The 115,343-nt window shown below is 61.9% G+C and carries 97 protein-coding genes, 1 tRNA gene, 1 pseudogene and 1 riboswitch (2 of these 100 cut by a window edge); of the genes and pseudogenes, 48 read left to right on the top strand and 51 right to left on the bottom strand.

From position 1 onward, the window contains the following. The 8 genes from EJ067_RS21920 to EJ067_RS21955 all read right to left on the bottom strand — a co-directional run. On the bottom strand, window positions 1-794 hold the 5' portion of the coding sequence (locus tag EJ067_RS21920) for an NADPH:quinone oxidoreductase family protein (RefSeq protein ID WP_126087328.1). 199 nt of this gene lie to the left of the window's left edge; the window shows 794 of its 993 coding nt (coding positions 1-794); it begins with the start codon at window positions 792-794; the stop codon falls past the left edge of the window. Between the two features lie 35 nt (window positions 795-829). Beyond that, window positions 830-1,141 (bottom strand): DUF4286 family protein, encoded by a 312-nt coding sequence (locus EJ067_RS21925; protein ID WP_126087329.1) that lies wholly within the window; start codon window positions 1,139-1,141, stop codon window positions 830-832. A 58-nt stretch (window positions 1,142-1,199) separates the two neighbouring features. Continuing rightward, a complete protein-coding gene (locus tag EJ067_RS21930) occupies window positions 1,200-2,678 on the bottom strand; it encodes an aldehyde dehydrogenase (RefSeq protein ID WP_126087330.1) in 1,479 nt (492 codons plus the stop codon). Between the two features lie 80 nt (window positions 2,679-2,758). Beyond that, complete coding sequence (locus EJ067_RS21935; RefSeq protein WP_126087331.1) at window positions 2,759-3,733, bottom strand: biotin-dependent carboxyltransferase family protein; 975 nt, start codon at window positions 3,731-3,733, stop codon at window positions 2,759-2,761. Further along, window positions 3,723-4,598, bottom strand: coding sequence for a carboxyltransferase domain-containing protein (locus EJ067_RS21940; protein WP_126087332.1), 876 nt, complete (start codon window positions 4,596-4,598; stop codon window positions 3,723-3,725). The genes EJ067_RS21935 and EJ067_RS21940 overlap by 11 nt, the downstream gene beginning before the upstream one ends. A 7-nt stretch (window positions 4,599-4,605) precedes the next feature. Continuing rightward, window positions 4,606-5,979 (bottom strand): acetyl-CoA carboxylase biotin carboxylase subunit, encoded by a 1,374-nt coding sequence (locus EJ067_RS21945; protein ID WP_126087333.1) that lies wholly within the window; start codon window positions 5,977-5,979, stop codon window positions 4,606-4,608. A gap of 6 nt (window positions 5,980-5,985) precedes the next feature. Next, window positions 5,986-6,228, bottom strand: a complete 243-nt coding sequence (locus EJ067_RS21950) for an acetyl-CoA carboxylase (RefSeq protein ID WP_126087334.1) — start codon at window positions 6,226-6,228, stop codon at window positions 5,986-5,988. 13 nt (window positions 6,229-6,241) lie between these two features. Continuing rightward, complete coding sequence (locus tag EJ067_RS21955) at window positions 6,242-7,012, bottom strand: 5-oxoprolinase subunit PxpA (protein WP_126087335.1); 771 nt, start codon at window positions 7,010-7,012, stop codon at window positions 6,242-6,244. A gap of 210 nt (window positions 7,013-7,222) precedes the next feature. Here EJ067_RS21955 and EJ067_RS21960 point away from each other — a divergent pair, with 210 nt between their 5' ends. The 7 genes from EJ067_RS21960 (at window position 7,223) to EJ067_RS21990 (ending at window position 15,308) form a co-directional block, all read left to right on the top strand. After that, window positions 7,223-8,137, top strand: coding sequence for a LysR family transcriptional regulator (locus EJ067_RS21960; protein ID WP_126087336.1), 915 nt, complete (start codon window positions 7,223-7,225; stop codon window positions 8,135-8,137). Window positions 8,138-8,289: 152 nt separating this feature from the next. Then, the gene (locus EJ067_RS21965) at window positions 8,290-8,862 is read left to right on the top strand and encodes a biotin transporter BioY (protein WP_126087337.1); all 573 of its coding nucleotides are present in this window, start codon (window positions 8,290-8,292) and stop codon (window positions 8,860-8,862) included. Window positions 8,863-8,912: 50 nt separating this feature from the next. Beyond that, window positions 8,913-10,292, top strand: coding sequence for an aminotransferase (locus tag EJ067_RS21970; RefSeq protein WP_348639494.1), 1,380 nt, complete (start codon window positions 8,913-8,915; stop codon window positions 10,290-10,292). A gap of 212 nt (window positions 10,293-10,504) precedes the next feature. Next, window positions 10,505-11,665 carry an ABC transporter substrate-binding protein gene (locus tag EJ067_RS21975; RefSeq protein ID WP_126089699.1) on the top strand — a complete coding sequence of 387 codons (1,161 nt, stop codon included), beginning with the start codon at window positions 10,505-10,507 and terminating at the stop codon, window positions 11,663-11,665. Window positions 11,666-11,739: 74 nt separating this feature from the next. After that, window positions 11,740-13,290 carry a sugar ABC transporter ATP-binding protein gene (locus tag EJ067_RS21980; RefSeq protein ID WP_245468011.1) on the top strand — a complete coding sequence of 517 codons (1,551 nt, stop codon included), beginning with the start codon at window positions 11,740-11,742 and terminating at the stop codon, window positions 13,288-13,290. After that, window positions 13,287-14,270, top strand: a complete 984-nt coding sequence (locus tag EJ067_RS21985; protein ID WP_126087338.1) for an ABC transporter permease — start codon at window positions 13,287-13,289, stop codon at window positions 14,268-14,270. Before EJ067_RS21980 ends, EJ067_RS21985 begins: the two co-directional genes overlap by 4 nt. A 69-nt stretch (window positions 14,271-14,339) precedes the next feature. After that, on the top strand, window positions 14,340-15,308 hold the full coding sequence (locus EJ067_RS21990) for an ABC transporter permease (RefSeq protein ID WP_245468012.1): 969 nt from the start codon (window positions 14,340-14,342) through the stop codon (window positions 15,306-15,308). Between the two features lie 218 nt (window positions 15,309-15,526). Here EJ067_RS21990 and EJ067_RS21995 read toward each other — a convergent pair. Both EJ067_RS21995 and EJ067_RS22000 read right to left on the bottom strand, forming a co-directional pair. Next, a pseudogene (locus EJ067_RS21995) lies at window positions 15,527-15,743 on the bottom strand (nicotinate-nucleotide diphosphorylase (carboxylating)); the annotation flags it as partial. Window positions 15,744-15,803: 60 nt separating this feature from the next. Beyond that, complete coding sequence (locus EJ067_RS22000) at window positions 15,804-18,740, bottom strand: caspase family protein (RefSeq protein WP_126087339.1); 2,937 nt, start codon at window positions 18,738-18,740, stop codon at window positions 15,804-15,806. A 510-nt stretch (window positions 18,741-19,250) separates the two neighbouring features. Here EJ067_RS22000 and EJ067_RS22005 point away from each other — a divergent pair. From EJ067_RS22005 to EJ067_RS22035, 8 genes are all read left to right on the top strand, one after another. Beyond that, complete coding sequence (locus tag EJ067_RS22005) at window positions 19,251-22,052, top strand: S8 family serine peptidase (RefSeq protein ID WP_126087340.1); 2,802 nt, start codon at window positions 19,251-19,253, stop codon at window positions 22,050-22,052. A gap of 9 nt (window positions 22,053-22,061) precedes the next feature. Beyond that, window positions 22,062-24,128, top strand: a complete 2,067-nt coding sequence (locus EJ067_RS22010) for a trypsin-like peptidase domain-containing protein (protein ID WP_126087341.1) — start codon at window positions 22,062-22,064, stop codon at window positions 24,126-24,128. Beyond that, entirely contained in the window at window positions 24,128-27,568 is a 3,441-nt protein-coding gene (locus EJ067_RS22015; RefSeq protein WP_126087342.1) for an ATP-binding protein, read from the top strand. Before EJ067_RS22010 ends, EJ067_RS22015 begins: the two co-directional genes overlap by 1 nt. 26 nt (window positions 27,569-27,594) lie before the next feature. Next, window positions 27,595-28,554 (top strand): DNA/RNA non-specific endonuclease, encoded by a 960-nt coding sequence (locus tag EJ067_RS22020; RefSeq protein ID WP_126087343.1) that lies wholly within the window; start codon window positions 27,595-27,597, stop codon window positions 28,552-28,554. 281 nt (window positions 28,555-28,835) lie between these two features. Further along, window positions 28,836-30,356 carry a hypothetical protein gene (locus tag EJ067_RS22025; protein WP_126087344.1) on the top strand — a complete coding sequence of 507 codons (1,521 nt, stop codon included), beginning with the start codon at window positions 28,836-28,838 and terminating at the stop codon, window positions 30,354-30,356. Window positions 30,357-30,445: 89 nt separating this feature from the next. Continuing rightward, on the top strand, window positions 30,446-31,306 hold the full coding sequence (locus tag EJ067_RS22030; protein WP_126087345.1) for a matrixin family metalloprotease: 861 nt from the start codon (window positions 30,446-30,448) through the stop codon (window positions 31,304-31,306). Window positions 31,307-31,373: 67 nt separating this feature from the next. Further along, window positions 31,374-31,523 (top strand): hypothetical protein, encoded by a 150-nt coding sequence (locus EJ067_RS34705; RefSeq protein WP_189510071.1) that lies wholly within the window; start codon window positions 31,374-31,376, stop codon window positions 31,521-31,523. Window positions 31,524-31,535: 12 nt separating this feature from the next. After that, on the top strand, window positions 31,536-31,778 hold the full coding sequence (locus tag EJ067_RS22035) for a hypothetical protein (RefSeq protein ID WP_126087346.1): 243 nt from the start codon (window positions 31,536-31,538) through the stop codon (window positions 31,776-31,778). Here the strand turns inward: EJ067_RS22035 and EJ067_RS35525 are convergent. After that, window positions 31,775-32,164, bottom strand: a complete 390-nt coding sequence (locus EJ067_RS35525; RefSeq protein WP_245468013.1) for a hypothetical protein — start codon at window positions 32,162-32,164, stop codon at window positions 31,775-31,777. The two genes, EJ067_RS22035 and EJ067_RS35525, sit on opposite strands and share 4 nt — an antisense overlap. An 819-nt stretch (window positions 32,165-32,983) precedes the next feature. Between EJ067_RS35525 and EJ067_RS22045 the strand changes: the two genes are divergently transcribed. From EJ067_RS22045 to EJ067_RS22065, 5 genes are all read left to right on the top strand, one after another. Continuing rightward, a complete protein-coding gene (locus tag EJ067_RS22045) occupies window positions 32,984-33,742 on the top strand; it encodes a hypothetical protein (protein ID WP_126087347.1) in 759 nt (252 codons plus the stop codon). 476 nt (window positions 33,743-34,218) lie between these two features. Next, on the top strand, window positions 34,219-36,648 hold the full coding sequence (locus EJ067_RS22050; protein WP_126087348.1) for a helicase-related protein: 2,430 nt from the start codon (window positions 34,219-34,221) through the stop codon (window positions 36,646-36,648). 77 nt (window positions 36,649-36,725) lie between these two features. Next, window positions 36,726-37,541, top strand: a complete 816-nt coding sequence (locus tag EJ067_RS22055) for a hypothetical protein (RefSeq protein WP_126087349.1) — start codon at window positions 36,726-36,728, stop codon at window positions 37,539-37,541. Continuing rightward, entirely contained in the window at window positions 37,534-40,818 is a 3,285-nt protein-coding gene (locus EJ067_RS22060; protein ID WP_126087350.1) for a hypothetical protein, read from the top strand. Before EJ067_RS22055 ends, EJ067_RS22060 begins: the two co-directional genes overlap by 8 nt. Beyond that, entirely contained in the window at window positions 40,815-41,525 is a 711-nt protein-coding gene (locus EJ067_RS22065; RefSeq protein WP_126087351.1) for a hypothetical protein, read from the top strand. The genes EJ067_RS22060 and EJ067_RS22065 overlap by 4 nt, the downstream gene beginning before the upstream one ends. Here EJ067_RS22065 and EJ067_RS22070 read toward each other — a convergent pair. The 10 genes from EJ067_RS22070 to EJ067_RS22115 form a co-directional block, all read right to left on the bottom strand. Continuing rightward, the gene (locus EJ067_RS22070; protein ID WP_126087352.1) at window positions 41,504-42,982 is read right to left on the bottom strand and encodes a hypothetical protein; all 1,479 of its coding nucleotides are present in this window, start codon (window positions 42,980-42,982) and stop codon (window positions 41,504-41,506) included. The two genes, EJ067_RS22065 and EJ067_RS22070, sit on opposite strands and share 22 nt — an antisense overlap. Before the next feature lie 421 nt (window positions 42,983-43,403). Then, a complete protein-coding gene (locus EJ067_RS22075) occupies window positions 43,404-47,810 on the bottom strand; it encodes an AAA domain-containing protein (protein ID WP_126087353.1) in 4,407 nt (1,468 codons plus the stop codon). Continuing rightward, window positions 47,807-50,101, bottom strand: a complete 2,295-nt coding sequence (locus EJ067_RS22080; RefSeq protein ID WP_126087354.1) for a hypothetical protein — start codon at window positions 50,099-50,101, stop codon at window positions 47,807-47,809. The genes EJ067_RS22075 and EJ067_RS22080 overlap by 4 nt, the downstream gene beginning before the upstream one ends. A 594-nt stretch (window positions 50,102-50,695) precedes the next feature. Continuing rightward, complete coding sequence (queC, locus tag EJ067_RS22085; RefSeq protein ID WP_126087355.1) at window positions 50,696-51,400, bottom strand: 7-cyano-7-deazaguanine synthase QueC; 705 nt, start codon at window positions 51,398-51,400, stop codon at window positions 50,696-50,698. Window positions 51,401-51,410: 10 nt separating this feature from the next. Next, window positions 51,411-51,767 carry a 6-carboxytetrahydropterin synthase QueD gene (gene queD, locus EJ067_RS22090; RefSeq protein ID WP_126087356.1) on the bottom strand — a complete coding sequence of 119 codons (357 nt, stop codon included), beginning with the start codon at window positions 51,765-51,767 and terminating at the stop codon, window positions 51,411-51,413. Then, window positions 51,764-52,399 (bottom strand): 7-carboxy-7-deazaguanine synthase, encoded by a 636-nt coding sequence (queE, locus tag EJ067_RS22095; protein ID WP_126087357.1) that lies wholly within the window; start codon window positions 52,397-52,399, stop codon window positions 51,764-51,766. The genes queD and queE overlap by 4 nt, the downstream gene beginning before the upstream one ends. Before the next feature lie 3 nt (window positions 52,400-52,402). Then, window positions 52,403-53,503, bottom strand: coding sequence for a DGQHR domain-containing protein DpdB (gene dbpB / locus EJ067_RS22100; RefSeq protein ID WP_126087358.1), 1,101 nt, complete (start codon window positions 53,501-53,503; stop codon window positions 52,403-52,405). Continuing rightward, window positions 53,500-54,789 carry a tRNA-guanine transglycosylase DpdA gene (dpdA, locus tag EJ067_RS22105; protein ID WP_126089702.1) on the bottom strand — a complete coding sequence of 430 codons (1,290 nt, stop codon included), beginning with the start codon at window positions 54,787-54,789 and terminating at the stop codon, window positions 53,500-53,502. Before dpdA ends, dbpB (EJ067_RS22100) begins: the two co-directional genes overlap by 4 nt. Further along, entirely contained in the window at window positions 54,789-55,931 is a 1,143-nt protein-coding gene (gene dbpB / locus EJ067_RS22110; protein ID WP_245468014.1) for a DGQHR domain-containing protein DpdB, read from the bottom strand. Before dbpB (EJ067_RS22110) ends, dpdA begins: the two co-directional genes overlap by 1 nt. Further along, entirely contained in the window at window positions 55,928-56,773 is an 846-nt protein-coding gene (locus tag EJ067_RS22115; RefSeq protein ID WP_126087359.1) for a hypothetical protein, read from the bottom strand. Before EJ067_RS22115 ends, dbpB (EJ067_RS22110) begins: the two co-directional genes overlap by 4 nt. 778 nt (window positions 56,774-57,551) lie before the next feature. Here EJ067_RS22115 and EJ067_RS22120 point away from each other — a divergent pair. Next, window positions 57,552-59,720 carry a ParB/RepB/Spo0J family partition protein gene (locus EJ067_RS22120; RefSeq protein ID WP_126087360.1) on the top strand — a complete coding sequence of 723 codons (2,169 nt, stop codon included), beginning with the start codon at window positions 57,552-57,554 and terminating at the stop codon, window positions 59,718-59,720. Between the two features lie 234 nt (window positions 59,721-59,954). Here the strand turns inward: EJ067_RS22120 and EJ067_RS22125 are convergent, their stop codons facing one another. Further along, entirely contained in the window at window positions 59,955-60,239 is a 285-nt protein-coding gene (locus EJ067_RS22125; RefSeq protein WP_126087361.1) for an HU family DNA-binding protein, read from the bottom strand. 58 nt (window positions 60,240-60,297) lie between these two features. Then, complete coding sequence (locus tag EJ067_RS22130; protein WP_245468015.1) at window positions 60,298-60,966, bottom strand: hypothetical protein; 669 nt, start codon at window positions 60,964-60,966, stop codon at window positions 60,298-60,300. A gap of 510 nt (window positions 60,967-61,476) precedes the next feature. Here EJ067_RS22130 and EJ067_RS22135 point away from each other — a divergent pair. Together EJ067_RS22135 and EJ067_RS22140 are read left to right on the top strand one after the other, a co-directional pair. Next, complete coding sequence (locus tag EJ067_RS22135) at window positions 61,477-62,103, top strand: type IV toxin-antitoxin system AbiEi family antitoxin domain-containing protein (RefSeq protein ID WP_126087362.1); 627 nt, start codon at window positions 61,477-61,479, stop codon at window positions 62,101-62,103. After that, a complete protein-coding gene (locus tag EJ067_RS22140; RefSeq protein ID WP_126087363.1) occupies window positions 62,093-63,007 on the top strand; it encodes a nucleotidyl transferase AbiEii/AbiGii toxin family protein in 915 nt (304 codons plus the stop codon). Before EJ067_RS22135 ends, EJ067_RS22140 begins: the two co-directional genes overlap by 11 nt. 569 nt (window positions 63,008-63,576) lie before the next feature. Here EJ067_RS22140 and EJ067_RS22145 read toward each other — a convergent pair. Further along, window positions 63,577-63,653: transfer RNA gene (locus EJ067_RS22145), tRNA-Arg, on the bottom strand. Window positions 63,654-63,773: 120 nt separating this feature from the next. Beyond that, on the bottom strand, window positions 63,774-64,937 hold the full coding sequence (locus tag EJ067_RS22150; protein WP_126087364.1) for a M20 aminoacylase family protein: 1,164 nt from the start codon (window positions 64,935-64,937) through the stop codon (window positions 63,774-63,776). Window positions 64,938-65,147: 210 nt separating this feature from the next. Here EJ067_RS22150 and EJ067_RS22155 point away from each other — a divergent pair, with 210 nt between their 5' ends. Beyond that, window positions 65,148-66,314 (top strand): D-alanyl-D-alanine carboxypeptidase family protein, encoded by a 1,167-nt coding sequence (locus tag EJ067_RS22155; RefSeq protein WP_126087365.1) that lies wholly within the window; start codon window positions 65,148-65,150, stop codon window positions 66,312-66,314. A 2-nt stretch (window positions 66,315-66,316) separates the two neighbouring features. Then, a complete protein-coding gene (locus EJ067_RS22160; protein WP_245468017.1) occupies window positions 66,317-67,435 on the top strand; it encodes a GTP-binding protein in 1,119 nt (372 codons plus the stop codon). A gap of 15 nt (window positions 67,436-67,450) precedes the next feature. Here the strand turns inward: EJ067_RS22160 and EJ067_RS22165 are convergent, their stop codons facing one another. The 5 genes from EJ067_RS22165 to EJ067_RS22185 all read right to left on the bottom strand — a co-directional run bounded on the left by EJ067_RS22165 (window position 67,451) and on the right by EJ067_RS22185 (window position 71,334). Next, window positions 67,451-67,687, bottom strand: coding sequence for a sulfurtransferase TusA family protein (locus EJ067_RS22165; protein WP_126087366.1), 237 nt, complete (start codon window positions 67,685-67,687; stop codon window positions 67,451-67,453). A gap of 11 nt (window positions 67,688-67,698) precedes the next feature. Further along, window positions 67,699-68,997, bottom strand: a complete 1,299-nt coding sequence (locus EJ067_RS22170; protein WP_126089705.1) for a murein L,D-transpeptidase family protein — start codon at window positions 68,995-68,997, stop codon at window positions 67,699-67,701. Between the two features lie 209 nt (window positions 68,998-69,206). Next, the gene (locus EJ067_RS22175) at window positions 69,207-70,157 is read right to left on the bottom strand and encodes an acetyl-CoA carboxylase carboxyltransferase subunit alpha (RefSeq protein ID WP_126087367.1); all 951 of its coding nucleotides are present in this window, start codon (window positions 70,155-70,157) and stop codon (window positions 69,207-69,209) included. A 99-nt stretch (window positions 70,158-70,256) separates the two neighbouring features. After that, on the bottom strand, window positions 70,257-71,171 hold the full coding sequence (locus EJ067_RS22180) for a site-specific tyrosine recombinase XerD (RefSeq protein ID WP_126087368.1): 915 nt from the start codon (window positions 71,169-71,171) through the stop codon (window positions 70,257-70,259). Between the two features lie 10 nt (window positions 71,172-71,181). After that, on the bottom strand, window positions 71,182-71,334 hold the full coding sequence (locus EJ067_RS22185) for a histidine kinase (RefSeq protein ID WP_126087369.1): 153 nt from the start codon (window positions 71,332-71,334) through the stop codon (window positions 71,182-71,184). Window positions 71,335-71,540: 206 nt separating this feature from the next. On the opposite strand from EJ067_RS22185, the gene EJ067_RS22190 reads away from it, so the two are divergent. Genes EJ067_RS22190 through EJ067_RS22200 form a run of 3 tightly spaced genes read left to right on the top strand, consistent with a single transcriptional unit; the run spans window position 71,541 to window position 74,203 of the window. Continuing rightward, window positions 71,541-72,152, top strand: coding sequence for a shikimate kinase (locus EJ067_RS22190; protein ID WP_126087370.1), 612 nt, complete (start codon window positions 71,541-71,543; stop codon window positions 72,150-72,152). Further along, window positions 72,149-73,279, top strand: coding sequence for a 3-dehydroquinate synthase (aroB, locus tag EJ067_RS22195; RefSeq protein WP_126087371.1), 1,131 nt, complete (start codon window positions 72,149-72,151; stop codon window positions 73,277-73,279). Before EJ067_RS22190 ends, aroB begins: the two co-directional genes overlap by 4 nt. Window positions 73,280-73,312: 33 nt before the next feature. Beyond that, a complete protein-coding gene (locus EJ067_RS22200) occupies window positions 73,313-74,203 on the top strand; it encodes a transporter associated domain-containing protein (protein ID WP_126087372.1) in 891 nt (296 codons plus the stop codon). 69 nt (window positions 74,204-74,272) lie between these two features. Here the strand turns inward: EJ067_RS22200 and EJ067_RS22205 are convergent, their stop codons facing one another. From EJ067_RS22205 to EJ067_RS22220, 4 genes are all read right to left on the bottom strand, one after another. After that, window positions 74,273-75,817, bottom strand: coding sequence for a SpoVR family protein (locus EJ067_RS22205; RefSeq protein WP_126087373.1), 1,545 nt, complete (start codon window positions 75,815-75,817; stop codon window positions 74,273-74,275). Window positions 75,818-75,844: 27 nt separating this feature from the next. Further along, complete coding sequence (locus EJ067_RS22210; protein WP_126087374.1) at window positions 75,845-77,155, bottom strand: YeaH/YhbH family protein; 1,311 nt, start codon at window positions 77,153-77,155, stop codon at window positions 75,845-75,847. A 19-nt stretch (window positions 77,156-77,174) separates the two neighbouring features. Then, window positions 77,175-79,124 carry a PrkA family serine protein kinase gene (locus tag EJ067_RS22215; RefSeq protein WP_126087375.1) on the bottom strand — a complete coding sequence of 650 codons (1,950 nt, stop codon included), beginning with the start codon at window positions 79,122-79,124 and terminating at the stop codon, window positions 77,175-77,177. Window positions 79,125-79,343: 219 nt separating this feature from the next. Then, window positions 79,344-79,709, bottom strand: a complete 366-nt coding sequence (locus tag EJ067_RS22220; RefSeq protein WP_126087376.1) for a hypothetical protein — start codon at window positions 79,707-79,709, stop codon at window positions 79,344-79,346. Window positions 79,710-80,039: 330 nt separating this feature from the next. Between EJ067_RS22220 and EJ067_RS22225 the strand changes: the two genes are divergently transcribed. Together EJ067_RS22225 and EJ067_RS22230 are read left to right on the top strand one after the other, a co-directional pair. Further along, window positions 80,040-80,852, top strand: a complete 813-nt coding sequence (locus tag EJ067_RS22225) for an alpha/beta hydrolase (RefSeq protein WP_126087377.1) — start codon at window positions 80,040-80,042, stop codon at window positions 80,850-80,852. A gap of 96 nt (window positions 80,853-80,948) precedes the next feature. Further along, window positions 80,949-82,502 carry an acetolactate synthase large subunit gene (locus EJ067_RS22230; protein ID WP_126087378.1) on the top strand — a complete coding sequence of 518 codons (1,554 nt, stop codon included), beginning with the start codon at window positions 80,949-80,951 and terminating at the stop codon, window positions 82,500-82,502. A gap of 24 nt (window positions 82,503-82,526) precedes the next feature. On the opposite strand, the gene EJ067_RS22235 is transcribed toward EJ067_RS22230, so the two are convergent. Next, a complete protein-coding gene (locus tag EJ067_RS22235; protein WP_126087379.1) occupies window positions 82,527-82,829 on the bottom strand; it encodes a BolA family transcriptional regulator in 303 nt (100 codons plus the stop codon). A gap of 135 nt (window positions 82,830-82,964) precedes the next feature. Between EJ067_RS22235 and EJ067_RS22240 the strand changes: the two genes are divergently transcribed. The 5 genes from EJ067_RS22240 (at window position 82,965) to EJ067_RS22260 (ending at window position 88,105) form a co-directional block, all read left to right on the top strand. Continuing rightward, window positions 82,965-83,588: a J domain-containing protein gene (locus tag EJ067_RS22240; protein ID WP_126087380.1), complete on the top strand. Its 624-nt coding sequence runs from the start codon at window positions 82,965-82,967 to the stop codon at window positions 83,586-83,588. Window positions 83,589-83,711: 123 nt separating this feature from the next. Further along, the gene (gene cobS / locus EJ067_RS22245; RefSeq protein ID WP_126087381.1) at window positions 83,712-84,698 is read left to right on the top strand and encodes a cobaltochelatase subunit CobS; all 987 of its coding nucleotides are present in this window, start codon (window positions 83,712-83,714) and stop codon (window positions 84,696-84,698) included. 9 nt (window positions 84,699-84,707) lie between these two features. After that, a complete protein-coding gene (locus EJ067_RS22250; RefSeq protein ID WP_126087382.1) occupies window positions 84,708-85,178 on the top strand; it encodes a hypothetical protein in 471 nt (156 codons plus the stop codon). A 9-nt stretch (window positions 85,179-85,187) separates the two neighbouring features. Further along, window positions 85,188-87,086, top strand: coding sequence for a cobaltochelatase subunit CobT (gene cobT, locus EJ067_RS22255; protein WP_126087383.1), 1,899 nt, complete (start codon window positions 85,188-85,190; stop codon window positions 87,084-87,086). Then, window positions 87,083-88,105: an esterase-like activity of phytase family protein gene (locus tag EJ067_RS22260; RefSeq protein ID WP_126087384.1), complete on the top strand. Its 1,023-nt coding sequence runs from the start codon at window positions 87,083-87,085 to the stop codon at window positions 88,103-88,105. Before cobT ends, EJ067_RS22260 begins: the two co-directional genes overlap by 4 nt. A gap of 30 nt (window positions 88,106-88,135) precedes the next feature. On the opposite strand, the gene EJ067_RS22265 is transcribed toward EJ067_RS22260, so the two are convergent. The 4 genes from EJ067_RS22265 to rpmB all read right to left on the bottom strand — a co-directional run bounded on the left by EJ067_RS22265 (window position 88,136) and on the right by rpmB (window position 91,800). After that, window positions 88,136-89,914 (bottom strand): GtrA family protein, encoded by a 1,779-nt coding sequence (locus EJ067_RS22265; RefSeq protein WP_126087385.1) that lies wholly within the window; start codon window positions 89,912-89,914, stop codon window positions 88,136-88,138. 139 nt (window positions 89,915-90,053) lie between these two features. Further along, window positions 90,054-90,728: a hypothetical protein gene (locus tag EJ067_RS22270; RefSeq protein WP_126087386.1), complete on the bottom strand. Its 675-nt coding sequence runs from the start codon at window positions 90,726-90,728 to the stop codon at window positions 90,054-90,056. Window positions 90,729-90,731: 3 nt separating this feature from the next. After that, window positions 90,732-91,412, bottom strand: a complete 681-nt coding sequence (locus EJ067_RS22275; protein ID WP_126087387.1) for a queuosine precursor transporter — start codon at window positions 91,410-91,412, stop codon at window positions 90,732-90,734. Between the two features lie 91 nt (window positions 91,413-91,503). Next, window positions 91,504-91,800, bottom strand: coding sequence for a 50S ribosomal protein L28 (rpmB, locus tag EJ067_RS22280; protein WP_126087388.1), 297 nt, complete (start codon window positions 91,798-91,800; stop codon window positions 91,504-91,506). A 254-nt stretch (window positions 91,801-92,054) separates the two neighbouring features. On the opposite strand from rpmB, the gene EJ067_RS22285 reads away from it, so the two are divergent. From EJ067_RS22285 to EJ067_RS22295, 3 genes are all read left to right on the top strand, one after another. Further along, complete coding sequence (locus EJ067_RS22285; RefSeq protein WP_126087389.1) at window positions 92,055-92,846, top strand: DUF3108 domain-containing protein; 792 nt, start codon at window positions 92,055-92,057, stop codon at window positions 92,844-92,846. Between the two features lie 89 nt (window positions 92,847-92,935). Beyond that, window positions 92,936-93,823 (top strand): EamA family transporter, encoded by an 888-nt coding sequence (locus tag EJ067_RS22290; protein ID WP_126087390.1) that lies wholly within the window; start codon window positions 92,936-92,938, stop codon window positions 93,821-93,823. Beyond that, complete coding sequence (locus tag EJ067_RS22295; protein ID WP_126087391.1) at window positions 93,820-94,491, top strand: lysoplasmalogenase; 672 nt, start codon at window positions 93,820-93,822, stop codon at window positions 94,489-94,491. The genes EJ067_RS22290 and EJ067_RS22295 overlap by 4 nt, the downstream gene beginning before the upstream one ends. Here the strand turns inward: EJ067_RS22295 and EJ067_RS22300 are convergent. Beyond that, window positions 94,488-94,919 (bottom strand): cupin domain-containing protein, encoded by a 432-nt coding sequence (locus EJ067_RS22300; RefSeq protein WP_126087392.1) that lies wholly within the window; start codon window positions 94,917-94,919, stop codon window positions 94,488-94,490. The genes EJ067_RS22295 and EJ067_RS22300 overlap by 4 nt on opposite strands. 67 nt (window positions 94,920-94,986) lie before the next feature. After that, a complete protein-coding gene (gene gloB, locus EJ067_RS22305) occupies window positions 94,987-95,754 on the bottom strand; it encodes a hydroxyacylglutathione hydrolase (RefSeq protein WP_126087393.1) in 768 nt (255 codons plus the stop codon). Window positions 95,755-95,853: 99 nt separating this feature from the next. Here gloB and EJ067_RS22310 point away from each other — a divergent pair, with 99 nt between their 5' ends. From EJ067_RS22310 to EJ067_RS22320, 3 genes are all read left to right on the top strand, one after another. Continuing rightward, entirely contained in the window at window positions 95,854-96,636 is a 783-nt protein-coding gene (locus EJ067_RS22310) for a methyltransferase domain-containing protein (RefSeq protein WP_126087394.1), read from the top strand. Between the two features lie 107 nt (window positions 96,637-96,743). Further along, complete coding sequence (locus EJ067_RS22315; RefSeq protein WP_126087395.1) at window positions 96,744-98,555, top strand: ABC transporter ATP-binding protein/permease; 1,812 nt, start codon at window positions 96,744-96,746, stop codon at window positions 98,553-98,555. Between the two features lie 52 nt (window positions 98,556-98,607). After that, a complete protein-coding gene (locus EJ067_RS22320; protein ID WP_126087396.1) occupies window positions 98,608-99,405 on the top strand; it encodes a DUF1194 domain-containing protein in 798 nt (265 codons plus the stop codon). 67 nt (window positions 99,406-99,472) lie between these two features. On the opposite strand, the gene EJ067_RS22325 is transcribed toward EJ067_RS22320, so the two are convergent. The 3 genes from EJ067_RS22325 to EJ067_RS22335 form a co-directional block, all read right to left on the bottom strand. Continuing rightward, window positions 99,473-100,408, bottom strand: a complete 936-nt coding sequence (locus tag EJ067_RS22325) for a glycosyltransferase family A protein (protein WP_126087397.1) — start codon at window positions 100,406-100,408, stop codon at window positions 99,473-99,475. A 291-nt stretch (window positions 100,409-100,699) separates the two neighbouring features. Next, window positions 100,700-101,314, bottom strand: coding sequence for a methionine biosynthesis protein MetW (gene metW, locus EJ067_RS22330; RefSeq protein ID WP_126087398.1), 615 nt, complete (start codon window positions 101,312-101,314; stop codon window positions 100,700-100,702). Window positions 101,315-101,402: 88 nt separating this feature from the next. After that, window positions 101,403-102,572: a homoserine O-acetyltransferase gene (locus EJ067_RS22335; RefSeq protein WP_126087399.1), complete on the bottom strand. Its 1,170-nt coding sequence runs from the start codon at window positions 102,570-102,572 to the stop codon at window positions 101,403-101,405. 92 nt (window positions 102,573-102,664) lie between these two features. Further along, a riboswitch (SAM riboswitch) is annotated at window positions 102,665-102,742 on the bottom strand. 137 nt (window positions 102,743-102,879) lie between these two features. Between EJ067_RS22335 and hisC the strand changes: the two genes are divergently transcribed. Then, window positions 102,880-103,983: a histidinol-phosphate transaminase gene (hisC, locus tag EJ067_RS22340; protein WP_126087400.1), complete on the top strand. Its 1,104-nt coding sequence runs from the start codon at window positions 102,880-102,882 to the stop codon at window positions 103,981-103,983. 5 nt (window positions 103,984-103,988) lie between these two features. Then, window positions 103,989-104,927 (top strand): prephenate/arogenate dehydrogenase family protein, encoded by a 939-nt coding sequence (locus EJ067_RS22345; protein ID WP_189510073.1) that lies wholly within the window; start codon window positions 103,989-103,991, stop codon window positions 104,925-104,927. 16 nt (window positions 104,928-104,943) lie between these two features. Here EJ067_RS22345 and EJ067_RS22350 read toward each other — a convergent pair whose 3' ends face one another. Further along, entirely contained in the window at window positions 104,944-105,870 is a 927-nt protein-coding gene (locus tag EJ067_RS22350; protein ID WP_126087401.1) for a sugar kinase, read from the bottom strand. Between the two features lie 7 nt (window positions 105,871-105,877). After that, the gene (locus tag EJ067_RS22355; RefSeq protein WP_126087402.1) at window positions 105,878-106,876 is read right to left on the bottom strand and encodes a DUF2125 domain-containing protein; all 999 of its coding nucleotides are present in this window, start codon (window positions 106,874-106,876) and stop codon (window positions 105,878-105,880) included. Between the two features lie 124 nt (window positions 106,877-107,000). On the opposite strand from EJ067_RS22355, the gene EJ067_RS22360 reads away from it, so the two are divergent. The 3 genes from EJ067_RS22360 to EJ067_RS22370 all read left to right on the top strand — a co-directional run bounded on the left by EJ067_RS22360 (window position 107,001) and on the right by EJ067_RS22370 (window position 109,469). Beyond that, window positions 107,001-107,531 (top strand): gamma-glutamylcyclotransferase, encoded by a 531-nt coding sequence (locus EJ067_RS22360; RefSeq protein ID WP_126087403.1) that lies wholly within the window; start codon window positions 107,001-107,003, stop codon window positions 107,529-107,531. Between the two features lie 255 nt (window positions 107,532-107,786). Next, window positions 107,787-108,734: an aldo/keto reductase gene (locus EJ067_RS22365; protein WP_126087404.1), complete on the top strand. Its 948-nt coding sequence runs from the start codon at window positions 107,787-107,789 to the stop codon at window positions 108,732-108,734. 114 nt (window positions 108,735-108,848) lie between these two features. Next, entirely contained in the window at window positions 108,849-109,469 is a 621-nt protein-coding gene (locus EJ067_RS22370) for a LysE family translocator (protein WP_126087405.1), read from the top strand. A gap of 8 nt (window positions 109,470-109,477) precedes the next feature. Here the strand turns inward: EJ067_RS22370 and EJ067_RS22375 are convergent, their stop codons facing one another. Both EJ067_RS22375 and EJ067_RS22380 read right to left on the bottom strand, forming a co-directional pair. Further along, window positions 109,478-110,278 carry a 1-acyl-sn-glycerol-3-phosphate acyltransferase gene (locus tag EJ067_RS22375; protein WP_126087406.1) on the bottom strand — a complete coding sequence of 267 codons (801 nt, stop codon included), beginning with the start codon at window positions 110,276-110,278 and terminating at the stop codon, window positions 109,478-109,480. 87 nt (window positions 110,279-110,365) lie between these two features. Beyond that, the gene (locus EJ067_RS22380; RefSeq protein WP_126087407.1) at window positions 110,366-111,268 is read right to left on the bottom strand and encodes a LysR family transcriptional regulator; all 903 of its coding nucleotides are present in this window, start codon (window positions 111,266-111,268) and stop codon (window positions 110,366-110,368) included. A 102-nt stretch (window positions 111,269-111,370) separates the two neighbouring features. Between EJ067_RS22380 and EJ067_RS22385 the strand changes: the two genes are divergently transcribed. Continuing rightward, entirely contained in the window at window positions 111,371-111,991 is a 621-nt protein-coding gene (locus tag EJ067_RS22385; RefSeq protein WP_126087408.1) for a pyridoxamine 5'-phosphate oxidase family protein, read from the top strand. A gap of 97 nt (window positions 111,992-112,088) precedes the next feature. Here EJ067_RS22385 and EJ067_RS22390 read toward each other — a convergent pair whose 3' ends face one another. The 3 genes from EJ067_RS22390 to ftsE all read right to left on the bottom strand — a co-directional run bounded on the left by EJ067_RS22390 (window position 112,089) and on the right by ftsE (window position 114,635). Continuing rightward, window positions 112,089-112,814 (bottom strand): YdcF family protein, encoded by a 726-nt coding sequence (locus tag EJ067_RS22390; protein ID WP_126087409.1) that lies wholly within the window; start codon window positions 112,812-112,814, stop codon window positions 112,089-112,091. 179 nt (window positions 112,815-112,993) lie between these two features. Then, entirely contained in the window at window positions 112,994-113,983 is a 990-nt protein-coding gene (locus EJ067_RS22395; RefSeq protein ID WP_126087410.1) for an ABC transporter permease, read from the bottom strand. Further along, window positions 113,976-114,635 (bottom strand): cell division ATP-binding protein FtsE, encoded by a 660-nt coding sequence (gene ftsE / locus EJ067_RS22400; RefSeq protein WP_027167480.1) that lies wholly within the window; start codon window positions 114,633-114,635, stop codon window positions 113,976-113,978. The genes EJ067_RS22395 and ftsE overlap by 8 nt, the downstream gene beginning before the upstream one ends. Window positions 114,636-114,858: 223 nt before the next feature. Between ftsE and EJ067_RS22405 the strand changes: the two genes are divergently transcribed. Next, window positions 114,859-115,343, top strand: the 5' portion of a protein-coding gene (locus EJ067_RS22405) for a hypothetical protein (protein ID WP_245468018.1). It continues 121 nt past the right edge of the window; only the first 485 of its 606 coding nucleotides appear in the window; it begins with the start codon at window positions 114,859-114,861; its stop codon lies beyond the right edge, outside the window.

Below are 115,343 nucleotides of genomic sequence, written 5' to 3' on the forward strand. Positions count from 1 at the left end.
GTGACGGCGATGTTCTTTACGAGGAGATAGTTGGCTTTGATCGACGGGATCGTGCCGCTGGCGAAGCCAATAATGACCATGCGCCCGCACCAAGCCAGCGCCCGCAAGGCTGCGGCATTCGAGTCTCCACCAACAGGATCGATGACGATGTCGACTCCATTTCCGCGCGTCAGCGCCTTGACCTCATCACGCAATGCGTCCTGTAGGTTGGATGCACTGAGGTCGATAACCGCGTCAGCCCCGGCTTGTCGCGCAATCGCATCGTTGCCTGGCCCGATAATCCCAGCGATGACGGTCGATGCCCCAAGCGCCTTGGCCAGCTGAATGCTGGCAACGCCGATGCCGCCCGATCCTCCCAAAACCAGCACGCTCTCGCCTGGCTTGAATGAAGCCCGGTCCTGCAAGGCAAACCAGGCCGTTTGGTAGACCAGGCCGAGAGAAGCGGCCTTGGCGAAAGGCATGCCCTCGGGCAACACGAAGCAGCTTTCCTCACGGACCCGCAATCTCTGAGCGTAGGCGCCGTATTCAGTCTGTGCCGCGACCTTTTGGCCGACGCTCAGCGACGCCACGCCCGCCCCGATGGAAGAGACGACACCAGCGGCGCATTTCCCGGGAGAGAATGGCAGGGGTGGCTTGATCTGGTATCTGCCCTCAATGGCCAGAATGTCGGGAAAATTCGCTTCCGCGGCTTGCACCTCAATGACGACCTCGCCTGGCCCTGCAACGGGATCGGGAACCTCTGCGACACGGACCTGCTCGAACGGCGCAAATTCAGATACCCAAACTGCTTTCATGGTAACGTCTCCTGCTTGCGAGGTTGCCGGTGGCCTTAGCGCAGTCGGCGGAACATGGCGTGGCGGCGGACCGAGAGGTGAGGGCGGATCGTCTCCGCCCAACCCGATCTGACCGAGGCCTCGAGCCAGGCTGGCGATTTCGGGACGTCCGGCGAATCGACTTCGTAGATGGCCAGATATTCTGGCGCCTTCTCGCCGTCGGTCCACTCCAGGCGATAGCGGCTCACAGCTCTGACCCCGGGCAGTTCCAGGAGCTGGGGCAGATAGCGATTGTCGTAGAAATCATTGAACCGCCGGTCAAACTCTTCAGGCACGGATAGCTGCGCCAAATACACGTAGTCGCTCATTTCACCACTCCGCTCCCAGCCTCCCAGAGGCCATCAAAGTTGAACATTTGAGGAAACCTCAACCGAGTTTGAAAGGATCTCTCGGCTGGCCGCTGAGCTCCACAAACACCGCCTTGGTTTCCGTGAACTCCCGCATAGCGTCGGGGCCGTTTTCACGTCCCAGCCCGCTTTCGCCAAACCCGCCAAAGGGGGCCATGTAGCTGACAACGCGGTAGGCGTTTATCCACACCGTGCCGGCACGCAACCTGGCCGACACGCGATGAGCGCGATGCACATTCTTGGTCCATACCGCAGCTGCCAAACCAAAACGCGTGTCGTTGGCGATCGCGATCGCCTCCTCCTCCGTCTTGAAGCGGATGACGCTGAGGATCGGTCCGAAAACCTCTTCCTGCGCGATACGCATATCGTTGGTGACATCGGTGAATATGGTTGGCTTGACGAAATAGGAGCCGATATCGGTGACCGCCTCGCCGCCTTCGACCAGACGCGCGCCCTCTTGCTTTGCCATCTCGATTGAAGACAGAACTTTCCGATACTGCGGCTCATTCGCGATCGGCCCCATCTGGGTTTCTGCGTCCATCGGATCGCCCAGACGAATTGTACGGGTCTGTTGAATCAGCTTCTCTAGGAAGTGATCATGGATGCTCTCTTGGAGCAGCAGGCGAGAGCCGGCGGAGCAAGATTGGCCACTGGCACCGAAGATGCCGGCAATCGCACCATTTACCGCGACATCGAGGTCCGCATCCTCAAAGACAATGTTCGGAGATTTGCCGCCGAGCTCAAGGGAGACCCGCGTCAGATTGGCCGCGGCGCTGGCGGCGATGCGCTTGCCGGTCTCTGTGCCGCCGGTGAATGCGATCTTGTCTATACCCGGGTGGTTGACCAGTGCCGCGCCTACCGCGCCACCGCCGGTGACGACGTTGAACACGCCTGGCGGGAAGCCTGCTTCGTCGGCACGCTTGGCAAGTTCAATGGTCGAGATCGGCGTGTACTCGGATGGCTTGACAACAAAGGTGCAGCCAGCTGCGAGCCCGGCTGCGAGTTTCATGATGAGCAGCATTCCCGGCGAGTTCCACGCTGTGATGGCGCCGACAACGCCCACCGGCTCCTGGCGTGTGAACAGGTGGAAGTTCTGGCGATCCGAGGCGAGCACACTCCCGGCAAGCTTGTCCGCCATGCCCGCGAAATAGTAGAAGTATTCCGGCAGATATCGCCATTGGCCGAGCATCTCGCGATAGAGCTTGCCATTGTCGTAGGTTTCCATGCGCGCGAATTCCTCCGCGTCGCGCGCAACAATATCGCCAAGCTTGCGCAGAAGGTGGCCGCGCTGGGTAGCAGTCATCGTGCTCCAAGGCCCGGTCTCGAACGCATCACGCGCCGCTTTCACGGCGGCATCGACGTGCGATGCATCACCATCCGGGACCCGTGCCCAGGCCAAGCCGGTGTAGGGATTGACGGTTTCCATAAATTTTTCATGCGCAACGTCCGCGCCGCCAATGCGCATGCCGTAGTTCTCGATCTTGCCTTCGAAGCCCATAGGTCCTCCTTTGGGCGTCACAGCGGACGCCGCATAATCAAGGTTTGGTAGAAATTTCAGATCACGTAGATGGCTGGGCCTCAGCCATACACTCGTCGCAGCCGGTCGAGGCGATCAGCCTCCTGCCGCCTAGCCGCGAGGGCAGCCGGCATGTCGACCGGTTCGAAGCGGATCTTCTGATGGGGTTGCAACTGGCCAATCAGGTCCATGTCAGCCGCGATGACGGTGCCGAGCGTGAAATAGCCGCCGCCTGACACGGCGTCACGATGCAACACGATCGGTTCGGTGCCGGCGGGAACCTGGATTGACCCGTAAGGATAGCAGGCATCGACAATGTTGGACGGATCGGCGCCAGCGCCGAATGGCTGTTCTCGCGCCTTGAACTCCAATGGCGACCCGCCCCGAAACCGGTAGCCGACGCGGTCAGCGTCAGGCGCCACCGCCCATGTGTCATCATAGAAACGCTGTTCGGCAGCGGGCGTGAGGCGATGGTTATAGAGTCCGGGAAGCACGCGCAGCACCACATCCGCAGGCAAAGTGCGCCGCAGTTCATCCGCTATTGACGACCGGCTCCCCGGCTGTCGTTTGCGCGCCCCGGCGGGCAAACGGTCGCCACCTTTGAGAGGCCGCCCGCCCAGGCCGCCGAACTGGCCATGCACATAGGTCGATCGGCTGCCGAGCAGCGGCGGCACTTCAAGTCCACCCGAAATGGCAATGTAGGCCCTGGCACCGCGCTTGAGAAATCCGAAGGACAAGGTCTGACCCGGTTCGACCTCGAATGCCGCCCATGTGGGCCGGGATTCTCCGTCGACTTTTGGAGGCAATTCGGCTCCCGTAACCGCGATGGTCCTGTGGTCGGTGAAGGTCAGTTCCGGCCCCGTGAAGACAGCCTCCAACGCTGCGTCGCCTTCATCATTGCCGACCAGAAGATTGGCCGCCCGCAAGGCGTGGCGGTCCATGGCGCCAGAGGTCGGGATGCCGAAATGATAGTAGCCGGGACGGCCGAGGTCCTGGATGGTGGTGAGAAGGCCAGGCTTGATAACCTCAATGTCCATCGATTGCCTCCAGCATTTGCTGGTTAGACGCCTTAATGTCTCGCTCGAAGGCGTCGAGCGAGAATGAGGCTGGCGTCTGATGCAGCTGAAAATCTTCGCTCTTCACTTGCTCTGCGAGCTCGTCATACTCGTTGCGGTCAATCGGGCGCATCCGCACAATGTCGCCAGGGCGAAACAGGATCATGAACTCTCGCAGATAGCTCGTCGTCTGCGTCGGATCGTAGATCGGCAGCGGTGTAACGCCGAGCATCTGGTAGCCACCGGCGCCACGCACCGGATAAATCCCGGTAAAGCAGCCACCCTGGGACACGCATTGTTTCGGCGTGTCCGTGCGCGGGCGCACATATTTCGGGACCTGGAGTTGCTGGTCTTGTTCCACCATCTGGAACATGAACGGGCTGCCGGCACCGAAGCCAACCATCGTGACCATCCAGGGCGAACCTGAATGTCTGGCGACGTAGTCGAGCGGGCCGGGCAGGCCGTTTATACGTGCTGCATATTCGAGATCGGTCAGTTGAGGGTTCTGGCGACGGTCGCCGAATCTCGCCATGACCTCGCGTGTCCAGGGGTCATCGTAAAATACGGGAATTTCGAGAACGCGTGTCCCTAACGCCTCTTCCCGGTTTGACAGCGATGCCTCGATTTGCTTGACCTCAGCCAGCAGGTCTTCAGCCGCGATGAGGTCCGGATCAAAGCGAAGTTGAAACGAGGCGTTGGAGGGGCAGATTTCCGTGACACCTCGGATTTGACTGTCGCGGATCGCATTGCAGATCGACAGGGCCGCAAAGAAGGCGCGCAGCGACATCGCTTCGTCCACCTCTACGACCAGATGCTCGTCCCCGCCAAATGAATAGCGCGTCATCAAGATCGTCCTAGGATGCCAGCTTAGCCGGTTCTAATGGCCGGTCTTCCAGCCATCGCTCAAGCCAGCCGGTATGAACGCGCAGCGAGCTGACGTCCGGGTCGAGCGCCAGCCGGCGATGCAGTGGTGCTGTGGTCGCGATGCCGCCAACCTCGAGCACAGCGAGTGCCTGGCGCAGTTTCTCAAGCGCTTTTGCGCGGGTCTCCCCCCAGACGATAAGTTTCCCGAGCAAAGAGTCGTAATAAGGTGGCACGGTGTAGCCGGGATAGAGCCCGGTATCGAAACGCACATGCGACATTTCGGGCAACCGGAGCTCCTCGATCCTGCCGGGTGTTGGCCTGAAGTCTGCGTGTGGATCCTCGGCGTTGATGCGGCATTCAATGGCGTGCCCGGACAGCACGATGTCATCTTGCTGGACAGACAGTGGCTCGCCGGCAGCGATCCGGATCATCTCCTTCACGAGATCGATGCCTGTTACCATCTCGGTGACGGGATGCTCCACCTGGATGCGTGTGTTCATCTCGATGAAGAAATACTCGCCGGTCAGCTCGTCATAGAGAAATTCCAAGGTGCCGGCGCCGCGGTAGTTCACGTGCTTGGCAAGACGCGCAGCCGAAGCGCAGAGTTCGGCGCGCACTGATTCTAACAGGCAAGCGGCAGGGGCTTCCTCCCACACCTTTTGGCGTCGACGCTGCAAGGAGCACTCGCGCTCAAAGACATGGACAGCGTCCTTCCCGTCTCCCAGAACCTGGACCTCGATATGACGGGCGCGTTCGATGAAGCGTTCGACATAAAGGCCACCATCGCCAAAGGCCGCAAGCGCTTCGGCGCTGGCCAGAGGCATCATACGTTCGAGTTCCTCGACCGTGTTGGCGACCCGTATGCCCCGGCCGCCACCTCCGGCGGCCGCCTTGATCATCAGGGGCAGGCCAAGCCTGGCTGCTAGATTGGCGGCGTCCGCAGCGTCAACGCGCCCCTCGCTTCCTTGGACGGTCCGGATGCCAGCCGCTGCGGCCGAAGCCCGAGCGGCAGCCTTGTCGCCCATGGCGCGGATCGTATCGGCCCGCGGCCCTATGAATGTCAGCCCCGCCGTCTCGACCGCGTCGACGAAGTCAGCATTCTCCGACAGAAACCCGTAGCCGGGATGGATGGCGTCGGCGCCGACGGCGCGCGCCGCCTCGATGATCGCATCGATCTTGAGGTAGGATTTGGAGGCTTGGGCAGGCCCGACCTCGATCTTTTCGTCGGCTAACCGCGCCGCAAGCATCTCATGGTCGGCCTTGCTGACCACCTGAGCGGTCGCGATCCCCATCTCACGCGCCGCACGGATGATACGAACCGCTATTTCGCCGCGGTTGGCAACGAGTATTTTCGAGATTCCCATGGCCGGCTACGTCTCCAGTTCATAGAGCGGCTGGCCGGGCACGACCGCTTCCTCATCATCGACGAGGTAACGGACAAAACGCCCCGGCTCTTCAGCTTCGATCTGCGTGAATGTCTTCATGACCTCGATCAGCCCCACCACATCGCCTTTGGTGACGGCATCGCCTTCAGATTTGAAGGGCGGCTTGTCCGGCGACTCGCTCCGGTAGAAGACACCCGGGATCGGCGCTGGCACCGTCGTCAAAGTCATTCGGTTTCTCCACTCAGATCCTTGCCAGGCTGCCGAGGCTTCGTCCGCAATCCGTTATCGCCTTGCGGGCGGCGTTGATGACCGCCAGCACGTTGGGCCCGTCACTGTGAACGCATACGCTGTCGACGTCCATCGGCAGAACCTTGCCCGAGCGTATCGTGAGTGTCTTGTGGGTGATGATCTCGGCGACGCGCCGGTAGACCAAGTCGGCATCGACCGGCTTCTTGTGCCGCTCGACAATGACAGAGCCGTCGTCCTCGTATTCGAGGTCAGGATAGGCCTCCGGCCAAACCGGAACGCCGCGCGCGACCGCGGTGCTGGAAAAGACTTCCTTGCCGGTCGGGCCGGCCAGGATGATGGGAAGCCCGGGTGCAACGGCGGCGATGGCGTCCACGGCCGCTTCAGCGAGCGCCCGGTCGCGCAGAACGTAGAACATGGCGCCATGGGGTTTTACGTGGCTCATCGCTACTCCGGCCTCGGTAAGGAAGCCCTGCAGCGCCCCGATCTGGTAGATGAGATAGGCATGGAGGTCATTCGGGCTGATGGCCATCGGGCGCCGCCCGAAACCCAGCAAATCGGGAAGCCCTGGATGCGCACCGACGGCGACGTTGAACTCACGTGCCAGATTGACGGTATTGCGCATGATGAGCGGATCGCCGGCGTGGAAACCGCAAGCCAGATTGGCGGTGCTGATGAGGGGCATTATGCCGTTGTCATCGGCCAGACGCCAATTGCCGAAGCCCTCTCCAAGGTCGCAATTGATATCGAATTTTCCACCGCTCATCCACGGCTCTCCGTTCCGCTGTTAGGCAATTGGTACGTCCGGTCCAGGCGCATCCGGGCCCTTGCACGCCCCCTGGAGTTGCCGAACCTCCCGGTGTTTCCTGGCCACGCTGTGGCGGCTCCAGAAATCCTTAGCCAATGTGGAAAGCATGCGATAATATTTAATAATGATGATGTTCCATCTGTTTTTTTATAATCCTACGGTGCTGTCATGACCTTTTCTCTGAAGCAGGTCCGATATTTCATTGCCGCCGCGGAGACCGGTCAGGTCAGTCGGGCGGCTATCCAGCTGAACGTCTCACAGTCGGCGGTGACGACCGCGATCCGCCAGCTGGAGGATCTCATCGGGATAACGCTTCTCAACCGCACTTCCCTTGGCGTGACGCTCACGCGTGACGGCGAGCAGTTTTTGCGACGGGGACGGGACATCATTGCAACGGTCGAGCAGGCACTGCACCTTCAACGGGATGGTGAGCGGGAAGTAGCGGGTGAGGTGAGGCTCGGTACCACCACAATCGTTACAGGTTATTTCCTGGCTCCCCTGCTGGCGCGCTTCCACTATGTCTATCCGGACGTCAGGCTGGTTCTTGAGGAACTTTCAAGACAGGCTGCTGAAAAGGCCGTCATGGATGGCCGCTTCGACCTTGCGCTCACGATGACCCAGGATGCGCAGCAGGATGGCGGTCTCAACTATAAGTTGCTGCACAGATCGTCCCGCAGGCTCTGGCTTTCCGCAAATCATGCATTGCTTGCCAAAGAGTCCGTAACCCTCGGAGAGGTAGCCCAGGAGCCCTACATCGCCCTGACCGTCGACGACGCCTGGGACAATGCCCTTCGCTATTGGGAAAGGGAACCCGTGAAGCCAAAGGTCGTCTACAGGACTGATTCAGTCGAGGCGATCCGGACGATGGTTGCCTCCGGTCTCGGTGTGTCAATCCTGTCCGACATCATCTATCGCCGTTGGTCATTGGATGGCCAGCGGGTGGAAACCCGCGACCTGCAGAACAATGTGCCTACGCTCGATGTTTCGATCGTCACGGCGACACAACGCAAACTCAGCCCGGCGGCAAAGACGTTCACAACGTTCATTCAGCGAATAGTCAGCAGCCCGCAGCTGCCGCAGTGATGGATTGACGGCTCGGGACTATGGACAGAGGTCCGGCCCTGCTCTGAGTCCATTATAAAAAAATCAGATAGTACTCCCTCACTATTTTGAATTTTACATTGCTCACCAATTTCAGCAGCATCTGACCAACGCAAGGGGATGGAGCTGCGTCGATGAGCGTTTCCAGGTCAGATACTGTGTCGGGAAGCCGCTATGCGGGCCTGCATCGGTCGGTGGGCCTGTTGGTTGGTGGCGTGGCGTTGGTTACCGTTTCCGCCAAGGTTCAGGTGCCTTTCTGGCCGGTTCCTATGACGTTGCAGACCCTGGCGATCCTGCTCATCAGCGCCTCGTATGGCATGCGGCTCGCCTCCAGCACGCTTGCGGCTTATCTATTGCTTGGCGCGGCCGGCTTTCCGGTCTTCGCGAACGGAGGGGGCCTCCTCTACGTGGCAGGCCCGACCGGCGGCTATCTCGCCGGGTTCCTCATCGGTGCCTGCCTGGTGGGATGGTTGTCCGACCACGGGTTTTCACAGCGGGCTCCCGACAGCGTGATCATGATGCTGATCGGGGAATTGGCGATCTTCCTGCCGGGCGTGGCGTGGCTTGGCGTTCTGTTCGGGCCCGACAAGGCGCTGGCCGGCGGGCTCTCCCCGTTCATTCTCGCGGAAGTGCTCAAAGTCTTACTCGCCTGCGCCGCGATCCGACTTTTCAGAACTCAGCCGGTCGGCAGCAAAACTGGCGTTTGATCTGGCTGGTTACGCACTGGCCCTACGACAAGGTAAGGAAGGGGAAGGCTATGCTGCAGGCCGCGCCGAATTCCATAGAGTCGCGGGACATGCTCTCGCTGATTCATCCGCAAACTAACCTCGCGGCTCACCTGGAAAGGGGACCAGAAGTTATCACGCGTGGGCAGGGCGTGTTTGTCTTCGACAATAACGGACGTCGCTATCTCGAATGTGCGGCCGGCCTCTGGTGCGCAACGCTTGGCTTTTCCAGCGAGCGCCTGGCAAAGGCGGCTTACGAGCAGCTCCGCACGCTGGGCTATTATCACAACTACTGGCATTACGCTCACGAGAAGAGCATCGAGCTCGCCGAAAAGCTCCTGAAAATCGCGCCGGTCCCAATGTCGCGCGTTCTCTTCCAGAACAGCGGTTCGGAAGCCAATGACACCGCCATCAAGCTTGCCTGGTATCATTGGAATGCGCGGGGACGTCCCGAGCGGCGCAAGATCATTGGCCGAGATCTTGGCTATCACGGTACCACGATTGCCGCGATCAGCGCCTCCGGCAAGCCAGACATGCAGCTTCCCTTCAGCTTGCCGCTGGAGCGGTTCATCCATACGCTGACCAATCACTATTACAAGTTCCATGAGGCGGGGGAGACCGAAGAGGCCTATTCCGCACGGCTGGCCCAAGCGCTCGAGGAGTTGATCCTTGCCGAAGGACCGGAGACCATCGCGGCCTTCATCGCTGAGCCACTCATCGGCGCCGGCGGCGCAATTCCGCCCTCGCGTGGATACTTCGAGAAAATCCAGGTTGTGCTGGCGAAGTATGAGATTCTCTTCATCGCCGATGAAGTGATATGCGGCTTTGGACGCACCGGCTACATGTGGGGCAGTGAGGCCTACGGCCTTAAGCCGGACCTGATCGCATGCGCCAAAGGATTGTCGGCCGGCATGCTTCCGATCGCAGCGGTGCTGGTCGGACCACGCGTCTACGAGTCGATGCTGGAGCAAAGCCGCCAGCATGGCAACTTCGCTCACGGCTCAACTTACTCGGGTCACCCGGTCGCGACCGCGGTCGCGCTTGAGGTGCTGGAAATCTATCGAGAGATCGACGTCCTGAGCCGGGTGAGGTCCGCTGGCGCCTATATGCTTGAGCGACTTGAGGAACTGCGTCGGCATCCCCTGGTCGGCGACATCAGCGGCATCGGTCTCGTCGCCGGCATCGATCTGGTCAAGGACAAGGCTTCGAGGACGTTCTTCGAACCTGCGGGCCGCGTCGGCGGGCTCGTTATGCGTGCGGCGCGCGAGCGCGGTCTGCTGGTCAGGGTCATTGGTGACCGCATTACGCTCTCGCCGCCGCTGATCATCACCGAGTCTGAGATCGACATCATCGTCGATGAACTGAAAATTGTGCTCGACCAAGTCTCGGCGACTCTGTCGAGCGGAAAGTAACGAAGTGCCTCGCGGTGCTTTTTGCGAGGCCATTGGGGAACGAAGAATGACCCGTCACAGGCAAAAGTACGGGATCACTGGAGCGCATCCGGCGGAATTTGCTCCAATCTGAAGCGCAGCTCCTGGATGGTCGACGGCGCTTCGCATGAGGTTCAGGCCACCGCTCGGCAGTGCGTGAATCAAGCATGCATACTTCACAATGGGAGACGGAAATGAAGACATTACTACAGCTCGCGCTTGCCGCATCGATCGGCATCGCCTTCGCGCTTCCGGCAATCGCCGCTGAACGTGGCCCCGTGCCGGAAGGTCAGAAGGCGGCGTATGAACGCGTCGACCCTCAGCTGCCGATAGGGCCGAGTCCCTTGGTGAACTTCAAGCCTAAGAAGGGGCCGCCTTGGAAAATAGGCTACGCCAGCAACTATGCCGGCAATGGTTGGCGCGCGGCCATCATGGATGAGTTCACCAACAAGCTTCTGCCGAAATACAAGGCGGCCGGTCTCGTCTCCGACTTCGTGGTAACGCAGTCGGAGCTCAAGGATACGGTGCAGATCCAGCAAATGCGCCAGATGGTCGATGACGGGGTCGACGCAATCATCATCTGCTGTTCCAACGTCACGGCCCTCAACCAGACGATCGAATACGCGCATGACAAAGGCGTCCCGGTGATTTCCTTTTCGGGTTATGTGACATCGCCCCTGGCCATCAACGCCACCGAAAACGCCGTGCAGAACGGCTATATCGCCGGCGAATGGCTAGCCAAGGAAATGGGGGGCAAGGGCAATATTCTTCTGGTGTCGGGCATCCCCGGCATGGCCACGTCCGACAGCTTTGACCTCGGCGCCAAGGAAGCGCTCGCCGACCATCCCGACGTCAAGATTGTCGGCAATGTCGCAGGCAACTGGACCGATCAGGTTGCGCAGGTCGAGGTGCAGAAGTTCCTGGCCACAAATCCCCAGCAGATCGACGGCATCCTGGCCCAGTCATCGAATGAGAATGGCGTGCTCAACGCGGTTCGCCAGTCCGGCCGCGAAATGATGCCAATCGTGCTCGGCGGCGAGGCCTCGGCCGCATGCTTCTGGCGCAATACCCCCGATTTTATCAGCAAGAGCTTCCACTTCTGGCCGCCCCGTGCCGACGCCAGGCTAGCCTGGGAGGTCACGCTCCGAGTTCTCGAAGGCCAGGGCCCAAAGAACCAGTCAATCCTGCGTCAGGCCCTGCCCTACACCATTGAAGATGTGAACGCGGCTTTGCCGAAGGACTGCGACCCGAACTCGACCGACTGGATCGAGCCCAAGGGCGACGATTGGGCAACCTCCGGTGTGCTGGACGCCTTCTTCGAGAGACCGCATGATCCCCTAAGTTGGAAGCCTTGACCGCGGGTGGACAACTCGCACTCCGGCGGAGCCCAACCTCCGCCGGAGTGCTCGACCAGTGAAGGGGATCCAAAGTGGACAATGGGAAAAACTTCATCGAGCTGAACAACATCGTCAAAGCGTTCGGCGAAACCAAAGCCCTGCGCGGCTGCAGCTTTTCTGCCCGTGGTGGGGAAGTGCATGCGATCGTTGGTGAAAACGGCAGCGGGAAAAGTACGCTCGCAAAGATCATTTCAGGCGTGGTGAGGGAAGACGCTGGCAACGTCAGGGTACTCGGCGGCCGTCCGCGCAATCCCATCGAAGCTCAAACGCTTGGCGTGGCCACGATCTTCCAGGAAGTCCTGCTGGCCGATGAAGCAAGCGTAGCGGACAACTTGTTTGTCGGCGCGGACGGATTCCTCACCAAAAGGATCTCCGCACGGGAGAAGCAGTCCCGCACGCGGGAAATGATGCGGCGCTTCACTGGGCGCGACATTCCGCCATGGACACGCGTCGGGACTTTGCCGCTCAGCGTCAAGCAATGGATCGTCATCGGCAGGGCGCTGTTGCGCCAGCCGAAGGTACTGATCCTGGATGAGTCTTCCGCTGCATTGGATCTCGAGGCGACCGAGCGCCTCCATCACGAAATCAGTCGATTACGCGAGGTCGGAGCCTGCGTGGTCCTGGTAACACATCGCATCGCGGAGTTGGTGCGCATCGCCGACAGGGCGACAATCCTCCGTGACGGCGTTGCGGTCGGAACGCTCGACAAGTCTGCGCTGACCGAGCAGAATCTGCTGGCCTTGATGACGCCGCAGGACCGTCAGATCGCCTCGCTTGATCGGCGCCAGTCCCCGGTGATTAAGCCACCGCTGATGACCATGTCCAGTGTGCAGCTGACCGAGAAGGCGCAGACTTTTGATTTCAAGATCGGTCCGGGGCAGATTGTCGGAGTGACCGGACTCGACGGTCAGGGTCACGAGCTGTTTGCCACAGCTGCAGCGGGTATTTCCAAGCTCGAAACCGGTGCACCGCTGATGCATTTGGCCGGTGGCGCGATCCAGGCTTTGCGCAATGCAACCGATGCGGACGCCTTCGGCGTCGCCTACGTATCAGGCGACAGGAAAAGCGACGGCATTTTTCCTAACCTCAGCATTTTTGAGAATCTCGCAATAAGTCTCTATCGCCAGAACACGGGCCCGCTTGGATTGATCAGGCGCAAAACTCTGGAACAGGCTTTTGCAAGCGAGGTGCGCAGGCTTTCCATCAAGACTGGCCATTCCTCCAACAAGATTACGTCGCTCAGCGGTGGCAACCAGCAAAAGGTCCTGATCGGCCGGGCATTCGCGCGGGATCCGCAATTGATCGTGCTTAACGATCCAGCCCGTGGCGTGGATCTTGGCACCAAACGCGACCTTTACCGCGAGCTGCGGAACTACGCCGACGCCGGCGGTGCGGTGATCTACCTCTCCAGCGAGATCGAGGAGTTTCTGGGCTTCGCTGATCGGGTCGACGTGTTCGTCAACGGCAGCCTGTTCCGATCCCTTGAAGGCGACAACATCGCGGAGGCTCCGATCCTGAGTGCCATGTTCGGCCATGCCGATCATGCCGGACTCCAAGCAGTGACCGAAGGAATGGTTCAATGACCTTAGCAGCATATTCCTCGGGCCGGGTGTCCCGCGACAGCCATCTTGTCGTTCCGGCGGCTTTGTTCATGCTCCTTGTCCTGGCCTGCATCGTTCGTAGCCCGGCTCTCTTTACCGGCACTGGAATCGCAGGGGCCGTGTTGGTGGCAGCGCCGCTCGTTCTCGCGACAATGGCTCTCACACCCATCGTGATGGCCGGGCGCGGTGCCGTTGATCTGGCTGTAGGGCCGCTTCTTGGCTTCATCAACGTAACGCTGATCCAGTGGCTGGCCGGCAACGGGATTACGGGCCCGGTGGAGTTCTTCGCCTGGGCCATTGGCATCGGCGTCGCCTATCAACTCTTCCAGGCCTTTGTGATCGTCTTCGTGCGCGTCGCGCCGATCATTGTGACCTTAAGCAGCTATCTCTTCCTCAGTGGGATCAACTTGATGGTGATGCCGCGGGCTGGGGGTGTGGCTCCTGACTGGTTGGCCAGATGGGGCGCTGGCGTCGACCCATTTTCGCCGATCCTTGCCATTGTTGTTGTGGCGCTTGCCTTTTGGGGTCTTCTTACGCGCACGGCGTTCCATACGCATCTGCGCATGACCGGCTTGGACGAGCGCACGGCGTATACGAGTGGCGTGCGCATCGAAGCCGTGCGCTTCGCGGCCCATGCCGTTGGCGGCGTCTTCGTCGGGTTAGCCGCGATCTGCCATACCGCACTGATCTCGTCCGGAGATCCGATCCAGGCAGGCACTTATACACTTCAGGCGATCACAGCCTTGGTGCTCGGGGGTGCCAGCATGGCGGGGGGACGGGGTGGAGCGGTCGGTGCGCTCTTGGGTGCGCTCAACATGTTCATGATTTCCCGACTGCTCGCGACGTTCAATTTCGGTATGTACTCAGGCTACGCCACGCAAATGTCTTTCGGCCTCATCCTGATCGCATCGCTCTTGATCAACGTACTCGTGAACAGCGCCAACGCGCCAAGGATGAGGTAGCAGATGACCGTGACACAGCTATCCATGGACGGAGCGAGGGGCGAGTTGGGCTCTTCTGGAATATCGCACATGATCCGAAACAATCGTGCCTTGGCCATCGGTGTCTGCCTTCTTCTCGCGCTTACTATTGCAGGATCGTTCCTCGTGCCAGGGTTTGCCTCGGTCCAGAATGCGCGTTCGGTCCTGCTGCTTGCAGCGTTTCTCGGATTGGCATCGCTAGGGCAGACTATGGTTGCCCTGCTTGGGGGGCTGGATCTCTCGATCCCGTATGTCATCGGCGCAGCCAACATCCTTTTGCCTGCGATGATCAATGCGGGGTTGCCGGCCCCCATCGCCATCACCATGATCCTGCTGCTTGGGCTGATGGTTGGTGCAATCAACGGAGCGCTCAGTTTCCGGCTTCAAGGCCAGGCCCTCATCATGTCTCTTGGGGTCGGCTTCACGATCGTCGGTGCGACGCAGATCTACACCGCGCTCGGCTCTGCCACTGGGGGCAATGTTTTTGCACCGATACCTGCCTGGCTGACGAACTTCGCTGCTTTCAACGGCCGTACAGTTGGCTTTCCGATACCGCCGGTCGTCGTGATCTGGATCCTGGTGATCATCGTGACAAATTTTGTGGTGAAAAGAACATGGTTCGGCCGCAGCCTCTATGCTCTGGGAGGCAGCCGGAATGCCGCGGCCAGGCTCATGATAAACGAATTTAGACTGTGGGTTGCTGTGCACGCGATCAGCGGCATCATGTCAGCAATGACCGGCGTGCTTCTGCTCGGCTTTTCTGGTGGCGGCTATGTAGCTGTGGGCGACCCCTATCTTTTCACAACAGTTGCGGCAGTCGTGATCGGCGGCACGTCATTGCTTGGAGGCGCTGGCGGTTACGGTGCAACCGTAATCGGCGCACTTGTCCTGACAGTCCTAACGTCCTTGCTGGTTGGTGTTGGATTGTCGATCCCGGCGCAGCAGGCAATCGTGGGATTGCTTCTCATCCCGATGGTCGCTCTTTATGCCCGTATGCCGCACATTCGGTCCCAGGTCTGATACAAAGCCGATTTATGCTCCGCTCGACGTAGATCAAAGGTATTTTCCATGCTTTTTTGTGAGAAACTAAGAAACTTAACTTCTAAAGATGGGGGTTTATTCTTCTAAAGTTCTCAAACCAATATTTTAACGCGGCCGCGCCCTGGCCGTGGCGGCCAGTGACCGCAATGACCGCTCCCTATCGGATACATGCGGCCTTCAATTGAAGGTCGCATGTGCTACCGGCAATCCAGCCCGATATCGAGGATTGGCGCGCTGTGCGTGATCCATCCGACAGAGATAAGATCGACGCCGGTCGCGGCAATCTCCGGTGCAGTCTGCGGTCACCCGGCCGGATGCCTCGGTGATCGCGCGGCTGCCGACCATCGCCACCGCCTGGGTCAGTTGCTCGACGGACATGTTGTCCAACAGCACGGCGTCGACTCCTGCTGCTAGCTAGCTGCTTCACCTGGTCGCTTCCGACCCCTGATAACGGGGCGACTATCCTGCGAATAGCTAATTTATCGTCTCAAAAACCACCCGGAACCCGACGATAGACGACCTCTGCCTTGCCCTCGCCTTACGCTCACAAAGCAACGGACGCGAAGGCAGGTCAGTTGGAAGCACTACCGTTATCTGGCGGCGCCGTCGTGTTCGACTCCAACTTCTTTCAGGACCCAGCCAAGACCAAATAAGGCCGCCGAGATCATAGTGTCCATGGGGACCACGTCTCTCAGGAAAGATGCCGACCGGTGCCGACGGCTCCAGCTTGGCGCTGATCAATAGGCGTCCCATGTGGGCTGGTACTCCCATTGGGGCAGGACAACCGGATGCAGCTTGCCACTCCGAAAGATTCGGCAGCCGGGCGATGGCTTCCCCACGCATTTCGGAGGTAAGCCACCGGCAATAGGCGCGCGCCTCATACCAACTTACGCCTACAACTGGTACGTTTCGTAACAGTTGCTGCTCTTCCCAATCTTGAGGCTCCTCAAAGGGTGGTGAGCCTCGGTCAAGACAGTCTTCCCACCACTGCGGACTTTCGTAGCCGTCATTCTTCACAAAACGAGCAAACTCTTGAACGGTCACGGGGTATGCGCCCATTCGGATTCGGGATGCAGGCTCCCCGAAAGATCTGGCGCGTTTGAGCGGTTTTCCCGCTAGGCGCTTATCAAGACCGCTGCGCCCCAATACCTGAAAGGCCGAAATCCTCTCGTCTGCACTAAGGCTTTTTACCTTGTCTTCCATCGATCTAATCGAATCACCATATTCAGCCCGTAAGTCGTCCGCGTCATCGATATCCAACCCGTGCTCAAAAGCAACTTCCAACAACCTCAACCTGAGCACATTCGCATTTATTGTTTTTGCTGTTGATTCGCCAGTCGATGGCTTCATCATATTTAAAACAACAACTACAACGTTATTCCTTTCTATCGCTAAAGTCCCAATCAAAAATTCAATGCATTCCTGAAACTCCGCCTGTAATGCGAGCGACAATATCTCCTTCGCTAAATCCCCTGGGTCTTTGTTCTGTCGCGCCAACCATTTCGCTGCAAAATAATCTCGCAACGTATTGTGCCAAAACGACAAGTGCCCGCCATCCTCCTGAATACAATCGGACAGGGCAAGTTCAGTTCGCATGGCGCGTTCCAACTGGTCCAGCGGAAATCCCGGCAAATAAGTCGTTGCCCTCGAAAAAAAGCTCTCCGCTGTCACACCCCCCGAAGTTTTGTCAACTGCAGCCGCCAAAAGCAGAAATCCAACTGCCTCAAGCAGTTTTCTGGCATCGGCGATGTTGCCGCCGCTGGCCGTGCGAAGATCAGAGCGCGATTCAAGAAGCCAAGTGACAAGCCGGTCAAATAGCGAAGCCTTTGATTCGGGAAGCGAGTGCGATTGTCTATAGGTCATGCAGGTGAAAAGGATGAACAAAGGCACCCGTGCGAGGTCGTTCAGTGTATTGGATGACGCAATTGACTTTCTCACTCCCTGCAGAAAGTGCTCAACTTGGTTTTCTTGAAGCAAGCTTGAAGCCCATTTCTCCAGCATATGCCCACCAGAACTCGTGGACTGGGCTGCCAATTTCGTCTTTACGAATCCCGCAGCCTCTAGGTCGTGGAAATCGGCTCTCCGTGAGGTTACAAAGAAAACACACATTGGGAATTGCGCTTTGGCATCGAGCACGAGGCTGATGGCCCGCTGTATATTGTTAACGGCCTCATCGAGCCCGTCCAAGATAAATACGACCTTTCCTTCCGCCGCAAGTGAAAGGATTTGTCTTTCACGGTCGGGTCCAATCACTGGAACGGCTGCACGGAACAGGGCAGCCGGTCCTAGTTCGGGGTTCACCGTTCTCAAATTAACAAGAACGGGGAAGTCAGGGCCGTCGCCTCGCTTGACCCCGAAATAGGCGCTCTGCCATGACTCTCCATAGGGGCACGCAATCCCTAGCCTGTCCCGTGCTAGTGCAGCAGCAAAACATCGCGAAAAAGTGGACTTTCCAAACCCCGGTGCCGCCTCCACAATGATCGCCTTGGACTGCTTCAGCAGTTGCCACAATCGAACTTCGTCTCCTGCAGCAAACCGCGGCTCAACCCACACCCGATCAATGGAGATCGACAAATTACCCGGAACTTTGAGCGTGCTGTTTAATTTGTCTGTAAGCTCCAGATACGAATTGAGATCATCATGTCTAACTAGGTCCGGAGTCGATGTCGGCAAAAAATAGAACTTTTCCTCAATTGACGAATGAAACCATGGTGTCTGTTTATTCTTTGTCGCTAACCTCACCGCCCTAGTCACGTCAGTCAACATGTCGGTAAGCGATTGGCCGGCTGTCGGGATGTGGTCTAACAACGCTGCCGCATAGGGGCTATGGTCTCCAGCGCCGTCTGAAGCTGTCTTCCCCGGCGCTGTTGCGAATGCGATAAGGGCCCCGTCGCCCGTGTCCATTTCAGCCAATCCAGGTCTGACCATCACGCTCCGGCTCTTGTCGCGCCAACCGCGTATGAGCGAACGCACGAATGGATTATCACGACAGCAGTCCAGCATGAGAATGCTAACCCTTGCTCGATTGGACATCACATCCAACTGATCTTGCAGCCGGAAAGTTTGATGGCCGAGTTGCCCCTCATGTGCTAGAATGGCATCAACCGGAACCAAGTAGTTTTCTCCTTTGACTTGGAGACCGTGCCCAGCAAAGTAAAGTAGAGCTACATCTGCGCCTCTTATCTGTTCTGCAAAACTGGTAATCAGGCCGTCCATCTCAGGCAGGGATAGGTCGGTTCCCTCGATTACTTCAAAATCGAGTTTGCGCAACGCCTCGGAGATCGCCTGCGCGTCGCGGGGCGGATTTGGCAGCGGTGCGTTTGCATATTTGCCGTTTCCTATTACCAGAGCGACGCGCGATTCTGGCCGCCCATCTTTGTAGCTTCCTGGAACGCCGGAATCAGATGCCATCAAGGTCCCCCCTGGATGAGCTTGGTGGGCTGTGGCGAAAACGACATTGCTGACCGCTCCGCAGGTGCAATGAACGCTTATGACTGTCCTTGGTCAATAGCGGCGAGTGGACCAGGTGCGATGCACGAAGATGGCTGTGGGCGCGGGAAGCGTGGTGAAGACTAGCACGATGTAGGCTCGGAAAATATGGGTCACGACTACATTCTGACGGCTGTGCGATAGTTGCCTGAGTCAGAAATGCCGACGATTTGGGAACCCTAATGATCCAGGGGGCGAAGTCCGGCACCACTAGACTATGGCTATCGCGGGCGCAGCATTCAGATTTTTCGACATTGTGCAGAGGAGACCCGTTGGGAGTTTCTCGGCGCCGCGCTGCCCATGTTGGTTTGCTCTCTAGTTGTCCGCCGTTTGCCAGGTACCAAATGTCAAGAGAATAAAAATTATGGCACAGCTTGCGTGATGTCTACATAAGCGGCTTAAAGTAGTATCGTCCGGAACTGGGAGGGGGCAATGGCTGACTTAGACATTCTCCGCGCTGTATCAGACGTGTGTCAGGGTGAGGATCCTGTCCTGCGTCCCGGGATCATCCGTTTCCAACTTGAGCTCAAGGATGCCTCGAAGACAGGCCGCCTTCGCAAGGATATCAAGGCACTCCTCGGGTCGGGTCGGTTCAGCCTGGCCCCACTCGGTTCGTTGCTGCCAACATTCCAAGTGCTTCAGTTCCCGGGAGTAGCGCGTACTATCTCCCCTGATCGTCTCTTTGCCATCAGTGATGCATTGGTCGACGCCCTCGATCTCGTGTCTTGTACGCCGGACATAGGATCGACGCTATATGCCGAGCCCGACGCTCGTACACTCCGCGGCAATGCACCGGAATCCGTTGCGCTCGATGCATTTTGCTGGTCTCAAGCGCCAGCGCCGGGTGATCCTCGCTGGTCCGTAAAGGCGGTGAGGGCGACAGAAGCTTGGGCGATCTCGCCAAAGAAGGGGCAGGGCGTGATCGTGGCGCAACCGGATACCGGCATCGCCAGCCATCCCGACCTGGATGTCGAGGCAATTCGGTTCGACCTTGCCGCCGATATCATCGGAGGAGACAAGGATCCCACCGATCCGCTCGATCCAACGTTTGCCAATCCCGGGCATGGCACTGCCACCGGCAGCGTCGTGATCAGTCGCGCCGAAGGATCTATGGTGGGTTCCGCGCCGGCCGCAAGCCTAGTGCCGATCCGGTGCACGACAGACGTCAAGATACTTGATGGCACGCCTGTTGCCGCCGCAATCCTGCACGCCGTGACGGCGAAGGCTGATATCGTCACGATGAGTCTTGGAGGCATCTATTCCCGGTCAATCGCTGCAGCTGTGGGTGTTGCCGTCCAAGCTGGCCTGATCGTTTTGGCGGCCGCTGGGAACTGCGTCGGCTTCGTCGTCTACCCGGCCTCGGACGATCGGGTTATCGGGGTGGCGGGTGTGGACGCCAGCGACAAACCATGGAAAGGGACCAGCGCCGGCCCGAGCGTCACGATCGCAGCCCCTGCCGAGAACGTGTACGTTGCTCGTCGCACACCGCTCGACGGTGGGGTCGGCACCGTGAGCGGAGGCCAAGGTACATCCTTTGCCGTGGCGACGACAGCAGGCGTTGCGGCACTTTGGATTGCCCGTTTCGGGCGCGCCAAGATCCGGGCGGAAGCAAAGCAACGCGGCGTGAGCGTACAGGAATTGTTCCGTTCCGCACTTACAACAACTGCGCGGCGTCCACTGCGATGGAACAGCTGGCTCCATGGGGCCGGTATCGTCGATGCTGCAGCCTTGCTGCGTCTTTCCCTCAGCAAGATACCGAGGGGATCGGAAGCTCCGATCGCTCCGGAAGCGGTTCCAGACGCGCCGCCAAATGTCGCGGTTGCTCAGGTGTTCGCTGAGGCTCAAGGCCAAGGCGACGAACGAACGAACTGGGCACGTTTCGCAGGGGAAGCAACCTTCCTCGCTGCCGATGCGTGGCGCCGCGGCGATGCCGGACGCTCGGTGCTTTTAGAATCTCCCGCCCGACCGATGCTTTCACCGGGGTTGGCGGCCGCCGCGCCAGCGGTTCTGAAGCGCAGCTTGAACTACGCCAATTCAGCTCCGCATATCTTGTCGCCCTTGCCGCCACCTTCCCCGTCACGTCGACAAGCCCTCACGATGATTGCGCCATTCCGGCCGGGCCAAGAAAGCACGCTCGCAACCGCCCGAGCCAACTTGCAGGGGACGGGGATGAGAGATCTGCAGGATCTCGTCGAGAGGGCGCTTTCTCAAATTGAGGCTGAATCCGGCACCTCGCCTGAAGCCTCAACGGCGCGTCGCGATGTAATCAACAAGACGGAGGATATCGTCCGGACGCTCGTCACTGGCGGTGAAGCTTCGCTGCCGATTGAGGGCCGCATCATCGTCGAGGCGCTTATCAGATTGAAGGGACGCCCTGCCTTCAAGGTCAACGGCGGCGCAATCTCCAAATCCCAGGTCGAAACCACCGACTGGGCCGCGGCGCTGTTCGCGGCAGAGCCGTTCTTGCCGGCATTGTGTGCGACCGTGGGACGGATCGATCTCAATGGCGATCATGTAGGTACCGGTTTCGTCAGCGGCCATGGCCTTGTCACCACTAACAGACATGTGGCCGAGGCCATTGCCGACCTGGTCCGTAGTAGTGATGGCGTCGATCGCTGGTTCCTGCGTGACAACGTCAGCATTAACTTTGACGATCGTGGCCGTGGCAACGAAAAGCGGTTCAAGGTGCGCGAGATCGTTGCTGCTGGCTCCGCTCATATTGGCGAAAGTGTCGATTTTGCCAATCTGGATATGGCAATCCTCGACGTCGAGACAGAGAATGCAACCGGCAAGTTACCAAAGGCCGTCGGTCTGATCAAAGACCCGGACGAAGCCACGCTCTCACAGGACGTCGCGGTGGTGGGGTATCCTGCTCGTCCCGATCTCGCTGCACTCGATGATCCGTCAGGGAAGGAGAGTGCCGAGACGATCGGTCGGCGGTTGGCTGTGATCTTCGGCCTGGACTATGGGCGGAAGTATTTTAGCCCCGGCATCATCGACCAGCCAGCGGGAAAAATAAGAGGCGACGGCCGCGGCTGGATTATCACCCACGACGCGACCACGCTGGCGGGATCGTCTGGGTCAAGTGTGCTCCGCTTCACTGACGGTTTGCCGATCCTAGGCTTGCATTTCGCTGGCCGTGTCATGACGGCGAACTACGCGCATTCCTTGGCGGCGGTAGCGCAATCGGAGGTCCTGCCCGGTGGGCTGACCAGTAGACTGAACTGGGTATGAGGAAGACCGATGCCTGAGCCATCCGATCAACTTGATGTGGCGGAACTCGTTCGGCAGCTCAAGGCGTCGCGCGAGACGTTTGAGAAGGCCTTCGATACCTTCGTGGATGCCCGCCCTGACGAGTTAACGCGATTCAAGGCTCTCGCATTTCGAAGACAGAAACGAGAGCCGCTTGAACTCGGCCCTGCCCGCGATGAAGCCGATATGCGTGTCGCTCTGGACCACGCTAAAGAGCATGGGTTTCTGGGCGATCTGTGCTCCGCGGCGGGAGCCACGCTGTTCACCGCTGCGCCGAAAGGCGGCGGCGTCGTCATGGCGGTCGCCCTGACGGCAGATGGGGAAGCACGACATGAGGCGCAGATCACTTTCGAAGCGATAATTAACGACTCTGAGCGTTTCCGCGATCCGGATGAGGTGAATGCGGGTCTTATGCGGGCGCAGCGCTGCACATGCCGGGTCGTCGTCAGACAGGGGGAAAAACGCATCAGGGGGACTGGGTTTCTAATCGGACCCCGCCTTGTTCTCACCAACTGGCACGTGGTTCAGAGCCTACTGGAATCGCTGCCATCTGCCGAAGCGGCTGCCGCGGGTCTTGCGCCAGCCGAAGCATGGCGCGCGAAGGAGAACAGCGCTGCAGCGTTACGCGTCGAATTCGATTTCACGGCTCGTGCTGCCCAAGCCGGAGGCGTAACGCAGATTTCGGCGAGCTCTGATTGGCTGGTCGCGGCGAGCAGGTCTGAGGGAAGCGAACATGCGAACGACGAACAGACCGGCGCCCAGTGGCCGCAAGACGTCACCGCCTTCGAACCGTTCGACGATTTCGCTGTCGTGGAAATCGCCGAACCTGTCGGATTGGACAGACGCTTTTACGACATCATCGGGGAAGAACCGCCTCTGCCGCGCGGCAACATGGTGTTGCTGCATCATCCGGGCGAATATTCCATGCGGGTGTCCTACGGCAGCTTCGACGTAAAGCCGGCTTTCGCCAAGCTTCTTGGTGGCACGCCCCCGAAAACCTCGGCTCGGGTTCTGCACGATGCGAATTCGATAGGCGGATCGTCTGGCGGACCGTGCCTGGATTTCGATATGCGTCCCGTCGCGCTGCATCAGGCCGGCGTCGAATTCGGTCAGAATGCCGACATCACCGACGACACGGGAAAGCAGCTTCGCAAGTCGGTGATCAATATCGCGATTCCGCTACGCCGAGTGCGGCAGAAGGCCGGTACAGCCATCCAGGCACGGATGGGGGACCTTCGAGCATTGAAGCCAATTCTATCGAACGGCGATCCGCTGATTGGCCGTGGGGAATTGCAGGAGGCCATCGCCGAAGCTCGCGCGGGCAAAGTCAAAATACTGATCGTTCGGTCGGACACTGCTGGCGACGGAAAGCCATATCGGGCCGTGGGAAAGTCGTTCTCGAAGAGAATTCTGAAAGAGCATCTGGACGCTTCACAGCATGACATCGTCGAAATGAGTGCAGCCAGTCTATTGCACGACGCCTCCAAGTCGGCCGGTGCTGTCCTTGACGCGGTCAAACGCGGGTTATCGGCAAATTTGCCTCCGATTAATGGCGCGACCCTCCCTGGCGATCGCCAGTCGACCGAAATCAATGAAATCGTGGCTCGCATCGCTGTCGAGGTCAAGGAGAGGCTCGTCGCAGCGGCCGGCGGGCGTACGCTGTGGATCGTAATTGACGACCTGGAGAAGCATTCCCTGCCGGATCCATCTACCCGCATCCTTCTGGACTTCCTTTATGCTGAGGTATCGGCCGCCCCATCCCTGCGTCTTGTTCTGGTTGGCCTCGCGGACGTCGACTTGCCGTCTCTTCAAGGGATCAGGGCGAAAAGACTGGACAAACCCCTCACACATCTCGACAGCGGCAGAGTCGCGCGTTGGGTAGGCCACCGTGTGGATGGGCGGTTCGCCTTGCCGGATGCAGCCTACGAGTGCCTCGCAGGCGTGGTGACGTCTGTGGCGAGCGGCCGTGTCACTGAGGACTTCAGCATGACGCAGGCGGTTGCGGCGATCGTGAAGAACGATCTCGATCCTCATCTCAAAAAGCGGATGGGGCTTTAGTGACCGACGCGCTCGTCGAATCTCCGGAAGTCATTGCTGATGCAGTTTGTAGACGCGCGGCCGTCGTCGGGACGTTTGACCCCTCGCGACTTCTTGCGGAGGTTGCGCCTGGTCAGCGTGATGAGGCGGTAGAGGACCGCATCTTCAGCGTGTTGTCCGCGTCGATCGAAGAAGTTGTTGTCGGCAAAGATGTGCTTTGGCGGCTGCAGACGGAAGCGCGACATCGGGCGTTGAAGGAACTCGTCGCGCGCGATGAGCTCGACCTCACGATTGCGCTCGCGAAGCCGCAAGCGGGAGACCGTTTCGGACAGATCTTGCAGGCCACTTTGAGAGAAGGGGCTGCCGGGAGCGGCCTCTCGATGCAGAGGATGTCCGCGGATGACCTGATGTTGCAGGCGCTCGCACTCGACTTCGCACGGTCGTTGCCAACCCGGAACACCACCGTCGCGCAAGGACCCGAGATGGATCCGCGCATCCTGCTGGCCCGCAAAGCCGAGCGCCGGCGGCAGGACTATGTTGCGCCCGCCAAGCTCTTTGGACGTGACCGCGACGTTGCGGCGCTGGACAGCTATGTCGCTGATGGTTCGGTGAGTTGGCCTCTGATGGGTCTGGATCTACCGGCGGGCGAGCCCCATCGCTTGCGTCCGCTATTGCTGACGGGGATCGGCGGTTCTGGCAAATCGGCTCTCGTCGCTGATCTTATGCGGCGAACTCAACGCCAGGATTGGTCAGGACCGATTGTTGTCTGCCTGGATTTCGATCAAAAGAACGTCGCGCTTGGCGGCGAGCGCGAATGGTTGAACGAACTGACGCGCCAGATTGGGTTCGCCAGGCCAGCACTTGACGCAGCTCTGTCAAAAGTCCGCGCCGAAGCTCGGCAGCACTTGCACAGGTTGGCCCAACAGAGAGATGGCGTCGAGCGCCTCACAGGCACCGATAACCTGCTTGTCGTCTCGACGATGCGTGAGGAATTGCAGAAGGCGCTGAGTGGTCGCGCACTTGCGGCGGAGACTCTGGTGCTTATTGTCGACACGTTCGAGGAAGTTCTTGTCCGCTCGGATATGAGTGCGGAGACCATCAGCCAGGAGCCGTTCGGTCTGGTTTTGGCCTTCATCGATTCGCTGAGCAAGCTTGTCTCTCCGAACGGTTCGATGATCTTCGGAGCGGTCCGCTCGGTGGTAGCAGGTCGTGCGCCTCCGTTTCCGGATCAAGCCCTGTCAGCGCGCTGGTTCGATGCGCACCTTGAGGTCGGCGAACTTGATGTTGCCGCGGCTATCGATTTTCTTCGTGCCCGCGCCGACCGGCGCGTTTTTACCAGGGCGCGGGCTCAGAGGATTGTAGAAGCGCTGCCGCGGTTCCCCTTGATCCTCATTTTGCTGGCAGCCTTTGCCCGCGGCCGCGAGGCCAGTGAAATCGACCTGATTGTTGGAACTGCCCAGGGAGCGGGCGTTCTGAGCGCGGCGGCGAGCACACGCGTGCTCTATTCACGTTTCCTCGATCGGTTGAAGGACCACACGATCAGGGACAGCAAGGGCGAACGAGTGGTGCCGCGCGGCTCTCTCGTGCGGTTGGCGCATCCTGGTCTTGCGTTGAACATCGTGACGCCGGCCTTGATCCGTCACGTCCTTGCGGTACCGACTGGTCTTGGTGAAATAGATGACCAGCAGGCAGCGGATCTGTTCGGAGCTTTGTCGCGCGAGGTCTGGTTGGTGGAGCGCGTAGGCGCTAATGCCGTGCGCCACATCCCGGTACTTCGTCGGATTATGCTGCCGATGCTGAATGGCGACCTGACGCCCTCGGAGAACGCCAATATCGCGATGCGCGAAACCGTTCGCGCCGTACACAGAACAGCAGCGGAGTGGTACCGCACTGCGGGCGCCAATGATCCCGACGCGATAGCGCTGGCCGCCTATCACGATGCGTTTCTCGGCGAGGTGGGAATCCTTGCGTCGGACCAAAGCCTTGTGCGCAGGGTGCTCGATATCGCGGGCGACGACGTTTCGGCCATGCCGATTGAAGCGCGCGCCATCCTGCGTCGTGAGAAAGGCTCCGACGAGGCGCTTTCGGTGGCGGAAGCTGCCTCGTTTCCGGTGGCGCAACGAAGCATGGTTGATGCTGCCCGTGGAGCTCGGCGCACCAGACGGGGAACCAGCTCGCGGCAAGCGATTCTTGATCAGGCGGAGGAAGATGACACCATTCAGTTCGAGGCCCTTTTGGGTTCTGGCGACTTCAAGGTCTCACCGGTTGGGCTGCAGGCCCGTGATCAGTTCGAGGTTCTCCTAGACGAAGAAACATCACAGCGCATCGAATCAAGCTTTGCCGAGGCCAATTTCGAGCGGGTCCTCCTTGACGGAGCTCATGCGGTGGCTGCGCTTCGTGACAACCCCCTGGAAGATCCTCCTTTCGACAGGCTGGGTGATGTCACCAGCCATTGGACCTGGAAATGGGCTTTGTCCTGCCTTGCGACGGGATCGGTAGACGAGTCTATGTTGAAATGGGTTGCGGCTGCTCCTCACCCCGTCAATGCACCGTCAGCCACTCCGCCATTTCGCGTCGGGACCCTGCTCTCCCTGGCAGTCGCGACAGTGGCATTGGGTCGCGCGCCCTCATTCGTCAATGAGCCATCTTATCGCAACGCAATCGCGACTTCTCCTGTACTCGATGGCATCCCAACCTATTCCGTGCTCGAAGGCGCCCCAATGTATTCCATCCTGTCCCTGCGTCTTCGCGCGTTGGCGCGTTATTGGGACAAGAGTCGCGCTTTGACAACGTTGCGACCCTTCGAGGTCAAACCGCGTCTCCTGAGGTTGGTCGCGCTCTGGTCCCAGATTCGCGATGCAAGCGGTCTTTCAAGTGCATATGCGGAGATGCCCGCAAGCCTGCGGCTTCACTTGATGACATTCGATTCCAACCCGCCCCATTCATCAGAGTTAGGACTTTTGGACGAATGCGAGGAGAATGTTATCTTTTCTGCAGAGGGTTCCTGGTCAACGCAGCCCCGAGTGCCGATGACGGCGCAACGTGCACTGGGTTTGCTGTTGCGCGGGCGCTCGCCGGAACTTTACGACCCAATACGGGCCGCACTTGGTGACGTGGTTGCAGCCGATTCATCAAGCTTTGCTCAGGCAATAGCGGATATCGCGGGGCTTGCTCCGTTTTGGCCGACGGACCTCATCCCTGGTATGTTCCATGAAAGCGGGGCCAGCCTGCGTGAGGTGGACTATCTGCTGGCGCGCCTCGTCGCCTTCCTCGATCTTGCGGGATTGATTTCGCAGCTGTTCTCTGCCCTTGAACAGCGCACGATTACAGGCAGGCGTTGTCGGACTGTCGCAAAACTGGTGCAGGCTTACGACGCGCTGCTTCTGGCGCCATATGACGCCGCCGATCAGCTGCCGAACTTCCATCTGTCAGACGGCTCATTTTCCGGAAGCGCCGTGTAAACATAGCAACTCAAAAGGGGGACAGCATGAGCATCGATCTTTCCTATCGCCCACGTCTTGGCGATCTTTCGCGCCTCGGAGGACCAGCGGACGTCGAAACGGAGGTGGCTGCGGAACGCGAATTAGAACGCGTGGAAGGTCGACGACGTCCGCAGCGCACCCCGCCTGCGCATTTTGAGGGTCGCGGCGGCTACACGGATGATTTCCTTGGGTTTACTGTTCCGCTGCCAGCCCCGTTGGGCGAACTGAAACGCTTCGTTGCGTCGGTATCGGGTTCAAGCGAAGGCCGTCTCGACTACGAACATTTCAGCGTGGTGATGCACTCGGCGCGCCGGCTGGCAATGTTTGTTGCAGTCAATATCGATGGCAGCACGCCGGGAAACGTAGAGCGGAAAAACGACAAGTGGTTCCTCGACGGCCGAATTGCGGACGAGTTCCAGATCGGCGAAGATCTTTATGTCGACAATATTCTGGATCGCGGCCACTTGGTGCGCCGGCAAGATCCGGTCTGGGGCGACACTGCCGAGATAGCAAATGACGACACCTTCCATTTCACGAACTGCTCGCCGCAGGCGGCAAACTTCAATCAGAAAACATGGCTGAGCCTCGAGGACTATGTGCTGGGCAATGCCAAGGCACAGGACACGAAGGTTATCGTGTTCACGGGACCAGTCTTCCGGGACAGCGACAGGACGTATCGAGGCATACAGATACCCACGGCCTACTGGAAAGTGCTGAGTTTCGTCGACAACGCCGGTCGCCCCTCGAGCACTGCCTATATTGTCGATCAAGTTGCAGAGCTTAAGCATCTCGAAGCTGTGTTCGGCGCCTTCAAGACCTATCAACGGAGCGTCGCTTCGATAGAGCGCATGACGGGACTGTCCTTCAACGGTCTTGCCGATTTCGACGGTTTCTCGAACGAGGAAGCTGCTACCCGAACCGAGATCGTTGCAGAGCTTCGTTCACCGGCCGATATCAGGGTTTGAGCGAACGGTTCAGGTCGGGCAGGCGCAGCAATCGCGAAAGGCTTGCCGCCGGACCGCTCCGGTCCCAACGGAATGTCAACTCTTGACCCGTTTGAGACGACGACCTTCGGGCCCCTCAGAGGACCTTCGGGCGTCGGTTGTTATTGCATCTTAACGGGGCTCCGGCGTGATTTGCTCATGGCGAACGCTGTCATATTTAGGCACTAAAACAATTAGGATTCGACTCGATATACCTTATTGCTAATATGGGACATGGCGAAAGTGGAACGGTGGGGGCTTCGGTGAGTGTCAATTTAGATATCTCAGGCATCTGGACGTATCGAAGCTTTCTAAATACCCCAGGCAATGTTGGTGATTTTGGTAAACTGGAAGTCTGGGAGGCCGAACTGTCCCTCGAAGTCAGCGAGGATGGGCGCATCTATGGTCTACTGGGGGAGCGCCCGGATGTCTGTGACGGCACAGAACCCTTCTTGACGGTTGAGGGTACCCTCGTACCCGGCAACCCTGCGACGATCAGCTGGCGTGCCAGGGGCAAACCCCAATCCGAGTATGACGGCTGGATCTACGACTATCAGGGTTACCTGCCTCCCGAGTGGCCCGATGCTCCGCGCAACCGTCCAACGATCGTGGGAACAGTGACGCGCACCGTGGCCCATGGTGGAGCTCCGGCGGGTTCAGTCTTTTCGTTTGTCGCGGTGAAGTCGGATTTCCTGGAGCCGCGCAAAGCGATTCCCTTGGCGAAAAGCGTCGTCGACATGATGAGCTCTGCCGAACATCGCTACCATCATGCACTTTGGCACGCCTCGCGCGACTCATGGGACAGCCTGAGCGACTCCAAGAAGGAGGCGCTGCGCGCAACCGGTTGGCAGCCTGGCCCAAAGTCCAAGGAGCGGGCAAGTCTGTCCCCCGGTCGACTTTCCAACGGGTCGGGCGAAGACTTCTTCTACATGCACCGGCGCATGGTGAAGGACGTTCGGACGATGGATCCCTCCGTCGGGACATGGCGACGTCTGCCGCAGCCGCAGTTCCCCTCGTCGTTTGCGCCCGGAACGAAGGCGTCGCAGATTGGCAACCTCGACGGGTACGCTCTGCCGCCAGCGTGGGTCGTGCCAGGTGACCCTGACACGACCAGTTGGCTGTTTGAACTCAGGAAAACCTCCACCCTTTATGGCCGCTTCCAGGCTTGGGAAGCGCTCTATACCTCGGCGGACTACCTCGCATCCCTGTCGCTCGGTGAGCTTGGCTCACGGATCGAGTTCACCATCCACAATTGGATGCACATGCGATGGACTTCAGTGACCCGCGACCCCACCAGTGATGCGGCCAAGCGCAGTCTGCCGCTTTCCAACGGCCGCGACGCACTGGACTTTGACAGCAAATGGCTTGATCCCGAGTACGACTATCTCGGCGAGACTTTCTCATCGCACGTGAATCCCATTTTCTGGCGGCTGCACGGATGGGTCGATGACCGCATAACAGACTGGTACCGCGCCCAGGAAGCCGTACGCCCTGGAGTGGTCAAGCCAATGACCCTTGATGGTGTCGAATGGTTCGCGGTCGACGGTACCTGGGTGAAGAACGACGAGCCGTGGGAAGGCGCGCGTGCGTCGACATCGCCAACCCACCATGCCGGCCACGTCCATCCTGGTCACCCGGGACTGGTCCTGGATGTGCCGACCATGCAAGCTGCCCTGAGGATCATCTACGGCCCCGAACCGGAAGCTGCACCCTCAGCCCTGAAGGACCACATGCGGACTTCGCCCGGTACCCGGGCAAGCTGGTTCAAGAATGTCCCTGCGTAGAACGGTTTAGCGGGGCCCCGCCAATCGGCAAGCTGGCCGATCCGGATCGCACGAATTGCGTTTGATTATTCGATGGGGAGGAACTTCACATGGCACGGACAAAAGCAACGACACAATCACCCGCAAAGCCCATCAAAGCCAACGGTTCGCCGAAACTCAGGGATGAGAAGGCAGCTGAGCGCAGCACCAAACCGCTTGTCCATGTCATCCGCGAGGGCGTCCGCTGCGACACTGAAGAACGCGGGCACCAGACCCCAAAGGGCAAATCTCCTCTGGAAATCGTCGTCGACGCCTCGGAAGGTTTCATTCCCTTATGGGCGAAAGGAACAACGCTGCGCTGGAAGTTTCGCGAGAGTTCGGTCCAGTCGTTTGCAGATCCCGCGCAGGTCAAGGCTCAAGTCGCGGATCTGTTCGCGAAAGCCATCCTAGCCTGGGGCGATGCTGCGCCAATCAAGTTCGCTCAGCGAGACGATGCCTGGGATTTCGAGATTGTCGTGAAACATAGCGACGACTGCGACGTCAACGGTTGCGTGCTGGCCAGCGCGTTCTTTCCCGATGGCGGACGGCACGTGCTGACGATCTATCCGAAAATCTTCGAGCAGGATGCGACGGAGCAAGTTGAGACCCTGGTACACGAAATCGGTCACATCTTTGGCCTCAGGCATTTTTTCGCGCAGGTCAGCGAGACCACCTGGCCCTCCATCATTTTTGGGACGCACAAGAAGTTCAGCATCATGAACTACGGGGCGGACAGCAAGTTGACCGCCGATGACACCGCCGACCTGAAGAAGCTCTATTCACTGGCCTGGAGTGGCCAGTTAACGGAAATCAACGGGACCCCGATAAAATTCATGACGCCTTTCCACACTAGTGGCGAGCCGACAGAGATCATCGCCGCCATGGAACCTGCGCAAACCTTAGCCAGGGTACAACAGCTTTTGTCGTCGTGAATCGCTCCAGCCCAGTTCGCCCCGCGCCCTTGTTCGGCCGGGCTCTTTCGGAGCGATCGTCGACTGCATGCTTGAAGTCGGGTGGGCGCGCGGCAAGGTGATGTGCGCCCTACGCCGCCTGATCGCGGCCGATGACATGACGCAGAAGGAAAACGCCAAGGTCGAAGCCGACCTAGCTATTGCCAGGGCGATGTTGCGTGGCGGAAAGGCCCTTTGATTGGAGGATCAATTGGAAGAGGTAACGGTCGATATCTACAGTCAGGCGGCAGTGCGCTTCATGTCGACTGTAGCCGTCGTCATGATGGCCGAAATGGAGAAGGCGGGGGTGCCAATTATGAAAAAGGTCGTAGCGACCTTGGAAGAAATTGGCCCAAAAGCAAGCGACGCATCCGATCAGGAAGATCGGGTGGTGCAAAATCTCATAAGAGGTTTCACCGAAGCTATCCGAGAGAACCTGCCCATGCGCAGCTAGTCTTGCTCCCGGAAGTCCTTAAGCCTGGCATGGGTTGGCGCGCCGGCCTTGCTCTTCACGCGGTCCCATAGAGCCTGCCGCTTGCCGACTTTGAGCGTAACCAAGGCGCCGCCCATGTAGCGGCCGTTCTCGGCCATGAGCACCATCGCCGGCTTCCCGGCCTCGCGCTTCATGCCCATGATGCCCATTTCCTTCTCGACGTAGCACTTGATCTTGCGCCAGTTCATCGTCGACCCGCTGCGGTAGACGCTATCCAGTCGCTTCGACACGTTGCCTTCCAAGCCCGCCTGGAAGACGGCATCGCCGGTGCCCGGCAGCGCTTCGCTGAATTGGATATGGCCGTCGGCAGGGACCAGTGCCTGCTGTATCTCGCGCGGATCCTTCAACGCCAGCCATGTAGCGCAGATCATGGCCGTTTAGACGGCAGGAGATCGAACGCGACCAGACAAAGGTCCTGCAGGCGCCTGTTGATGCCGAGCGCAGCCCGTGGAAGACGGATAACCCAACTTCGTTGGTAACGATCGTCTCGCCCCTCAATGATGAAGCTCTCCCCCCAAGCTTCTTTGCCTCTGCGGTTAACGGCCGATATTTGGCAGTCCAGTCAACCCCGGTCTTGGTGTAGAGGCGAATGCTGCCGGCGTACTTGATGAACTGGGCGCGGTAGCCGTCGAACTTGACCTCGTGGCTCCATCCATCGCCTTTGGGCGGCTGCTCGAGCAGCTCGGGCTCCATCGGGCGAATGAAGGACAGCCGGACGCCGCCGGCAGGCTTACGCATTGGAACTCTCACGCCCCTCGAATTTGACTAAATATCGCACGGCATTGCGTTAGCATCCACTAAAAAAGCGAAGGGAACATTTTCACACGGGCACTGTTTTTCCTTGCCTTCAAGGAGATACTGCCACGGCTGACGACAAGACAAGACGTTTCCGCTTGTCTTCCGAAAGCTCAAGGCTTGAGCCGGAACTTGACAGTCAAGTTTATTTGTTTTCGCAAAGCCGCCTGCTCTCCCCTCGTAATTTGCTCCTCTTACCGTAGACTAGGGTTCCACGCGTCCAGCACTGGCGGAGTCCGGAGCGTCCGGTCAGGCGACGGCAGCCCACCGTGCTCGTTTTTCCGGCGGTCAGGGGCCAATACAAAAAGGAGCCCCACCTACTGGGCAACCCGGATGGGCCGAGAGGGGCAACAACACAACTGGAGTTTGAAATGGGCGACTATATGGTAGGCGTAACGATCCTTGAGGCGAAGGGCGGGAGCCGTTCTTCGGCTGACGAGCACAAGACGCATGGCATGGCCATCGAGGCGGGGTGGCACGGCTACACGAAGAACGGCTACGTGATCGTGTATGTGCTGGGCAGCGCCGGGGAATATCCGGCGAAGGCGACGCTGCAAGTGGGGCAGATGCATCTGCCAGAACTACTGAATGTGATTGCGGAGCGCAAAGTCGGCCGTGAGGCGATGATCGAGGCGCTGCGCCGGCAGCGGCTGAAGGTGAGCTTCGGAGAGTGGACCGAGGCCGACGAGCGACTCCTGGTCGACGAGCACCAGCGCGAGGCTGAGCAGCACGAGCGGCAGCGTTTGGCGCGCCTCGACCAAATCGAGCGCGAGCGGCAGCGCGAGGAGGCTGAGGAGCGAGAGCGGCAGGAATTGATGGCGCGCAGCAACAGTTCGCGCAAGGAGTACATGTCGCTGGAGGCCCTCAGGGCTGCGGAGGCGCGCAGGACGTCGCCCCAAAAGGAGCGTAACAGGATGATCCGCGAGGCCGTGGACGCGGCCAAAGGCGTGCCGGTCCAAGTCGCATGCGAGTTTGCGCTGCCGGATGGTGGTAAGCGAACGGTGATTATGGCAGCGACGACGGTTCAGGGGATTGCGTCGCGGGCGGAGGCCGAGATCAGGTCGCAGGTGCCTGGGCTGAAGCAGCATGCAGCTAAGCTGATCAGCATGGCCTTGGCGAACAAGCGATAGCGCGGGTTGACGACTAATAGGTTCGCTGTGCCCGGACGCTTATGCACAAGGATCGCGCCGACTTGTGAGTTGACGTACGCCGTTCACGGCGTGTCGCGAGCGACCAATACGGTCTCAACTTTGCGTTCGCAGAGCTGCGCAGGCCGGGCGACAACCACTCGCGCGGGCTAAGTGGTCCCCCATCCGTTATCGAGGCTGCTAAGAGGGACTGACTGGAATGTTTCAACCTGGTATTCAAATATCGTCGTCATCGGACGCAGGTGTCGATGCAGCCAGCCGGATGCCGCCTGCAGGTTTACGCATCGAAACCCCGTGACACTCGATTTGATTCAATATCGCACAGCCGGAAGTGTTCCGTTAGCATTTGCTGAAAACGGAACACTCGCGCGTGGAAGCTGTTCTTCCTTCTCCCACGAGGAACAGTCATGGATGTTGCGCAGCCCGCTCCTCTGCGCAAGAATTAGTGGGGGTCTAAAGTGGGCGAATCAGAAGATTGGCGCGCAGCGCATATTTCGGACATACGGGCTGCATATCTGGCTGCGAGTGCTGTAGCTGACCGACTGGCGCTGCTGCGCAGTTGGGTCCGTGCCGCCGGCGGATGGCTGGCAGCAGACGATTTTGGTCGCCTTGAACCGACCGAACTAGCCGGCGCCGACAGATATGGCCTAGCGGTCGACAAGTACGGCCTTAGGCTTCGCGTGGAAGAACTCGATGAGATCGCCCCAGGACTCAGTGATGCTTTGCGCTTCGATTCGGAATTTCGCCGAGCTTTCCAGCCCGCCGCAGCTGACGCGGTCCTGCTTCGGTTCTCGGCACATGACAGTTATCAAAGTGAGACCCAGAAAGCCGCGGTTAGAGCGCTGCTAACCGCGCCGCCCGGCGCCTCCCTAGCTGTCTCGATGCCCACCGGTTCGGGGAAGAGCCTTCTATTCCAGATCGGTCCGAGGTCATGGCGATCCGCTCGACCAGGCGCCTGCGCGCTTGTGATCACGCCCCTGGTCGGGCTAGCTCAAGATCACGAGCGGACATTAGGTGGGCTGGAGGGACTTGAGCGCAGCCGTGCGATCCATGGCGCCTTAACCGATTCAGATCGCGAGGAAATCCTGTTCGCCTTCCGGCGTGGCGAGATTCCGGTGCTATTCATGTCGCCGGAGGTGGCTTTCGGCCGAGCCCGTGAGACATTACTAGAAGTGGCGAAACCTCCCGAGGAGAAATTCGGTCTGGAAGCTCGGCTTGAGGCCATTTTCGTCGACGAAGCGCATATCATCGAAAGCTGGGGGCGCACCTTTCGGCCGGACTTCCAGCGTCTTCCAGGACTCGTAGCTGCCCTGCGGCAAGCTAATCCGAAATTAATCACCGTGCTCCTTTCGGCTACGCTTTCCTCCAGCGCTCGTGACGTCCTCAAGCGCAGCTACGGACAAGATCCCTGGCTTGAGATTCACGCCGGCGTCCCACGCTATGACTTTGACGTGGTAACGCGCCGCTTCGTTGACTCAGCGAAGCGACACGAAGCGGTTCTGCGCGCAGTAGACCTCTGCCCCCGACCTTCAATCGTATACACGACGCGCGTCCGCGCCGCACAAGATCTCCATGATGAGCTTTACGCTCGTGGCTACAGACGCCTCGCCCTCTTCACGGGCGATACGCAGGCGGCAGAGCGACAAGAGGTGATAGCTCGCTGGGCCAACGGCGAGCTCGATCTCATTGTTGCAACCTCCGCTTTTGGGCTCGGAATCGACAAGAAAAACGTTCGTTCCGTTATCCACGCTTGTTTGCCGGAAAGTGCAGCACGCTGGTATCAGGAGATCGGCCGCGGCGGTCGAGACGGCCATCAGGCGCTTGCGCTTGCCCTTTGGACCGAAGGTCCCGACAGAGACGATGCAAGCGAAGCCATGCGAATGGCGGCGAGCGATTGGTTGACTCGACCGTTTGCCGAGGAACATTGGAAGGCCCTTCGTGACCAAGCGGAAACCCATTGGCTTCCTGGCACGCAGCGACGTATGACCTTGCCTCTGGACGCAGCACCTCCGCGTCTCGGCCGCCACACTGGTAGCTACAATAGGCGCTGGAACCAAAGCCTCCTAAATCTGCTTCAGCGGGCTGCAATGCTTGAAGTTGTCACGGTTGACGAGCATCAAGCCCACCCAACTTGGCACGTCGTGCTGCACCGAGACGAATTGCTTGGGGACGAACAAATCTCAGCACCCGCATGGGACGAAGTATTTGCCTTACGGGAATCCGAGAAGGCGACGGCTGTCTCCGAAGCGCGGCGCTTCCTTAGACTTATGCGATCTCGCGAGAAGGACTGCCTTTTGGTCTCCGCTTTCAGCCTGATCGAGCCGGAAGTCTGGGATGCCCCAGCGTGTGGACGTTGTGTAGCCTGTCGCGAGCGAAATCGACCAGCACCCAGGCACATTCCGTCCGGAGGATTGAACGAGTTTTGGAGTGAGGGACCACCCGTCTGCCGAGGCCCTTCAGGACGCCTGCTAGTCAGCCCCGAAGCGTATCATTCGGCCGTTGGCAAAAAGCGACTTCTCGGGCGTTTGGCCCGGGCAGGTATCCAACAAATCGTTGTCCCAAATGGCTGGGAGAAAGAGGCCGCGGAGACGTTCGCCCGCCAAAATGCGAACCTCGGCTTTGTCCTTCCTCACTCGGAATGGTTGGAGGGCCGGTGGTCGCTTGCGGATCTATCAACCGCCACCATCTTGCCGGACCCGGCATCCGAAATCGATGAATGGCTTCGGCAAACGGAGATATTCTCTGCGCACTTCCCAAAGCAACGCCTTGTACTGGTCGCGGACCCCGCCACCCTTGTTGGCGGCCGCCGCCTGGATCAGGTCGCCTCACCTCTTGGCAGCTATCTAGAAACGTATCTCGAAACTTTGGCGACGGAAGAGGTGCCATGAGTCTACTATCATCCACTCAAGGCACCCCGGACCGGGTGTTGTCCCTCCTTCAGGTTCTTGCAGCCCACGATGGTCAAATGGCCCGGGCCGACCTGCTTGCATGGCTCGATCCCCCATTCATCCAGGCTACGCCACGAGCGATTATCAGCCCTGCGGCGGAGCAGACGCTGGCAGCGGCCTTAAGCCTCAACTTTGTTAGTCAGGAGGACGGTCGCTGCCGAATCAACGACGGTTTGGAGTTCGCCAGCCTTTATGATCTCGCCGACCTCACGCACGAACGATTGCTCAGTCTAAACTCCGAGCACGCCGATGCTGTGCTCCCGCAGGCCTTCGCCTACATCGTTGCACGTTCGGAGCAGGCAAAAGGAACTGCTTGGCTGCACGCCGCGACTAACAAAGCTCTCGCGGACGCCCTCAACACGGTCCTGCCTAGGCGCGTGAACACTGCCGCCGAGGGACGTCGCTTCAACGAATACAAATTTGCGCCGTTCTGGCGATGGATGATCCTCATCGGTCTCGCTCTCGATCTTCCAGGCGACGGTCCTCACCCGTATGTCTCGTCGCGTTTGGCGCGAGAACTGGCTCACTCCGATTTCCCACGTGGCGAGCAGATCCCGATCCGCCGATTCCTAGAAGTCATCTCAGAGCGCATGCCATATTTGGATGGAGGCGCCCTCTACAACTCAGCCGCCGAAAAGCTAGGCTTGCCTACTAAGGGACGCGCGGTCTCTCCCATCCTCAGTACGGCGCTTCGCGATCTTGATGAAGAAGGCGTGCTCGCCCTCGGTTCGCTGACGGACGCGGCAGGCCTCGTGAATCTAGCTGACGATCGCTTCAGCCGGATTAAGGCAGTCCAGTTCGTAACCCTGCCTGCGGAGCGCGCAGATGCTTGAGCTGCTACCATCGAAAGCATGCTGGGATAAGGATGACGCGGATGCCATGCTGCGCATCGAGGCTTTAGGGGTCGACGACACTCTGTTTTTGGCGACCCATTCGCCTATTCGGGGTTTTCTCGTGTCAGGCGCCAAACGCCACGAGGTTGTCGAACCGACGGAGGCCGGGTTACTCGACGCACTGTCCGCCAGTGATCGGAGCCACGCATTCTGCGTGGTGCAAGGCGATCCCGGATCAGGCAAATCGCACCTGATTCGCTGGCTGGCGGTGCACTGGCCCAAGGGCGAAGACCTCGTGCTCCTTTTGCAGCGTGCCGACGGCAGCCTCCAGGGAGCCCTCGATCAGCTCAGAAAAGCGATGATTGAGAGGTGGCCAGCGTCTGCGTCGCTTTTTGAAAATCTAAGTCTACGACGCCAGGCTGCGGGCATCGCTGGACGTGCAGAGGTCTTCCAGTCGACGCTCGGCGCGATGCTCAAGGGTTCCTACTTTGAAGAGCCCCGGGTGGATGCAGCTTGGTGTGATAAGCACGATTTGTCTCTGTTGATCCAGAGCTTGGACGTCCGCAAAGGTTGGAAGAGCCCTCGTCGGATACTGGAATTAATGGATGGTAAGTCTAGCTCCCGGAATTCCGAGAGCGCTCAGTTCAATCTCGACGACGTGCTAGCTCTTGCGCGTGTTTGTCGGGGCGTCAGCGACAGCGCGGCAAGCGAGCGGTTTGCGCGCAAACTGATTGTCGAGGCCGAAAAGATCCGCGACTGGCTAGATGAGGGGGAAACCGAAGACGACATCCGTACACGGCACGCGAGTGAACTTTCAGCCAGCTTGCCTCTGATCAAGGCACTCAATTTGCGTCTTAATGATGCCGTTCAAAGCGTGATTGGGGTTACGAGCGAGGATCTAATCCTACTTTTCCGCAAAGTTCGCACAGAACTCAAGGACCAAGCGCGCCTGGTCCTTTTGCTTGAGGACATTACTGCCTGGCAGGGCCTCGATAATGGGCTGATCGACGCACTGGTCCTTGATAGCGCCACGCGCCCGGATGTGTGTCCCCTGATTTCCGTCGTCGGCGTGACGCCCAAGTATTACGATGACCTACAGAAGAACTACAAGGATCGCATCACCCACGAGGTCCAACTCGGAGAGTCCGGCGGTAGCGATGAGGCCGTTACGCTTCGCCAAAGCGCGGATCGCCTTGCTTTCGCGAGCAGATATCTGAACGCGGCGCGAGCGGGCAAAAGTGCTCTTACCGCCTGGGGGCAAAAAATCCAGCAGCGTCGAGATTTTCCGCCGCCGAATCCTTGCCTGGGGTGCCCCAAGCGTCAGGCCTGTCACGCCGTGTTTGGCGAGGTAGATGACATGGGCTTGTTCCCCTTCACAAAAACGGCACTTGATACGCTCTTCTATGCATTGAAAACCGATGACAAAGGACAGACCCACCGAACGCCTCGCGGGTTACTACAAAACGTCCTAGGTCCCACTCTTCTCAATCCTTCAGCTCTCGACGAAGCGCGGTATCCTGGCCCGGATATTGAAACTGAAAAATTCGATGAACGCGCCGGCTTACTAACCGGCCCGATGCGTGCCTTAGTCGAAGCGAATGAGACCGATCCGCAAACACGGGAACGGCTCCGTCGCACGTTCGTCTACTGGGGAGATCCGAACGAGCCGGAAACGACATTAGGCGCGGACGGTATCATGCGGCTTGCCGAAGTGCCCGAGCCCCTGTTCACGTCCTTCCGGCTGCCGTGGCTTGGCGACGCCAGTGTAACTACGCCGCCGCCGATGACGAATCGCGAACAACCGCATGAATTCGACGGAGCTACCACGGAACCAGAAGCGGAGCCCGCTCCCCAACAGATAGCGACCGCTGCTGCACCTTTGACACCACCTGCCGCAGCGTCCGGGGTTCCTCGTGCAGCACCTCAGGCCACTCCGGCATCCCCGCGGGTAGCCGCCAACGTTACAGCCAAGACCAAGCTCCAACGCCTCCAAACCCATGTGGCCGAGGCGCGGAAGGGCAACCCCGCGATTAAGGAGCCACAACTCTGGAACGAGGTACTTTTCGAACTACTTAACTGTCTTGATCCGCGAGACCTCGGTCTCGATCGCTGGATTTGGAACAGCATCTTCACGGTGAACAGAGTTCAGGTTGCCGGGTCATCGCAAGTCCGCAGCTACACCTTCGCCGTGCCTCGGGAGATTTGGCTATACGATGGGCTTGAGGCCTACTGTGCTCTTCGCACTGGAGGGGACTCGGAACTCAGTCAGGAGTACAATCGCCGCCGCCTAGCCTTTATGATGCGTCGCCTCGGGGCATTGGCCCGAGCCTACGCGGTACGTGCACTGCCAGTTTTGCCTGACGGGTCTCGCTGGGATGTCGCTGCAAGCGCTTCGCAGGTGCTACTGGCCAGAGCATGGCTCAAAGGCTCTGTGCCGCCTGATGCGCCGACTGCAGATCTCTGGCGGGTTGTACTCAGCGACGAAGACGGGGCAACGACAGCGCCTCAGTCGCGTACGGAACCGTGGCAGGACGCGCTTCGCAATACCGACCAGCAGCACGAGAAAATACGCGCAATGCTGCACGAAATGGTCCGCCTGCCGCAGGGCAACTCGACTGAGTTTGGGTTAGCCGCCGCCGGATCTGCCGCCCGAGCCATTGTTAGACTCCAACGTCACCTCAGCTTCTTACCTATCGCTGAGGTCTCGGGAAGCACCGGTATTCTGGATGACCGCGGCTTGCGAGAGACGGCCGCAAAGGTAGCCGATTGTCTGAGACGGATCCCAAATCTCGAATTCAAGTTGCTGCAGGACCGTGCCGCAGAGATGGACGGCCTGCTCCGCGGCGAGGGCCTTGCTGCGCGCTTGACTAGACTGAACATGGCGGCGGGGAAGGTGTTCCCGCTTCTCCGGGAACTGCCACCTGATTTGGAGCGGCGTTGGCGCGAAATTTGGGAAAGGATGTCAGGCGACTTGGAGCGCCCCGACTATGTTTCGGCGCTGCAACGTCTCATCCAAGCAGTGGAGGATCGTGAGGCTATTCCGCAACGACCATCTGAAAACTTAGCCTGGCTGATCTCGCAGCCCGCCGGCGACCTCCGCACCGCGCTTGAGGCGTTGAAGTTCGGGGAGCAACTTTGCAAAGACCTAAACAATGCTGCCGCTTCGTACTTGCGTGCTGCTGGTGCCGGTAGCACGCTCGCCAAGATTAATCAGGTTGGACAAAGTCTGAATGCCGCCGTGACTGAAGCCAATTTAGCGTGGGAGCAGGCGCCATGACTGACCCGTTGGAAGAACTAGAGAACACGTCACAGGTCCTGCCGGCCGCAGTCGCGGGCGTTCGTCTCGGAGACCGCGCCACTCAGCGTTTGCAGCGTTTCTCTGACGCGAGCCGACACGAACTTCGTCTCAAGGCGTTTGTGGAGTTGGCAGTTCTTCTCAACGGTCGTTCCGATACACAGGTCAAGGAGCAGGTCGGCCGCGCTTTAGACGCTGCCTTCGAATTATCCAAAGCGATGGAGGAAGTCTGCGACGAACAAACCCTGGAGTACGCATTCGAAGAGTATCCGACGTTTGTCCAGTCACTCGGTGTGCTCGAGGGCCAGTTGCGACTGCTTTGGACGCGGATGATTGACCAGCAGTTCGCTCCGTTGGGATCTGTCGGGGCACTGTTAAGCGCTTTTCCAGGTGCTCGCGACCTCGGGCTCAGAATGGTTCAAGCCGCAGCTGACGCTCGCCAACACAGCCAGGCTCCCCTCATCGACTTGGCGCCGAAGGTGAGGGGCCTCCAGAAAATGCGCGAGACCCTAGTCGCCGAGCAGCAGACCGTGGCTGGCAATCCGAAGGTAGCTGCGTTCTTGCAAGCCCTGGCCGCCAATCGAGCTACCCTCGATTTCCTTGAAACGGAGGTGCTCGAATGGCTGAAGGGTCAAGACGCACTCAGATCGTTGAAGGTAACTACCGCTCAGGAGGCCAGGAACCTCTGAAGAAGCCGCCTACTTGTCGAAGCCTCCGCCATGGTCTCGGACATCAAGTCGCTCGAATGGTGAACACAAGCCTGGCAGCCGTCGACGCAGAGGTGTGCACCCAACCGATAAACTTGATCCGCTAGGCGCGATTCTGCGCTTAGCGAGCCCTCCTGCGAGGCATCCTCCAAGGCTCCGTAGGCTGCGAGCAGGCGGCCAGGCGCTGACCTCGGCTCGGCCTCTGCCGCCGCAATTACAGCGCTAACATGTTCCCACGCAGAGGGTTGACGACCCATTTCCTGACGCAGGCGCGCCTCGGCTTGGGCTGCAGCGATAGCCAGGTCATACAGTTCGATCCGCTCTCCGCCTATGCGCTCCGTGTCGAAGAAGATACGGAGCAGGCTTGCGGGTAGCGGTCGATCTGGTGTCTGGCCCAGTTCGAGTGCCCAGGTCGCAAGGGCCGCGGGGTCATTTGGGTCGATTCTACGCCATTCTACGTGGCGCTCGCGCCTGCCTAGAGCCGTCCTTAGGAGCGCGTCCTCTTCTGCATTGGGACAAAGCCCCACAAAGTCGTTCATCCATTCTGTCGAGACCTGCCCAATCCTCTCGACGAAGGCACGCGTCGTACCGTCCCCATAAGCGCCCGCCTCGCAAACTGTGATTACGTCATCGGTCGTTCCATCGAACTGTGCTGGTAGACGCACGTGCCCAATCACCTGCCGATCATCACCACGCCCTAGATGAACGAAAAGATCCTTCAGGCGTGCCGTAAGCCCATTCAAAAGACAGGTGCGCAACCAGGCGGAGAACCTAGTGGGACTTTCCGCCGCCCGTACCGCATCTTGGAAAGCTGGCTGCAAGCGGCGGTCCGCCAAGGTGGCAGCCACGCGGGCTACTCGTGTCTGTGTCATTAGAGGATGCTGAGAAAGCCGGCTAGCCCGCACTTCCTCGAGCAGGCGAGCCAAGCCTCCGCCGTCCCAGAATCGGATCGCTTCCAGGAGCCTTGGGCGCAAGGCGGGATCGGCAGCGGCAGAGACAAAGAGGTCCGCCCCTCGTCTGGCTTCGAAGCCATTGATGCCAATGGCCTGCGCAGCGTCCTCCACCATGTAGCGGAGCATCTGGCCCGCATGCCAACGCCTTGTCTCCGGGTTCTCCGTCAGATGCTCAATCTCGGCGGCGATGAAGGCATCTACGCGCGACGTATCGAGTCGGAACTGCACGCCCTCGGTCTGCACATGATAGCCGTGCAGCATCGGCGTAGTTCCCGTTGTGTCACTGAACCGCTGGCTGAAAACAGCCGGCTCCAGTGTACGGTCCTGCATCTTTAACTCAGCATCGGCGCCCCAGAACAGCCTGGCCATAGCTAGGCCGGTCAAGCGCCCACCGAGGCTTTGCCCGACGAAGCTATCGAGTTGGGCCAGCCAGCCGCCGAAGTCCGCCTGCACCGGGCGCGCAAACGCCGAATCGGGCTTGATCACGGGGAAACCTCGGAGGCTAGAGCGGCTGTCGTGCTGCACCCGGCGGGGGTCGGCAGCCGGATCATTGGTCCGCACAACCGACAAACCGTCTGGGGCGACCGCCCACGCGGAAGTCCACCCAGAGCCCTGCATTACGCCGAGTGTCTCTAAGCGTAGTTGCAAAGGTCGGATTACCACATCCCGGAGACCGGCAAGACTTGACCTTACCGGCGAAGGCAAGTGGTTGACCAATACACCGGGCGCAAACGGTGTGACCCGATGCGCACGTCCATAGTCGGCGGCGTCGAACCAAGGCGCAAGGCCCTGAGTCGGTGGTCGCCAATGAACCGCTCTAGGATCGAAGCGACGCGTAACGTTGCCGGGGGCGGCAGCGTGGAGTGCCAAGCTGATGTCTTCTCGTCGTAGAGCGTCCGGTTGGTCCTCAGACGTTAAGACCTGCAGTTGAGGCAGGTTCACGTTCTCGAACAAGAAGTTGGATCCAGCCAACCGCAATTCGAATCTGGGCAAGGGTCTCAAGCGAATGCTCAGGTCGAGCTTGCTCCAAGGCGTGAGTCCAGAGTTGTTCGAGATCAGCAGCGCCGAACTCCAACCATACGTCCTCTTGGAATACCTCACGGACCATCGTTTCGGCCTCGGCCAAGGCTCCTGGAGCGAGCCTTCCGCCAGGTAACAATGGCGAAACTCCCACCACTGCCGCGAAGCGCGCCGCTCCGTCGAGCATTGCCGAAAGAACCTGACCGCGACGGACAAAATGGTTGTTGGGGTTTAGTGGGGTGTCGAACCCCCTGGGGTTCACCATCTCCGAGGGCCGCCTAAACCACCAACTGTCCCGCGCGGAGTAGAGCGAAAGGGTCACACCCGTTACGGGTCTATCATCAACGCCGCGTCCACCGCGGCCTTTACGCTGGATGAAACTTGCCAGATTCTGCGGGGCATACTGCTGGTAGACAAGCGAAATGTCGGGGTCGTCATAGCCGACTTCCAGCGAGGAGGTGGCGAACACCACGTCGCTGCGGCGGATCAACTCCTCGACTCTCCCTGTTGTCGCAGATGTCACCGGTTGGGGGGCTACGGTGAGCGGCCAGTCTCGCCGCCGCAACCCAGATGGGCCAACCTGGCGGCTGTCGTTTGCGGCGAACCACCAGCATTCGCCGTCCCGGAAGATTTCGCAGCCGTGCGGCTCTTGGCAGCAATCGGTACGAGGCTGACCTGTAACAGGATCGTCGGGATAGAAGCGCGTACGGAAACTTGCCAGGCGCTTGATCTCCTCAGCGTCCTGATAGACGGCGTGCAACCGACGAACCTTATCGATCGAATCTAAGAATACGAGACTGCGATACCCGCCCTGGTGACCGGTGCGCCGGCGCATCCCGTGAGCCAGGCACATGAAGCTCTGCACCGTGGTGGAGGCACCACTGATGTCTTGACCGCGAGACTCCGCCTCCGGCTGGACGAAATAGTAGTACTCGCGGCCCTTGGGATTCGGCTGACGCTCCCCGGCCGCAGTATCAGGAGTGATTGGTACCACATCCTCGCGGCCGATCAGCCGACCCCACGCAGTCGCCGGGTCGCCCAGTGTGGCGCTCATGCCAATCGCCAGAACCGTTCCACCGCCGCTATTTCGGGCGCAGCGCGCCGCCAGGCGACGAAGTGCGTACCCCACCTGAGCGCCGTGAATGTGGGTGTAGAGGTGAATCTCGTCGGCGAGGAGTGCGCGGGGCGGTGCCCAACCCTCCCTATCGCCAAAGAGCGAGCTATAATGCGGCGCATGCAGCCATTGGTGCAAGCTGTCGGTTGTCGGAAGGAAGAAATTTGGGGGCGTCCGCTCCAAGCCGACTTTGGTCCCGATCCAGCCGTCGTAGCTCCAGCCGCAATTTGTGCAACGGAGTGAGTCTGCCCCTTCTACGCCTTCCGCCTCATGCGCCAAGAGTTCGCGGTCGCACGTGGGGCAGCCGAAGAGCGGGAAGCTCCAGACCCCATTTGCTTGGCGCCGCCAACCGGCCGCCTCGTCCGCCACTGCAAAGGTCCGAGGCACCTGCGTGAACTGCAACCCCATCGTTACCGTCGGCATGCGGCTCTGCTGGGACAGCGCTGCGAGATAGCCAGCAAGCCGCTGAGCTTGGTTAGCCGCGAGCCGGGTTCGCGGATAAGTGAGTACTGCGCGCACGCCTCGCACACCACGCAGGCGGTCAGCCGCTGCCGCAGTGATTAGGGGCAATAGGGCAGCTTCGGTCTTCCCGGAGCCCGTATCCGCGGCAATGACGAAGCTCTGTGGCCCATCCCCACTCCAAGCAGCCAGAAGGCTTTGCAAGCCGCGTGCCTGGAAACCGGCGATCGCGGCCTTCGGCCCCCACATGCCCACCAAGGTTTGGCGCAACGCCTCAAGCACGTGCTGCTCTTCGCGAGGAAGTCCGGCCGAAACCGCCGCGAAGGCGGCGCCGACAGATTGGCCCCAATGCGGCTTGTCGCGGTCTCGTACCTCCACCTTAAGGCTGCGAACCACATACGGCCGTCGAGCGGCGTCGCCTGCTGCGAACCGCTGCTTAGCGTAACGGATTTCTCGTGCAAGTTCCGCCATACGGCTGCGGACGCGACCTTCCTCTGCGAGTAGCACCCAGCCGTCAGTGGCCAGACGCCCGATCGCCGCGGACACCTCAGTCCGATCACGGCGCATTTCGTCGGCGAGCGTCGCAGCCGACGTCCATGACTCGAAAACGCCGAAGTTGATGCGATGGGCCTCGGCGCTCTCAAGAGCATTGAGAACCTCGAAATCATCATCGCTGACTTCAGGCAATGTCTCGTTCGCCGCCGCGGGCTGCGGACTGGCAGTCGCAGGAATATCGATGGTCAGACCGCGTTCCGAATCCCTGATAGTGACCACGCTGTCCAGCGCCAGCGCCTGCAGGATCGGAAGCAAGATGTCCTGACCTCGGGCGTTCATCCATGCAAAGCGATCTCGTAAACGCCAGTAGAAGGGAGCAAAGGGACCGGACCGCGATTCCGTCACGACTTGGGCGATGCGCGCCCGCACACTCTCTATTGTCGCGGCATAGACCGTCCGAGTTGCGTCCAACGGGCGTGCCACCCAGAAGCCGGAACGCGGCTCGCTGAGGGTGATGTGACCAGCATGGTGTAGTGCCACAAGGTCTGGCAGTAGATCGTCGCGGCGTGCCAGCGCCTGGCCAAGGGCTCTCAGTGCAGCTCCATTGCGGCGGTCTGCCAATGCAACTTTTCGGACTGCCGCCAGCACAGCGAGTTGAGCGGCTGTCAGATCCGGCAAGGGCGGCTCAGCACGCGATGGCGGGTCTGCCAGGACAGCAGGCTCTTGAAAGCCGCGCGCTCGGATTTGAACCCGAACGCTGCCGCCCTGACCGTCAGGCAGAGTTCTCTCACCGATGACTGCGCAACCGAAAACAAACTCCCGCAGACGCTCGGCCTTGTCCATGAGGTCCTGGTCGCCCGGCACAGCGTCTAAAAGTCGACGACTGATGAGGACGATGAGCTTTCGCCGGGCTCGGGTGATGGCGACATTCAATCTCTCCGAACTGAAGATGAACTCCGCCTCGGCTAGTGCAAACTCCGCATCTGCGACCGTATAAGTGAGGATAACGGCGTCTCGCTCCTTGCCTTGGATCTTATCGACAGTGTCCACGAAGGCTCCACGCCGAAGCGTGGGGGGCAGAAGGCTTCGGATGGATGCATTCTGCGCTCGATGCGGGCTTATCACCGCCAGCCCATCCATCCAGAAGGCGTCAGTTTCCAGGCGTGGCTCGAGCAATTGCGCGAACCTTGCGGCCAAATGAGCCTCGAACGGATTACTGGTCGCGGCCGGTGGGCCGTCATGCAGAATCACGCACAACGGCAGATCGGGGGCGATGACGGCTTGTTCCCAGTCATCGAGACCATCTTGCCAACCGGTACGCAAGGCTAGCACCTCGTTCGGCACCGCGGATCGGTATTCGCCCGGATAGAAGGCGGCCTCCGGGAAGCGGGCGAGCGGGGCGTTTAGGCGGAAGGTTTCGTCCAACCGAAACTCCGGCGCACCAGCGGAAGCCATGAAGCTGTACAGCGAGCCTCCAAGCGCGCGATTATCCAGAGTCACGTCCCGCCCAGCACGAATGGGCGGCAGTTGACGATCGTCACCCGCCACTACGACGCGGCCGCCCGGCTTCATTCCCGCAAGGCCTAAGAGGCCATGACTGAGCACTAACTGGGAGGCCTCGTCGATGCAGACGAGGTCGAACAGTTCGCCTGTTAACCCATCGGCGTTCGGCGCTCGGTCAGCGGCTAGCAAGCGATAAAGTGACCATACAGAACCGCCAACCACTACTGCCGGCGCATTCAGGACAGAGAAAGCGTTGTCAAGACCATCGCCATAGAGGCGGTCCTGTACTCTCACATTCGACGCTACGCCGGCCTCCGGCGTATTGCCAAAAAACCAAACCTCCGGCCCTGCGGACCACGCCTCGTCTCGCCTTGCGGATACCGCATCGAGCAGATTGCCGATAGCATTGCGCGTGAAAGCGGTTGCGTAGACACGGCACGGCAATCCCGCCGCGACGCGGGCGTGCATGTAGCCGAGGATTAGCCAGGCGAGCAGATGGGTCTTACCGGTTCCTGGTGGACCTAAGACCAAGCCCGCTCGAGCGTTCGCCAGGCCTTGCCAGGCAACAATCTGCGCTGGGCGGAGCGGATACTGGCCGGGTTGCGCGAGCGCCGGCCCTACGAAGTTCTCTAGCGCGTCTAGCCAAATCTGCGGATCGTCCGCAGTAGCTGCGAACATCGCCGGTTCCCGGAGGAAGCGAAGCAGTTCTGTGCGAACGCTCATGCGACCGTCCGCGCTTGCGCGAGATCGACCAAGAACTGCGCTGCGCGCGGGCCGTTGATGTCGCCAAAGGCTTGATCAAGGCACCAGACGCTCTCTGTAAGTGACCGATCGAACATAGTCCGGAAGGTTGTTCCTAAGAAGTCGCTTTCCATCATGCTGATCCGGATCTGGTCTATTCGGTCCTCGAACCCTGGGCGGGGCGGTTCAAAGCGGCAGGCGATTGCGGGCCAGGCGGTGGGATCCAATCGTAAGTCTGGATCATCGTCCGTAAGAATCAGATTGAATGCACCTGGAGCGAGGTCGGTTTCCCTACTTTCCGGCGGAACGCGAAAGATCAACTGGCGCCGCCCCCGCTCGGCCCAGTGGCGAACGATATGAAGTCCAGTCATAGCGCGGCCGGAGTCCCGGCGCCGCCGAGCGTTCTGCGCCAGCGCTATCAAAGCCTCGAGCAACCCGGCCCGACTTTCAAGGATTTCGCACGCGAGAAGAAGGTCGAGATCCTCCGCATTAAGCGGATCGAATGTAGCGTGAAGCCTGAACGGGCGCTTTGCGAGCCGTAGAAGCGGCTGCGATGACGCCGCGCTCTGGGTAAAAAGCCACGTGATTACCTGCTGAAGCGCCTGAAGTCGCGCCGAGACATCCCTAGCCACCTGGTCCCGGCCCGGCGCATTGCGGCGGCCCTCGCGCAGGCCCCGAATTACCTCAATCGACAGCAGGGACGAAAAAGGTCGCTGAAAGGCCTCCTCCGGACGATATGGGGCGGCGATTGCTCCTGCATCCGCAAGTGCAAGGCTTACCTGTCGAAGATCGTAGGAGACCAGCGTTGGCAAGGCGTAGAGTTGCTCAATCACAGTACGAACGGCTGTGGCCGGCAAGTGGTGGGCACCTCGAAACTCTGGTTCCGGCACGATTTCCTCGGGCGGGAACAGTCGGACGAGATGCAATAGCCCGCCTCTAATCCGCGGGTCTTCGAGATGACGGCCAACCGCTTCCTGCAGTCGGACTGCCTCTGAGGGTTCATAGAGGAAAATGTGGGCGTAAATTTCGGCGCCTGCTTGGTTGGAAGCGTCGATTTCGACGAGATCCGACACAAGTTGACCTAGCACCGCCTCAATGGTGGCGGCTTCGTCCTCGTTGGACCCCGTCAACGGCACACGCACTACCTCCCGCACCCGCGCCCCATCCCGGTAGTGGGCGTAACCGATCGCTGCCAAACGATCGTCGACTGGGTCATGGTCGACGGACAGAAGCAGCATGGCGTCAGCCCTAGGAGGCATAAGGTAGGTATGAGCCTCTTCCGTCCGGCGAGGTTGCTGGGCGATGATGGCCTGTGCGCGGGTTGTCAGCAGGTCGGCACGTCGGCTTAGCGACCAACCAATACCGGGCACGTTGGCTAGTCCCGCGGCGCGGGCGAGGTCCCCCACTTGTCGCACGCCAAGCCGATGCAAGGAGCGTTTTGCCTCATGTGTAATCCCCGCCACTGCAGACACATCCCGGCCGGCCGGTGGCCTCGCCTCAGACACCGCGGCCATGCAGTGCTCGAGGAACTTACATTGCTCGCACTTGAAGTATAGATGGAAGAAGGTCTCGTCACGTCGCGGCGCACCCTCGCCAGGTTCGACGACGCGACTTGCGATCTGTGGCAGCAAATTTGCACAGAAATCGTCCACGAGGCGGAGGTAAGGCGCGAGGCCAAATTCCTCCCGGTAATATTCGTCACCGTCCGCAGTACCGCGGTCGGGGATTCGCCAAACATAGCCTGTGGGGCTCACCTCCGCTGAGACACCAAGTTCTTGCAGCAAGGCTTCGAGTACCCGCACATAGAAAGCAATCTGAGTTTTGTGAAAGGACGTTGCTCGGCGGGTCGCCTTGACATCGATAACGGTAAAGATCGTCCGCCCGCCTACAACCTCGCGATGGATAAGATCTGGGAAAACGCGCTTTAGATTGACACCTGTCCCCTCCAGAATCGGCAGGGACGATCGAGGCCGCAAGTTCAACTGTGATGCGAATTGCTGGCGCGAGTGTCCGCGGAGGAAACTGATAGCGTCTGCCTCTACCAACCCAAAATCACCCGGCGGTGGGCGAAGTACTCCTGCCTCATCGTTCAGCCGGCGCAGGACTCTTTCTTCGTAGTCAACGCCGAGCATTGCCCAGGACTGTTCTCGCACATCAACAGCGATCGGGAGTGTCGCCAGTTCTTCGTCAGTAAATAGCTCGTATCGAACCTTGCGTTCGCAGCGATACTGAAACCACGCTTTTACTGTCGACGCGCTCAAGGCAAGAGCCATGGAAGGCGCCTCTTTCTTTGTCACGAGACTCTGATGATTACTCCACCATAGCGCACGAGCTTAATGGAGTGCTATCGAAAGCGCATTTTGGGTCATGTCTGAATTGAATTATGCACTTCCGCCTAGACGCGTTATCGCTTACGCCCCGAAACTCCTATATGCTTGCCGGACAGAATGGATCAGGCGAATGTCTAGACGACAGGGTACGGGCGACTACGCAGGCGGGTCAACTGTAGTTTCCTCTACCGGATGGGGATTTAGCCCTCTGGCGCCAATCCCCCCCAAACCAAAGCGCGCCAATCCAATCCATTTTGAGCCAAAGGCGAAGGCGGCCAAAAAGCCAGAACCCGATAAGATACACGCTCCCTTTCTCGGCATTGGGCGAGGAAGTCGAAAGAAGCCAAAGAGGTAAGTGCCAACCGGACAAGGACAGAAGCGTCCCTTTGATGTGGTCGGCAACGCCAATGGGAAACAAAAGTTTCGTGCCAATGGCGCGAAGGTCGTAACTTGGACAAACGCCTAGACCTGTCGGCAGTCCGCTGTCGCCGTTTGCCATCAATCAGGCAGTGCACCAGAGGGCACCGATTTCGATGTTTAGGCTGCGGCGGCTACGTAGCGATCCCACCCTGCCGCACGGAGTTCGCACGCCGGACATATACCACAGCCATATCCCCAGTTGTGTAGGTGAGCGCGATTTCCATTGTAGCAAGTGTGTGTTTCTCGGCGGATCAAATCCACGAACTCGTCGCCACCTAGGCTATGGGCCAAGCGCCATGTCTCAGTCTTGTCGATCCACATCAGCGGAGTGTGGACCACAAACCGCGCATCCATGCCGAGATTAAGGGCGAGTTGCATCGCCTTCATCGTGTCGTCACGGCAATCCGGATAGCCTGAATAGTCGGTCTCACATACTCCCGTGACGATGTGCTTGGCGCCACGTCGGTAAGCAACAGCCGCTGCAAAGGTCATGAATAGAAGATTGCGCCCAGGCACGAATGTGTTGGGAAGGCCATTCTCCTGCATGGCAATCTCAACGTCCCGTGTCAGGGACGTTTCGCTCACCTGACTTAGTACCGCAACGTCGATAAGATGATCGTCGCCCAGTTTGCCCGCCCACTTAGGGAATTGCTGTCTTAACGCGTCGAGCACTGCCGGCCGCACATCCAGTTCAACTCGATGCCGTTGCCGGTAGTCGAAGCCTATTGTCTCAACATGGGCGAAGCGGTCGAGCGCCCAGGCGAGGCAGGTCGTCGAATCTTGTCCTCCGGAAAACAGAACAATCGCGTGATCGTCTTTCATGACGTATGCCTCATCGTCCTTCATATTCCGCCCAGCAATCCGGTGTCTCAAACACAGTCACTGAGACCGTTTGTGGAAGGTGCGGCTTGATGCGATCCCATATCCAGATCGCAATGTTCTCAGCGGTCGGATTTTCCAGCCCCTCGACGTCGTTGAGGCAATAGTGGTCCAGTCGCTCTAGAACGGGGCCAAAGGCCGCCTCAACATCGAAGAAATCGACGACGAAACCCGTATGCGGATCGACTGAACCCTCCAGCCGTAACTCCACGCGATAGGAGTGCCCATGCATACGATGGCACCGATGAGTCTTCGGTACATTCGGCAGGCGATGCGCAGCTTCAAAGGTGAATGCCTGTGTGATTTTCATCGAATTCCCAAGTGCTTGTGGGTTTGGAGGCTGAGTTGCCAGCGGGGATTGGCCAAGCAGTACTCGACTGCAGCTTGGGTATTGGATGAGCGTTGGGGGCCATCCATCGGCTGGAGCAGGAAATGGTCGAACGCCAACGCCTCGAACCGCTCCGGTTCGGCGCCGACCTGCGGGAACACCAGCTTTAGTTCGTTTCCTTTCGTCAGGGACAGTGGTGCGCCAGCCTTCGGGCTTACGCAGATCCAGTCGATCCCTGGAGGCGGCATTAATGTGCCGTTTGTCTCAACGGCAATCTCAAAACCCGCTTCGTGGAGGGCGGCCACCAACGACGCGTCGATCTGAAGCATAGGTTCGCCACCTGTGAGGACCACGAAGCGACGCCGCATCTCACCTGGTGGCCATTTTTCTGCGATCGCGTGAGCAAGATGGTTAGCGGTGCGAAAGCGTCCGCCGCCATCTCCATCCGTGCCGACAAAATCTGTATCGCAGAACTGGCAGATCGCCTTAGATCGATCGACCTCTCTTCCTGACCAAAGGTTGCAACCGGCAAATCTGCAAAATACAGCTGCGCGGCCGGCGTTCTGACCCTCGCCTTGCAGCGTGTAGAAGATCTCCTTCACCGCATAAGCCATGGATCACGCCGCCTCTACAGTTTTTGGCAAAGCTCGTTTCAGTTCCTGCACGAGATACATCGACAACTGTCGTATGTCCGAGGGAACATTCTGCAAGCCATTCCAGCGCCGATGTTCGTGTCCGAACACCCATTCACCCGAACTCCAGGCCGTGCGACCCTTCAAATGCCGTAACCCTCTAGCGAACGCCTGCCGGTCCTCGGCGCCCGTCATCACGTGCAGGGCTTCCATGACGTAACCCATCGCAATGATCCCGGCGCCGTGGACGAGTCGAGAGGTCTTGGGCGACTTTCCATCCCAATCATCAGCAAACACGTGCCTCACGGCATGGAAGAATTCGCTTACCAGATCCACGCCGTGACCGAGCAGCAAATGGTTGTCATCGGCGTAGAGGCGGAGCGCACCGTCTGTCAGGGAGTTCATGACAACACGCTGCAAAACCGTGTCGCGAATGATGCCTTTCGGGTTTGTCTGTTGGCGGATCATTCCGCGCAAGGCCGAGCCTTCGCGATAGTTCAGCGCCTCAATCACAAGCGCCGCTTGGCTACGATTGGACATGCGCGGCGGCAGATCGCTGACTTGCGGCAGCAGTTCATAGACAAGCGCCTTAGGCAGCGGCCGAGTGTTGTTGATGAGAATGAATTGCTTTTGAAGCTCCTCAAGGCTGTCGCAGATAAAGCCGGACACAAGGACCTCGAACTCTCGATCGCGCATTTCGCTGAGGGCCGTAAATCGTTGCTGGCCATCGACGATCCAGCCCGGGGCTCCGCCGGTCACATCGATCGTCAGGTGACCGAACTTGCCCTCGCTACTACCGCTAGGAGACGGCAACATCTCAAGGCTTGCGGAACCCATGAAGGCTACGACAATCGGATTCGGGAGAATTGCGCTGGGTTTTTCGAGATAGTCACGAATCTCGCGAATGTGACCAGCAATCTGCGGCCGCTGAAATCCCTGCAACACGCCAACTTCGTCGCGACCTGCTCGCTCAATCCTGGCGAAGCGAGCGACTTCGCTGGCCTTGGCCGCAAAGCTGAAAACCGGCAGCGCCTCACTTTGGCGAGGCACGACAACATCAAAATGGAGAAGGCGCGTTCCACTCATGCTGCATCTGCCCGAAAGTCACAGAGGTGTTGATGGAAAACATGAAGATTGTGCATTCCGCGCCTTTTATTTCGATTGGAATTTCTGAAGATTAGAGCCTCGACGCCGCCCTCACGGCAGACACGGCAGTCGCACCCTTCCCAGGGCCGATCCTCGAGCGTGCGCGCGTATATTCGCCGCTGCCGATTTAGTGAGTCGGCTCGTCGCGACGGCGATACTTCGTCGTCCCAATTGAGCGCATCCCAATAGGCCATCACCGCGTCCAGTGCTTCCTCAATGCCAACTTCTCGCCGTGCCACCTTGCGCACGCCTTCGAGAGCGGCTTTTTCCAGCGTTCGCGCTTCTTCTTGGTTGATGCGCCCTTCGAGAGCCTTATTTTTCAGCCGGTTGTTCTCGATCGCCTGCGGGATGCGAATAGCAGTGTAGTAGGAGAGTTCCCCCGTTCTGCTGCGCACCCAATAGTTTTTGCGCGCGTCCTTGAAGGCTCGCATCAGAGGGGATGTGGTGTCAAAGCTTGTGACGCCATGACGTTCAATGTCTGCAAGCTGCTCAATCTTCCCAAAGCCTAGAAGGTGCAATCGGACATGTTGGGGCACCGCGTCCCGGACCGCTGCCAACGCCCGGCGGATCTGTTCAATTCTGAGCGGAACAGTGCCGCCAACCGCCAAATAGTTGTAGCCCATTTTTGCCAGACCGACGGCTGCGTCTGCCATGCTCGGGGCGGACCACCCTTGAATAACGCCCATCGGAACAAACCGAGGGCCTAGGCTCTTTGCCGCGTGGATGAACTCCGCTGCATTCTGCTGAGTGATTTCGAAGCGACGGCGAGTGTCTTCGGGCACCTCGGATGGCAAGCGCTCCGCGCCTTGGTCATCAAAATCGAAAATCAGATGGTCAGGCGAGCAGCCATGCGTGAAGCCGCCGTCCCCATAGAACTCGACCGTGTCCGCCGCTCGATATGGAGGCTCGGGCAAATTGCGATAGGTGAATGCGCCACAGTCACCCATCATCATGCTGTCGGGAAAGCGCTCCTTTGGATAGCGAAGAAACCGTCTGGCGCCCTCTCGCCGAAATCTCATCAACTGGGCTTCCGTATACTTGCCCAGAATGAGAGCGTCGCCCACGATGCCACGGGAGACCAGGATTCCGTCATATGGCGCTACATCCAAGAACTCATGCGGGAACTGGTCGTCTCGATGAACGGCGCGTCCGGCCCCGTTTCGATCGGCGATAAAGTCATAGGCTGGATCGACGAAATCCAGACTGTCTGCAAACACAAACTTCATCACGCGACCTTTGCGAAGGAGTGCACGTGATCAAGACGCGCCAACTGTTCTGAAAGCAGCCTTATGTCTCGGCTGACATTCTGGATATCGTCCCAATTGCGATCTATGTCAGGCCAGCGCCCTCTCGTCCAACAGCAATATGGCGCTATGCGAGACAGCGCATCGATGGCGTGGCGCCGAAGGTCATTCGACCCCAACGCCCGGGACATGATGCGATCCATCAGATACCCCATCGCCTCGATTCCGGCCGAATGCATCAGTCGGCTCTCCGTCGGCGGTCGTGCCCAAGCGTCAGGAAACACCTCTCTCACTGCCCCCCAGAACGCGGCAAGGACCCGGTACATCCCAAGGCAGTCGGCATCGCGCGAGGATGATGCCTTGTAAGGCGCGAGCACACCAAGCGGGCTAGTGATGCTGTTGCGCACCACCTTGATCAGAGCCGTATCGATGATCACGGCTTGTGAGTTCTCGTCGGACAATCGCCTGATCAAGTTCCGAAGCGGGGAGTCGGGTGCGGTGTTGAGCAAGTTCACGATTTCGCTGGGAATGCGACGCGGGGCGAGATCGCGTGGCAGATCGGCCTCCACCTCGGGCAGCAGTTCGTTGATCAACCGAGGTGGCAGTGGACGCGCTTTGTTGACCAGGATGAATTGCTCACGATGGGTCGACAGATCTTCAGACACAAAGGCGACCACCGGGACGGGAAAGCCTTTGTTTTTTGCCTGCGCGAGCGCGATTGAGCGCTGCTGTCCGTCGACGATCCAGGCTGCTTTCGTTCCGTCCCTGGGTATCGGAATGCGCAGTGTACCCGCTTGAGACGCTTTGACATCACCATCGGGCTTGCTTCCCCGACTTTGTGTGAACACCGCGTGCGGCGAAATCGCCAGGATAATCGCGTTCGGAAAGAGCACTGAACCTTGGTCGAGAAACTCTACAATGGACTGAACGTGGTTGCGGATTTCCTTGCGCTGGAAACCGTGCAGTGCCCCTTGCGAATCCCTCTGGACGCGGCTGATCTCGGCAATCCTGAGCAAATCGGCTCCGGGCACGAAGAAGGCATAGACATCGATCCCGTCGGCCTGCTGTGTCCGCAGGGCGCGTATCGCGAGCATAGGGTCACTGCCGAGTTTTCTGCGCGTCATCCGATCCCCCTGTCACCGGTTGCCACACGATACAGCCGAGAGAAGCGCGCCTGCTCACAGGCAACCCCTTCCTCGTCTCGCAAAACGCGCAGCAAGCGTCCGATTCCCGCCATCTGCGGCAAATGGCGCTTGATCAGGACAAGAACGTCCTCGTCAGAGACCCGCGGCCGTTCGCGCCGCAAAGGCGCGCTTCGGCCCGTCAACACCGACTCGACCCAAACGCGATGGCTGTTCGCGTCAGCGCCGGGACGCGCGAGGAGGCCTTCCGAGACAAAGTGCACCAGCGCGCGCTGGGGAAAGTCGGCCCGTGTTCCAGGCAAAATCGCTTCAAGGCGTTCGTCGTAGGGCAACAGACCGGACAAAAGTCGCGATGACAGGACACTGTCGAGGTTTACGCCAATGATGCGCAGTCTTGCCACGGCCCCATCCGGCAACGCCTCAAGATCTGATGCCAGCATACGGGCATAAGGTTGGGTGAGCGCAATCACCACAGGCCGCGTGGGTTCGCTCGCCAGAACCCGAGACAAGGACGTCGCGAAGGGACTTCCCTGGATGGCATGCCACCATGAACCCGAGTTGAAGTGGCCATGAACACGCGCGCATATGCTCTCAGGCCCGCGTCCGCTGACGGTCAACCCATAAGAGGGAATGCGGCGTTCCGCCGACAAGAGGCCGAGCCCAGCTGAGGCAACATAGAGAGGCGCATTCGCCGCCCTGGACGCCTGCAGAGCCAGTTGGAACCCACGGCCCCCATAGAGATTCATCGCCTCGCACGCAATCGGCAGGGTGACGAGTTTTTTCAGCCACGCACTTTCCAGGTCTTGCTGCGATGAAATTGGCAACGAAACTGCACACGCTTCGTGCTGTGGAGACACTCGCTTGCGACTTGCACAAGGCACTACGAGGGCGGCAGCAGCACTCAGCAATTGCACTTTTTTCCCCCTCCTATCCACAAATATGGCCCGTTAACTGTCACCGATTGAGGTCACTTCTGTCGCCCCTGGCCCGGTTTGCCGCAGCAGAGTCCAATGCCGGAACGACACAAAGACCACTGTTTTTCGACCATAGTGAAAATCTTGTGCCGTAGCTACGCCAAAATTGCTTACGCGTCAAACCAACTCGCTTTAACTGTGACCAAAGCTGTTCACAAAGTCAGAGATCGCGCAGTTTTGAATCGAGTAGCGAGATCATAGGGGCTGAAAACTGCGACCGATCCTGGTCGCAATATCTCCGATGACAGGGCTGGGCGTTCGGCGCGAAAACTGCGTTGTGCATCTGACCGTCAATCAACAGAGCAGCCTCTCAGTGGCTTGCGTCAGGAAACCCCTTACACGACTTGGGCAATTCATTGTGGGCTTAAGGCGCTGATCCACCGGATTAAGGGGGAGAGATGGTCTTGGCCATCTCTCCCCCGCCAACGCCGCCTGCGCGAGGGCGGGGCCGCCCGCTCGCAGGGCGGCTCACAGCCGTGATCCTCGGTCCTGAACCATCCACCCCGCTCGACGCGCAACCCAGCCCTGCTCGCCGGCAATGGCCCCCCTCTCTGCCGCGCGCTCACGCGCCCCCGGGAGGCATGTCGGGGACATGCCTCCGGCATTTACGAGAGAAAGGATCAGGACAATGGCAAGGACATCGAAGAAGACGAAGACCGCCACGGTGCCGGTGGCGGATCAAGCGGAAGCGGTTGGCGCTCCCGCGAACGCGGAGACGGCTGCGGTTCCGGAGAGCGGCATGGAGGTTTTCATTCCGCTCGACAAGCTGAAGAAGTCGCCCCGCAATGCGCGGAAAACGCCGCACAGGGAGGCGATCATCGAAGCCTATGCGGCAAGCATCGCCACCAAGGGCATTCTGCAAAACCTCGTGGTGGAACCAGAGCTTGACGGTGACGGAGCGGAAACCGGCTCCTATTTCGTCAGCATCGGCGAGGGCCGCAGGCTGGCGCAACTGCTTCGCGTAAAACGCAAGGAGATCAAGAAGACCGAACCGATCCGCTGCGTGATCGACGCCAGGAATGATCCCTTCGAAATCAGCCTTGACGAGAACATCACCCGCGAGGATATGCACCCTGCTGATCAGTTCGAGGCGTTCCGCCGCCTCAACGAGGAAAATGGATGGGGCGCGGAGGAAATCGCCGCCCGCTTCGGTGTCACCCCCCATGTCGTGCGGCAACGTCTACGGTTGGGCGCGGTCAGCCCGAAGCTCGTGCAGGTTTACCGCGATGGCGATCTGACTCTGGACCAACTGATGGCCTTTGCCATCACCGAGGATCAGGCACGCCAGGAGCAGGTCTTTGAGCACCTGACCTACAATCGTGAGCCTTACATTATCCGCCGAGAACTGACGCGGACGCACGTGGAGGCGACCGACCGCCGCGCGATGTTCATCGGCGCAGAGGCTTACATCGAGGCCGGCGGCATGATCATCCGCGACCTGTTCACCGATGATCGCGGTGGCTTCTATGACGACCCGGCCTTGCTTGACCGCATGGTCATTGAGAAGCTGGAAGGGATCGCGGAGAGCGTCGGGCAAAGCGAAGGCTGGAAATGGGCGGACGTTCACATCGACTATCCGCATGCCCATGGCCTGCGCCGCACCTATCCACAGCAGGTCGCCTTGTCAGAGGAAGACGAAGCCGCCTACACGGCGGCATCGGAAGCATTCGATCGACTGACAGCGGAATGGGACGGCGCCGAGGAATTGCCCGACGACGCCGACCAGCGTTTCGGGGAGCTTGAGGCCGAGATCGAGCGCATCGATGCGCTTCGCAATGCTTACGATCCCGGCGACATCGCGCGTGGCGGCATGTTCGTCGTTCTGTCTCATGACGGAACGGCCCGTATCGAGCGCGGCTTCATCCGCGCCGTGGACGAGCTGCCCGAGACGGAAGCGGAAACCAGCGCTGACGGGATCGGCTATAGCGTGAGCGAAGATGGCGAAATCATCGACACTGACGTTGAGACCGCCGCCGATATCGGAGACGACGAGGATGGGGAGGAGGACGGCAAGCCGCTGTCCGACCTTCTCGTCCGCGACCTGACTGCCCACCGAACGCTTGGCCTTCGCCTTGCACTTGGGGAGCAGCCAGACATCGCCCTGATCGCAGTGGCGCATGCACTTGCCGCGCAAACCTTCTATCAGGGCGTGGAAGCCCACTGTCTCGAAATCCGCCCGACCAGCGCCTATCTTGCCGGTCACGCGGATGGCATTGAGGACACGGCGGCGGGCAAGACACTGGCGGATCGTCATGCGGGATGGGCAGCGGACATGCCGCGCGACGTGGCCGACCTGTGGGGCTTTATCGCCTCGCTCGACCACGCCAGCGTTATGGCGCTGTTCGCACACTGTGCCTCGCTCACGGTCAATGCCGTGAAACAACCTTGGGAGCGCAAGCCGCGCGCCCATGAGACAGCGGACAGGCTGGCAACGGCGGTCGCACTCGACATGACAGCGCATTGGCGGCCCACAGCGCGCACCTATTTCGGGCGGATCACCAAGGCGCATATCGCTGGCGCCATGCGGGAGGCCGTCAGCGATGAGGCAGCCGAGCGGCTTCTTACGATGAAGAAGCAGCCGATGGCGGACGCCGCCGAGCAACTGCTTGCCGGGACTGGCTGGCTCCCGAGCCTGTTGCGAACCTCGGAGCCTCAAGCACAGTCGAGATCGCAGGACGAGGCCGCCGACCCGGTGATGGAACAGGGCGAGGCGGTTGCGCCCTCCGGAGAAGCGGACTCATCCGATACTGGTGATGCGGCCGACCAAGGCGAACAACTCCATATCGCAGCCGAATAAGTTGCAGCCGGAGCCGTTTCGACGGTTCCGGCACTTCTTCCATTGATCGACTAGAATTTTCGGCCGCGCTGATCAGCGCGGCCGAGACCTCGAGAGCACGACATCTGCAATTCAACGCAAGCGTGGAGAGCCGCAGGCTCGATGCACGCCCATTTTGACTTGTCGCCGCCCGACGAAAACCTGGACTGGTTGCGTGTCGCTATGGCCGGCAGTTCCCATCGCCCTGGGCGCGCGTCAGCCGTTGTTCACAGTGTCCTTGAGAGCCTTGGCGGGCTGAAACACCAGCTTCTTCGATGCGGCGATCTTGATTGTAGCACCGGTCGACGGATTGCGGCCCTCACGCGCCGGCTTGTTCTGCACCTTGAATTTGCCGAAGCCATTTAGAGACACTTCCTCGCCCTTGGCGGCGGCCTCGGTAATTCCTTTCAGCACGTCCTCGACCACAGTCTTGGCCTGTGCCTTCGACAGGCCGTGCGCAGTAGCAAGACGCTCCGCCAGGTCAGTGGTGTTTACAGCCATCTTCCATCCCCTCCGTTGTTGATTGGAACCTTCGCCTTATTGCACAGCTTTAGGGAAGTCAGGAATAGGCAATCACCCGAAAACGTCCGCAGGGCTTGTCCTGTTCTGTTGTCCAGGAATGCGTCAGTTGCCAAGGCTTGGCTGAGCGTATGAGTCTGCTGTCCTCACGATGGTAGTCACCATTGAGGTATCGCATCGTCACTCTTTCGGTCATCTCGGTGAGAGCGAGTGCGACTGGCACCGTGTCGATATAGAAGACAGTCGGTCGGTCCGGAGCCCAGATGCTCCCGGAGTGATAGGGTCCATACTTGCGATCCTTTCGCTCTACCTCCTGTTCCTTGACGTTGATGCGATAAAGATCATCGGCAGCCGGGGCGATGTGAACTCGGTATCCTTGTTCATCCAAAGCAAGGTAGAGGTCGTTGGCGATCGAGAGCGCGCGAAGCAGTGCTGTTTCTGATGAAATCAGATCTGGCAGAATCCGCTTGTAGGGCCTTAGGAACTCGCCGTCTTTCACATCCCGCGTTTTTCGCAAATGTTCTTCGACACCAAACAGCAGCGGATGACGGGCCGGACGACGGGGTTTCGCTACGCGCCTGGTCTTCCGCGCAGAGCCTTCTTCCGGCGATCTCTTTGGCCTTGGTTTCGGGGTCGATGGCGTGATCTCAATGGTCTCATCAGATGCCTCTGGCAGCGCTGGTAGCTCCGACGGGAGCCCGAGAGACATGCGGGTCCAGTACCCCGATCCGGGGTAGGGTACCTGATATCGTTTGCAGATTGCGGCCAGCGCCGTGCCAGAAATTCCGAGCTCTGGGGCGACTTTACTGAGCGGTCTGTCGCACACCCGTTGATAGAGCTCAGAACGGTCAGTTGCATTAGCGAAAGGTCTCAATTCGATTGTGGCCGATATCGCACTGCCCGGATAGGCAAGGCAGGTGTGTCTCTCCGGTTGTGCGTCATTGAAGCGTCCATTTCCATCGCCTATAGCCGATCCCGTTGCATATCGAGATGCGTCACCCTGAACCTTGAGACCATGAGCCGCAGTGCCCCGGCTTAGATGCAGGGATGATGGCCGCATCTTGCGGATGCGTTGACTTTCCCCGGTCAGAGTGATGCCGTCACCGTAGATTCTGTGCCGGTGGATCCTACTGAATAGGTGGAAGGGCTGCTTGCCGACTTTCACCGACCGATGTAATAAAACGTCGGAACTTACCTGTAGTTACCGACAGTTTGATACATGACTGAATCCGTTGAAACCTCTCAACGCAACCTTGCGGTCAGTCTGATTGAGCGCCATGGGATCATGCGCCTGTCGGATCTGAAACGCCGAGGGATCAATCCGGCTACACTGGCGCGTCTGGTTGACGAGGGCATCCTCCATCGCTCCTCACGTGGGCTCTATGAACGCGCGGATGCCGACGTTGACATTTCTCATTCCCTGGCCGAGGTCGCGACCCGTGTTCCGAAAGGTGTGATCTGCCTCGTATCGGCGCTCCAGTTTCACGAGATTACGCTGCAGCTGCCGCGCAGCGTCTGGATCGCAATCGGCTCCAAGGACCGTAAGCCGACGATCGACTACCCGCCAATTCGTATTGCCCGCTTCAGCGAAAAGGCGCTCACCCTTGGCGTCAAGACCTACACCATTGACTCGGTGTCTGTCCGGATATTCGATCCGGCCAAGTCGATTGTCGACTGCTTCCGCTTCCGCAACGTCGTCGGCCTCGACGTTGCAATGGAAGCGCTGCGCATGGGCTGGCGATCCAGAAAGGCCAAACCCGACGAAATTGCCCGGTATGCCCAGGCGCTGCGCATCTGGAGCGTCGTTCGGCCCTATCTCGAAAGCGCAGTTGCCGATGAGGGATAGGCCGGCAAATTTTCCAGCATCGGTTTTTGCCCGGCTCCGCAACATCGCGCGACACAAGCAGACGGACAATCAGCTCATTCTGAGGCGATACGCCATCGAGAGGCTGCTTTATCGGTTGAGCATCTCCCCGCATCGCGATCAGTTCATCCTGAAGGGTGCGATGCTCTTCACAGCGTGGCTCGACGATCCGTTTCGCCCCACGCAGGATCTCGATCTTCTCGGATTTGGCAATCCCGCCGTAACGGCGATCCGCGCCGTTTTCGAAACGATCTGCCGGATCGAGGCCGAAGATGACGGACTGGTGTTCGACGCCGATGGCCTCAGCGTCGAGCCGATCCGTGAAGACCTGCAATATGGCGGCGTCAGGGTGAAGACGACGGCGTTTCTCGGGAGGACCCGAATCCCGGTGCAGGTCGACATTGGCTTTGGCGATGCCGTTACGCCGGCGGTGCAAGAACTGGAATTTCCATCGCTTCTGTCCGCCGAACGTCCCTTGCTGAGAGCCTATCCCAGAGAGACCGTAGTTGCAGAGAAGCTTCAGGCGATTGTCGCGCTTGGCCAGGCGAATAGCCGCATGAAGGATTTTTACGATCTGCTGGCGCTATCGCGCCTGTTCGCGTTCGAGGGCCGATCGCTGACGCCGGCAATTCGGGCAACATTTGCACGCCGTGACACGCCACTGCCCACCGACACACCGCTTGGCTTGAGCATTGCTTTTGCCGAGGACGGCGAGAAGGCAAGGCAATGGTCGGCGTTCGTCGGAAGGGAACCGCTGCTTTTGCGGCCGTCGGATTTCCCCGCTACGATCATCAGCATTGCGGAATTCCTTCTTCCGCCGCTCGAGGCGGAGGCCTCCGGCCACAGTTTCGAGCGCCTCTGGCCGGCGGGCGGACCGTGGACATAAAGCTCGAATCTGCTCTGCCTTGTGAGCCTGAAAAGGCGCCCAACTCGAGCCTGCTCGGCCTCAAGGATGTGGAAAACCTGCCTGCCGAGCACTGGAAGTCGAGCAACCTGGATCGCGTGCCCGAATATCGGCATCGTTGCGTACAATAAGCTGGAGCGCATCCTGGCTCGAAAAGACTGATGAGCAGTCGTTGGTCAGTTGCCCTTGTCAGTCCCCTCATTTTAGGCCTGACCATATGCAGACCAGCGAAACCGCCTTGCAGCCCCAGCACATGAGGGCGCTCATTCGGCGCTCCTCGCCGGGGGCCGTCGGTCCCGCGTCCCGCCCTCGGCGGCGCTATGCTGACGCTCCTACGGCTGCCCTCTTAACCGGTCTCGTCGCTGCAGTCGGTTCCGCGTCCCGGCGCTGAAGGCCGGCGCAAGTGCTGACGCTCCTTCGGCTGCGTTGTTTGCATAGCCAGGCTGCGCCGTCGGCCGGGTCGGCCGAATCAAATTGGAAGTTTGCCGTATTAATTGCCGTACTAATTGGCAAAAAAGTACGGCAGAAATTTCCTAAGCCATTGAAAAGATTGGTGATCCCGACAGGAATCGAACCTGTGACCTACAGATTAGGAATCTGCCGCTCTATCCTACTGAGCTACGGGACCACGCGGCCCGACACATAAACGCTTCGGGCCGGTTCGCCAAGAGGCGTTACCGGCCGATCGCCAGTGTCTTGCTGCGTGGCGCCGGGCGGCGGCCAGGCGAGATCGCCTCTCCGCTAAGCGTCAGGCGGCCAGCGCCGTCTCGGCCAGCCGCACCCAGTAGCTCATGCCGTGCGGGATGACCTCGTCGTTGAAGTCGTAGGCCGGATGGTGGAGGCCGGCCGAGTCGCCGTTGCCGATAAAAATGAAGGCGCCGGGGCGTGCTTCCAGCATGTAGGAAAAATCCTCGCCGCCCATCACCGGCTGGATGGCGCGGTGGACATGGGCGTCACCGGCGACGCCGGCGGCGACATCGCTGGCGAAGACCGTCTCCTGCGCATGGTTGAAGGTGACGGGATAGTTGGCATCGAAGTCGACCTCGATCGTCGCGCCGAATGCCGACGCCAGGCCGGCGCAGATGGCGCGCATGCGCTCTTCCGCCTTCCTGGCCACTTCCTTCTTCAGCGTGCGCACGGTGCCGGCGATCTCGGCCTGTTCCGGAATGACGTTATAGGCATCGCCGGCATGGAACTTGGTCACCGACACCACGACGGCCTCGACCGGATCGGTGCTGCGCGAGGCGATGGTCTGCAAGGCGCCGACCAGCTGGCTGGTGATGACGATCGGGTCGATCGTGCCGTGCGGCATGGCGGCATGGCCGCCGTGCCCTTTGACGGTGATGGTGAATTCGGCGGTCGCCGCCATGATCGGGCCGGGCTTGATGGCGAACTCGCCGACGGGAAGGCCGGGCATATTGTGCATGCCGAACACCTTCGCGATGCCGAAGCGCTCCATCATGCCGTCCTTGACCATCTCGTTGCCGCCGCCGCCGCCTTCCTCGGCCGGCTGGAAGATCACCGCCACGGAGCCGGCGAAATTACGCGTCTCGGCGAGATATTTGGCCGCGCCGAGCAGCATGGCGGTGTGGCCGTCATGGCCGCAGGCATGCATCTTGCCGGGAACGGTCGAGGCATAGGGCTTGCCGGTGATCTCGTTGATCGGCAGCGCGTCCATGTCGGCGCGCAGGCCGATGGTCGAACCCTCGCCGTTGCGGCCGCGGATGATGCCGACGACGCCGGTCTTGCCGAGCCCCGTCACAACCTCGTCGCAGCCGAAAGCCTTCAGCTTGTCGGTGACGAAGGCGGCGGTCTGGAACACGTCGAAGTTCAGTTCCGGCGTCTGGTGCAGATGGCGCCGCCAGCCGGCGACTTCGTCCTGCATTTCCGCGGCACGGTTGAGAATCGGCATAATCGGTCCATTTCTTTGTTGGAGCGAACGGTTAAGGCCGCTGCTCAGCAATTGTGATTGTGGCGCTTTGCCATTTTGGCGTCACATAGGGTAAATAGCACCGCATGGTGCGGCCGGGTCGAGGGACGGTCCGCACCATGCTGGCCGTCGCGTAACGAAATCTTACGGAGCCAGCGGCAATTACGGCAAGAGGCGATTTCGGAATTGATCATGCGGCAAGGGCATTTCCTCAACCTATTGCTTGCGGGCGCGCTGGCGCTGCCGGTGCTTTCCGGCGCTGCGCGGGCCAATCCGGTGGTGCTTTTCGACCTCACGAGCGGCAAGGTGCTGGAGCATCAGGACGCCTTCAAGCGCTGGTATCCGGCCTCGCTCAGCAAGCTGATGACGGCCTATGTCGCGTTCCGCGCGATCGCCGCCGGCGAGGTGGCGCTCGATTCGCCGATCAAGGTGACGAAACACTCGGCCGGCGAGCCGCCGAGCAAGATGGGCTTCAAGCCGGGCTCGGTGATGCGGCTCGACAATGCGCTGAAGATGATGCTGGTCAAATCGGCCAACGACATCGCCATGGCCATCGGCGAGAACATCGGCGGATCGCAGGCGGCCTTCGCCGACCGCATGAATGCCGAGGCCGCCAGGCTAGGCATGGTCGGAACGCATTTCGTCAATCCGAACGGGCTCTATTCGCCGGACCAGTACACGACCGCGCGCGACCTTGCCGTCCTGGTGACGGCGCTCCGCAATGATTTTCCGCAATATGCGCCGTGGTTCTCCATCGAAGGACTTGCCGTCGGCAAGAAGGCGCTCCCGAACTACAATCTGCTGATCGGCCGCTACCCGGGCGCCGACGGCATGAAAACCGGCTTCGTCTGCTCGTCGGGATTCAACATGATCGGCTCGGCGACCCGCAATGGCCGCACGCTGGTCGCCGTCGTGCTCGGCGAAAGATCGGCGATCAGCCGCGCCGAGACGGCGGCGAAGCTGCTCGACCAGGGTTTTGACGCACCGGCTGCCGGCTCGACGACGCTTGCGGCGCTCCAGCCCTATGGCGACACGCTGTCGCCCAACGATCTGCATGACGAGATCTGCAAGAAGAAGCCGAAGAACGAGCAATCCGAGGCAGCGCCCACCGTTGCCGCCAAGGACAAGCCGAAATCGCCCTATCAGGTGAAGCTCGACCACCCGACACTGATCGCGGTCGGCCTCGGCGGCGCGACCGGACCGGCGCCCAAGGCCTTCATCGACCAGACCGATCAGAACTATGCCGATGTGCCGCTGCCGACCTGGCGGCCCGACAAGCCGCTGCCGGCCGGCGCCGCGCCCGCCGCCACCGCGTCCGCCGCGGCGCAAGGGGATCAGCCGGCCAAGGCGGCGAACTAGCGATGACAGGGCAGATGCGCGGCGGCTTTCCCATCCCCGTCTCGGTGGTCACCGGCTTTCTCGGCGCTGGCAAGACGACGCTGCTCAACCGGCTGCTCAAGGATCCGGCGCTTGCCGACACGGCGGTCATCATCAACGAGTTCGGCGAGGTGGCGATCGACCATCTGCTCGTCGAGCAGGCCACCGACGGCATCATCCAGCTTTCCGACGGCTGCCTCTGCTGCACGGTGCGCGGCGACCTCGTCGACACGCTGGCCGATCTCGTCGACCGGCTGCAGACCGGCCGCATCGCCAAGCTGGCGCGTGTCGTCGTCGAGACCACAGGGCTTGCCGATCCCGCCCCGGTGCTGCAATCGATCATGGCTCACCCGGCGCTGGTGCAGGCCTTCCGGCTGGACGGCGTGATCACGCTCGTCGATGCCGTCAACGGCGAGGCCACGCTCGATGCGCTTGTGGAAGCCGTGAAGCAGGCGGCGGTCGCCGACCGCATCGTGCTGACCAAGACCGATCTCGCCGAGGCAAGCGATGTCGAGGCCCTCAGGGCCCGACTTCACCAGGTAAATCCGGGCGCCGTCCTGCTCGACGTCAATGATCCCGCTGCAGGCGCCGCGGCCCTGTTCAATTGCGGCCTCTACAATCCCGAAACCAAGAGCGCCGACGTGCGGCGCTGGCTCGGCGAAGAGGCCGCTGATGATCACGACCATCATCACCACGGCGATGACCACGGCCATCACCATCACGACCACCGCCACGATGCCCGCGTGCACGCCCACTCGCTCGTCCATGACGGGCCGGTGCCGTTCTCGGCGATCGAGATGTTCCTCGATCTGCTGCGCTCGACGCATGGCGAGAAGCTGCTGCGCATGAAGGGCGTGATCGAGCTCGCGGAAGACCCGTCACGGCCGCTGGTCATCCACGGCGTGCAGAAGATCCTGCATCCGCCGGCAAGGCTGCCGGCCTGGCCGGACGGGCAGCGCGGCACCCGGCTGGTGCTGATCACGCTCGATATGCCGCAAGACTATATCCAGCGGCTGTTCGCCGCCTTCACCAACAAGCCGTCCATCGACACCCCGGACAGGACGGCGCTCGAGGCGAATCCGCTCGCGATCGCCGGGCTGTAAGCCGAAAAGACAAGCTCAGGCGACGCCGCGCTCGACGAGGAAACGATGGCCGCCGGCGACCGCGGCCGTCTCGATCAGTTCATGGCCGGCATCGGCGCAGAATGCCGGAATGTCGATCACGGCCAGCGGGTCGGTGGTTTCCAGCCACAGGCGGCTGCCCGGCCGCATCGCGGCCAGCCGTTTGCGGGCCTTCAGCACCGGCAACGGGCAATTCAGCCCCTTCAAGTCGTAGATAGCGGTTGATCTGGCCAAGATCGAAAAATCTAGCCGCCGAACATGCCGAGCAGCTTCTTCTTCAGCTTGGACACGGTGCCTTCGTCGGCACTTGCGGCCTGCTGCGCTTCCGGTGCCGGTTGCGCGGGAGCCGCCTCGACGCCCGCGGTGACCACCGGCTGCTGCGCGGCCTGCTTGGCGGCTTCCTTCTCGGCCAGAGCCTGCGCCTTGGCTGCTTCCTTGGCGGCCTTGGCCGCCTCGATCGCCGCCAGCCGCTGCTCCTCGGCCTTGCGCTTGGCCTCTTTCTCGGCGTCGAGAGCGGCCATCTTGCGACCCGCAGGCGAATCGATGCGGCCCATGCGCGTTGTCTCCGTCACCGAGCCGTCGGAATTCATCGACGGCGGGTCGATCGGCACGCGCTCGCCGCGGGCGCGGCGCTTCGACCAGTCGGAAACGAGGCTGGCTTCCTTGATGCCGGCAATGGTCGGCTTGGGCGCCGGGGTGCTCGAGTTCACGGCCGCATTGTAGGCCGCGTCATAACGCTTCTCGTAGTCGGCATAGGCCGTCTTCAACGAGTCCGGCTGGGTGCTTGCCGGGCAGGCGCCAGTCGGGTCGAAGGTCGTGCCTTCGGGCGCGACCTGGTTGAAGACGTAGCGTTTTTCGCAGACGTCGACCTTCGGCGGCACCTTGGTGATCTCGAAATTGTCGTAGCCGACCTTGAGCATCTTCCAGAACTCGTAGTTCGGGTCGTTGCGGTAGCGCGCCATGTTGGCGGCGGTCATGCGGAACGGGAAGGCCTGGATCTGGAAATCGGTCTGGCCGCCCTGGAAAGCGTCACGGCCGAAGGCGTAGATCTGCTCGATCTGGGCGTCGGTCATCGAATAGCAGCCCGACGACGAACAGGCGCCGTGCACCATCAGATTGGCGCCGGTGCGGCCGTTGGCGCGGTCATAGGCGTTGGGAAAGCCGATGTTGAAGGACAGGTGGTAGTTCGAGCGCGGATTCATCTGCGCCGGACGCACCGTATAGAAGCCTTCCGGCGCCTGGCGGTCGCCCTCGGTGTATTTGGGGCCGAGCTTGCCCGACCATTTGCAGATGTCGTAGGTGGCGACGAGATCGTAGCGGCCGTTGGTCTTGGCCTTCCAGATCTCCAGCTTGCCTTCTTCCTTGAAGATGCGCGCCATCACCGAGGAGGTGCGCACCATGCCCTTGGCCTTCATGTCGGCAAGGATCTTGTCCGGCAGCGGCTTGTTGGCCTCCGGCGCGAAGTCCTTCATCGACGAATCATTGCAGCCGGCAACGCCTATCGCGGCGATCAGGACTCCGGCACGGGCAAGCTTGGCAAACATCGGTACGGCTACGTCTTTTCTCTCGGCCAATGGCTTCGGCATGGCCAGGTCCGCAGGCTGAACACCAATGGACCGTAAGCCCGTTAACCTTGAAAATTCCTTACCGCAAGCCTCAGCCAACCCCTCACGGCGATTTCCATTGAACCGAATCCGGCGGCATTTTTGTGGCGAAATTGGTCATCCTCGCCACAGTTGAATGCACGGCGGGGTCAGAGGCTGCGGCCCATCGCCAGATATTTCTCGCGGCGCTGCTCGCGGAAGTCGGTGTTGGCGCCGGCAAAGTCCTTCATGGTCTTGGCGATCAGGTCGCCGGTGGCGGCAATCACCGTTTCCGGCGCGCGCTGGGCGCCGCCCATCGGCTCGGGGACGATGGCGTCGATGATCTTCATTTCGAAAAGATCCTGGGCGGTGATCTTCATGTTGGTCGCCGCGTCCTTGGAACGGGTGGTGTCGCGCCAGAGAATCGAGGCTGCGCCCTCGGGCGAGATCACCGAATAGATGGCGTGCTCCAGCATGTAGACGCGGTTGGCGGTGGCGATCGCGATGGCGCCGCCGGAGCCGCCTTCGCCGATGACGACGGAAATCGACGGCACCTTCAGCGCCAGGCAGGCCGAGGTCGAGCGCGCGATGGCCTCGGCCTGGCCGCGCTCCTCGGCGCCGACGCCGGGATAGGCGCCGGCGGTGTCCACCAGCGTCAGCAGCGGGATGTTGAAGCGGTCGGCAAGCTCCATCAATCGCACCGCCTTGCGGTAGCCTTCGGGCCGCACCGAGCCGAAATTGTGCTTGATGCGGCTTGCCGTGTCCGAGCCTTTTTCCTGGCCGATCACCGCCACCGGCTCGCCGCGGAAGCGCGCGAAGCCGCCGACGATCGCCTGGTCGTCGCCGAAATTGCGGTCGCCGGCCAAAGGCGTGAAGTCGCTGAACAGGCCCTTGATGTAGTCGAGGCAGTGCGGCCGGTCCGGATGGCGGGCTACCTGCACCTTCTGCCACGGGGTGAGCGCCTTGTAGAGGTCGCGCAGCGCATCGCGCGAACGCTTCTCCAGCCTGCTGATCTCGTCGGCGACATCGACCGCCTCGCCGTTCTCCGCAAGCTTCTTCAGCTCAAGGATCTTGAGCTCCAGATCCTGCACCGGCTTTTCGAAATCGAGGTAATTGTACATGCTTGGGCGGACCGATCCGTCGGAAGGCAATGGCTGGCGGAACCATGGAAATGCTGGCCCCGGGCGGTGGAACGTCGCCCTCACATAGCGATATGAGGCCTAGTCGGCAAGCGGATGATGATCGTTGACCAGCCGCACCAGCCGCTCCTCCAGCACATGGGTGTAGATCTGCGTGGTGGAGATATCGGCATGGCCGAGCAGTTGCTGCACGGCTCTAAGATCGGCACCGTTCTGCAGGAGATGGCTGGCGAAGGCGTGGCGCAGGACATGCGGCGAGATCTTGGCCGAGGCGATGCCGGCCCGCGCCGCCAAACTTTTGAGATCGCGCGCGAAAACCTGCCTGGAAAGATGGCCGCTGTCGGATGAGGCGGGAAATAGATGGGGGCTGTCGGCAAAGGCCGGCCTGGTTGCCCGTTCCGAAAGCCATGTCCGCATGGCCGCGCGCGCCTTGGCCGACAGCGGCACCATGCGCTCCTTATCGCCCTTGCCACGAACCATGAAGAAGCGGTCGTCGCGCAGCGCCACAGTCACCGGCAGGCCGACCAATTCGGAAACGCGCAGACCCGTGGCATAAAGCACCTCGACCAGGGCGTGCAGGCGTATCGCCGCCAGCCGGTCGCCGTCCGGTGCCGCGGCGCCCGCTTCCTCGGCCGCGCGGTCGAGCAGGCGGCCGGTCTCGGCTTCGGTCATGGTCTTCGGCAGCGGCCGGCCCTTCCTCGGGCTGTCCAGCGTCCCGGTCGGGTCGTCGCCGCGCAGGCCTTCGGCGTAAAGGAATTTGAAGAACTGGCGGATCGCCGACAATTTGCGCGCCTGCGAGGTGGGCGCGAAGCCACGCGCGGCGATGTCGTCGAGATAGGCGCGGATATCGGCCGCTCCCGCTCCCGCCAGTCCGCCGCCAATGGCTTCGGAGGCGTCTTCGAGGTCGCGGCGGTAGGAGGACAGCGTGTTTTCAGCCGCGCCCCGCTCGGCGCTCATCATCTCCAAAAAGGCTTCGATGCGGGCCGCGCTGTTCATCTGGCCGGGGTCAATTCTTCTTCGGATTGAGCTTTTCGGCGGGAATGCGCACGCTCATTTCCGCCTTCTTCGGCTCCACGAACATCGCCAGCGCGAACATCGCGCCATAGATGACGCCTGCAAGAACCGCCAGCGTCACGACAAAGCGAAACAGTGTCGGCATTCAGTCTTCGCCCGTCTTCTTGTTCTGCGATTCCAAACCCTGTGCCCTTATGGGACGCCAATCCGGCCAATTCAAGGAGGAAGGATTGGGCAAAGGATTTGTCGACAAAGGTTCTCGACGGAAAGCAGCACGATCAGGCCCGCCTGCGGCGCCCTGCTTGACGCAAACAGGCTTTTGATGTCGATACGGCGCAAAGAGGGTTCCGCATGAACGCGCTACCAGCAAATCCGCCGGACGAAGGCCGTGTCGCGCTGCTCGAGCGCCTCGGCAGCCGCTGCATCGTCTTTGTCGGCCTGATGGGCGCCGGCAAGACGGCGATCGGCCGCAAGGTGGCTGCGATGCTTTCGCTGCCCTTCATCGACAGCGACCAGGAAATCGAGAGCGTGTCGCGCATGACCGTGCCGGAGTTGTTCGAGCGCTATGGCGAGCCTGAGTTCCGGGCGCTGGAGCAGCGGGTGATCCTGCGCCTGCTCGAGAACGGTCCGCAGGTGCTGTCGACCGGCGGCGGCGCCTTCATGAACGCACAGACGCGCGAGGCGATCGCCGGCCACGGCGTCTCTGTCTGGCTGAAGGCCGATCTCGATCTCCTCATGGAGCGGGTCTCGAAGAAGCAGAACCGGCCGCTGTTGAAGAATCCCGATCCGCGCGGCGTGCTGGAGAAGCTGATGGGCGAGCGCTACCCGGTCTATGCCTCGGCCGACATCACGGTTCCGACCCGCGACGACCGCAAGGAGGTCATTGCCGGCGAGGTGGTGTGCGCGCTTTGCGCCTATCTCGGGATCGCCGCCATCGCCACCAGCGGCGAGGTGGAACAGTGAGCCATACCGAACCGGTGAAGGTCGAGGTCGGGCTCGGCGAGCGCGCCTATGACATACTGATCGGGCCTGGCTTGCTCTCCGCAGCCGGAACCGAAATCGCGGGCCGCCTTCCCGGCACGCGCGCGGTCATCGTCACCGACGAGAATGTTGCCGCAGCGCATCTCGAAAGGCTGAAGGCCGGCCTGGCAAAAGGCGGCATCCAAGCCGCCGTCATCACGCTGCCGGCCGGCGAAAGGACCAAGAGCTTCGCCCACCTCGAAGAGGTGGTCGACGGCGTGCTCGCCGCCAAGCTCGAACGGCGCGACGTGGTGATAGCACTCGGCGGCGGCGTCATCGGCGATCTGGCCGGTTTCGCCGCCGGCATCGTGAGGCGCGGGATGAATTTCGTACAGGTGCCGACCTCGCTCTTGGCGCAGGTCGATTCTTCCGTCGGCGGCAAGACCGGCATCAACAGCGCGCGCGGCAAGAACCTGGTCGGGGTCTTCAACCAGCCCAAGCTGGTGCTGGCCGACACCGGCGTGCTCGACACGCTGCCGATCCGCGAGTTCCGCGCCGGCTATGCCGAGCTCGCCAAATACGGGCTGATCGACCGGCCCGGCTTCTTCGCCTGGCTGGAGGAGAACTGGCAAAAGGTATTCGCCGGCGGCCAGCAGCGGACCGAAGCCATCGCCGAGGCCTGCCGCGCCAAGGCCGACGTGGTCGCCCGCGACGAGTTCGAGACCGGCGATCGCGCGCTGCTCAATCTCGGCCACACTTTCGGCCATGCGCTCGAAGCCGCCACGAACTACGACGGCGCCCGTCTCGTCCATGGCGAGGGCGTCGCCATCGGCATGGCGCTGGCGCACCGTTTTTCCGCGCGCCTCAACCTGGCGAGCCCTGACGATGCCGAGCGCGTGGAGGCGCATCTTCGCGCCGTCGGCCTGCCCTGGCGGATGGCCGACATATCCGGCGAATTGCCGGATGCCGAGGCGCTTCTTGGCTTCATCACCCAGGATAAGAAGGTCTCGCGCGGCGCGCTCACCTTCATCCTGACGCGCGGCGTCGGCCAGGCCTTCATCGCCAAGGACGTGCCGCCCTCGGAAGTGCTGTCGTTCCTCAAGGCGAGCCATCCCGAATGCTCAAGATGAGACATTCCGAATGCTCAAGATGAGCCATTCCAGATGATCGACGCCGGCTGGATCGCCGCAGCCGTCCTTGCCGCTGTCGTCGTGCTGGCGCTTCTCTTGCGCACGCGTCTGTTCGCGGCGCTCGGCTACAGCCTGCAGCCGATCAAGCCGACGGCCCTCGAGGACGACGAGCCGGACGAGAACGGCGACGACACCCGCCGCAACGGGCAGGCGCGCGAGGACCGCAACCGGCTGGGCGCGCTATTCGATCTCGAGGAGCTCGAGGTTTCGGACGTGATGGTCCATCGCACCAACATGCGCTCGGTCAACGCCGACGATCCGCCGGAAATGGTGGTGCGCGAGATCCTGCAAAGCCCGCACACCCGCATGCCGCTCTGGAAAGGCTCGCTCGACAACATCGTCGGCGTGCTGCACGCCAAGGATCTGCTGAGAGCCCTCAACGAGGTCGGCAATGACTTTTCCAAGATCGACGTGACAAAAATCGCGTCGAAGCCATGGTTCGTGCCGGATACGACCACCCTGCAGGACCAGCTCAACGCCTTCCTGCGCCGCAAGGCGCATTTCGCCATCGTCGTCGACGAATATGGTGAGATGGAAGGGCTGGTGACGCTGGAAGACATCATCGAGGAGATCGTCGGCGAGATCGCCGACGAGCACGATGTCGACATGCAGGGCGTCAAGCAGGAGGCGGACGGCTCTGTCGTTGTCGACGGCACGGTGCCGATCCGCGATCTCAACCGGGCGCTCGACTGGGACCTGCCGGACGAGGAAGCGACCACGATCGCCGGCCTCGTCATCCACGAGACGCAGACGATCCCCGAGGAGAAGCAGGCCTTCACGTTCCACGGCAAGCGTTTCGTCGTGATGAAGCGCGACAAGAACCGTATTGCGAGACTGCGGATTCGGCCCGCCGGCGAAGGTTAAGCTACGGCCGGTGCAGGCCGATGCTGACGTCTTTCAAGACGCTCCGCTCGGCGAAGTTGGCTTCCGATCTCAAAGTTCCTTTGTCGAGCGCTCGCTGAGCGTCGCGCCGGTTTCGGCATCAGTCGCCGCCAGGCTGACGTCGTAGCCCCACAGTCTTCGGATATGGCGCAGGGTCGCGTCGCGGCTTGCGTCCTCGAGCAGGATGCCGTCCTTGACATTGTGCTGCAGCCGCAGATGCCGGTCGCCCAGGAGGTCCACGTCGACCACCTGGATGTCGGGCCGGTTCGCCCCCACGTCGTAGCGTTGGGCCAGCGCGGACCGTATCTTGGCATAGCCGCGCTCGTTGTGGATCGAGGCGACTTCGTAATGCGGCTCGTCGGCGCCGTCGGCCAGCACGAAGAGCCGCCATTTCCGGATCAGGGTGGGGCTCAGATACTGGCGGATGAAGGACTCGTCACGGTGATTGGCCCAGGCGTCGAGCAAGGTGTCGCGCCAGTCGCCACGGCCGGCGATGTCCGGAAACCAGTCGCGGTCCTCCGCGGTCGGTTCGGTCGAGATGCGCTGGATGTCCTGCATCATGTCGAGACCCAGCGCATAGGGATTGATGCCGGAAAAACGCGGATCGTCGAACGCCGGCTGGAAAACCACGTTCGAATGGTTGCGCAAGATCTCGAGCATGGCGCCCTCGCTGATGCGGCCGCGATCGAAAAGCGTGTTCATGATCGTGTAGTGCACGAAGGTGGCGCAGCCTTCGTTCATCACCTGGGTTTGGCGTTGCGGGTAAAAATACTGCGCGATGACACGAACGATCCTGACGATCTCGCGCTGCCAGGGCTCTAGGACGAGGCTGTTCTTCTCGAGGAAGTAGAGGAGATTCTCCTCGGGCAGATTGAGCGATTTCTTCCGCTCGGCAAGGATTTCGTCCCTTGCATCGGGCTTGCTCTTTCCCGGCGAGGGCGGCAACGTCCGCCAGAGATCGTTGAAGGAGCGCTCCTCATATTCGAGGCGCTCGCGCAGCCCTTCGCGCTGCTGCTCCGACGACAGCTTCGGTGGCCGGCGGTAGCGGAACACGCCCTGCTCCATCAGCGCGTGGGCGGAATCCAGGATCGCCTCCACGGCGGCCAGGCCATGCCGTTCCTCGCACCGGGTTATGTAGCTCTTGGCAAAATCGAGATAGCTCAGGATCCCCCCGGCGTCCGTCCATTGCCGGAAAAGATGATTGTTCTTGAAGAAATGGTTGTGGCCCAGCGCGGCATGGGCGGTCACCAGGGCCTGCAAGGCCATGGTGTTCTCTTCCATCAGATAGACGATGCAGGGATTGGAATTGATGACCAGTTCGTAGGCCAGACCGCGGGCGCCCTTGCGGTAGAGAAGTTCATCATAGAGGAAACGTTTGCCGAACGACCAATGCCGATACATCAGCGGCATGCCGACCGATGAGTAGGCGTCGAGCATCTGCTCGGAGGAAATGACCTCCATCTGCACCGGATAGATGTCGAGGCGAAGTTCTTCGGTCCCGATCGCCTCGATCTCATCGTAGACCTGCGACAGTTTCGCAAAATCCCAGTCAGACCCGGAAAATAGCAACTCGGATTTGCGCGCCTGACTGACCATCAGCCCTGTCCCATCGACCCCTCGGCCTCACGCACTCTTGCGCAGGGCGGGCTGCCTGGCGAAAAGCTCGCGGAAGACCGGATAGATATCGGCCGGGGCAGCGATGCGCCTCATCTGGAAATTCGGCCATTTTCCGTCGACGGCGTTGTAGGCGCGCCAGAGCGATGTCCCGTTCTCGGTCGAGCCGAAAATGTGGCTTTCCCGTTCGTCGATGATCTCCACATAGGCGAAATACTGGCAAAGGCGCATGAGCTTGCGGTCGAGCAGTTCTATGCAGCGCTCGGAATCGGTGGCGAAGTTGTCGCCGTCGGAAGCCTGGGCGGCATAGATGTTCCATTCGCTGACCGGATAGCGCTGCTCGATGATGCGATGCATTTCCTCGAGCGCCGTGGAGACGACGGTGCCGCCGCTTTGGGTGTGGTAGAAGAATGTGTGCTCGTCCACCTCCTTGGCCTCGTGGGTGTGGCGAATGAAGACGATCTCGGTGCGCTCATAACGGCGTGTCAGGAAAAGGTGCAGCAGCACGAAGAAGCGTTTGGCCAGATCCTTCTCGCGCTCTCCCATCGATCCGGAGACGTCCATCAGGCAGAACATGACCGCGCTTGCATTCGGCACCGGCTGGGGGTCGAAGCGATTGAAACGGATGTCGACCGGATCGACATAGGCAATTCGCTTGCGCCGGCGCTCGAGCCGGTCAAGCTGCTCGCGCAGGGCCGCCACGCGTTCGCGTACCGCCGGGCTTGTCGGCTTGGATGTCAGCTCGGCAATCTGCGCGGCGACCGCGTCCAGCTCCGCCTGCTTGGGACGCCTGAGCGCGATGCGGCGCCCGTGGCTGTTTCGCATCGTGCGTCCGACATTGATGTTCGTCGGCGACCCGCTTGCCGTGAAGCCTGCCCGTCTTGGCTTGAAGCTCAGTATCTGCTTGAGATTGAGCTTGACCAGGTCGGGCAGTTCGAGATCCTCGAAGAAGAGGTCGAGCACTTCCTCGCGCGACAGCACAAAGCGAAAATCGTCTTCGGATTCCGTGGTTCCCGGCGCCGAAGAGCCCACGCCGCCGCCGCCAGGCTTGGGGATCAGGTCACCGGGGCTGAACGATTTATTGCCGGGCAGGATGTGCTGGCGCCGTCCGCTGTCCTTGGCGTCGCTGAAGCTCGGCTCGCTGGTGCCCTTGCGCGGCATCGGCACGGCGAGCTCGCGGTCCAGCTCACCGATGCGGCCCGTGCGGACATGGTCGCGGATGCTCTGCTTGAGCTCTTCCCGGGCGCGCCTGAGGAAGCGCTGGCGATTGCTCAGGCTCTTGTCCTTCGGATTCAGGCGGCGGTCGATGAAGATCGGCATGGAACCGTTCGGGCTTTGCTCAGCCAGCCTTGTTCACGCGCATATACCAGTCGACCAGCCGGCGCACCTGCCGCTGGGTATAGCCGCGCTCCACCATCCGCTCCACGAATTCGTTGTGCCGTTTCTCCGTAACACTGTCCTGCTTGGAGCCGAAGCTGATCACCGGCAGCAGATCCTCGACCTGGCCGAACATGCGCTTCTCGATGACCTCGCGAAGCTTCTCATAACTCGTCCAGGACGGGTTGCGGCCATGATTGCGCGCCCGGGCGCGCAAGGTGAATTTGACCACTTCGTTGCGGAAATCCTTGGGATTGGCGATGCCGGCCGGTTTTTCGACCTGCGACAATTCCTTGTCCAGGACCTCACGGTTGAGGATCTGGCCGGTATCGGGGTCCTTGTAGTCCTGGTCCTCGATCCAGGCATCGGCGTAGGCGATGTAGCGATCGAAAAGGTTCTGGCCGTATTCGCTGTACGATTCCAGATAGGCCTTCTGGATCTCGTGGCCGATGAACTCGGCGTAGCGCGTTGCAAGTTCCGATTTGATAAACTCGAGGTACGCGGCTTCCGTTTCCTTGGGGAATTGCTCGCGCTTGATGGCCTCCTCGAGGATGTACATCAGGTGCACCGGATCGGCGGCGACCTCCTTGGTGTCGTAGTTGAAAGTCTGCGACAGGATCTTGAAGGCGAAACGCGTGCTGACCCCGGTCATGCCTTCGTCGACGCCCGCGGCATCGCGATACTCCTGGACCGATTTCGCCTTCGGGTCGATTTCCTTGAGGTTCTCGCCGTCATAGGCACGCATCTTGGTGTAGAGCGGCGAATTCTCGTGCTCGGCAAGGCGGGTCGAGACCGTAAAACGGCTGAGAATGTCCAGCACCTCGGGGGCGCAGGGACTGTTCGCCAGATCGCTCTCGCGCAGAAGTTTTTCGTAGATCTGCCTTTCCTCGGTGATGCGAAGGCAATAGGGGACCTTGACCACGAGGATGCGGTCGAGGAAGGCCTCGTTGTTCTTGTTGTTCTTGAATTGCTGCCATTCCGATTCGTTGGAATGGGCAACGACGATGCCCTGATAGGGGAAGGCGCCGAAATTCTCGGTGCCGTTGTAGCTGCCCTCCTGGGTTGCCGTCAGCAACGGGTGCAGGACCTTGATGGGCGCCTTGAACATTTCGACGAATTCGAGCAGGCCCTGGGTGGTCCGGTTCAAGCCGCCGCTGTAGGAATAGGCATCCGGATCGGATTGGCTGAAATTTTCCAATTGCCTGATGTCGACCTTGCCGACCAGGGCCGAGACGTCCTGGTTGTTCTCGTCGCCGGGCTCGGTCTTGGCGATGGCGATCTGGCGCAGACGCGACGGCGACAGCTTGACCACGCTGAATTTGGAAATATCGCCCGACAGTTCGTCGAGCCGTTTGGCCGCCCAGGGCGAGATGAGTCCGTTCAGGCGACGGCGGGCTATCCCGTATTTGTCTTCCAGCAGATCGCCCATCCGATCGGGGTGGAACAGGCCGAGCGGCGATTCGAAAATCGGGCTGATCTGATTGCCGACCTTCAGCGTGTAGATCGGGCGCTGCTCCATGAGCTTCTTCAGCCGTTCGGCAAGCGAGGACTTGCCTCCGCCGACCGGCCCGAGCAAATAGAGGATCTGCTTGCGCTCCTCGAGACCCTGCGAGGCATAGCGGAAATATCCGGCAATGCGCTCGATCGTATCCTCCATGCCGTAGAAATCGGAGAAGGAGGGGTACACCTTGATGGTGCGGTTCGAGAAGATGCGCCCGAGCCGCTCATCCTTGCTGGTGTCGACCAGGTTCGGCTCGCCTATTGCCTCGACCATCCGCTCAGGCGCGGAGGCATACATGGATTTGTCCTCGCGGCAGGCTAGCAGATATTGCTGAAGGCTGATCTCTTCCTGGGCTGCGTTGGCGTAAATCTCCGAAAACAGATCGAAGACGTCGGATTGGTTCTCTCGCATGATATTCTGCCCTCAGAGCCGCTCTGGCTTCCAGTCGGCCAAGTCGGCTCGTCTCGTATTCAACTGCCGGAAAGCATTGTGGTTCCCTCACATGAAGGAGAGCGTCTGCAATCGGGCATCGACGTCTCAAAGCACCCGACTCAGACGGAATGCTCACCTATGTTATTAAGGTGGTGATAGCCGGGAGAGCTTCAAGGAGAATCTTGGTTTTTCCCCCGCTTACATGTCGTGGTCGGGAACATAGAGGCAGAATGAGTGCTGAGAGTTCGAGTCGCCGCCGGGCTTGCACTCGTGAAAGAACTCGTCACGCGAGCGCTTGATCCGACTGTCGGAGTAGGGAATGAGCTCTCCCGTGGAGAGCTGGTATCCATATTTCGTTTCCTTCACATCGGCCATGGGTGCCTGATAGCAGTCCATTCCCGAGCAGCATGAGCTGTCATACTGCCAGCCCTTGGGCGCCTGATGGGCGGCGGCCGGAGCCGAAAGGAAGGCCGCCAGCGCAATTGCCGGGAACAGGCGCAGAGACTGCAAACGGCCTGAGCACCCGTTGGCACGCGCGGCTGAAGCTCGATAAGTCTTCGTCATTGGGTGGTCACCCTTCGGAGGCGCCGGCCGATGGCATCGGCTCTCCGGTCAGACTAGCAATCCGCCCGGCATGGACGAGGGCTTCCTCCAGGGCCGGGCCTTCAATCAAACTACCAGCCCGGGGAAATGTTCCATGGTCCTCCTCACGCGGCAGCGTTGCGCGCCGGCGCATCTGAAGGCGCGAAAGAGGGTTGCCGGCTCGCCGTTGGCGAGCCAACTGCGCAGCCGGTGAACAATCCTTAACTGGACGTCTGCCGCGCTCGCATGCACTCTTTGCGGAAGGCGGTCGGGGCGGAAGGGCGGTCGCGCAGGGGGCGGCAGGAGATGATCATGATCGATCGGCGGCGTTTCGTCGTTGCGTCCGTTGCCGCGCTGCTGCCGACGGCTGCGTCATCGGCCTGGCGGCCGCGCCAGCCGGCGCCGCGGACACTCGACTACGGACCGGCCAAGCTCGATATCTATGCGCGCGAGGGCGCCAAGAGCGATCCGGTCGTCTTCTTCATCCATGGCGGCGCCTGGCGGTTCGGCAACCGCGGCAATGTCAATGCCAAGCCGGGCTTCCTGCTCGCCAATGGCTTCGTGTTCGTCTCGATCGACTACCGCATGCTGCCCGCGGCCGACGTCGCCACCCAGGCGAGCGACGTCGAGAAGGCTTACCGCTATGTGCGGGCCAATATCGCCCAATATGGCGGCGATCCCGACCGTATCGTGGTGATGGGCCACTCGGCCGGTTGCCATCTCGCGGCGCTGACGGGTTTTCGCGGCGGCTTGCCCGGTGTTGCCGCGCTGGTGCTCGACGATACCGAGGCCTATGACATCGAGGCCCTGGCCAAGGCGCAGGGCGGCAGGCTGCGTCCGGTCTACGCGCAAGCCTTTTCCGATCCCAGCCAGTGGCGGGCGCTGTCGCCCGCGACCTATATCGGGGCGGCCAGGCATCCGCCCGTGTTCGTCGCCTATTCGAACACGCCGATCCGCGCGGCCGCGGCCCGCGATCTCGCGGACCGGCTGCGGGCAGGGGGAACCAAGGTCACGCTGTTCGACGGCAGCGCCTATTCGCACATGGCGATCAACCGCCGCTTCGGCGAGGACGGCGACGCGTTGACCGCAGCGGTCATGGCTTTCCTGAAGGCGACGGTCGCCTGATTGCCGGCTGGATCACGGCAAAGTCGGGGCCGGACATTGCGGCGCGGACACTTATCGGGTCAATTGTCCGGGGGCCACCGGACAAGAGGGAACGCGATGAATGGCGCGGACGTGCTTTGCGACGTGCTGCTGGCGAATGACGTGAACGTCTGCTTCGCCAATCCCGGTACCTCGGAAATGCATTTCGTCGCCGCGCTGGACCGCAAGCCGGAAATGCGCTGCGTGCTCGGCCTTTTCGAGGGCGTGGTGACCGGTGCCGCCGACGGCTACGCAAGAATGACCGACCGGCCGGCCGCAACGCTGCTCCACACCGGCCCCGGACTGGCCAATGGCCTCGCCAACATCCACAACGCCCGGCGCGCCCGCGTGCCGATGATCAACATCGTCGGCGACCACGCCTCCTACCATCTGCCGCTCGACGCGCCGCTCACCAGCGACATCGAAAGCCTGGCGGCGCCGATGTCGAACTGGGTCCGCCGCATCTCGGGTCCGGCCGACGTCGCGCCGTCCGCGCAAGCAGCCGTCCGCGCATCGCTGACGCCTCCCGGCATCGCGACGCTGATCCTGCCGGCGGACGGCGCATGGGGCGGTGCCGGCCCCGTGCCATCGGCCAGGGCGGCGCCCGTGCCGCCACCCGCGGTCGACATGGATGTCGTGCGCAAGATCGCCGAGGCCGTTCGCGCCTCACATGGTCGTGTCGGCATGGTCCTGCGCGGGCGCGCTGCGCGCCAGCGTGCTTTGGAAATCGCCGGCCGGATAGCGGCCGCCTTGGATGTCCGGCTGTTCAGCGAGGTTCTGGTGGCCCGGATGCAGCGCGGCCGCGGGCGCGTCGCGCCGACCCGCATTCCATACCCGATCGACGCGGCAAGAGCGCTCCTTGCCGATATCGACGTGCTGATCCTCGTCGGCGCGAAGGAACCGGTGGCGTTCTTTGCCTATCCGGGCAAGCCGGGCCGGCTCGTACGCGAAGGCTGTGAAGTGATGACGCTGGCCGAGCATGGCGAAGACCTTGAGGCCGCGCTTGCGGCGCTTGGCGATGAGCTCGGCATCAAGCCGTTACAGCCGGTGTCCGTCGCCACGGCATTTCCCGACGAGCCGAGCCCGCGCGGCACGCTGACCGACGATGCGGTGGCAGTTTCGGTCGCGCGGAAACTTCCCGAGAATGCGATCGTCTGCGACGAGGCCGTCACCTCCGCGCGGCGCTATTTTGCGCTCTCGGCTTTCGCCGCGCCGCACGATTACATGATGGGCACGGGCGGGTCGATCGGCGGCGGCATTCCGATGGCGACCGGTGCCGCAATCGCCTGTCCCGGCCGCAAGGTGATCAACCTGGAGGCGGACGGCAGCGGCATGTACACGGTGCAGGGGTTGTGGACCCAGGCGCGGGAAAGGCTCGACGTTGTGACGATCGTCTTTTCCAACCGGACCTATGCCATCCTGCACGGCGAAATGCGCAATGTCGGGGTGAACGCGATCGGCGAGAATGCCAGGCGCATGCTCGATCTCGATCAGCCGGCGCTGGACTGGGTCTCGCTGGCAAACGGCATGGGGGTGGAAGCGGCCCGTGCCGACACATGCGAGCGCTTCGAGGCGCTGCTCGACAGCGCGCTTTCGCGCCCGGGGCCGTTCCTCATCGAAGCGTTGGTCTAAGCGGGTCCTGGGAGCCCGCGGTACCTACCAGCGCGTCTTTTCGCCGGGCGCGGCCGGCTCGATCGCCAGCGCGTGCACGCCGGCCTTCAGTTCGTCGGCAAGCAGCTGGTTGACGGCGCGGTGGCGGTCGATGCGGCTCATGCCGGCAAAATCCGGCGAGACGATGCGGACACGGAAATGCGTCTCGCCGGTGCCGTCGAAGGTAGCCTCGTGACCGTGCTCGACATGATGATGGCCGGCGTGAAGGTGGCTTTCGTTGATGACGGCGAGCCTTTCGGGCGAAAATGCCGCCTTCAGCTTGTTTTCCATCGTCGACTGTATGGACATCGGGCTTCCCTTCACCACATCTGCGGCGCCGCCGCAAAATCTGCACTTTCGACCGCTTTTAAGCCGTGATTCAGCGGTTAGGGCGATCATCGGCGAAATGTCAATTCTTGTTTCGCACCAGCGAACAGCCCATAAATGGGTGAGATGAAACCGTATCCCAAATATTTCGAGAAAATCCGCATCCGGCCGGAGAAGGACGCGGAGCTGAAGTCGCGCGCCCCGATCTGCCAGTGGGACGGTTGCAGCGAGGCCGGCACCCATCGCGCGCCGGTCGGGCGCCTGAAGGAGGGCGAATATTTCCGCTTCTGCTTCGAGCACGTGCGCGAATACAACAAGAGCTTCAACTATTTCTCGGGCGTGTCGGACAGCGAGATCGCTCGCTTCCAGAAGGAGGCGCTGACCGGCCACCGGCCGACCTGGCGCATGGGCGCAAATGGCGGCGGGATGCGTTCGGCGCCCGATTTCGCGCAGCAGCGTTCGGGGCGCGCCGGCTACTACAACCGCATGCGCGACCCCTTCAACCTGTTCGGCGGCGGAACGCGGGAGGTGCGCGAGCGCAAGGCAAAGCCGCTTGAGGCCAAGGCGCTGGAAACGCTTGGCCTTGATACAAAGGCGACTGGCAAGGACATCAAGGCGCGCTATAAGGAACTCGTTAAGCGCCACCATCCCGATGCGAATGGCGGCGACAGGGGTTCGGAAGACCGGTTCCGCGATGTGCTGCAGGCCTATCGCGTGCTCAAACAAGCAGGATTGTGCTGAGCGGCCCTACGGTCCGTGTCGTTTTCCAACTTTCATAAGCTTGGAAAAGGCTCTAAGACCGCCCCCGAACAAAATCGATTGCCGGCGAAACGCGGCGTTTCGCCCGTGGAGACGTTGATAGTGATGAACAAGGTCGATCGCGACATCGCCAACCTGCCCGACACGACCGTGTCGGTGAGGGAGAAATTCGGCTTCGACTCCAGGATGGTGGTACCCGCCTATTCGGCAGCGACCGAACATGTGCCCGACATCGATCCGGACTATCTCTTCGACAAGGCGACGACATTGGCGATCCTGGCCGGCTTCGCCTACAACCGCCGCGTCATGGTGTCTGGCTATCACGGCACCGGCAAGTCGACGCATATCGAGCAGGTCGCCGCGCGCCTCAACTGGCCCTGCGTGCGCGTCAACCTCGACAGCCATGTCAGCCGCATCGACCTCGTCGGCAAGGACGCCATCGTCGTCAAAGAAGGCCTGCAGATCACCGAATTCCGCGACGGCATCCTGCCCTGGGCATATCAGCACAATGTGGCGCTCTGCTTCGACGAATATGACGCCGGCCGCCCGGATGTGATGTTCGTCATCCAGCGCGTCCTGGAATCGTCGGGCCGGCTGACGCTGCTCGACCAGAGCCGGGTCATCCGCCCGCACCCGGCCTTCCGGCTGTTCGCCACCGCCAACACGGTCGGCCTCGGCGACACCACCGGCCTCTATCACGGCACGCAGCAGATCAACCAGGCGCAGATGGACCGCTGGTCGATCGTGACCACGCTCAACTACCTGCCGCATGACAACGAGGTCTCGATCGTTCTGGCCAAGGCCAAGCACTATCGCGACAGCAAGGGCAAAGAGATCGTCAACAAGATGGTGCGCGTCGCCGACATGACGCGCTCGGCCTTCATCAACGGCGATCTGTCGACCGTGATGAGCCCGCGCACCGTCATCACCTGGGCCGAGAATGCCGAGATATTCGGCGATATCGGCATGGCGTTCCGGCTGACCTTCCTGAACAAGTGCGACGAGCTGGAGCGTTCGGTGGTGGCCGAATTCTACCAGCGCGCCTTCGGCGAGGATCTGCCGGAGAGCGCCGCCAACGTGGTGCTGGGGTAGGCGGAGCCCATGCAAGCAGCCCTGCGGACATTCCTGTGGGGTTTGCTGATTTTTTGCTTATCTGTCTGTCAGGTAGCTATGGCTCAGACCAATCCGTTCAAACCCGGACAGATTTGGACTTACCGCGGGGCGGTACCTGATTCATCTCGGGTGATCGTCGGTGCGGTTGACAGCTTCGATGGCAACCACCAGGCCATCGTGTCGATCTCTGTTACAGACGCGCCGATACCGACCGGTGAAAAACAACTGCAGACCGTTCCTCATATGCCTATTTCGGCTGACGCTCTGAGAGGAAGTGTCCTTGAACTTGAAGGGGTCGGTCCGGTCCCAGGTGGTTTTGAAAATGGGTACCGTCAGTGGCGACAGGCTTATGACTCCGGAAAAGGGGGCTATTTCACAATTTCGGTGAAGGAAATTGTCGGAATTCTCCGTGCTCAGTTTGGCCAGCCGACACCAATCCAACAGCCGGAAGTAAAATAGAGACGCATTATGGCAGGTCCAGGCGATAACACGCGCAACAAGCCGAGGAACGGGTCTGAAGCGGACAGCTTCAAGCGCGCTGTCACCGTCTGCATGCGCGCCGTCGCCGGCGACAAGGACCTCGAGGTCGGCTTCGCCAAGGATCGGCCGGCGCTGGCGGGAAATCGCGCCCGCCTGCCCGAGCTGCCGAAGAAGGCTTCCCGCAACGATATCGCGATCACCCGCGGCATCGGCGATTCCATGGCGCTGAAGCGCGCCTGCCACGATCAGCGCATCCACTCGAAGCTGGCGCCGGAAGGCAAGCTGGCGCGGGCTATTTTCGATGCCGTCGAGCAGGCGCGCGTCGAGGCGATCGGCAGCCGCGTCATGCAGGGCGTGGCCGACAATATCGGCTCGATGCTCGAGGACAAATACGCCAAGGCGAACCTGGTCGACGTCAAGGACAAGGCCGACGCGCCGCTCGAGGAGGCGGTGGCGCTGATGGTGCGCGAGAAGCTGACCGGCCGCGCCGTGCCGAGGAGCGGCGAGCGGCTGGTCGACCTGTGGCGTCCCTGGGTCGAGGAGAAGGCCAGCGCCGATCTCGACGGCCTGTCGTCCAAGCTCGACGACCAGCAGGCCTTTGCCCGCATCGTGCGCGACATGCTCGTCTCCATGGAAATGGCCGAGGAGCTCGGCGATGACCAGGAGACCGAAGATACCGAGGACAACGAAGAGAACGAGCAGCAGGGCGAGGAGCAGAGCGAGGAAGGCGGCGAGGACGATTCCGGCTCCGAGCAGTCGCAGTCCGAAGATGCCGAGGCCTCCGCCGACGAGGAAGACTCGGCTGAGACGGAGGCGACCGACGCGACATCGGACGACCTCTCCGACGAGGACGATTCCGACGCCGAGACGCCCGGCGAAGCGCGCCGCAACGACAATCCGTTCCTCAACCTGCCGAAGGAAATCGACTACAAGGTCTTCACCACCGCCTTCGACGAGACGGTCGGCGCCGAGGACCTTTGCGAGGAAGAGGAGCTCGACCGGCTGCGCGCCTTCCTCGACAAGCAGCTCGCCAATCTCTCCGGCGTCGTCGGCCGACTCGCCAACCGGCTGCAGCGTCGCCTGATGGCGCAGCAGAACCGCTCCTGGGATTTCGACCTGGAGGAAGGCTATCTCGATCCGGCGCGGCTGGTGCGCGTCGTCATCGATCCGATGCAGCCGTTGTCCTTCAAGCAGGAGCGCGACACCAAGTTCCGCGACACGGTGGTGTCGCTGGTGCTCGACAATTCGGGCTCGATGCGCGGCCGGCCGATCACCGTCGCCGCGACCTGCGCCGACATCCTGGCGCGCACGCTGGAGCGCTGCGGCGTTTCGGTGGAAATCCTCGGCTTCACCACCCGCGCCTGGAAAGGCGGGCAGGCGCGCGAGAAATGGCTGAAGGACGGCAAGCCGCCGAATCCGGGCCGGCTCAACGACCTGCGCCACATCATCTACAAGTCGGCCGACCATCCGTGGCGGCGGGCGCGGCGCAATCTCGGCCTGATGATGCGCGAGGGCCTGCTGAAGGAGAACATCGACGGCGAGGCGCTGCTTTGGGCGCATAATCGGCTGATCGGCCGGCCGGAGCAGCGCAAGATCCTGATGATGATATCGGACGGCGCGCCGGTCGACGATTCAACGCTCTCGGTCAATCCCGGCAACTATCTGGAGCGCCATTTGCGCGCGGTGATCGAGCTCATCGAGACGCGCTCGCCGGTGGAGCTTTTGGCCATCGGCATCGGCCACGATGTCACGCGCTACTATCGCCGCGCCGTCACGATCGTCGATGCCGAGGAACTGGCGGGCGCCATGACCGAGCAGCTCGCTTCGCTGTTCGGCGAGGAAAGCGCGCGCGACACGCGGCGCGGCGGCTTGCGGCGCGTCGGATGATCTTATCGGGGGGCGGATTCCGGCGGACGGTTTTCGCTTGCGCGGCGGCCTGCGCGACCGCTTCGGCAGCGATTGCGGCCGAGCGAGCTCCGGTCGAGGCGGTCGAGGTTTCGGCACGGCCGATCACCACCTTCCATGTGGGCCATGACGAGAAACTGTTCGGGCCGCTCGAGTTCGTCGGCGGGCTGGAGATGACCTCGCAGTCGCGCGATTTCGGCGCGCTGTCGGCTTTCCGTTTCCTCAAGCCCGGCGGCGATTTCATCGGCGTTGCCGACACCGGCTTCTGGTTCTTCGGCAGCATCACCCACGACGCCGACAAGCGCCCCTCGGGCGTGTCGAGTTTCCGTATGCAGCAGATGGTCGACGCTTCCGGTCGGCCGATCGACGAGAAATGGGAAGTCGACGCCGAAGGCCTGGCGGTCAAGGACGGCATCGCCACCGTCGGCTTCGAGCGCGAGCAGCGCGTCGTCCAGTTCAAGATCGACCCGGACGACATGAAGGGACCGTTCAAGACGCTCGACTATCTGGTCCCGGCCCGGGAGCTGCGCCAGAACCGCGGCTTCGAGACGGTCTCGCATGCCAATCCCTACGGCCAGCACGAGGGCGGCCTGGTCGTGGTTTCGGAAAAGAGCCTCGACAAGGCCGGCAACATCTTTGCGGCAATCATCGAAGGGCCGAGGAAGGGCGTCTTCACCGTCAAGCGCAACGGCGATTTCGACATCACCGACGGCGCCTTCCTGCCCGATGGCGACCTGCTTTTGCTGGAACGCAGCTTCTCGATGGCGCGCGGGGTGAAGATGCGGCTGCGGCGCATCTATGGCGAGAGCATCGAGAAGGGCGCGGTCGCCGACGGCCCGGTGCTGATGGAAGCCGATATGGGCTACCAGATCGACAACATGGAAGGGCTCGACGTCTGGACCCGCGACGACGGCGCGCTGATGGTGTCGCTGGTGTCGGACGACAACCACTCGATCCTGCAGCGGAACCTCTACCTGGAGTTCATCCTGCATCAGGATTGAGCCGCGCTTCGGCGATCCTGGAGTTGTTGTTCAGCGGACCCTGTAGATCTCGACCGGCTTGTCCGCCGTCGCGCCGTCCAATTCCAGCCAGTCGGGAACGTCCCGCTTCAGCAACCGCCCGGCCAGGCCCGTGGGGGCCTCGGCGGCGAGCGACAGCTCTTCCGAATTGCCGCGGCATATGGCGACCAGCCCGACATGTTCGCGCTCGACGATGGCGCGGGCGGCGTCGGGCGTTCCCATGAAGGCGTCGAGCATGGCGAGGTTGCCGCCGACATTGCGATGGTAGGGGCCGGCCAGCGCCCTGTGCCCGGTAAACAACAAAACAGCGGAGCCGAGGTTGGAAGACGCAAGCACCGTCGTTGCCGGCATGGCGGCCAATTGGCTGAAGTCTGCGGCCTTGCCGCAGGTCAGCGCATGGTCCGCGTCGGAGTTGACCTCCCTGGGCACCTTTTGCACCACCGCCTGCGCGGCGACCGCAACGCCGGCCCAGGTCGCGTTGAGCGACACCAGCCATGCCGCCGCGATGCGGGTCGAGACGCGCCATGACTGCGCGGCGTTTGCCTGCAGGCGGATCCTGGCGACCCAGGTCGAGAGCGGCAGCACGGCCAAGGCGACCGAGAAGGTCGAGCTGCGCACCTGCCAGAGGCTGACGGCGAAAGCGACGATCAGCAACATGGCGGCAAGGGCTTCCTCGCGGCGCAGGCGGCGGCTGCGAAGCTGAAGGCCGATCAGCAGGATTGCGATGAAGGGCGTCACATAGCGCGCCGCCATCAGCTTCGGCTGGTTGACGGCCACGCTGAGGAAGGGCTGCGCCTCGACGACGTCGTTCAGCCAATAAGTGCGAATGCGCTCGTCCATGCCGGCATAGGGCGATGCCAGGCATTGCGGGAAGAACACGATCGCAACGGCCGTGATCGCCAGGGCCAATGCGGACATTAAGAAGAAACGCGTCCTGGCCGTCGACTGCCCGGACAGGCCGGCAATGGCCGCAAGGCCGAAGCCCGACAGCGCCGCGATGACGAATTGGAAGGCCGAGAAGGCGTCGCACTGGGCCACGCCCCAGGCCGCCGGCGGTATGGTGGCAACGAGGACCACCGAGGCTATTGCCGCAAATCCGAGGCCGAAGCCGCGCGCGGTTTGGCGCTCTCTTTCGTCGACGATAAAGAGCGCCGCGGCACAGGCGCCAAGCGCGGCCACATAGGGCGCTGTCTCCATGCCGACGGCCAGCGTCAGGCCCGCGCACAGGCCGGACAGAAAGGCGGCCGGCCGCCAGAAGGGAGCCTCCATCAGCAACCAGAGACTGGCCGCCGTCAGCAGGAGCTGGACGTTATGGTGGTCCAGCGTGCCGGGGTTGAAAATGCCGAGAAAGAACAGCGCCGCGGTCGCAAGCACCAGCGACGGCATCGCCACGTCGGCGTCGGCAAAGCGCCGCGAGGCGCGCAGGATGACGAATATGGTGAGCCCGTAAAGGAAAAGCGGCCAGATGATCTGCGCCGCCCTTTCGGCGGCGGCCGTGCCGGCGCCCAGCGCATGGAAGGCCATGATGATCAGCGCGATCGGCGTGTCGACCAGCCGCGACCAGTGCATGACGAAGCCGCCGGTCAGGCCCATCCGGTATTGGTGAAGATCGAACCAGCTCTGTCCCGCCAGCAGGTCTCGAACCTCGACCAGCCTCATCATGCTGTCGTTGTCGGCGCCAAGGTCCGCAATGGTCGGAAAGCCGGAGATCGCGTTGATCGCCAGCACGAGCAGCGTCGCGCAGAGCGCAAGCAGGAGATCATGTTTCCAACCCGTGCCCTGGATGGTCATGCTGGCGGCGATGTCCTGGATCGTTTTGGCGATCCTGCACCAATGGCCGTAACAAAGCGTAAAGCCGGCTGGGTATCTCCGGCGGTTGAAGACGTGAGGCGATGGCGGGCTGGCTCCGGCGGCGCGCGGCCGGTAGGGATCACCGCCCGTTGGTCGCAACCCAGATCACGTGGCGGGCGCCGCGCTTGCCGCGGGCCCGCGTGTTGATCTCCTCGACCGCGAAGCCGGCCTGCTTCAGCCGCCGCGTGAAGCCGCCGTCAGGTCCCTGCGACCAGACCGCCAGGACGCCGCCAGGCTTCAAGGCGGCACGCGCGGCTGCGAGGCCGGCCGCGCCATAGAGCGAGTCATTTTCCTTGTAGACGATGCCTTCGGGACCATTGTCGACGTCGAGCAGGATGGCGTCCCAAGCGGCCGTCTCGGCCCTTATCAATTGGCCGACATCAGCCTCGCGAATGGTGACGCGGGGATCGTCGAGGCAGCCCTCGAAAATCCCGGCCATCGGGCCGCGCGCCCAGGCGACGACCGCGGGGACAAGCTCGGCAACGGTGACGGCAGCGTCCCCGTCAAGCGCGGCGAGAGCAGCGCGCAGCGTGAAGCCCATGCCGAGCCCGCCGATGAGGATGCTCGGCAGCTTGCGGCCAGCGATCCTCTCGCAGGAAAGCTTTGCCAGTGCCTCCTCGGAGCCGCTGAGGCGGCTGTTCATCAGCTCATTGGTGCCCAGCATGATCGAGAATTCATCGCCGCGCCGCTTCAGGCGGAGTTCCTGTGCGCCGTCGGGCGTGAGGGCTGAATCAAGCTGAACCCAGGGGATCACGGTTTAGACCGCGATTGCTGGCTGACTCCAGCGGGCGGCGAGCAGCCGGTAGGGGATCAGCGCCACCACCGCGATGATCAGCTTGACCGAGAGATCGCCCAGCGCCCAGGAGACCCAGCGCATGGTCTCGACGGGCAGCACGCCCATCAGCGGCGCCGTTTCCAGCGCGAAGCCGTCGTTCGGCCCGACAAAGGCGAAGGCGGCGGAGAAGGCGACGCCGAAGAAGACCAGCGTATCGAACACCGAGCCGACCAGCGTGCCGACGATCGGCGCGCGCCACCAGCTCTGCCGGCGCAGCCGATTGAAGACGGTCACATCAAGCAGTTGCGCGATGAGGAAGGCGGCGCCGGAAGCGGCGGCGATCCGCACCAGCCGGTCGGCGGCGGTCTCGAATTCGATCAGGCCGTGGCGGAACAGGAAGGGCGGAACGAGGATCGAGCAGATCACCGCCGTCATGAAGCCGACGAACACCACCTTGCGCGCCACGGCCGGGCCATAGCGGCGATTGGCGAGGTCGGTGACCAGGAAGGAGAAAGGATAGGTGAAGGCGCCCCAGGTCAGCAGGTCGGCCAGCGACAGGCTGCCGACCTGGCCCTGCATCGGGAACTGGACGAGGATGTTCGACGCCACGACGACAAGCGCCATGGCGGCCACGAAGGGCAGGTATCGTGTGAGGAAGTTCATTTTTTTATCCTGGGTAATGGAACCAGCGGAATGTCATGCCGAATCTGCACGACACTCCTTGGAAGGCGGTCGACGCCGCCTGAAAAGCACCTTAGGCGGCCGACTGCTCGGCGAGCTTCTTGGCGATCTGCTTCTTGAGCAGGCGGGCGCGCTGCGACAGCTCCTTGGCGTCTGCCTTGGCCAGGAACGCGTCGAGACCGCCGCGATGCTCGACCGAACGCAGCGCGTTGGCCGAAATGCGCAGGCGAACGTTCTGGTTCAGCGCTTCCGAAATCAGCGTCACATTGACCAGGTTCGGCAGGAAGCGACGCTTGGTCTTGTTGTTGGCATGGCTCACATTGTTGCCGGTCTGGACTGCCTTGGCAGTGAGCTCGCAGGTACGGGACATCTTGTCTAACCTTCAGTTCTGAACCTGCCAAACCATTCTGCCCGCGCCAGGCGGCGCGCGGTCTCGGTCAGGCGGCCTTTGGAAAAGTTGGCGTTCCATAGTTGCATTTCGCCACGCCGTCAAGCTCCGCCAGGTGCGCTACGGCGAGGCGCGCTCCATATAAAGGCCGGATTTCGCCCTATAAGCCCTTCGGGAAGGGATTGCCAGGCTGGAACCGTTGCGTCTCCGCCCGTATCAAGGACTTGCCGCCCGCCATGCTTCGATCATCCCAAGCCTTTGCCGCCCTGCTTGCCGTCATCGTTCCGACGTCGGGTTTCGCCGCAGCCTCGCCGCAGTCCTTCAAGGGCGAATACACGGTTTCTTTCCTTGGCCTTTCGGTCGCCAGGGCGACTTTTTCGAGCCGTTACGACGGCGACAACTACGCCATCAACGGCACTGTCTCGGCCGCGGGCATTGCCAAGCTGTTCGACGACACCAAGGGCACGATCTCATCGAAGGGCACGATTTCGGGCCAGCAGATGCGGCCGCAGGCTTTCCGCGCAGACTACACCTCCGGCAAGAAGGCATCCGCGGTCGACATACGCTTCGCCGGTGGCGCCGTCTCCTCGACGAACGTCGTTCCGCAGCCTGGCAAGCGCGATCCCAAGAGCTGGGTGCCGGTCGGCGCCGGCGACCTGAAATCGGTGCTCGACCCGATGGCGGCCACCGTCATCCATGCCGACAGCCTGGACAAGGTCTGCGGCCGGACCGTCAAATTCTTCGATGGCGAGATGCGCGCCGACCTGTCGCTGACCTATGCCTCGAAAGGCTCGATCTCGGTGCCCGGCTACAAGGGCGACACCGTCACCTGCAAGATGGGCTTCGAGCCGGTGGCGGGCTATCGCAAGGGCCGCAAGGCGCTTGAATTCCTCAAGAACAAGAGCCGCATGATGGTGACATTTGCACCGCTCGGCCAATCCGGCGTATATGCGCCGATCCGTGCCACGGTCGGGACCCAGATCGGTCCGCTGACCATAAGCGCGCGACGGTTCGAAGCAGTGAACTAGGTTGTTTTTGCGCAATTCCGGGCGGAAATCCGCCAGCCACTTTTCCTGGAATTGCTAAGGGCGCCACGGCGCCCCGCCGGGGGGCAGGTATGGGGCGCGCAACACTGATCGGTTTCTCGGCGGTTGCCATGTGGGCGCTGCTTGCCCTGCTCACCGACGCCTCCGGGCAGGTGCCGCCGTTTCTGCTGTCGGCCATCACCTTCGCCATCGGCACCTGTGTCGGTCTTGCCGCCAGGCTGGTGATGCCGGCCCCGGACAAGAGCCGGAAGGTGCCGCCGCAGGTGTGGCTGATCGGCATTGCCGGGCTGTTCGGCTATCACTTCTTCTACTTCACGGCGCTGCGCAACGCGCCGGCGGTCGAGGCGAGCCTGATCGCCTATCTGTGGCCGCTGCTCATCGTGCTCGGCTCGGCGCTGATGCCGGGCGAACGGCTCGCCTGGAACCATGTCGTCGGCGCGCTGCTCGGCCTTGCCGGCACTTTCCTCATCGTCACCAAGGGCGGCGGGCTCGCCTTCGACGCGCGCTACGCCTTCGGCTATGCGATGGCGGGCGTCTGCGCGCTGCTCTGGTCGTCCTATTCGCTCCTGTCGCGACGCTTCCCGTCGGTGCCGACCTCGATCGTCACATGGTTCTGCGCCGCGACGTCGGTGCTTTCGCTCGCCTGCCACCTGCTGCTCGAAACGACCGTGCTGCCGGATGGCCCGGGCCAGTGGCTGGCCGTCGTCGGCCTCGGCTTGATGCCGGTGGGGGCCGCCTTCTATGCCTGGGACATCGGCGTCAAGCGCGGCAACATCCAGGTGCTGGGGGCGGCAAGCTATGCCGCGCCGCTTTTGTCGACGCTGGTGCTGATCGCGGCAGGCGTTGCCGAGCCGTCGCTGCGCATCCTCGCCGCCTGCGTGCTTATCACCGGCGGGGCGGCGCTCGCGGCCAAGTCGCTCCTGCTGCGCAAGCCGGCGACCGGCGGAGCAAGCGCATGATGCCGTTTGCGGGCGGCCTCGAGGCCAACCCGAATGCGACGCTTCTGTTCTCGATCGCCGCCTCGGCGATCTACGTCCTGGCGCTTGAGCTTTCGCCGCGCCTCGCCCGCTCCGCCGCCAAGACGCTGGCCGTCGCCTTGCTGGCGGCGCTTGCCGTCATGCAGGGCGGTCCGCTGCTGCTCGTCGCGGCATTGGCGCTCAGCGCCGCCGGCGATGCGTTCCTCTCGCGCGACGGCGAAAAGGCGTTCCTTGGCGGGCTGGCGAGCTTTCTTGCCGCGCATGTCGCCTATGTCGCCCTGTTCATCGAGGCGGGCGGCGGGATCGGGCTGCTCGCGGCCGAACCCTGGCGCGGCGCGATCGCCCTGGTGATGGCGGCGTTCGTTATCGTGATGCTCGCCGCGCTGTGGCGCCGCGTCGGTCCACCCTTGCGTATCCCGATCGCCGTCTATGTCGCGGCGATCCTCGCCATGGGCATCTCGGCGCTAACGACCGGCTACCCCTGGGTGATCGCGGGCGCCGTGCTGTTCATGGCCTCGGACGGCTTGCTGGCGGCCGAGCGCTTCCTACTTACCGCGATCTCGCCGCATCGCGTCTGGATGCGCTACGCGGTCTGGGTGCTCTACTATGCGGCCCAGCTGGCAATCACGCTTGGTTTTCTCTTGAGTTAAGAGGTTTTCGGCTGCCAGCCCGGCTCGGCAAGCTCGAAAGCCGCGAAGTCGAAACCCGGCGCCACCGTGCAGCCGACCAGCGTCCATTCGCCGAGGCTGCGCGCCGACTGCCACCAGCCGGCCGGCACCACGATCTGCGGCCGCTCGCCCGCGGCAAGCGCGGCGCCCAGCACCTGCTCGATGACGGCGCCGGAGCCTTCCTCATGCATGGCGAGCGCCAGCGGCGCGCCGGCATAGAAGTGCCAGACCTCCGCCGCATCCTTCACCCGGTGCCAGGCCGAAAGCTGGCCTTTCTCCAAAAGGAAATAGATCGCGGTGGAATGGCCGCGCGGGCCTCCCGAAGCGTCGCGAAACGTCTCGGCATACCAGCCGCCTTCGGGGTGCGGCTGGAGCCCCAGCGTTGCGATGATTTCGGCGGCGCTGGTCATGAAAGAGGTCTTTGACCTTGATGCATGTCGTTATCCCAAAAGCCACATACTTTTCGGGCGGCATGCATCAGAAATTGTCCTTGCGCTTGCGGATCTCCGCGAACACCTCAACGTCGCTCGCCCTCTCCATGCCGAGATGCTTGCGGATCGTCGGGTCGTGCCAGCGCAGGAACGGATTGGTCGACAGTTCCTCGCCGATCGTCGTCGGCAGGGTCGGCTTGTTGTCGGCGCGCAGCGCCTCGATCCTTGCGGCGCGTTCCTTCAAGGCCGAATTGCTGGGGTCGACGGTCAGCGCGAAGCGGGCGTTGGCCAAGGTGTATTCGTGGCCGCAATAGATAACGGTCTTGGCCGGAAGGGCGGCAAGCTTCTTCAGCGACTCGTGCATCACCGGCGGCTTGCATTCGAACAGCCGGCCGCAGCCCAGCGCAAACAGCGTGTCGGCGGTGAAGGCCACCTTCGAGGCCGGCAGATGGTAGGAGACATGGCCGGCGGTGTGGCCGGGCGTCTCGATGACCTCGATCCTTTCCTCGCCAAGGCGGATGACGGAGCCTTGTCTGACGGTCTCGTCGATGCCAGGAATCTTCGCTTTCTCGGCTTCCGGCCCGATGATGGTGAGCTTGAAACGCTCCTTCAGGGCCAGATTGGCCTCGACATGATCGCCATGATGATGCGTGGTCAGGATCATGGTCGGCGTCCAGCCGGTGCGCTTGATCGCGGCCAGGATCGGGGCTTCCTCCGGAGCGTCGATGATCGCCGTCTGGCCGCTTTCGGGGTCGTGAACCAACACACCGAAATTGTCGGTGCGGCACATGAACTGTTCGATTTCGACCGGCATATCGGCGCTCTCCGTTATCGCCGCAGACATAGGGCGCCCGGCCGCCGATGTCATCCGCCTTTGTTGAACTCGGCATTTATCGCGGCTACCGTCCCAGCCATGCATTCCGATATCGTCGATCTCCGCTCCTTCTATTCGACCACGCTCGGGCGCCTTGCCGAGCGCGCGATCACCATGGCGCTGTCGTCGATATGGGCAGCCGTTCCGAACGAGCGACTGGTCGGCCTCGGCTACACGCTGCCCTGGCTGGAGCGCTTCGGCACCGACGCCGAGCGCGTCTTTGCCTTCATGCCGGCGACGCAAGGGGCTGTGGTGTGGCCGGCGACGGGACCGACGGCGACCGCGCTCGTCTTCGACGAGGAGCTGCCGCTGGTCGATTCCTGCATCGACCGCATGCTGCTGGTCCATTCGCTCGAACATGTCGAGAATCCGCGCGAGACGCTGAACGAGATCTGGCGCGTGCTGTCGCCGGCGGGCAGAGTCGTCATCGTCGTGCCCAACCGGCGCGGCGTCTGGGCGCGCTTCGAGCACACGCCGTTCGGCAACGGCCGGCCGTTCTCGCGCGGCCAGCTTACCGAATTGCTGCGCGAGGCGAATTTCACGCCCGCCGCGTGGTCCGATGCGCTGTTCTTCCCGCCGTCGCCACGGCGGTTCATGATGCAGTTCCATAACGTGCTGGAGCGGGCCGGCCGGCGCTTCTGGCCGATCTTCTCCGGCGTCATCGTCGTCGAGGCGCAGAAGCGCCTTTACCAGGGCGTGCCGGTCGCGCAGCGCGCATCGCGCCGCGTCTTCGTGCCGGTCTTCTCGCCGCAGGGCGCGACGCGACTCGGCCGAAAGTCGGCCGACACGCTGCGCCGGACAAAGCAGATGACGCGTTCGTGATCGGGGGCAAACCTTGCATCGCACGGCAATCATCACCCTATCTCAGGGCCGGGTTCGAGGTGCGGCATCGGCGTCGATGACCGTTTCCGAAAGCAGGGATACCGCGTATGGATGACAAGCCCCGCGCCGAACAGGCAGCGTTCTCGGTCGAGTCGAGCAGCCTCTCCGACCAACTGGCGGCGATCAGGCTGGCGCTGAAGACGTCGCCGGTGCGCAGGCCGCTCCTGTGGGCCTCGATCGGCATTGTCGGCGTCATCGTCGCGACCTCGATCGGGCAGGTCCTGCTCAACCGCTGGAACCAGCCCTTCTACGACGCGCTGGCGCGGCGCGACCTGCCGGGATTCCTGCACCAGCTGATGGTTTTTGCCGCAATCGCCAGCAGCCTCCTGGTGCTCAATGTCGGCCAGACCTGGCTCAACCAGACGATCCGGCTGAAGTTGCGCGAGGCGCTGACGCTCGACCTCATCGACGAATGGATGCGGCCGGCGCGCGCCTTCCGGCTCACCCACGCGGGCGCCATCGGCGTCAACCCCGACCAGCGCATGCAGCAGGACGCCGGGCATCTCTCCGACCTGTCGACAGACCTCGGCGTCGGTTTGTTGCAATCCTTCATCCTGCTTGTGTCCTTCATCGGCGTGCTGTGGGAGCTCTCCTCCGGCTTCGTCTTCGATATCGGCGGCCATTCGCTGGCGATACCCGGCTACATGGTCTGGGCGGCGATCCTCTATGCCGGCATTGCCTCCTGGCTGAGCTGGCTGGTGGGCCGGCCGCTCATCCGCTTCAACAGCGATCGCTACACGCGCGAGGCGGAGCTGCGCTCCTCCATGGTCCGCGTCAACGAGAATATCGACGCCATCGCGCTTGCCCATGGCGAGGCGGACGGCCGCCGGCAGCTGGAGGTCGATCTCGCCAGCGTGCTCGGCGCCATGCGGCGCATCTACGGCGCCCAGATCAACCTGTCCTGGGTCACCGATGCCTATGGCTGGATCACCGTGGTGGCGCCGATCCTGGTCGCGGCGCCGGTCTATTTCGCGGGCGATATCAGCTTCGGCGGATTGATGATGGCTGTCGGCGCCTTCAACCAGGTGAATTCCTCGCTGCGCTGGTTCATCAACAATATCGGCGCCATCGCCGACTGGCGGGCAACGCTGATGCGCGTCGCCGACTTCCGCATCGCGCTCGGCGAAACGGACATCCTGCATGCCAAGGAAAAGCGCATCGCGTTCGGCGAGAACGCGAATGGCAAGCTGACATTCGACAAGCTCGAGGTCGCCTCTCCCGACGGCTGCACCAGGCTTGCCGAGACGGATGCCGAGATAAAGGCCGGCGAGCGCGTCATGATCACCGGCGATCCGCGCGCCGGCAAGACGCTGTTCTTCCGCGCCATCGCCGGCCTTTGGCCCTGGGGAAGCGGGCGCATCGGCATGCCGGCCGGGGAGAGGCCGTTTTTCGTGCCGCGCACGCCCTATTTCCCGCTCGGCACGCTGCGCGACGTGCTCAACCACGCCGAAGGCGCCAGGATCGACGACGCCGAGATTTCCGCGGTGCTCGGCGAAGTCGGCCTCGAGCGCCTGTCGTCGCAGCTCGACCGCTCGGCGCGCTGGGAGCATGAACTGGCCGACGAGGAACAGCGGCTGCTCGCCTTCGCGCGGCTGGCGCTGAGGAAGCCGAAATGGGTGATCATCGACGAAGCGCTGGATACATTCGACGGCGCCACGCTGCGGCGCGTGCTGGCGATGCTGCAGGCCAGGCTGCCGGACGCCGCCATCCTCAATATCGGGCGTGGCCTGCACAACAACGAGTTCTTCCCGCGCGCGCTCACCATCGTCAAGGACAGCGGCCGATCGGCGCTCAAGCCGGCCCGCCTTCGGGCCGGCGCGATCGAACCCCCGCCGGCCGCGGCGCACGCCAGGAAATAGCTTTATTTCGCCGTGATCGCGGTGAAGAATCCCGGCGTGGTGGGAGCCTGCCATGCTCAAGCTGCTCAGCCTGCTTGCATGCCTTGCCTGCGCCGAGGCAGCGCCAATGCCTGCAATCGGCGGCACTGCCGTCGATGTCGAACTGGTGCTGGCCGTCGACATCTCGCAATCGATGGACGAAGGGGAGTTCGCCCTGCAGCGCGCCGGCTATGTCGAGGCGCTGCGGCATCCCGATTTCATCAATGCCGTGCGTTCGGGTTCGAGGGGCCGCATCGCGATCGCCTATTTCGAATGGGCGGGCGTCGTGCGCGGTGACGGCGTGATCGCCTGGCAGGTCATCGACGGCGCGGACAGCGCCAACGCCTTCGCCGACAAGATCGCGGGCCGTCCGTTCCGGAGCTTTCGCGGCACCTCGATTTCCGGCGCTCTCGGCTTCGGCGCCGCGCTTTTGCAGAAAAACGGCTTTTCGGCGCCGCGCCGGGTCATCGACATATCGGGGGACGGGCCCAACAATGCCGGGCTGCCTGTCGCCATGACCCGCGATGCGGCCCTGGCCGAGGGCATCATCATCAACGGCCTGCCGATCCTGATCAGCCCGTCGCCGAGCGTCAGCCATCTCGATCGCTACTATGCCGACTGCGTCACAGGCGGCCCAGGTTCGTTCGTGCTGCCGATCTATGCGGCGTCCGAATTCTCGACCGCGATCCGCCGCAAGCTGATCCAGGAGGTGAGCGGTATCGGTCACCTCAGAACGGTTCGCGTCGATGCCCAGGCGCCGACCGATTGCCTGCTTGGCGAGCGGCTGCGGCAGCGGTTTTCCGATCCGTATTTTCCGGAGCTGGATCGATGAACTGGAGCGCGCCAGACGTTCCAACTTCTGTTTTTCGCAATTCCGGACGGTTTTGTCCCAGGCGCCCTTAAACCGCCCGGGCGCCGTATTTGGCGCGGAACTCGTCATAGCAGTCGCGGCGCCAACGCCGGCCGACGACATAGCCGCGCAGCAGTTCGGCCGGCGAGTAGCCGAGCGCCTTGGACGACCGGTTGGCGAGGTAGCCCGAAAATGCCTGCGGCAGCCTGCCCTTCAGGATGTCGGCGATGATCTGGCGCGCGATCATATAGGGCGGGACGTCGGGATAGCGGTCGGCGATGTAGGGGTGCTTGCCGATCAGGTTGGCATAGGCCTCGACATAGCCGTCGCGTCGGCCGGAAATCGAATTTTCCGAATTGTACTTCTTCCAGTCGATATCATCCGACAGCAAGCCGCCGCTGCGGTTGGCAAAACGCAGCAGCAATTCGCGGTCCTGCATGCGCGTGATGTCGCTGTCGAAGCCGCCGATCGCAAGCAGCGATTCGTGCCGGGCGGTGATCGCCGAGCCGGCGATGAAGATCGTCTGCGAGACCAGGGCGCGCTGCAGCGTGCTTTTGTCGAGCAAGGCCTGGCGGTTGATGCATTTGGTGCTGCGGTTGCCCTTCACCGAGATGAAGGAGCTGATCAGCACTTCGAGCGAAGGGTTTTTGTCGAAGTGCGACAGCGTCCGGTCCAGCCGGTCCGGCAGATAGACATCGTCCGAATCAAGGAAGGTCACGATCGGCGCCCGCGCGCGCTCGATGCCCGCGTTGCGCGCGGCATTGGCGCCCCGCCATTTCGCGCCGACATAGATCAGTCGGGGGTCGCGAATTTCGGCGAGCGCCAGGGCGGTGCCGTCGGTCGAACCGTCGTCGACGACGATGTGCTCGAAGCGGGTAAGTGTCTGGGCAAGAACGCTTTCCACCGCGCGCACGACCTGGCTGCGCCGGTTGTGCGTCGGTGTGATCACGGTGATCAGAGGAGCTGTGTCGGAAGCGGTCGGCATCTAACCTTCGTTGTGGGGCGGACAAGCAACGATCGGATCGATCCCGCACCTGCCCTTTATGTCCACCGCCCCCGATGGATTCGACAAAAACGGTACCGAAAAGATGCGGCTATGTCACCTGAAGCGTCGCTTAAGCGTCAGGGTCGGTGCGTATTTCCTCAATGTCATGCGGTTTGAAGGCAACACTTTGCGACGACCTATCCCCAGCCATGCCCGACACTGTCAGGAACGACTTCCACCACGACCGAACAGGTTGGATGTTGCGCCGCCATCATCTTTCCACGACCGCAGTCAGCGCTTGAGCAGGAATACCGCCTGCTGGCCGAAGAAGTTCCAGAACCACCAGGGCATCGACAGGCCGATCTTCTGGCCGTTGGCGTCGAGCGCGGTGGCCTTCTCGACCGTCGCGCCGAGCTCCTCGCACAGATTGACGAAGTCGCGGATGGTGCAGAAGTGGATGTTCGGCGTGTCGTACCAGGAGTAGGGCAGGTCCTTGGTGACCGGCATCCTGCCCTTGATCAGCAGCGAGAAGCGCACGCGCCAGTGGCCGAAATTGGGGAAGGAGACGATGGCGCGGTTGCCGATCCGAAGCAGCTCGTCGAGCACCACCTTCGGATTGCGGGTCGCTTGCATGGTCTGCGACAGCACGACGAAATCGAAACCCTTGTCGGGATAGAATTTCAGATCCGTGTCGGCATCGCCTTGGACGACGGAAAGGCCGCGCGCCACGCATTCGTTGACACCTCGCTGCGACAGCTCCAGGCCGCGGCCGTCGACCTGCCTGGTCTCCTGCAGAAGCTCCAGCAGCACGCCGTCGCCCGAGCCGACATCCAGCACGCGCGAATGCGGCGGGATGAGACCGGTGACGACCTCGAGGTCGACTCGCTGCGCACGATTGACGCTCATGGGCACACCTCCGGCCTTGGAGCCTTTGCGGCCACGGGGAATCCTGGCGCCGCGCAAATGCGGCCAAAACAGAGGGATCGCGCGCCGCTCACAGGCTGAGCCCCCTGGCGCGTGCGGCCGAGGCGATGAAGCCGTTGATGGCCGCGAACAGTTCCGGCTCGTCGAGCAGGAAGGCGTCATGGCCGCGATCGGTCTCGATCTCGACGAAGGAGACGGAGGCGCCGGCGGCGTTCAGCGCATGCACGATCGAGCGGCTCTCCTCGGTCGGGAACAGCCAGTCTGATGTGAAGGACACCAGGCAGAAGCGCGTCTTGGTGCCGGCGAAGGCGTCGGCCAGCCTTCCGCCATGGTCGGCGGCGAGGTCGAAATAGTCCATCGCGCGGGTCAGATAGAGGTAGGAGTTGGCGTCGAAGCGGTCGACGAAGGTCATGCCCTGATGGCGCAGATAGCTCTCGATCTGGAAATCGGCGTCGAAACCGAAGGTGAGCGCTTCGCGATCCTGCAGGTTGCGGCCGAATTTGCGGTGCAGCGCTGCTTCCGAGAGATAGGTGATATGCGCCGCCATGCGCGCCACGGCGAGCCCCTTTTCCGGCCGCCTGCCGAAATCCAGATATTTGCCGCCGTGCCAGTCCGGATCGGCCATGACGGCCTGCCGCCCGACCTCGTGGAAGGCGATGTTTTGCGAGGAATGGCGGGCGCCGGTGGCGATCGGCAGCGCCGAGAAGACGCGCTCCGGGTAGCTTGCGGCCCATTGCAGCACCTGCATGCCGCCCATCGAGCCGCCGAGCACGCAAAACAGCTTCTCGATGCCGAAATGGTCGACCAGCATCAGCTGCGCGCGCACCATGTCGCGGATGGTGATGATCGGCAGGTCGAGGCCATAGGGCCTGCCGGTCGCCGGATTGGTCGAGGCCGGGCCGGTGGAGCCGAGGCAGCCGCCGACGACGTTGGCGCAGATGACGAAAAAGCGGCTGGTGTCGATGATCTTGCCGGGGCCGATCAGCACCTCCCACCAGCCCGGCTTGCCGGTCACCGGATTGGTGTTGGCGACGTGCTGGTCGCCGGTCAGCGCATGGCAGACGAGGATGGCGTTGGAGCGGGCGTCGTTGAGGGTGCCGTAGGTCTGGTATGCGACCTGGAACGGCGACAGCACCGTGCCGGCATCGAGCCTCAGCGGCTTGTCGGGACCGAACGGCAGCACCGGGCTCGACGGGCGGTCGGCCTCGTTGTTGGTCCTTGGAGCGCGCTGAGCGGCCATTGCATTCCCCATCCAGTCCGCATCGATCTCACCGACGCGGTGTCCGGCCGGCCGCGGACAACAAAAAACCGGCTCGCCTTCGCAAAGCCGGTTACAGGTTGCAAACGGCCCTTTAGCGAATTGTTTAACGTGGCTGCAAGCCGACCGGCCAAATCACCACGGGAAGTCCGGCTGCTCTTCTAGGACCAGCATCGCGCTTCGTCAACGGCCAGCAGCCTTGGCGCGAGCGCGGCACTCGACATTCCGGGCCACGGCCTGTATTTCCGCAGCGGCCTCCGGACCGAGGCCTTCTCGACGGATTTGTGACATGAAGCAGGATCAGCCACGTCCGACGCCCCGCGCGGGCATCATGGACATCGAGGCCTACGTGCCTGGAAAAAGCACCGCGCCCGCCGGCGTGACGAAGGTCTACAAATTGTCGTCGAACGAGAATCCGCTCGGGCCTTCGCCGAAGGCGATCGAGGCCGCGCGTGAAGTGGCAGCGAAGCTCGACGTCTATCCCGACGGCTCCGCCCGCCGGTTGCGCGAGGCGATCGCCGAGGTGCATGGCCTCAACCCGGCAAACATCATCTGCTCCAACGGCTCCGATGAGATCCTCGGCCTGTTGGCGCAGACCTATCTCGCGCCCGGCGACGAGGCCGTGTTCACCGAGCACGCCTTCATGGTCTACAAGATCTACATCCAGGCCGCCGGTGCCAAGCCGGTGGCGGTCAGGGAAACCGACGAGCGCGCCGACATCGACGCGATCCTGGCTGCCGTCACGCCGCGAACAAAAATCGTCTTCCTTGCCAATCCCAACAATCCGACCGGCACTTACGTGCCGTTCCAGGAGGTGCGCCGGCTGCATGCCGGATTGCCGAAGAACGTGCTTTTGGTGCTCGACGCGGCCTATGCCGAGTACGTGCGGCGCAACGACTATGAAGCCGGCATCGAGCTGGCGGGCAGCGCCGAGAATGTGGTCATGACCCGCACCTTCTCCAAGCTCGGCCTCGGCGGCGCGCGCGTCGGCTGGATGTACGGGCCGGCGCATATCGTCGATGCGATCAACCGCGTGCGCGGCCCCTTCAACGTCAACGCGACCGCGATCGAGGCCGGCATCGCGGCCATCCGCGACCGCGCCCATGTCGAGCGCAGCGTGGAGCACAATGCGAAATGGCTGGCCTGGCTGAATGAGGAACTGACCAAGCTCGGGCTGCGCGTCACGCCCAGCGTCGGCAATTTCGTGCTGATCCATTTTCCCGACGACAAGCGGCATTCGGCGGCGGCGGCGGACGATTATCTGAGTGCGCGCGGCTACATCCTGCGCCGTGTCACCGGCTACGGCTTCCCCAATGCGCTGCGCATGAGTGTCGGCACCGAAGAAGCCAATCGCGGCGTCGTCGATGCGCTCAAGACCTTCCTGAAGAGCTAGAGACCATGGCATCACCGATGTTCGAAAGAATAGCGCTGGTCGGCATCGGCCTGATCGGCTCGTCGCTTGCCCGCGTCATCCGCCGCGAAGGCCTTGCTCGCCATATCGCCATCGCGACGCGCAGCAAATCGACGCTCTACCGGGCCGGGGAACTCGGCCTTGGCGATTCCTACACGACCGATGCAGAAGAAGCGGTGCGCGACGCGGATCTCGTCATAGTGTCGGTTCCGGTCGGGTCGTCCGGCGAGGTCGCCGCCGAGATCGCGCCGGCGCTGAAGAAAGGCGCCATCCTGACAGATGTCGGCTCGACCAAGGCCTCCGTCATCGCGCAAATCGGGCCGCATGTGCCCGAAGGCGTGCACTTCATCCCTGGCCACCCGCTGGCGGGCACGGAAAAATCCGGGCCGGATGCCGGCTTCGCCGACCTCTTCGACAACCGTTGGTGCATCTTCACGCCGCTGCCGGACACCGACCCCGAGGCGCTGGAGAAGCTCTCGGAGTTCTGGCGCCGATGCGGCTCCAACATCGACACGATGGACCCGCAGCATCACGACATGACCTTGGCCATCGTCTCGCATCTGCCGCACATCATCGCCTACAACATCGTCGGCACCGCCGACGATCTGGAATCGGTGACCAAGACGGAAGTCATCAAATATTCCGCCTCCGGCTTTCGCGACTTCACTCGACTGGCTGCCTCCGACCCGACCATGTGGCGGGATGTCTGCCTGCACAACAAGGACGCGATCCTGGAAATGCTGGCGCGCTTCTCGGAGGACCTCGCGTCGCTGCAGCGGGCGATCCGCTGGGGCGACGGCGAAAAGCTGTTCGACCTCTTCACCCGCACCCGCGCCATCCGCCGCTCGATCATCGAGGCCGGCCAGGACATCGATGTGCCGGATTTCGGCCGCCAGGCGGTCGAGCATCCGGGAGCCAAATCCTAAGCTGTTCGCGCGGCTGTTATGACGGCGGCCAGTGGGCTGCCATCATGGCCAACGTCTCGGCCCGGTCCGGCGCGCCGAGCCGGCCGCCGAAGCGCAGGCATTTGAGCGCGGCGGCGGCGCTGGCAAAGCGCAGCGCCTGCTCGACAGGCATCGCTTCGGCAAGGCCGATGGCAAAAGCACCGTGGAAGACATCGCCGGCGGCGAGCGTGTCTACTGCCTTGACCTTTGGCGCTTCGACATGGCGGACGCGGCCGGCTGCCCGGTCATGCCACCAGGTTCCTGCAGCGCCTCCCGTCACCGCGACAAAGGCGTCGGTGCGCGAGGCAAGATCTGCGCAGGCGCTTTCAGGGTCGAGTGCGTGGCCGCAGACGATGCGCGCCGCCGGCTCAGAGGCGACGATGTGCGAAGCCAAGGGCAAGAGCCGTTCCAGCACCTCGACCGGCGCGGTGTCGGCGTCGAGGATCGCCGGACGGCCGGCGTCCCGCGCGGCCGTCAAGGCAAGTGCAGCGGCGCCCGGCCAGCGCACGTCCGCCAGCACGGCGTCGAAGGCGGAAAGATCGGCAAGCGGCAGGGAGCCGGGATCGGCTTGCGCCTTGCCGTCATAGAAGGGAACGATGATGCGCTCGCCATGGGTATCCACCAGGATCGCGGCCAGCGCAGAGCGCGCGCCGGCGACGCGGCGGACCAGGCCGCAGTCGACGCCTTCCGCCTCGATCTCGGCGATCAGCCGGTCGCCGACCGCATCGTCTCCCGCGCTCGCCCAAAGCGACACATCGGCGCCGAGGCGATGCGCGGCGCAGGCGGCGCTCGTCGCCATGCCCGAGGCGATCTGGACACCATCGCCGGCGATGAATTTGCCCTGATGCGTGGGGAGCGCCTCGACATGCAGGATCGTATCGAGCGTGAAAGCGCCGACACTGAGCAGTTTGACCGGCCTTGCCATTATCGGCCTACTCTACCGGCTTGATCTTGCCAAGCGGGATGAAGCCGAGCGAAGCCTTGCCTTTGACGACCTTGAGCGGCATGGACGGCTCGCTGCCGAGCATGGCAATGCCGGCAAAACCCTGCTCGATCTCGCTCTTGTGCTCGGGAATGGCGCCGGCGAGGATGGCCGCCACCGCCTTGGGGTCCTTGAGCTTGATCTTCAGGCTGGCATCGATCAGGCCGTCCGCGTCGACCGAGATCGGTCCGGACACGGTGATGCGCGCCGTTCCCGACGACAGGTCGAGGCTGGCAATGTCGACGGATTGGCCGCGCAGACTTTTGGGCGGCTTCGCGATCAGCGCCACCCCGTTCCTCACCGTCGCCTCGCCGCCGCCGTCCAGCGCCGGCAGCAGGCGGCCGCCGATCGCGTTGGCGTTGATCTCAAGATCGCTGAAGCTGCCGGTATAGACGATATCCTGGCCGTTGGGCTGCAACTGGCCAGCGGCCTGGCCGGCGCTGAACAACTGCATGGGATCAGTGTCGTCGGCCGGATCGGTCTGTCCGGACAGGCCCTCCGCCTGCAGCAAAATGCGCCGGGGAAGCGGCCATGACAGTTTGACCGTGGCGCGCAGTTGGTCCCAGTCGAGCCACAGCGGCGGCATGCCTGGCGCGACGGTCCGCAACGGCCCGCGCAGGTCCGCCACGGGCGACAAGGGCTGGGTGATCCGGGCGACGGCGCTAAAATCGCCGATCGACGCCGCGACATTCCGGGCATCGTCCTGATAGGCCAGGCTGTCGCAGGAGACAGCGAAGTTAAGCGGATAACCGCTGACCGTGAGATTGGCGCAGTCGGCCTTGATGCCTTTGCTTCCGAGCGCGGCAACGGTCCGCTCCGCCTCGATCTTGACCCGGCCGGCGAGATAGAACCATCCGCCGCTGTAGAGCGCGAACAGCACCAGTATGAATGCGGCAAGCCAGAACAGCCGGCGGCGAGATTTGCGCGATCGCTGGTCACTTGACGTCATGCTGCGGCTCTCGTTAACCCCTCGTGCGGCGAGCGGGCTGTTAATCTCACGCACAAGAAGCGGGGACGGAAGAAACACCTTATCGGTGCGATGTCGTCACTCGAATGCGATCAGGCTTGGCGATATGGGCGATTTTTGGGTTTTTGGCTATGGGTCGCTGATCTGGCGGCCGGGATTCGCACATGTCGAGACGCGGCGCGCCCGCCTCTACGGCTATCGCCGGTCGCTTTGCGTCTATTCCTTCGTGCATCGCGGCACGCGCGAGAGGCCGGGACTGGTGCTCGGCCTCGACCGCGGCGGCTCGTGCATCGGTCTTGCCTTTCGCGTGCCCGGCGATTTGCGCGACGAAGTGCTTTCCTATCTGCGCGAGCGCGAACTGGTGACCAGCGTCTATCTCGAACGCGCCCTCGATGTCCGGCTGGATGGGGCAGGACGAGGCGGAACGGTCGAAGCGGTCGCCTACATTGTCGACCGCGCGCATGAGCAATATGCCGGCGGGCTCGACGCCGGGCATGCGGCAGAAGTCGTGCGCGGCGCGGTCGGCCAGTCGGGCAGGAACGAGGACTATGTCTTGAGCACGGTGGAGCATCTGAAAGCGCTCGGCATCCGCGACCACTGGCTGGAAGACGTAGGGCGGCGGGTCGCGCCTTCGTGAAGGGCATTTCCGGCGAACCAGATCGCCTCCAATGCTCTATCTCTTTGTTTTTCCGCAATCCCGGACACAAGGCTACGGCGAGGCCGCTGACCCTAACCGCTGCGCACTTTTGCTGGAATTGCTCTGGCCCGATCAAAAAGCAGAACCATGCCTTTGACCTCGGCAAGGCGCGACCTAGCTTAACGGCAATCCATCCCACCAAGCCCTTGCCCTTCTTTGGGCGTCCAGGCCTTCCCAGCATCACGGAGATCAATCTTGCAGAAACGCCGTCTCGGTCGCACCGACCTTTCCATCGCGCCGCTGGTCCTGGGAGGCAACGTCTTCGGCTGGACCGCCGACGAGAAGACCTCGTTCGACCTGCTCGATCGCTTTGCCGCGGCCGGCTTCAACGCCGTCGACACGGCGGATGCCTATTCGCGCTGGGCGCCGGGCAACAAGGGCGGCGAATCCGAAACCATCATCGGCAACTGGATGAAGAGCCGCGGCAATCGGGACAGCATTGTTGTCATCACCAAGGTCGGCTCCGACATGGGCCAGGGAAAGAAAGACCTGTCAGCGGCCTATATCGAGAACGCGGTGGATCAGTCGTTGAAGCGGCTGCAGACCGACGTCATCGATCTCTATCTGTCGCATTGGCCCGACCCGGCCACGCCTTACGAGGAAACGCTCGGCGCCTATCAGCGCCTGCTCGAGAAGGGCAAGATCCGCTATCCGGGCTGCTCCAATCTCGATGCCGGACAGTTGCGCGCGGCCCTCGATGTCGCCAGCCTGCGCAGCCTGCCGCGTTATGAGGTTCTGCAGCCTGAATACAATTTGTACGACCGTTCTTCGCTGGATGGCCCGCTGCTCGATCTCTGCAAGGGGCAGGATCTCGGCGTCATCACCTATTTCAGCCTGGCCAAGGGTTTTTTGAGCGGCAAATACCGCAGCAAGACCGATCTCGGCCAGAGCGAGCGCGGCGAAGACGTGGCCGAGTATCTCAACGAGCGCGGCATGCGCATCCTCTCCGCGCTCGACGCGGCCGCCGGGCGCCATTCTGCCAAGCCGGCGGAAGTGGCGCTCACCTGGATCATGGCGCGGCCGGGCGTCACCGCGCCGATCGCCAGCGCCACGACGCCCGCCCAGATGGACAGCCTGATCCGCGCGGCGTCGCTGAAACTTTCCGCCGACGACATTGCCGCGCTCGACCGCGCCAGCGCCTAAACGTCTCTTAAGGCAGGCGCGCGAAGCCGATCGGCTCCACGCACGATCGTCCAAGACCTTTGCGGGCGGCGTCGCGATAATTCCTGACGCATCGCGACAGGAATCGGGTTCGGCATGATCGGAGACATTCTGCCTGGAGCGCAGTCCTGGCAGCAGCTGCTGGCGCTGGTGTTGGCGGCCACCGTCGTCATGGGCAGTCCCGGTCCGGCGACGATCAGCGTGACCGCCATAGGCGCCGCCTTCGGACTGCGTCCCTCAATGCGCTATACGTCAGGCGTCGTGTTCGGGACGATCGCTGCGCTTCTCGTGGTGGCCGCCGGCCTGGCCGGCATGCTCGCCTCGATGCCGGCGCTGGCGCCCGCGCTGACAGTCGCTTCGGCCGCCTACATCCTCTACCTCGCCTTCAGGATAGCAATGGCGCCGCCGCTTGCCGAAGGTGCAAAAGAGGCGGCGCGTCCCACTTTTCTCGGCGGCTTCATGCTCGCCGTCGCCAATCCGAAAGCCTATGTGGCGATCGGCGCCGTGTTCGCCGGCGCTTCGTCGCAGGCCGACGGTCTCGGCATGTCGACAAAGCTGCTGGTGCTCGCGGCGATGATCGTGGCCATCCACACCCTGTGGCTTCTCGCGGGCACGGTCTTCGCGCGCTTGCTGCGCAATCCGCGGGCCGCGGGGATCATCAATCTCGCTTTTGCCGCGACGCTGGTGCTGACGACTGCTTTGGCAGCGCTGCCGTAGGAGGGCTCTCAGGTCTTCGCCGTTTTCGTCGCGCCGAGCTCCGCCAGCCGCTTCACCGCCGTCGGCGGCATGGGCGGCGGGTTCGCCGTGCTCGCGGCTTCGACCAGCAGCTCGTCGCAGGCGGCTTCTGTTTCGCCGATCAGGCGCTGCATGAATTCCTCCTTGTCGAGTCCGGGCGGGATCGGCGGCAGGAAGCGGGCCTTGATGGTGCCTGGATAGCGCATGAACTTGCGGCGCGGCCAATAGAGGCCGGCGACATGGGCGACCGGCACCACGGGGACGCCGAGCTGGTTATAGAGCTCGACGATGCCGTATTTGTAGGAGGGCTCGGCGCCCGGCGGGCGGCGGGTACCTTCGGGATAGATGATGAGCTGGCGCGGATTGCGCGCCATCTCCTGCCTGGTCGCGGCGACGACCGCTTTCAGCGCCTTGGAGCGACTGCCGCGGTCGACCGGGATCATGCGCATCTTCATGACGTACCAGCCGAAGAAGGGGATCCAGGTCAGTTCCCGCTTCAGGATGTACAACGCGTCGTCGAGATACGGAAAAAAGGCGATCGCGTCCCAGAAGGACTGATGCTTCGGCGCCAGGATGAAGGACCCTTCAGGCAGGTTCTCGACGCCCGTGATCTCGCTCCTGGTGCCGGCGATCTTGTCATAGAGCCACATCGAGGTGCGCGACCAGAATTTCGGCACGAACCAGGCGCGGTGGCGGGGCGACAGGAAATAGAAGGGCGTCCAGAAGATCATCTGGATGACCAGGCTGAGATAGAAGGCAAGGTTGAACGCCAGCGAGCGGATATAGAGCATGCGGGAAGGGGCCCGGTGTGGAAGTGTGCGTTGGTTACACCAAGCGCAGACAAAAAGGAAACGGCCTGGTGAGCGAGCACGCCGCCGTCATAAGGATTGCGCCAGCCGCTCCTTCAGGCGCGGCGCCGCGAAATCGAGGAAGGCGCGCAGCTTTACCGGCAGCAGGCCCTGGCCGGCATGCACGAGATTGACCGGCCATGGCGGCGGCTCGAACGGCTCGAGCACCACGCGAAGCGCGCCCGCGCGCACGGCGGCGTCCGCCTGATAGGAAAGCACCTTCGTCAGGCCAAGACCGGCGATCGCCGCATCGATCGCCGCCTCGGCGGTGTTGACCTGCAGCCGCGAGCGGACCGGAACCGCGGTTTCCCTATTGCCGGACACGAAACTCCATGTCGCCGGGGCGGCAAGCCCCTCGAAGGTGACGCAGTCATGGCCGGCGAGATCGCGCAGTTCGAGCGGCGTGCCGCGCTCGGCGAGATAGGCCGGGCTTGCGCAGACGACGCGGCGGATCGAGCCGACGCGCATCGCGACCATGGCCGAATCCGGCAGCTCGCCGATACGGACGGCGAGGTCGATATGCTCCTCGACCAATTGCGTGATCCGGTCCGACAGGGTCAGGCGGATGTCGACGTCGGGATAGGCGGCGAGGAAGGCGGTGACTACGGGCAGCACATGCAGGCGGCCGAAGACGACCGGCGCGGTGATGACCAGTTCGCCGGTCGGGCTCGAGTATTCGCCGGCGGCAGCGCGCTCGGCTTCGCTGACCTCTTCCAGGATCCGGCGGCAGGCGGCCAGATAGGATTGGCCGGCGTCTGTCAGGGTGAGGCGTCGCGCCGAGCGGTTGAGCAGACGCGTCTTCAGATGCGTCTCCAGCACGGAGAGCTTGCGGCTGACCGTCGCCAGCGGCACGCCGGCGCGCCGCGCGGCGGCGGACAGGCTGCCGGCCTCCACCGTGGCGACGAACAGGGACATGGCGTCGAGGCGGTCCATTCATTCTTCCAGAAAACGGAAGGATAGATTGCAAATATGCCTTCTGTCTTCGGATTTCGGAAGGGATTAAAAATCGTGGCATTTCGTTCGAGGAGCGCTGCCATGAACGCCTTCACCAGCGATGTCGCCTTCACGCCCACCGTCAAGGCGATCCAGTCCCGCAAGGGTTCGCGCGGAAACTATGCCCGCGTCGAGGAGCGCGGCGGCTGGCGCGCGGCGATCACGCCCGATCTCGCGGCCTTCGTCGAGGCGCAGACCAGTGTGCTCCTGGCGACGGCCAATGCCCAGGGCCAGCCCTACATCCAGCATCGCGGCGGGCCGGCCGGCTTTCTCAAGGTGCTCGACGAGCACACGATCGGCTTTGCCGATTTTTCGGGGAACCGGCAGTTCATCACGCAGGGCAACTTGGAAGACAATGCCCAGGCCTTCCTGTTCCTCATCGACTACATGCTTCGGCAACGCATCAAGATCTGGGGCCGGGCGCGGGTCGTGGAGGACGATGCGGAACTGACGGCAGGGCTGATGCCGGCAAACTACAAGGCGCGGCCGGAGCAGGCGATCCTGTTCAGCGTCACGGCCTGGGATGCCAATTGCCCGCAGCACATCCCGCAGCGCTTCGAGGCGGCGGATGTGGCGGCGGCGCTTGCCGAACGCGACGGGCGTATCCAGAGCCTCGAACAGGAGATCGCGCGGCTGCGCGGCAATGCGCCGGGTGATGCCTAGTGCGTTTCACCGTTTCACGGAAACGGCGAAACGCCCTATCTCCTTGTTTTTACGCAATTCCGGACGGAAAACCGCTCACACTTTTCCGGGAATTGCTCTAGTTTTTTGCCGTGGAGGCTTCGGCGAGCGTGACGCCCTCTGCGGTCGGGCGCACGGGAACGATGCCGCGCGCCAGCGCCAGCACATATTTGCTGTATTCGGTGAGCAGCACGCGCAGCGCTTCCGGCTTGGTCAGCCAGCTGCCATTGCCGAGTTTGGTGTTGACCACCGGATAGGGCTCGAGCCGCGCGCCATGCAGCAGCCGGCTCATCTCCAGCAGGCTGCGCGGCATGTGGTAGTTGTTGGTGACGAGGATGATGCTGCCATAGGCGTGGCTTTCCACCCATTTGGCGCTCTCCTCGGCATTGCCGATCGTGTCGAGCGCGGCGCGGTCGATATCGACGCAGCAGGAGAACAGCTGCTTGTCGCCGCCCATCGCCATTTGCAGCTGGCGGCGGCTGGCCGAGGGGTGAACGCCGCTGATCAGCAGCCGCTCGCCCTTGCCCGATGCCAGCAGATCCATGGCAGCGTCGAGCCGCGACTGGCCGCCGGTGAGCACGATGATGGCGTCGGCCCTGACCGGATTGACCGGCGTCGTCATGTTGCTGACCTTATCGGCAAACCAGCCGAAGCCGCCGGCGAAAAGCGCCAACAGGGCAAGCAGGAAGAAACCGCAGAGACGAAGCGCGAACCTGAGACGACCGGGCCTTGCAGGCGCCGCGCCGCGTCCAAGCGCCGCCGGCATCCGTCCAGCCGTTCCGAAGGAGTCCCGCGCGTCCATCATCCCCAGGTTAATCCTGAAAACGTCCTATCGTTAACTCTGAAATGCGGCCTTTGATAGATGGGGCGGCGCACATTGCGTTACGGCAGTTTCCCTTGCGTGATCATGCACTTGGATCGCGATCGCATCGGAAACCCGGTTGCCGCCTCCTGCATTCGCCGACCCTTGGCTTCGGATCATGGTCAGCCCGCCTCCGGCTGACGGATATCGATATCGCTGAGGTAGGCGACGACCGTGGCATGCGAGGTCGCCGCCGTCAGCGCGCCGATCACCAGCACCATCAGGCCGACGCCGAGATAGCCGGTGGAGCCGATGGCGAAATTGCCGAACAGCGCGGTCGCCTGATCCGCCTCAGGCGTCGCCATGTTGCGCGACGACCACCAGGAAAAGACGATGAAGACGGCGATGGCAGCGGCGCCGCCGGCGGCGGCGCCCTTCATGCCGGTGACCAGGAAATGCCAGCGGAATTCGCGCGCGATGAAGCGGGCCTCGGCGCCGACGAAATGCAGCACTTCGATGATGTGACCGTTGCCGGCCATGGCGCCGCGCGTGGCGAACACCACGGTCAGCACCGTCGCCGACAAGATCAGCGTCAGCACGGCAAAGCCGATCGTCACCGTCGTGCGCGCCATGGCGACCAGCCGGTCGACCCAGGTGCGATGGTCGTCGAGCGCGGCGCTCGGCAGCTTGGGCGTGATCGCGGCGCGCATGGAGGCGAAGTCCGGCGGATTGGCCTCGTCGATGGTGACGACGATGAGGCGCGGCACCGGCAACTCGTCGATGTTGAGGCCGGTGCCCAGCCACGGCTCCAGAAGGCGCGCCGTCGCATCGCGGTCGACGATCTTCGTGCCCGTCACGCCGGGAAACTCGCTGGCGATCTGCGAGGCCTGCGCGAGGGCCGCTTCCATGTCGAGGCCTTCGACCGGCTTGATCTGGATCGTCGCCTCGCGCGAGATCTGGTTCTCCCACACCGAAGCGGTGTCGCGCACCAGCGTCACGGCACCGAAGGTCAGGCAGGACAGGAAGGTCATGATGGCGATGACCAGCACCAGCGCCCGGCCGGCGATGTTCTGCGCCGGCACGATCGGCGCCATCTTGCGCTGGACGCGCCGGACGGTCGCCGTCGTCTCGGGCGCCTGGTCCTGCAGGTGATCGGCCGGAAGATCAGTCATAGACGTCCAGCCTTCCGCCGGCGAGAATCATGCGCCGCGCATCGACCTGCTCCATCAGGCCGAGATCGTGGGTGGCGATCACCACGGCGGTGCCAAGCCGGTTGAGCTCGATGAAGAGCCTCAGCAGCCGGCGCGCGAGCGGCGGATCGACATTGCCGGTCGGCTCGTCGGCAAGCAGGATCTCGGGCTGCTCGATCAGGGCGCGGGCGATCGCGGCACGCTGCTTCTCGCCGCCCGACAGCACCGGCGGCAGCACATGCATGCGGTCGCCGAGGCCGACCCATTTCAGGAGCTCGGTGACATCGGTGCGATAGCTCGCTTCCTCGCGCCCGCGCACGCGCAACGGCAGCGCGACGTTCTCGTAGGTGGTCATGTGATCGAGCAGGCGGAAATCCTGGAACACCACGCCGATGCGGCGCCTGAGCAGCGGCAGCTCGCCGCGCGAGATGCGCGAGCGGTCCTTGCCGAAGATGGTGATCAGCCCGCGCGTCGGTTTCAGCGACATGAAGAGCAGGCGCAGCAAGGTCGTCTTGCCGGCGCCCGAGGGACCGCTCAGGAACTGAAACGAGCGCTCCGGAATGTGCAGGGAAATGTCGCGGAGGATCTCCGGACCCATGCCATAGCGAAGGCCGACATTTTCGAAGCGGATCACTTTCGGCGACCTGAAACCTTAGGCGGCGTCCTGCCAGCCTGTTCTCTGCCAAGACCATCGGCCGGCATGGTTAATGGTTGGTTAATTTCTGCTCGTTTTCGACGTTTCACGGCGGTTCCGGTGGGGAAGCGTTAACCATTTGCGTTTACCCAAAACAAACGAAGATTGCACTGGGGCCGTAATGGCTGAGGATCGAACCGCGCGCCCTGTTTCCGGCGAAATCATGACGGGTGCGGCAGCAAACGCCGCGCCTCAGCGCGTCAGGCTAGACGCGCCGGCCGACATCGTCGATGCCGACTATGTGGTGTTGCCGCGATTCGCTGCCCGTCCGGAACCGATCGCGGCGCCGCTGCCACCTCAAGCGCCCTCGACGCCATCCATCGAAGGCATGGGCATGCTGCGCAAACCGGAGGGCGTGCCCGCGCGGCCGGCCTCGCGCGGCGGTCCGATCTTCTGGACCGCCGGAGTGGGCGCAGCGCTCGTCGCCTTCTGGGTGTCGGGCGGACACGCCCTGGTGCGTCAAAGCCCCTTCTGGGCGGCTTCTGCGCCGGCAAGCGCGCTCAGCATTTCCGGCGTGACGTCGCGAATCGATGCCTCGGGCTTGAAGCCCGTCCTGTTCGTCGACGGCGAGGCCGCCAATGACGGCGCAAGGTCGCAGCCGCTGCCGCCGCTCGAGATCCGCGTCACCGACAATGCCAGCAACGTCAT

This window comes from Mesorhizobium sp. M1D.F.Ca.ET.043.01.1.1 (assembly GCF_003952385.1).
Taxonomy (GTDB): domain Bacteria; phylum Pseudomonadota; class Alphaproteobacteria; order Rhizobiales; family Rhizobiaceae; genus Mesorhizobium.

Coding starts and splice junctions, on each gene's coding strand:
- EJ067_RS21925 (WP_126087329.1), bottom strand. CDS start 1,141: ATGAGCGACTACGTGTATTTGGCGCAGCTATCCGTGCCTGAAGAGTTT.
- EJ067_RS21930 (WP_126087330.1), bottom strand. CDS start 2,678: ATGGGCTTCGAAGGCAAGATCGAGAACTACGGCATGCGCATTGGCGGC.
- EJ067_RS21935 (WP_126087331.1), bottom strand. CDS start 3,733: ATGGACATTGAGGTTATCAAGCCTGGCCTTCTCACCACCATCCAGGAC.
- EJ067_RS21945 (WP_126087333.1), bottom strand. CDS start 5,979: ATGGGAATCTCGAAAATACTCGTTGCCAACCGCGGCGAAATAGCGGTT.
- EJ067_RS21950 (WP_126087334.1), bottom strand. CDS start 6,228: ATGACTTTGACGACGGTGCCAGCGCCGATCCCGGGTGTCTTCTACCGG.
- EJ067_RS21955 (WP_126087335.1), bottom strand. CDS start 7,012: ATGAGCGGTGGAAAATTCGATATCAATTGCGACCTTGGAGAGGGCTTC.
- EJ067_RS21960 (WP_126087336.1), top strand. CDS start 7,223: ATGACCTTTTCTCTGAAGCAGGTCCGATATTTCATTGCCGCCGCGGAG.
- EJ067_RS21965 (WP_126087337.1), top strand. CDS start 8,290: ATGAGCGTTTCCAGGTCAGATACTGTGTCGGGAAGCCGCTATGCGGGC.
- EJ067_RS21970 (WP_348639494.1), top strand. CDS start 8,913: ATGCTGCAGGCCGCGCCGAATTCCATAGAGTCGCGGGACATGCTCTCG.
- EJ067_RS21975 (WP_126089699.1), top strand. CDS start 10,505: ATGAAGACATTACTACAGCTCGCGCTTGCCGCATCGATCGGCATCGCC.
- EJ067_RS21985 (WP_126087338.1), top strand. CDS start 13,287: ATGACCTTAGCAGCATATTCCTCGGGCCGGGTGTCCCGCGACAGCCAT.
- EJ067_RS21990 (WP_245468012.1), top strand. CDS start 14,340: ATGATCCGAAACAATCGTGCCTTGGCCATCGGTGTCTGCCTTCTTCTC.
- EJ067_RS22000 (WP_126087339.1), bottom strand. CDS start 18,740: ATGGCATCTGATTCCGGCGTTCCAGGAAGCTACAAAGATGGGCGGCCA.
- EJ067_RS22005 (WP_126087340.1), top strand. CDS start 19,251: ATGGCTGACTTAGACATTCTCCGCGCTGTATCAGACGTGTGTCAGGGT.
- EJ067_RS22010 (WP_126087341.1), top strand. CDS start 22,062: ATGCCTGAGCCATCCGATCAACTTGATGTGGCGGAACTCGTTCGGCAG.
- EJ067_RS22020 (WP_126087343.1), top strand. CDS start 27,595: ATGAGCATCGATCTTTCCTATCGCCCACGTCTTGGCGATCTTTCGCGC.
- EJ067_RS22030 (WP_126087345.1), top strand. CDS start 30,446: ATGGCACGGACAAAAGCAACGACACAATCACCCGCAAAGCCCATCAAA.
- EJ067_RS34705 (WP_189510071.1), top strand. CDS start 31,374: ATGCTTGAAGTCGGGTGGGCGCGCGGCAAGGTGATGTGCGCCCTACGC.
- EJ067_RS22045 (WP_126087347.1), top strand. CDS start 32,984: ATGGGCGACTATATGGTAGGCGTAACGATCCTTGAGGCGAAGGGCGGG.
- EJ067_RS22055 (WP_126087349.1), top strand. CDS start 36,726: ATGGCCCGGGCCGACCTGCTTGCATGGCTCGATCCCCCATTCATCCAG.
- EJ067_RS22060 (WP_126087350.1), top strand. CDS start 37,534: ATGCTTGAGCTGCTACCATCGAAAGCATGCTGGGATAAGGATGACGCG.
- EJ067_RS22065 (WP_126087351.1), top strand. CDS start 40,815: ATGACTGACCCGTTGGAAGAACTAGAGAACACGTCACAGGTCCTGCCG.
- EJ067_RS22075 (WP_126087353.1), bottom strand. CDS start 47,810: ATGAGCGTTCGCACAGAACTGCTTCGCTTCCTCCGGGAACCGGCGATG.
- EJ067_RS22080 (WP_126087354.1), bottom strand. CDS start 50,101: ATGGCTCTTGCCTTGAGCGCGTCGACAGTAAAAGCGTGGTTTCAGTAT.
- queC (WP_126087355.1), bottom strand. CDS start 51,400: ATGAAAGACGATCACGCGATTGTTCTGTTTTCCGGAGGACAAGATTCG.
- queD (WP_126087356.1), bottom strand. CDS start 51,767: ATGAAAATCACACAGGCATTCACCTTTGAAGCTGCGCATCGCCTGCCG.
- queE (WP_126087357.1), bottom strand. CDS start 52,399: ATGGCTTATGCGGTGAAGGAGATCTTCTACACGCTGCAAGGCGAGGGT.
- dbpB (WP_126087358.1), bottom strand. CDS start 53,503: ATGAGTGGAACGCGCCTTCTCCATTTTGATGTTGTCGTGCCTCGCCAA.
- dpdA (WP_126089702.1), bottom strand. CDS start 54,789: ATGAAGTTTGTGTTTGCAGACAGTCTGGATTTCGTCGATCCAGCCTAT.
- dbpB (WP_245468014.1), bottom strand. CDS start 55,931: ATGACGCGCAGAAAACTCGGCAGTGACCCTATGCTCGCGATACGCGCC.
- EJ067_RS22120 (WP_126087360.1), top strand. CDS start 57,552: ATGGCAAGGACATCGAAGAAGACGAAGACCGCCACGGTGCCGGTGGCG.
- EJ067_RS22125 (WP_126087361.1), bottom strand. CDS start 60,239: ATGGCTGTAAACACCACTGACCTGGCGGAGCGTCTTGCTACTGCGCAC.
- EJ067_RS22130 (WP_245468015.1), bottom strand. CDS start 60,966: ATGTCTCTCGGGCTCCCGTCGGAGCTACCAGCGCTGCCAGAGGCATCT.
- EJ067_RS22135 (WP_126087362.1), top strand. CDS start 61,477: ATGACTGAATCCGTTGAAACCTCTCAACGCAACCTTGCGGTCAGTCTG.
- EJ067_RS22140 (WP_126087363.1), top strand. CDS start 62,093: ATGAGGGATAGGCCGGCAAATTTTCCAGCATCGGTTTTTGCCCGGCTC.
- EJ067_RS22150 (WP_126087364.1), bottom strand. CDS start 64,937: ATGCCGATTCTCAACCGTGCCGCGGAAATGCAGGACGAAGTCGCCGGC.
- EJ067_RS22155 (WP_126087365.1), top strand. CDS start 65,148: ATGCGGCAAGGGCATTTCCTCAACCTATTGCTTGCGGGCGCGCTGGCG.
- EJ067_RS22160 (WP_245468017.1), top strand. CDS start 66,317: ATGACAGGGCAGATGCGCGGCGGCTTTCCCATCCCCGTCTCGGTGGTC.
- EJ067_RS22170 (WP_126089705.1), bottom strand. CDS start 68,997: ATGTTTGCCAAGCTTGCCCGTGCCGGAGTCCTGATCGCCGCGATAGGC.
- EJ067_RS22175 (WP_126087367.1), bottom strand. CDS start 70,157: ATGTACAATTACCTCGATTTCGAAAAGCCGGTGCAGGATCTGGAGCTC.
- EJ067_RS22180 (WP_126087368.1), bottom strand. CDS start 71,171: ATGAACAGCGCGGCCCGCATCGAAGCCTTTTTGGAGATGATGAGCGCC.
- EJ067_RS22185 (WP_126087369.1), bottom strand. CDS start 71,334: ATGCCGACACTGTTTCGCTTTGTCGTGACGCTGGCGGTTCTTGCAGGC.
- EJ067_RS22190 (WP_126087370.1), top strand. CDS start 71,541: ATGAACGCGCTACCAGCAAATCCGCCGGACGAAGGCCGTGTCGCGCTG.
- EJ067_RS22200 (WP_126087372.1), top strand. CDS start 73,313: ATGATCGACGCCGGCTGGATCGCCGCAGCCGTCCTTGCCGCTGTCGTC.
- EJ067_RS22205 (WP_126087373.1), bottom strand. CDS start 75,817: ATGGTCAGTCAGGCGCGCAAATCCGAGTTGCTATTTTCCGGGTCTGAC.
- EJ067_RS22210 (WP_126087374.1), bottom strand. CDS start 77,155: ATGCCGATCTTCATCGACCGCCGCCTGAATCCGAAGGACAAGAGCCTG.
- EJ067_RS22215 (WP_126087375.1), bottom strand. CDS start 79,124: ATGCGAGAGAACCAATCCGACGTCTTCGATCTGTTTTCGGAGATTTAC.
- EJ067_RS22220 (WP_126087376.1), bottom strand. CDS start 79,709: ATGACGAAGACTTATCGAGCTTCAGCCGCGCGTGCCAACGGGTGCTCA.
- EJ067_RS22225 (WP_126087377.1), top strand. CDS start 80,040: ATGATCGATCGGCGGCGTTTCGTCGTTGCGTCCGTTGCCGCGCTGCTG.
- EJ067_RS22230 (WP_126087378.1), top strand. CDS start 80,949: ATGAATGGCGCGGACGTGCTTTGCGACGTGCTGCTGGCGAATGACGTG.
- EJ067_RS22235 (WP_126087379.1), bottom strand. CDS start 82,829: ATGTCCATACAGTCGACGATGGAAAACAAGCTGAAGGCGGCATTTTCG.
- EJ067_RS22240 (WP_126087380.1), top strand. CDS start 82,965: ATGGGTGAGATGAAACCGTATCCCAAATATTTCGAGAAAATCCGCATC.
- cobS (WP_126087381.1), top strand. CDS start 83,712: ATGAACAAGGTCGATCGCGACATCGCCAACCTGCCCGACACGACCGTG.
- EJ067_RS22250 (WP_126087382.1), top strand. CDS start 84,708: ATGCAAGCAGCCCTGCGGACATTCCTGTGGGGTTTGCTGATTTTTTGC.
- cobT (WP_126087383.1), top strand. CDS start 85,188: ATGGCAGGTCCAGGCGATAACACGCGCAACAAGCCGAGGAACGGGTCT.
- EJ067_RS22260 (WP_126087384.1), top strand. CDS start 87,083: ATGATCTTATCGGGGGGCGGATTCCGGCGGACGGTTTTCGCTTGCGCG.
- EJ067_RS22265 (WP_126087385.1), bottom strand. CDS start 89,914: ATGACCATCCAGGGCACGGGTTGGAAACATGATCTCCTGCTTGCGCTC.
- EJ067_RS22275 (WP_126087387.1), bottom strand. CDS start 91,412: ATGAACTTCCTCACACGATACCTGCCCTTCGTGGCCGCCATGGCGCTT.
- rpmB (WP_126087388.1), bottom strand. CDS start 91,800: ATGTCCCGTACCTGCGAGCTCACTGCCAAGGCAGTCCAGACCGGCAAC.
- EJ067_RS22285 (WP_126087389.1), top strand. CDS start 92,055: ATGCTTCGATCATCCCAAGCCTTTGCCGCCCTGCTTGCCGTCATCGTT.
- EJ067_RS22290 (WP_126087390.1), top strand. CDS start 92,936: ATGGGGCGCGCAACACTGATCGGTTTCTCGGCGGTTGCCATGTGGGCG.
- EJ067_RS22295 (WP_126087391.1), top strand. CDS start 93,820: ATGATGCCGTTTGCGGGCGGCCTCGAGGCCAACCCGAATGCGACGCTT.
- EJ067_RS22300 (WP_126087392.1), bottom strand. CDS start 94,919: ATGACCAGCGCCGCCGAAATCATCGCAACGCTGGGGCTCCAGCCGCAC.
- gloB (WP_126087393.1), bottom strand. CDS start 95,754: ATGCCGGTCGAAATCGAACAGTTCATGTGCCGCACCGACAATTTCGGT.
- EJ067_RS22310 (WP_126087394.1), top strand. CDS start 95,854: ATGCATTCCGATATCGTCGATCTCCGCTCCTTCTATTCGACCACGCTC.
- EJ067_RS22315 (WP_126087395.1), top strand. CDS start 96,744: ATGGATGACAAGCCCCGCGCCGAACAGGCAGCGTTCTCGGTCGAGTCG.
- EJ067_RS22320 (WP_126087396.1), top strand. CDS start 98,608: ATGCTCAAGCTGCTCAGCCTGCTTGCATGCCTTGCCTGCGCCGAGGCA.
- EJ067_RS22325 (WP_126087397.1), bottom strand. CDS start 100,408: ATGCCGACCGCTTCCGACACAGCTCCTCTGATCACCGTGATCACACCG.
- metW (WP_126087398.1), bottom strand. CDS start 101,314: ATGAGCGTCAATCGTGCGCAGCGAGTCGACCTCGAGGTCGTCACCGGT.
- EJ067_RS22335 (WP_126087399.1), bottom strand. CDS start 102,572: ATGGCCGCTCAGCGCGCTCCAAGGACCAACAACGAGGCCGACCGCCCG.
- hisC (WP_126087400.1), top strand. CDS start 102,880: ATGAAGCAGGATCAGCCACGTCCGACGCCCCGCGCGGGCATCATGGAC.
- EJ067_RS22345 (WP_189510073.1), top strand. CDS start 103,989: ATGGCATCACCGATGTTCGAAAGAATAGCGCTGGTCGGCATCGGCCTG.
- EJ067_RS22350 (WP_126087401.1), bottom strand. CDS start 105,870: ATGGCAAGGCCGGTCAAACTGCTCAGTGTCGGCGCTTTCACGCTCGAT.
- EJ067_RS22355 (WP_126087402.1), bottom strand. CDS start 106,876: ATGACGTCAAGTGACCAGCGATCGCGCAAATCTCGCCGCCGGCTGTTC.
- EJ067_RS22360 (WP_126087403.1), top strand. CDS start 107,001: ATGGGCGATTTTTGGGTTTTTGGCTATGGGTCGCTGATCTGGCGGCCG.
- EJ067_RS22370 (WP_126087405.1), top strand. CDS start 108,849: ATGATCGGAGACATTCTGCCTGGAGCGCAGTCCTGGCAGCAGCTGCTG.
- EJ067_RS22375 (WP_126087406.1), bottom strand. CDS start 110,278: ATGCTCTATATCCGCTCGCTGGCGTTCAACCTTGCCTTCTATCTCAGC.
- EJ067_RS22380 (WP_126087407.1), bottom strand. CDS start 111,268: ATGGACCGCCTCGACGCCATGTCCCTGTTCGTCGCCACGGTGGAGGCC.
- EJ067_RS22385 (WP_126087408.1), top strand. CDS start 111,371: ATGAACGCCTTCACCAGCGATGTCGCCTTCACGCCCACCGTCAAGGCG.
- EJ067_RS22390 (WP_126087409.1), bottom strand. CDS start 112,814: ATGATGGACGCGCGGGACTCCTTCGGAACGGCTGGACGGATGCCGGCG.
- EJ067_RS22395 (WP_126087410.1), bottom strand. CDS start 113,983: ATGACTGATCTTCCGGCCGATCACCTGCAGGACCAGGCGCCCGAGACG.